98 protein-coding genes, 1 pseudogene and 1 riboswitch (1 of these 100 only partly in view) are annotated in these 114,882 nt (G+C 72.7%); of the genes and pseudogenes, 31 read left to right on the top strand and 68 right to left on the bottom strand.

Annotation, left to right across the window (positions count from 1 at the left end; all coding sequences use genetic code 11):
* Positions 1-335: 335 nt before the first annotated feature.
* From AB0E19_RS13635 to thyX, 3 genes are all read right to left on the bottom strand, one after another.
* Positions 336-2,021 (bottom strand): ribonuclease J, encoded by a 1,686-nt coding sequence (locus AB0E19_RS13635; protein WP_169094380.1) that lies wholly within the window; start codon positions 2,019-2,021, stop codon positions 336-338.
* 129 nt (positions 2,022-2,150) lie between these two features.
* The gene (dapA, locus tag AB0E19_RS13640; RefSeq protein WP_362178098.1) at positions 2,151-3,050 is read right to left on the bottom strand and encodes a 4-hydroxy-tetrahydrodipicolinate synthase; all 900 of its coding nucleotides are present in this window, start codon (positions 3,048-3,050) and stop codon (positions 2,151-2,153) included.
* A gap of 177 nt (positions 3,051-3,227) precedes the next feature.
* Entirely contained in the window at positions 3,228-3,968 is a 741-nt protein-coding gene (gene thyX / locus AB0E19_RS13645; protein WP_362178101.1) for an FAD-dependent thymidylate synthase, read from the bottom strand.
* A gap of 158 nt (positions 3,969-4,126) precedes the next feature.
* On the opposite strand from thyX, the gene AB0E19_RS13650 reads away from it, so the two are divergent.
* Positions 4,127-4,366: a hypothetical protein gene (locus AB0E19_RS13650; RefSeq protein WP_362178104.1), complete on the top strand. Its 240-nt coding sequence runs from the start codon at positions 4,127-4,129 to the stop codon at positions 4,364-4,366.
* A 54-nt stretch (positions 4,367-4,420) separates the two neighbouring features.
* Positions 4,421-4,975, top strand: a complete 555-nt coding sequence (locus AB0E19_RS13655) for a hypothetical protein (RefSeq protein ID WP_362178107.1) — start codon at positions 4,421-4,423, stop codon at positions 4,973-4,975.
* Here AB0E19_RS13655 and AB0E19_RS13660 read toward each other — a convergent pair.
* From AB0E19_RS13660 to eccD, 6 genes are all read right to left on the bottom strand, one after another.
* Positions 4,965-5,417 (bottom strand): hypothetical protein, encoded by a 453-nt coding sequence (locus tag AB0E19_RS13660; RefSeq protein WP_189949961.1) that lies wholly within the window; start codon positions 5,415-5,417, stop codon positions 4,965-4,967. The genes AB0E19_RS13655 and AB0E19_RS13660 overlap by 11 nt on opposite strands.
* Before the next feature lie 5 nt (positions 5,418-5,422).
* Positions 5,423-6,175, bottom strand: a complete 753-nt coding sequence (gene dapB, locus AB0E19_RS13665; RefSeq protein ID WP_360611154.1) for a 4-hydroxy-tetrahydrodipicolinate reductase — start codon at positions 6,173-6,175, stop codon at positions 5,423-5,425.
* Positions 6,176-6,198: 23 nt separating this feature from the next.
* A complete protein-coding gene (locus AB0E19_RS13670) occupies positions 6,199-7,578 on the bottom strand; it encodes a pitrilysin family protein (RefSeq protein ID WP_362178112.1) in 1,380 nt (459 codons plus the stop codon).
* A complete protein-coding gene (locus tag AB0E19_RS13675) occupies positions 7,575-9,785 on the bottom strand; it encodes a polyribonucleotide nucleotidyltransferase (protein ID WP_362178115.1) in 2,211 nt (736 codons plus the stop codon). Before AB0E19_RS13675 ends, AB0E19_RS13670 begins: the two co-directional genes overlap by 4 nt.
* Before the next feature lie 274 nt (positions 9,786-10,059).
* Entirely contained in the window at positions 10,060-10,350 is a 291-nt protein-coding gene (gene rpsO, locus AB0E19_RS13680; RefSeq protein ID WP_128976159.1) for a 30S ribosomal protein S15, read from the bottom strand.
* A 191-nt stretch (positions 10,351-10,541) separates the two neighbouring features.
* Complete coding sequence (gene eccD / locus AB0E19_RS13685; RefSeq protein WP_362178119.1) at positions 10,542-12,047, bottom strand: type VII secretion integral membrane protein EccD; 1,506 nt, start codon at positions 12,045-12,047, stop codon at positions 10,542-10,544.
* Positions 12,048-12,328: 281 nt separating this feature from the next.
* Here eccD and eccCa point away from each other — a divergent pair, with 281 nt between their 5' ends.
* Both eccCa and AB0E19_RS13695 read left to right on the top strand, forming a co-directional pair.
* Complete coding sequence (eccCa, locus tag AB0E19_RS13690; protein WP_362178122.1) at positions 12,329-16,294, top strand: type VII secretion protein EccCa; 3,966 nt, start codon at positions 12,329-12,331, stop codon at positions 16,292-16,294.
* A gap of 98 nt (positions 16,295-16,392) precedes the next feature.
* Positions 16,393-16,608, top strand: coding sequence for a hypothetical protein (locus AB0E19_RS13695; RefSeq protein ID WP_362178125.1), 216 nt, complete (start codon positions 16,393-16,395; stop codon positions 16,606-16,608).
* Between the two features lie 604 nt (positions 16,609-17,212).
* On the opposite strand, the gene AB0E19_RS13700 is transcribed toward AB0E19_RS13695, so the two are convergent.
* The 7 genes from AB0E19_RS13700 to eccB all read right to left on the bottom strand — a co-directional run bounded on the left by AB0E19_RS13700 (position 17,213) and on the right by eccB (position 24,629).
* Entirely contained in the window at positions 17,213-17,509 is a 297-nt protein-coding gene (locus AB0E19_RS13700) for a WXG100 family type VII secretion target (protein ID WP_362178128.1), read from the bottom strand.
* A gap of 62 nt (positions 17,510-17,571) precedes the next feature.
* Positions 17,572-17,934 carry a WXG100 family type VII secretion target gene (locus AB0E19_RS13705; protein ID WP_362178131.1) on the bottom strand — a complete coding sequence of 121 codons (363 nt, stop codon included), beginning with the start codon at positions 17,932-17,934 and terminating at the stop codon, positions 17,572-17,574.
* A gap of 90 nt (positions 17,935-18,024) precedes the next feature.
* Entirely contained in the window at positions 18,025-19,323 is a 1,299-nt protein-coding gene (locus tag AB0E19_RS13710; RefSeq protein ID WP_362178134.1) for a S8 family serine peptidase, read from the bottom strand.
* Between the two features lie 37 nt (positions 19,324-19,360).
* Positions 19,361-21,169, bottom strand: a complete 1,809-nt coding sequence (locus AB0E19_RS13715) for a hypothetical protein (protein ID WP_362178137.1) — start codon at positions 21,167-21,169, stop codon at positions 19,361-19,363.
* 6 nt (positions 21,170-21,175) lie between these two features.
* Complete coding sequence (locus tag AB0E19_RS13720) at positions 21,176-21,622, bottom strand: hypothetical protein (protein WP_362178140.1); 447 nt, start codon at positions 21,620-21,622, stop codon at positions 21,176-21,178.
* 215 nt (positions 21,623-21,837) lie between these two features.
* Positions 21,838-23,109 carry a type VII secretion-associated serine protease mycosin gene (gene mycP / locus AB0E19_RS13725; protein ID WP_362178143.1) on the bottom strand — a complete coding sequence of 424 codons (1,272 nt, stop codon included), beginning with the start codon at positions 23,107-23,109 and terminating at the stop codon, positions 21,838-21,840.
* Positions 23,106-24,629 carry a type VII secretion protein EccB gene (gene eccB, locus AB0E19_RS13730; RefSeq protein WP_362178146.1) on the bottom strand — a complete coding sequence of 508 codons (1,524 nt, stop codon included), beginning with the start codon at positions 24,627-24,629 and terminating at the stop codon, positions 23,106-23,108. Before eccB ends, mycP begins: the two co-directional genes overlap by 4 nt.
* Before the next feature lie 181 nt (positions 24,630-24,810).
* Between eccB and eccE the strand changes: the two genes are divergently transcribed.
* The 9 genes from eccE to AB0E19_RS13775 all read left to right on the top strand — a co-directional run bounded on the left by eccE (position 24,811) and on the right by AB0E19_RS13775 (position 36,965).
* Positions 24,811-26,175 carry a type VII secretion protein EccE gene (eccE, locus tag AB0E19_RS13735; RefSeq protein WP_362178149.1) on the top strand — a complete coding sequence of 455 codons (1,365 nt, stop codon included), beginning with the start codon at positions 24,811-24,813 and terminating at the stop codon, positions 26,173-26,175.
* Positions 26,175-26,891, top strand: coding sequence for a hypothetical protein (locus AB0E19_RS13740; RefSeq protein ID WP_362178152.1), 717 nt, complete (start codon positions 26,175-26,177; stop codon positions 26,889-26,891). Before eccE ends, AB0E19_RS13740 begins: the two co-directional genes overlap by 1 nt.
* A gap of 247 nt (positions 26,892-27,138) precedes the next feature.
* Positions 27,139-27,372: a DUF397 domain-containing protein gene (locus AB0E19_RS13745; RefSeq protein ID WP_362178155.1), complete on the top strand. Its 234-nt coding sequence runs from the start codon at positions 27,139-27,141 to the stop codon at positions 27,370-27,372.
* A gap of 424 nt (positions 27,373-27,796) precedes the next feature.
* Positions 27,797-31,006 (top strand): SCO5717 family growth-regulating ATPase, encoded by a 3,210-nt coding sequence (locus AB0E19_RS13750; RefSeq protein ID WP_362178158.1) that lies wholly within the window; start codon positions 27,797-27,799, stop codon positions 31,004-31,006.
* Positions 31,007-31,206: 200 nt separating this feature from the next.
* Positions 31,207-33,078 carry a peptide ABC transporter substrate-binding protein gene (locus AB0E19_RS13755; RefSeq protein WP_362178728.1) on the top strand — a complete coding sequence of 624 codons (1,872 nt, stop codon included), beginning with the start codon at positions 31,207-31,209 and terminating at the stop codon, positions 33,076-33,078.
* A gap of 2 nt (positions 33,079-33,080) precedes the next feature.
* Complete coding sequence (locus AB0E19_RS13760; protein ID WP_362178161.1) at positions 33,081-34,142, top strand: ABC transporter permease; 1,062 nt, start codon at positions 33,081-33,083, stop codon at positions 34,140-34,142.
* Positions 34,139-35,023 carry an ABC transporter permease gene (locus AB0E19_RS13765; protein ID WP_362178165.1) on the top strand — a complete coding sequence of 295 codons (885 nt, stop codon included), beginning with the start codon at positions 34,139-34,141 and terminating at the stop codon, positions 35,021-35,023. Before AB0E19_RS13760 ends, AB0E19_RS13765 begins: the two co-directional genes overlap by 4 nt.
* The gene (locus AB0E19_RS13770; protein ID WP_362178168.1) at positions 35,020-35,988 is read left to right on the top strand and encodes an ABC transporter ATP-binding protein; all 969 of its coding nucleotides are present in this window, start codon (positions 35,020-35,022) and stop codon (positions 35,986-35,988) included. Before AB0E19_RS13765 ends, AB0E19_RS13770 begins: the two co-directional genes overlap by 4 nt.
* Complete coding sequence (locus AB0E19_RS13775) at positions 35,985-36,965, top strand: ABC transporter ATP-binding protein (protein WP_362178171.1); 981 nt, start codon at positions 35,985-35,987, stop codon at positions 36,963-36,965. The genes AB0E19_RS13770 and AB0E19_RS13775 overlap by 4 nt, the downstream gene beginning before the upstream one ends.
* A 66-nt stretch (positions 36,966-37,031) precedes the next feature.
* Here AB0E19_RS13775 and AB0E19_RS13780 read toward each other — a convergent pair whose 3' ends face one another.
* The gene (locus AB0E19_RS13780; protein WP_362178174.1) at positions 37,032-37,991 is read right to left on the bottom strand and encodes a hypothetical protein; all 960 of its coding nucleotides are present in this window, start codon (positions 37,989-37,991) and stop codon (positions 37,032-37,034) included.
* Positions 37,992-38,110: 119 nt separating this feature from the next.
* Positions 38,111-39,283 carry a type III polyketide synthase gene (locus AB0E19_RS13785; RefSeq protein ID WP_362178177.1) on the bottom strand — a complete coding sequence of 391 codons (1,173 nt, stop codon included), beginning with the start codon at positions 39,281-39,283 and terminating at the stop codon, positions 38,111-38,113.
* Positions 39,284-39,544: 261 nt separating this feature from the next.
* Here AB0E19_RS13785 and AB0E19_RS13790 point away from each other — a divergent pair, with 261 nt between their 5' ends.
* Entirely contained in the window at positions 39,545-40,714 is a 1,170-nt protein-coding gene (locus AB0E19_RS13790; RefSeq protein ID WP_362178180.1) for a cytochrome P450, read from the top strand.
* A gap of 35 nt (positions 40,715-40,749) precedes the next feature.
* Here the strand turns inward: AB0E19_RS13790 and AB0E19_RS13795 are convergent, their stop codons facing one another.
* From AB0E19_RS13795 to rimP, 9 genes are all read right to left on the bottom strand, one after another.
* Positions 40,750-41,709 carry a bifunctional riboflavin kinase/FAD synthetase gene (locus AB0E19_RS13795; RefSeq protein WP_362178183.1) on the bottom strand — a complete coding sequence of 320 codons (960 nt, stop codon included), beginning with the start codon at positions 41,707-41,709 and terminating at the stop codon, positions 40,750-40,752.
* A 40-nt stretch (positions 41,710-41,749) separates the two neighbouring features.
* Positions 41,750-45,148 (bottom strand): serine protease, encoded by a 3,399-nt coding sequence (locus AB0E19_RS13800; protein ID WP_362178186.1) that lies wholly within the window; start codon positions 45,146-45,148, stop codon positions 41,750-41,752.
* 156 nt (positions 45,149-45,304) lie between these two features.
* Complete coding sequence (truB, locus tag AB0E19_RS13805) at positions 45,305-46,204, bottom strand: tRNA pseudouridine(55) synthase TruB (RefSeq protein ID WP_362178190.1); 900 nt, start codon at positions 46,202-46,204, stop codon at positions 45,305-45,307.
* Positions 46,201-46,641: a 30S ribosome-binding factor RbfA gene (gene rbfA, locus AB0E19_RS13810; RefSeq protein ID WP_169094413.1), complete on the bottom strand. Its 441-nt coding sequence runs from the start codon at positions 46,639-46,641 to the stop codon at positions 46,201-46,203. Before rbfA ends, truB begins: the two co-directional genes overlap by 4 nt.
* A 29-nt stretch (positions 46,642-46,670) precedes the next feature.
* Positions 46,671-46,964: a DUF503 domain-containing protein gene (locus AB0E19_RS13815; protein WP_031008504.1), complete on the bottom strand. Its 294-nt coding sequence runs from the start codon at positions 46,962-46,964 to the stop codon at positions 46,671-46,673.
* Between the two features lie 138 nt (positions 46,965-47,102).
* Positions 47,103-50,174, bottom strand: coding sequence for a translation initiation factor IF-2 (infB, locus tag AB0E19_RS13820; protein WP_362178195.1), 3,072 nt, complete (start codon positions 50,172-50,174; stop codon positions 47,103-47,105).
* A 148-nt stretch (positions 50,175-50,322) separates the two neighbouring features.
* A complete protein-coding gene (locus AB0E19_RS13825) occupies positions 50,323-50,613 on the bottom strand; it encodes a YlxR family protein (protein ID WP_362178199.1) in 291 nt (96 codons plus the stop codon).
* A 94-nt stretch (positions 50,614-50,707) separates the two neighbouring features.
* Complete coding sequence (gene nusA, locus AB0E19_RS13830; protein ID WP_360601628.1) at positions 50,708-51,703, bottom strand: transcription termination factor NusA; 996 nt, start codon at positions 51,701-51,703, stop codon at positions 50,708-50,710.
* A 2-nt stretch (positions 51,704-51,705) separates the two neighbouring features.
* Positions 51,706-52,203 (bottom strand): ribosome maturation factor RimP, encoded by a 498-nt coding sequence (rimP, locus tag AB0E19_RS13835; protein ID WP_362178203.1) that lies wholly within the window; start codon positions 52,201-52,203, stop codon positions 51,706-51,708.
* Between the two features lie 191 nt (positions 52,204-52,394).
* On the opposite strand from rimP, the gene AB0E19_RS13840 reads away from it, so the two are divergent.
* The 4 genes from AB0E19_RS13840 to AB0E19_RS13855 all read left to right on the top strand — a co-directional run bounded on the left by AB0E19_RS13840 (position 52,395) and on the right by AB0E19_RS13855 (position 55,300).
* Complete coding sequence (locus AB0E19_RS13840; RefSeq protein ID WP_362178207.1) at positions 52,395-52,970, top strand: hypothetical protein; 576 nt, start codon at positions 52,395-52,397, stop codon at positions 52,968-52,970.
* Positions 52,967-53,386 carry a ferritin-like domain-containing protein gene (locus AB0E19_RS13845; RefSeq protein ID WP_362178210.1) on the top strand — a complete coding sequence of 140 codons (420 nt, stop codon included), beginning with the start codon at positions 52,967-52,969 and terminating at the stop codon, positions 53,384-53,386. The genes AB0E19_RS13840 and AB0E19_RS13845 overlap by 4 nt, the downstream gene beginning before the upstream one ends.
* 57 nt (positions 53,387-53,443) lie before the next feature.
* Positions 53,444-54,343, top strand: coding sequence for an aminoglycoside phosphotransferase family protein (locus tag AB0E19_RS13850; protein WP_362178213.1), 900 nt, complete (start codon positions 53,444-53,446; stop codon positions 54,341-54,343).
* A 78-nt stretch (positions 54,344-54,421) separates the two neighbouring features.
* Positions 54,422-55,300, top strand: coding sequence for a slipin family protein (locus AB0E19_RS13855; RefSeq protein WP_362178216.1), 879 nt, complete (start codon positions 54,422-54,424; stop codon positions 55,298-55,300).
* Between the two features lie 27 nt (positions 55,301-55,327).
* Here the strand turns inward: AB0E19_RS13855 and AB0E19_RS13860 are convergent, their stop codons facing one another.
* The 12 genes from AB0E19_RS13860 to AB0E19_RS13915 all read right to left on the bottom strand — a co-directional run bounded on the left by AB0E19_RS13860 (position 55,328) and on the right by AB0E19_RS13915 (position 72,244).
* Positions 55,328-57,031 (bottom strand): proline--tRNA ligase, encoded by a 1,704-nt coding sequence (locus AB0E19_RS13860; protein ID WP_362178219.1) that lies wholly within the window; start codon positions 57,029-57,031, stop codon positions 55,328-55,330.
* 71 nt (positions 57,032-57,102) lie between these two features.
* Positions 57,103-57,651 (bottom strand): GNAT family N-acetyltransferase, encoded by a 549-nt coding sequence (locus AB0E19_RS13865; RefSeq protein WP_362178222.1) that lies wholly within the window; start codon positions 57,649-57,651, stop codon positions 57,103-57,105.
* Positions 57,652-57,679: 28 nt separating this feature from the next.
* Positions 57,680-58,525, bottom strand: coding sequence for a GNAT family N-acetyltransferase (locus AB0E19_RS13870; protein WP_362178225.1), 846 nt, complete (start codon positions 58,523-58,525; stop codon positions 57,680-57,682).
* Positions 58,526-58,660: 135 nt separating this feature from the next.
* A complete protein-coding gene (ispG, locus tag AB0E19_RS13875; RefSeq protein WP_360601646.1) occupies positions 58,661-59,818 on the bottom strand; it encodes a flavodoxin-dependent (E)-4-hydroxy-3-methylbut-2-enyl-diphosphate synthase in 1,158 nt (385 codons plus the stop codon).
* 104 nt (positions 59,819-59,922) lie between these two features.
* The gene (locus AB0E19_RS13880) at positions 59,923-61,230 is read right to left on the bottom strand and encodes a site-2 protease family protein (protein WP_362178229.1); all 1,308 of its coding nucleotides are present in this window, start codon (positions 61,228-61,230) and stop codon (positions 59,923-59,925) included.
* Entirely contained in the window at positions 61,227-62,477 is a 1,251-nt protein-coding gene (gene dxr, locus AB0E19_RS13885; protein WP_362178232.1) for a 1-deoxy-D-xylulose-5-phosphate reductoisomerase, read from the bottom strand. The genes AB0E19_RS13880 and dxr overlap by 4 nt, the downstream gene beginning before the upstream one ends.
* Positions 62,478-62,511: 34 nt before the next feature.
* Positions 62,512-63,759, bottom strand: a complete 1,248-nt coding sequence (gene aroA, locus AB0E19_RS13890) for a 3-phosphoshikimate 1-carboxyvinyltransferase (RefSeq protein ID WP_362178235.1) — start codon at positions 63,757-63,759, stop codon at positions 62,512-62,514.
* Between the two features lie 163 nt (positions 63,760-63,922).
* Entirely contained in the window at positions 63,923-65,368 is a 1,446-nt protein-coding gene (locus AB0E19_RS13895; RefSeq protein WP_360601654.1) for an aldehyde dehydrogenase family protein, read from the bottom strand.
* A gap of 186 nt (positions 65,369-65,554) precedes the next feature.
* Positions 65,555-67,036: a PQQ-binding-like beta-propeller repeat protein gene (locus AB0E19_RS13900; protein ID WP_362178239.1), complete on the bottom strand. Its 1,482-nt coding sequence runs from the start codon at positions 67,034-67,036 to the stop codon at positions 65,555-65,557.
* Positions 67,037-67,114: 78 nt separating this feature from the next.
* Complete coding sequence (locus AB0E19_RS13905) at positions 67,115-68,110, bottom strand: EamA family transporter (RefSeq protein ID WP_362178242.1); 996 nt, start codon at positions 68,108-68,110, stop codon at positions 67,115-67,117.
* Between the two features lie 225 nt (positions 68,111-68,335).
* On the bottom strand, positions 68,336-69,889 hold the full coding sequence (locus tag AB0E19_RS13910; RefSeq protein ID WP_362178246.1) for a PucR family transcriptional regulator: 1,554 nt from the start codon (positions 69,887-69,889) through the stop codon (positions 68,336-68,338).
* Positions 69,890-70,015: 126 nt separating this feature from the next.
* A complete protein-coding gene (locus tag AB0E19_RS13915; protein WP_362178249.1) occupies positions 70,016-72,244 on the bottom strand; it encodes an ATP/GTP-binding protein in 2,229 nt (742 codons plus the stop codon).
* Positions 72,245-72,657: 413 nt separating this feature from the next.
* Between AB0E19_RS13915 and gabT the strand changes: the two genes are divergently transcribed.
* Both gabT and AB0E19_RS13925 read left to right on the top strand, forming a co-directional pair.
* Complete coding sequence (gene gabT / locus AB0E19_RS13920; protein ID WP_362178253.1) at positions 72,658-73,992, top strand: 4-aminobutyrate--2-oxoglutarate transaminase; 1,335 nt, start codon at positions 72,658-72,660, stop codon at positions 73,990-73,992.
* Positions 73,993-74,327: 335 nt separating this feature from the next.
* Positions 74,328-74,840, top strand: a complete 513-nt coding sequence (locus AB0E19_RS13925; protein WP_362178256.1) for a phosphatase PAP2 family protein — start codon at positions 74,328-74,330, stop codon at positions 74,838-74,840.
* Here AB0E19_RS13925 and AB0E19_RS13930 read toward each other — a convergent pair.
* From AB0E19_RS13930 to AB0E19_RS13965, 8 genes are all read right to left on the bottom strand, one after another.
* Positions 74,806-76,560 (bottom strand): glycosyl hydrolase family 18 protein, encoded by a 1,755-nt coding sequence (locus AB0E19_RS13930; RefSeq protein ID WP_362178731.1) that lies wholly within the window; start codon positions 76,558-76,560, stop codon positions 74,806-74,808. The two genes, AB0E19_RS13925 and AB0E19_RS13930, sit on opposite strands and share 35 nt — an antisense overlap.
* 168 nt (positions 76,561-76,728) lie before the next feature.
* A complete protein-coding gene (locus AB0E19_RS13935) occupies positions 76,729-77,211 on the bottom strand; it encodes a hypothetical protein (RefSeq protein WP_362178258.1) in 483 nt (160 codons plus the stop codon).
* A 131-nt stretch (positions 77,212-77,342) separates the two neighbouring features.
* Entirely contained in the window at positions 77,343-78,761 is a 1,419-nt protein-coding gene (locus tag AB0E19_RS13940; RefSeq protein ID WP_362178261.1) for an FAD-binding oxidoreductase, read from the bottom strand.
* 38 nt (positions 78,762-78,799) lie between these two features.
* Positions 78,800-79,594 (bottom strand): ABC transporter permease, encoded by a 795-nt coding sequence (locus AB0E19_RS13945; RefSeq protein ID WP_360601672.1) that lies wholly within the window; start codon positions 79,592-79,594, stop codon positions 78,800-78,802.
* On the bottom strand, positions 79,594-80,523 hold the full coding sequence (locus AB0E19_RS13950; protein WP_360601674.1) for an ABC transporter permease: 930 nt from the start codon (positions 80,521-80,523) through the stop codon (positions 79,594-79,596). Before AB0E19_RS13950 ends, AB0E19_RS13945 begins: the two co-directional genes overlap by 1 nt.
* Positions 80,520-81,686 carry an ABC transporter ATP-binding protein gene (locus AB0E19_RS13955; RefSeq protein ID WP_362178267.1) on the bottom strand — a complete coding sequence of 389 codons (1,167 nt, stop codon included), beginning with the start codon at positions 81,684-81,686 and terminating at the stop codon, positions 80,520-80,522. Before AB0E19_RS13955 ends, AB0E19_RS13950 begins: the two co-directional genes overlap by 4 nt.
* A 56-nt stretch (positions 81,687-81,742) precedes the next feature.
* Positions 81,743-82,990, bottom strand: a complete 1,248-nt coding sequence (locus AB0E19_RS13960) for a spermidine/putrescine ABC transporter substrate-binding protein (RefSeq protein WP_362178270.1) — start codon at positions 82,988-82,990, stop codon at positions 81,743-81,745.
* Between the two features lie 49 nt (positions 82,991-83,039).
* Positions 83,040-84,554, bottom strand: coding sequence for a gamma-aminobutyraldehyde dehydrogenase (locus AB0E19_RS13965; protein ID WP_362178273.1), 1,515 nt, complete (start codon positions 84,552-84,554; stop codon positions 83,040-83,042).
* 175 nt (positions 84,555-84,729) lie between these two features.
* Here AB0E19_RS13965 and AB0E19_RS13970 point away from each other — a divergent pair, with 175 nt between their 5' ends.
* Complete coding sequence (locus AB0E19_RS13970) at positions 84,730-85,278, top strand: NADAR family protein (RefSeq protein WP_362178276.1); 549 nt, start codon at positions 84,730-84,732, stop codon at positions 85,276-85,278.
* Between the two features lie 8 nt (positions 85,279-85,286).
* Here AB0E19_RS13970 and AB0E19_RS13975 read toward each other — a convergent pair whose 3' ends face one another.
* A complete protein-coding gene (locus tag AB0E19_RS13975; protein ID WP_362178279.1) occupies positions 85,287-85,970 on the bottom strand; it encodes a DUF4190 domain-containing protein in 684 nt (227 codons plus the stop codon).
* A gap of 74 nt (positions 85,971-86,044) precedes the next feature.
* On the opposite strand from AB0E19_RS13975, the gene AB0E19_RS13980 reads away from it, so the two are divergent.
* Genes AB0E19_RS13980 through AB0E19_RS13990 form a run of 3 tightly spaced genes read left to right on the top strand, consistent with a single transcriptional unit; the run spans position 86,045 to position 88,560 of the window.
* A complete protein-coding gene (locus AB0E19_RS13980) occupies positions 86,045-87,076 on the top strand; it encodes an adenosine deaminase (RefSeq protein WP_362178282.1) in 1,032 nt (343 codons plus the stop codon).
* Between the two features lie 21 nt (positions 87,077-87,097).
* A complete protein-coding gene (locus AB0E19_RS13985; RefSeq protein ID WP_362178285.1) occupies positions 87,098-87,784 on the top strand; it encodes a glycerophosphodiester phosphodiesterase in 687 nt (228 codons plus the stop codon).
* Entirely contained in the window at positions 87,784-88,560 is a 777-nt protein-coding gene (locus AB0E19_RS13990; protein WP_362178288.1) for an SAM-dependent methyltransferase, read from the top strand. The genes AB0E19_RS13985 and AB0E19_RS13990 overlap by 1 nt, the downstream gene beginning before the upstream one ends.
* Here AB0E19_RS13990 and AB0E19_RS13995 read toward each other — a convergent pair whose 3' ends face one another.
* From AB0E19_RS13995 to AB0E19_RS14005, 3 genes are all read right to left on the bottom strand, one after another.
* Complete coding sequence (locus tag AB0E19_RS13995; RefSeq protein WP_362178291.1) at positions 88,561-89,106, bottom strand: hypothetical protein; 546 nt, start codon at positions 89,104-89,106, stop codon at positions 88,561-88,563.
* A gap of 148 nt (positions 89,107-89,254) precedes the next feature.
* Positions 89,255-90,418 carry a spermidine/putrescine ABC transporter substrate-binding protein gene (locus AB0E19_RS14000; RefSeq protein ID WP_362178294.1) on the bottom strand — a complete coding sequence of 388 codons (1,164 nt, stop codon included), beginning with the start codon at positions 90,416-90,418 and terminating at the stop codon, positions 89,255-89,257.
* A gap of 154 nt (positions 90,419-90,572) precedes the next feature.
* On the bottom strand, positions 90,573-92,009 hold the full coding sequence (locus AB0E19_RS14005) for a gamma-aminobutyraldehyde dehydrogenase (protein ID WP_362178298.1): 1,437 nt from the start codon (positions 92,007-92,009) through the stop codon (positions 90,573-90,575).
* Positions 92,010-92,213: 204 nt separating this feature from the next.
* On the opposite strand from AB0E19_RS14005, the gene AB0E19_RS14010 reads away from it, so the two are divergent.
* The 6 genes from AB0E19_RS14010 to AB0E19_RS14035 all read left to right on the top strand — a co-directional run bounded on the left by AB0E19_RS14010 (position 92,214) and on the right by AB0E19_RS14035 (position 98,378).
* Complete coding sequence (locus AB0E19_RS14010; protein ID WP_229851417.1) at positions 92,214-92,705, top strand: Lrp/AsnC family transcriptional regulator; 492 nt, start codon at positions 92,214-92,216, stop codon at positions 92,703-92,705.
* A complete protein-coding gene (locus AB0E19_RS14015; protein WP_362178302.1) occupies positions 92,690-94,078 on the top strand; it encodes an aspartate aminotransferase family protein in 1,389 nt (462 codons plus the stop codon). The genes AB0E19_RS14010 and AB0E19_RS14015 overlap by 16 nt, the downstream gene beginning before the upstream one ends.
* 201 nt (positions 94,079-94,279) lie before the next feature.
* A complete protein-coding gene (locus tag AB0E19_RS14020; RefSeq protein WP_362178305.1) occupies positions 94,280-95,008 on the top strand; it encodes an ATP-binding cassette domain-containing protein in 729 nt (242 codons plus the stop codon).
* Positions 94,990-96,138: a hypothetical protein gene (locus tag AB0E19_RS14025; protein WP_362178308.1), complete on the top strand. Its 1,149-nt coding sequence runs from the start codon at positions 94,990-94,992 to the stop codon at positions 96,136-96,138. Before AB0E19_RS14020 ends, AB0E19_RS14025 begins: the two co-directional genes overlap by 19 nt.
* A gap of 62 nt (positions 96,139-96,200) precedes the next feature.
* Positions 96,201-97,328 carry a Rossmann fold nucleotide-binding protein gene (locus tag AB0E19_RS14030; protein ID WP_362178311.1) on the top strand — a complete coding sequence of 376 codons (1,128 nt, stop codon included), beginning with the start codon at positions 96,201-96,203 and terminating at the stop codon, positions 97,326-97,328.
* Complete coding sequence (locus AB0E19_RS14035; protein ID WP_362178314.1) at positions 97,329-98,378, top strand: hypothetical protein; 1,050 nt, start codon at positions 97,329-97,331, stop codon at positions 98,376-98,378. It begins immediately after the preceding gene.
* Here AB0E19_RS14035 and AB0E19_RS14040 read toward each other — a convergent pair.
* The 9 genes from AB0E19_RS14040 to rpsB form a co-directional block, all read right to left on the bottom strand.
* Positions 98,363-99,403: an ABC transporter ATP-binding protein gene (locus tag AB0E19_RS14040; protein ID WP_362178317.1), complete on the bottom strand. Its 1,041-nt coding sequence runs from the start codon at positions 99,401-99,403 to the stop codon at positions 98,363-98,365. The two genes, AB0E19_RS14035 and AB0E19_RS14040, sit on opposite strands and share 16 nt — an antisense overlap.
* Positions 99,403-101,058: an iron ABC transporter permease gene (locus tag AB0E19_RS14045; protein ID WP_362178320.1), complete on the bottom strand. Its 1,656-nt coding sequence runs from the start codon at positions 101,056-101,058 to the stop codon at positions 99,403-99,405. Before AB0E19_RS14045 ends, AB0E19_RS14040 begins: the two co-directional genes overlap by 1 nt.
* Positions 101,055-102,143: a thiamine ABC transporter substrate-binding protein gene (locus AB0E19_RS14050; RefSeq protein ID WP_362178323.1), complete on the bottom strand. Its 1,089-nt coding sequence runs from the start codon at positions 102,141-102,143 to the stop codon at positions 101,055-101,057. The genes AB0E19_RS14045 and AB0E19_RS14050 overlap by 4 nt, the downstream gene beginning before the upstream one ends.
* A gap of 81 nt (positions 102,144-102,224) precedes the next feature.
* Positions 102,225-102,334: riboswitch (TPP riboswitch) on the bottom strand.
* Positions 102,335-102,363: 29 nt separating this feature from the next.
* A complete protein-coding gene (gene rlmN / locus AB0E19_RS14055; protein WP_360601713.1) occupies positions 102,364-103,494 on the bottom strand; it encodes a 23S rRNA (adenine(2503)-C(2))-methyltransferase RlmN in 1,131 nt (376 codons plus the stop codon).
* Positions 103,495-103,640: 146 nt separating this feature from the next.
* A complete protein-coding gene (locus tag AB0E19_RS14060) occupies positions 103,641-104,750 on the bottom strand; it encodes a phosphatidate cytidylyltransferase (protein WP_362178327.1) in 1,110 nt (369 codons plus the stop codon).
* Positions 104,750-105,307: a ribosome recycling factor gene (gene frr / locus AB0E19_RS14065; protein ID WP_043226950.1), complete on the bottom strand. Its 558-nt coding sequence runs from the start codon at positions 105,305-105,307 to the stop codon at positions 104,750-104,752. The genes AB0E19_RS14060 and frr overlap by 1 nt, the downstream gene beginning before the upstream one ends.
* 50 nt (positions 105,308-105,357) lie before the next feature.
* Positions 105,358-106,125, bottom strand: a complete 768-nt coding sequence (gene pyrH, locus AB0E19_RS14070; RefSeq protein ID WP_189949804.1) for a UMP kinase — start codon at positions 106,123-106,125, stop codon at positions 105,358-105,360.
* Between the two features lie 170 nt (positions 106,126-106,295).
* On the bottom strand, positions 106,296-107,132 hold the full coding sequence (gene tsf, locus AB0E19_RS14075; RefSeq protein ID WP_169094465.1) for a translation elongation factor Ts: 837 nt from the start codon (positions 107,130-107,132) through the stop codon (positions 106,296-106,298).
* A gap of 110 nt (positions 107,133-107,242) precedes the next feature.
* Positions 107,243-108,133: a 30S ribosomal protein S2 gene (gene rpsB / locus AB0E19_RS14080; RefSeq protein ID WP_362178332.1), complete on the bottom strand. Its 891-nt coding sequence runs from the start codon at positions 108,131-108,133 to the stop codon at positions 107,243-107,245.
* A 257-nt stretch (positions 108,134-108,390) separates the two neighbouring features.
* Between rpsB and AB0E19_RS14085 the strand changes: the two are divergent.
* A pseudogene (locus AB0E19_RS14085) lies at positions 108,391-108,771 on the top strand (M23 family metallopeptidase); the annotation flags it as partial.
* A gap of 83 nt (positions 108,772-108,854) precedes the next feature.
* Here AB0E19_RS14085 and AB0E19_RS14090 read toward each other — a convergent pair.
* From AB0E19_RS14090 to lepB, 8 genes are all read right to left on the bottom strand, one after another.
* A complete protein-coding gene (locus AB0E19_RS14090; RefSeq protein WP_362178735.1) occupies positions 108,855-109,421 on the bottom strand; it encodes a helix-turn-helix domain-containing protein in 567 nt (188 codons plus the stop codon).
* 53 nt (positions 109,422-109,474) lie between these two features.
* Positions 109,475-110,311 (bottom strand): RNA polymerase sigma factor WhiG, encoded by an 837-nt coding sequence (gene whiG, locus AB0E19_RS14095; RefSeq protein ID WP_169094468.1) that lies wholly within the window; start codon positions 110,309-110,311, stop codon positions 109,475-109,477.
* Positions 110,312-110,550: 239 nt separating this feature from the next.
* Positions 110,551-111,711 (bottom strand): DNA-processing protein DprA, encoded by a 1,161-nt coding sequence (gene dprA, locus AB0E19_RS14100; protein WP_362178336.1) that lies wholly within the window; start codon positions 111,709-111,711, stop codon positions 110,551-110,553.
* Complete coding sequence (locus tag AB0E19_RS14105; RefSeq protein ID WP_362178339.1) at positions 111,708-113,321, bottom strand: YifB family Mg chelatase-like AAA ATPase; 1,614 nt, start codon at positions 113,319-113,321, stop codon at positions 111,708-111,710. Before AB0E19_RS14105 ends, dprA begins: the two co-directional genes overlap by 4 nt.
* A gap of 1 nt (position 113,322) precedes the next feature.
* Positions 113,323-113,688, bottom strand: coding sequence for a YraN family protein (locus AB0E19_RS14110; RefSeq protein WP_362178342.1), 366 nt, complete (start codon positions 113,686-113,688; stop codon positions 113,323-113,325).
* Between the two features lie 114 nt (positions 113,689-113,802).
* Positions 113,803-114,111: a DUF2469 domain-containing protein gene (locus AB0E19_RS14115; RefSeq protein WP_005311352.1), complete on the bottom strand. Its 309-nt coding sequence runs from the start codon at positions 114,109-114,111 to the stop codon at positions 113,803-113,805.
* 56 nt (positions 114,112-114,167) lie between these two features.
* A complete protein-coding gene (locus tag AB0E19_RS14120) occupies positions 114,168-114,692 on the bottom strand; it encodes an NUDIX hydrolase (protein ID WP_362178345.1) in 525 nt (174 codons plus the stop codon).
* Positions 114,689-114,882 carry the 3' portion of a signal peptidase I gene (gene lepB, locus AB0E19_RS14125; protein WP_362178348.1) on the bottom strand. 565 nt of this gene lie beyond the right edge of the window, so 194 of the gene's 759 nt are visible here — the last part of the coding sequence; the start codon falls outside the window, past its right edge — the gene reads right to left on this strand; its stop codon occupies positions 114,689-114,691. Before lepB ends, AB0E19_RS14120 begins: the two co-directional genes overlap by 4 nt.

Genomic DNA, 114,882 nt, shown 5'->3' on the forward strand with positions numbered 1-114,882 from the left:
TTGGCACGCTGTTGAGTTCTCAAGGTGCGGACGCTTCCTTCGTTCCTGTTTCCAGGCCCTCCGGGCGCTTCCTTCGTTTCCGACTCTATCAGATCTTTCCGATCCGATTTCCTCGGTGCTTTCCGGTCCCGATTTGTTTTTCTCGGGGCCTTCCGGCGCGTTCCGACTTTATCAGATGATCTCGGTCGGATTTTCCACCTCCCGTTCCGCCGTCCGAGCGCACTGCGGCGCTGGGGCTTCCCGTTCTGGTGGAGCCGTAAACGTACTGGAGCGGGGCTCCCCGATGCAAATCGAGGCGCCCCGCTCCGTGACGCTGCTGGTCAGGCCCTTCGGGCTCAGACCTCGACGACGACCGGGAGGATCATCGGCCGGCGGCGGTAGGTGTCGGAGACCCACTTGCCGACGGTGCGGCGGATCAGCTGCTGGAGCTGGTGGGGCTCGACGACGCCGTCCTGGGCGGACTTGTTCAGCGCCTGCTCGATCTTCGGGAGCACCGCGTCGAAGGCGGAGTCCTCGATGCCGGAGCCGCGCGCGTGGACGTGCGGGCCGCCGGTGATCTTGCCGGTGGAGGAGTCCACCACCAGGAAGACCGAGATGATGCCCTCCTCGCCGAGGATCCGGCGGTCCTTCAGGGAGGACTCGGTGACATCGCCGACCGAGAGGCCGTCCACGTACACGTACCCCGCCTGGACCTTGCCGGTGATGCGGGCGCGGCCGTCGACCAGGTCGACGACGACGCCGTCCTCGGCGATGACGATGTGGTCCTTCGGGATGCCCGTCATCGCGCCGAGCTCGGCGTTGGCGCGCAGGTGGCGCCATTCGCCGTGGACCGGCATGAGGTTCTTCGGCTTGCAGATGTTGTAGAAGTACAGCAGCTCGCCGGCCGAGGCGTGGCCCGAGACGTGCACCTTGGCGTTGCCCTTGTGGACGACGTTGGCGCCCCAGCGGGTCAGGCCGTTGATCACGCGGTAGACCGCGTTCTCGTTGCCCGGGATGAGGGACGAGGCCAGGATGACCGTGTCGCCGGGGACGATCCGGATCTGGTGGTCGCGGTTGGCCATCCGGGACAGCGCCGCCATCGGCTCGCCCTGGGAGCCCGTGCAGACCAGCACGACCTCGTCGTCCGGGAGGTCGTCGAGGGTCTTCACGTCCACGACGAGGCCGGCCGGGACCTTCAGGTAGCCGAGGTCCCGGGCGATGCCCATGTTGCGGACCATCGAGCGGCCGACGAAGGCGACCCTGCGGCCGTACTCGTGGGCGGCGTCGAGGATCTGCTGGATGCGGTGCACGTGGCTGGCGAAGCTCGCCACGATGATCCGCTTCTGGGCGTTGGCGAAGACGTTCCGCAGGACGTTGGAGATGTCCCGCTCGTGCGCCGTGAAGCCGGGGACCTCGGCGTTCGTCGAGTCCGTCAGCAGGAGGTCGATGCCCTCCTCGCTGAGGCGCGCGAACGCGTGCAGGTCCGTGAGGCGGTTGTCCAGCGGCAGCTGGTCCATCTTGAAGTCGCCGGTGTGGACGACCATGCCCGCCGGGGTGCGGATCGCGACCGCCAGGGCGTCCGGGATGGAGTGGTTGACCGCGATGAACTCGCAGTCGAAGGCGCCCAGGCGCTCGCGGTGGCCCTCGGCCACTTCGAGGGTGTACGGGCGGATGCGGTGCTCCTGGAGCTTCGCCTCGATCAGCGCGAGGGTCAGCTTGGAACCGATGAGGGGGATGTCCTGCCGCAGGCGCAGCAGGTACGGCACGCCACCGATGTGGTCCTCGTGGCCGTGGGTCAGGACGATGCCGACGACATCGTCGATGCGGTCCTGGATGGTGGTGAAGTCGGGCAGGATCAGGTCGACGCCCGGCTGCTCCTCTTCGGGGAAGAGGACGCCGCAGTCGACGATCAGCAGCTTGCCGTCGTACTCGAAGACGGTCATGTTGCGGCCGATCTCGCCCAGGCCGCCGAGCGGGGTGACCCGCAGGCCGCCCTGGGGGAGCTTCGGCGGGGCGCCGAGTTCGGGATGCGGATGGCTCAAAAGACTCTCCTCACCACACGCGCCACGTACCGGTCGGCACGTGGCGCGCATGACAATCGTGCACTTGCTGTTGTCGGTTTTCAGTTGTCGCGGTCTTGAGTTGTCACTGTTCAGTTGTGAAGTCGGATGTCAGAGGTCTACCCCGCCGGCGGCCAGGTCGACCTTGAGCTGCTCGGTCTCCTGGTCGGAGAGCTCGACGAGCGGGAGGCGCAGCGGACCGGCCGGAAGGCCCTGGAGGGCCAGCGCGGCCTTGGTGGTCATGACGCCCTGGGTGCGGAACATGCCGGTGTAGACCGGGAGCAGCTTCTGGTGGATCTCGGTCGCCTTCTCGTGGTCGCCCGCGAGGTGGGCGTCGAGGAGGGCGCGCAGGTCGGGGGTGACGACGTGGCCGACGACGGAGACGAAGCCGACGGCGCCGACCGACAGGAGCGGCAGGTTGAGCATGTCGTCGCCGGAGTACCAGGCGAGGCCGGAGCGGGCGATGGCCCAGCTGGCGCGGCCGAGGTCGCCCTTGGCGTCCTTGTTGGCGACGATCCGGGGGTGCTCGGCGAGCCGGACGATGGTCTCGGTGTCGATCGGGACGCCGGAGCGGCCGGGGATGTCGTAGAGCATCACCGGGAGGCCGGTGGCGTCGGCGATCGCGGTGAAGTGCCGGTACAGGCCCTCCTGCGGGGGCTTGTTGTAGTACGGCGTGACGGCGAGGAGGCCGTGGGCGCCGTCGCGCTCGGCGGCGCGGGCCAGCTCGATGGAGTGGTGGGTGTCGTTGGTGCCGATGCCGGCGACGACGTGGGCGCGGTCTCCGACCGCCTCCAGTACGGCGCGTACGAGCTCCGATTTCTCCGCGTCGCTGGTGGTGGGGGACTCGCCGGTGGTGCCGTTGACGACGAGGCCGTCGTTGCCTGCGTCCACCAGGTGGGTGGCGAGTCGCCGGGCGCCGTCGAGGTCGAGAGCGCCGTCCGCCGTGAAGGGCGTGACCATGGCGGTGAGGACCCGCCCGAAGGGGGTCTGCGGAGTGGAGATCGGAGCCATGGGTAACACGCTACTCGCTGCTCAGCGCCGGGTGTCCCCTCGGGGGACGTGAGAAGTGGAGCCCGGCACTGCCTGCTCGGGGGTTCAAGCAGTGCCGGGTCCGTTTGATCAGCCTAGATGAACTTCACGAAACGTCGCAATACGGACACTTCGTGAGAGTGGACGAACATCTGTGCCCTACGGCGCGACGCGTCCGTTCTTGTTGAAGGCGTCGTGGGTCAGCGGCATCAGCCGGGCCCAGTGCTCCTCCATCTTCTCGCCGACCATCTCGATCTCCCGCTGCGGGAAGGACGGCACCGCGGCCAGCTCGTGCTGGGTGCGCAGGCCGAGGAAGTGCATCAGCGAGCGGGCGTTGCAGGTGGCGTACATCGAGGAGTAGAGGCCGACCGGGAGGACCGAGCGGGCCACCTCGCGGGCGACGCCGGCGGCGAGCATCTCCTGGTACGTCTCGTACGCCTGGCGGTACGAGTCCTCCATCGCGCGGCCGGTCAGCTCGTGCTGGGCCTCGGTGCCCTCGACGAAGACGTACTTGCCCGGGCGGCCCTCCTGGACCAGCTTGCGGGAGGCGTCGGGGACGTAGAAGACCGGCTGGAGCTCCCTGTAACGACCCGACTCCTCGTTGTACGACCAGCCCACCCGGTGCCGCATGAACTCGCGGAAGACGAAGATCGGGGCGCTGATGAAGAAGGTCATCGAGTTGTGCTCGAAGGGGCTGCCGTGGCGGTCCCGCATCAGGTAGTTGATCAGGCCCTTCGAACGCTCCGGGTCCTTCTGGAGCTCTTCGAGGGACTGCTCCCCCGCCGTGGAGACCCGGGCCGCCCACAGGACGTCGGAGTCGGCCGCGGCGCTCTTGACCAGTTCGACGGTGACGTCGCTCCTGAGGTCGATCTTCGCCGGCTCGGTGGGGGTGTCGGTCACCAGGAGTACCTTCCAGTCGTCTGTGGGGCGGGCCCAGGTTAGCGCGAGTCCGTCTGAAGGATGAGATTGGGCTGCTTCGGTGAAAAACGGCACCAAACCCTCTCTCCCCTCGTCTGTACCTGTGAGGCGTACGACGACCCATGAGGAGAGTGGCATCCATGTACAGGCGGGACGAGGCCGTACCGTTCGCGTTCGTGGCGGAGGCCGACGAATTCCGCAGTAACGTCACTCCACCGCCTCGGGAGCGGCTCAGGCCCGGGCAGGTCGTCGGACGTACGCTGCTGGGACTGATCGTGGCCGCCGGACTCGTCGGCTCGCTCGTCCTCGGGATGCCCTCCCTCGACAGCACGGACTCGCCCGCGCGCCAGCAGCAGTCCGAGGCCTCCGACAACCGCTGAGGTAGCCTCACCGGGCACTGCCCCTTCGAGCGTGCTTGTGAGTGAGGAACCGCCGTGCCCCTGCCCTTCCTGACGGCCGACCGTGCCTTCGACGCCGACGCCGACGACGCCGTCGCGCTGCCGTTCGACGACCACGACCAGTGGCGCCGTCCGTACCGTCCGGGGCCCTACCGGGTCGGTGCGGCGGCGCTCGCGCTGCTGCTCGCCTCGTTCGTGCTGCTCGCCGCGGTGATCATCGCCGCCGCGGGCGCCGTCGGCGGGGCGGGCGTCACCTTCGGCTTCGCCGTGCTCATCATCCTGGCCGCGCTGCGCCTGCTGCGCATGGGCACCTGGGTGAGCCGCGCCGGCGTGCGCCGCGTCGGCTTCCTCGCCACCCGCACCACCCCCTGGGCGAAGGTGTCCGCGGTCCGCACCGCGCAGCAGCCGGTGCGCTGGCTGAACCTCCCCCGGACGGTCCAGGGCCAGGCCCTGCTCCTCGACCGGACGGCCGGCGAGCAGCTGGTGCTGCTCACCGACCACAACGCCGACTTCCTCTCCCGGATCGAGGCCTTCGACCGGGCCGCCGACACCGTCGAGGCCTGGTACGCCGAGTACGGCGTCAGGCGCTGACCGTCCGGCCCTCGTGGAGGGCGATGGCCCGCTGCATCGCCTTGCGGGCCCGGGGGGTGTCGCGGGCGTCGTGATAGGCGACCGCGAGCCGGAACCAGCAGCGCCAGTCCTCCGGGGTCTCCTCCGTCTCGGCCTTGCGCCGGGCGAAGACCTCGTCCGCGGAGTCGCGGTCGATCCGGCCGCCCTGGGTGCGCTTCAGCTCGTCGACGGGCAGTCCGCCCTCGGCCTCCAGCTCCGCGGCCAGCCGGTTGGCCCGGCGCGCGAAGCTGGTGTTCTTCCACAGGAACCAGCCGCCGACGCACGGCAGCAGGAACGCCACCGCGCCCATGCCCATGGCCGCCGGCTCGCCGGTCAGGAGGAGCAGGACGCCCTCCATCGCCACCACCCCGAAGACGAGCACGAGGACGGTGGCGAGGAAGACGTACGTGATCTTGCCGCCCATGACCGTCAGCCCAGGTCCAGGAAGTGCTCCAGGCCGAACGTGAGGCCCGGGGTGCTCACCACGCGGCGGGCACCGAGCAGCACGCCCGGCATGAAGCTGGAGTGGTGCAGCGAGTCGTGGCGGACGGTCAGCGTCTCGCCCTCGCCGCCGAGCAGCACCTCCTGGTGGGCCAGCAGCCCCCGGAGGCGTACCGCGTGGACCGGCACGCCGTCCACGTCGGCGCCGCGGGCACCGTCGAGGGCGGTCGCGGTGGCGTCCGGCTGGGCGCCCAGACCGGCCTCGGCGCGGGCCTTGGCGATCAGCTGGGCGGTGCGGGTGGCGGTGCCGGAGGGGGCGTCCACCTTGTTCGGGTGGTGCAGCTCGACGACCTCGACCGACTCGAAGTACGGGGCGGCGAGCTGGGCGAACCGCATGGTGAGGACCGCGCCGATGGAGAAGTTCGGGGCGATGAGCACGCCGGTCTCCGGGGAGGCGGCGAGCCAGCCGTTCAGCCGCGCGAGGCGGTCCTCGGTCCAGCCGGTGGTGCCGACGACGGCGTGGATGCCGTGGCCCACGCAGTACTCGAGGTTGGCCATGACCGAGTCGGGAGTGGTCAGCTCGACGACGACCTGGGCGCCCGCCTCGGTGAGGGCGGTCAGCTCGTCGCCGCGGCCCAGGGCCGCGACCAGTTCCATGTCCTCGGCGGCCTCGACGGCCTTCACGGCCTCGGAGCCGATACGGCCCCGGGCGCCGAGGACCGCCACGCGCAGCTTGCTCATCGCACTTCTTCCTTAGGGGGTGGTCAGGAGACGGCCTGGTGGAGGCGGTCCGCCTGCTTGTCCTTCAGCGGGCCTATCACCGAGAGCGATGGCCGCTGGGTCAGCACGTCCCGGGCGACCTCCCGGACCTCGTCCGGGGTGACGGCCGCGATCCGGGCGAGCATGTCGTCGACCGACATCTGGGTGCCCCAGCACAGCTCGCTCTTGCCGATCCGGTTCATGATCGCGCCGGTGTCCTCCAGACCGAGGACGGTGGAGCCGGAGAGCTGGCCGACGGCGCGGGTGATCTCCTCGTCGGTGAGGCCCTCGGCGGCGACCTTGGCGAGCTCGTCCCGGCAGATCCGCAGCACGTCGTGGATCTGGGCGGGGCGGCAGCCCGCGTAGACGCCGAAGAGGCCGCAGTCGGCGAAGCCCGAGGTGTACGAGTACACGCTGTAGGCGAGACCGCGCTTCTCCCGGACCTCCTGGAAGAGGCGGGAGGACATGCCGCCGCCGAGGGCGGTGTTCAGCACGCCGAGCGCCCAGCGGCGGTCGTCGGTGCGGGCCAGGCCCGGCATGCCGAGGACCACGTGCGCCTGCTCGGTCTTCCGCCCGAGCAGCTCGACCCTGCCGGCCGTGCGGATGGCCTTCCGGCCGTCGCGCGGGGCGATCGGGGCCGCGTCGGTACGGGTGAGGGCGCCGGCCTTCTCGAAGGCACGGCGGACCTGGCGTACCACCGTGGCGTGGTCCACGTTGCCCGCGGCGGCGACGACCAGGTGGGTCGGGTCGTAGTGCTTCTTGTAGAAGCGGGCGATCTGACCGCGGGAGAGCGCGTTGATCGTGTCGACGGTGCCGAGGACCGGGCGGCCCAGCGGGGTGTCGCCGAACATCGTCTGCGCGAACAGGTCGTGCACCACGTCGCCGGGGTCGTCCTCGGTCATCGCGATCTCTTCGAGGATCACGCCGCGCTCGGCGTCCACGTCGGAGTCGAGGATGAGCGAGCCCGTGAGCATGTCGCAGACGACGTCGATCGCCAGCGGCAGGTCGGTGTCGAGGACCCGGGCGTAGTAGCAGGTGTACTCCTTCGCCGTGAAGGCGTTCATCTCGCCGCCGACCGCGTCGATCGCGGACGAGATGTCGAGGGCCGAGCGCTTGGCCGTGCCCTTGAAGAGGAGGTGCTCCAGGTAGTGGGTGGCGCCGTTGAGCGCCGGCGTCTCGTCGCGGGAGCCGACGTGGGCCCAGATGCCGAAGGTCGCCGAGCGCACCGAGGGAAGGGTCTCGGTGACGATCCGGAGGCCGCCGGGGAGGGTCGTGCGGCGGACGGTGCCGATGCCGTCCTTGCCCGGGAGAAGCGTTTGGGTACGGGCGACGGCCCGCCCCTCGGAAGAGGGGCGGGCCGTCGTCGCGGAACTACGGGACGTCACGAGGAGGCGTCGTCCTTCGTCTCGTCCTCGCCCTCGATCACGGGGATCAGGGAGAGCTTGCCGCGCTGGTCGATCTCGGCGATCTCGACCTGGACCTTGGAGCCGATCGCGAGCACGTCCTCGACGTTCTCCACGCGCTTGCCACCGGCGAGCTTGCGGATCTGCGAGATGTGCAGCAGGCCGTCCTTGCCGGGGAGCAGGGAGACGAAGGCACCGAAGGTGGTGGTCTTGACGACCGTACCCAGGTAGCGCTCGCCGACCTCCGGCATGGTCGGGTTGGCGATGCCGTTGATCGTGGCGCGGGCGGCCTCGGCGGCCGGGCCGTCGGCGGCACCGATGTAGATGGTGCCGTCGTCCTCGATCGTGATCTCGGCGCCGGTGTCCTCCTGGATCTGGTTGATCATCTTGCCCTTGGGGCCGATGACCTCGCCGATCTTGTCCACGGGGATCTTGACGGTGATGATCCGCGGGGCGTTGGGGGACATCTCGTCCGGGGTGTCGATCGCTTCCATCATCACGTCGAGGATGTGGAGGCGGGCGTCGCGGGCCTGCTTGAGGGCCGCGGCCAGGACGGAGGCCGGGATGCCGTCCAGCTTGGTGTCGAGCTGGAGGGCGGTGACGAACTCCTTGGTGCCGGCGACCTTGAAGTCCATGTCGCCGAAGGCGTCCTCCGCACCGAGGATGTCGGTGAGGGCGACGTAGTGCGTCTCGCCGTTGATCTCCTGGGAGATCAGGCCCATGGCGATACCGGCGACGGGGGCCTTGAGCGGCACACCGGCGTTCAGCAGCGACATGGTGGAGGCGCAGACCGAGCCCATCGACGTCGAGCCGTTGGAGCCGAGGGCCTCGGACACCTGGCGGATCGCGTAGGGGAACTCCTCGCGGGTCGGGAGGACCGGCACGATCGCGCGCTCGGCGAGCGCGCCGTGGCCGATCTCGCGGCGCTTCGGGGAGCCGACGCGGCCGGTCTCGCCGACGGAGTACGGCGGGAAGTTGTAGTTGTGCATGTAGCGCTTGCGGGTCACCGGGGAGAGGGTGTCCAGCTGCTGCTCCATGCGGAGCATGTTGAGGGTGGTGACGCCCAGGATCTGGGTCTCGCCACGCTCGAACAGGGCGGAGCCGTGCACGCGCGGGATGGCCTCGACCTCGGCGGCGAGCGTACGGATGTCCGTGACGCCGCGGCCGTCGATGCGGACCTTGTCCTTGATGACGCGCTCGCGGACCAGGGCCTTGGTCAGGGAGCGGTAGGCGGCGGAGATCTCCTTCTCGCGGCCCTCGAAGGCCGGGAGGAGCTTCTCGGCGGCGAGCTCCTTGACGCGGTCGAGCTCGGCCTCGCGGTCCTGCTTGCCCGGGATGGTGAGGGCCTGGGCCAGCTCACCGCGGACGGCGTCGGAGAGGGCGGCGTACACGTCGTCCTGGTAGTCCAGGAAGATCGGGAACTCGGCCTCGGGCTTGGCGGCCTTGGCGGCCAGGTCCGACTGGGCCTTGCACAGGACCTTGATGAACGGCTTCGCGGCCTCCAGGCCGGCGGCGACGATCTCCTCGGTCGGCGCCTCGGCGCCGCCCTTGACGAGGGTGATGGTCTGCTCGGTGGCCTCGGCCTCGACCATCATGATCGCGACGTCGCCGTCCTCCAGGACGCGACCGGCGACGACCATGTCGAAGACGGCGTCCTCGAGCTCGGTGTGCGTCGGGAACGCGACCCACTGGCCCTTGATCAGCGCGACGCGGACGCCGCCGATCGGGCCGGAGAAGGGCAGGCCGGCCAGCTGGGTGGACGCGGACGCGGCGTTGATCGCGACGACGTCGTACAGGTGGTCGGGGTTGAGCGCCATGATCGTGGCGACGACCTGGATCTCGTTGCGCAGGCCCTTCTTGAAGGACGGGCGCAGCGGGCGGTCGATCAGACGGCAGGTGAGGATGGCGTCCTCGGAGGGACGGCCCTCACGGCGGAAGAAGGAGCCGGGGATCTTGCCGGCCGCGTACATCCGCTCCTCGACGTCCACCGTGAGGGGGAAGAAGTCGAGCTGGTCCTTGGGGCGCTTCGAGGCGGACGTCGCCGACAGCACCATGGTGTCGTCGTCCAGGTAGGCGACGGCGGAGCCGGCGGCCTGACGGGCCAGACGGCCGGTCTCGAAGCGGATGGTGCGGGTGCCGAAGGAGCCGTTGTCGATGACGGCCTCGGCGTAGTGGGTCTCGTTCTCCACTATGGGTTTCTCCTACGTTCGTCTTTGGTCCGGGCGCCCGTGTGGCGCGGGACGGGTGCGGGAGAAGCTGTGAAGTGGCGGGCCGGTCTTCGATCGAAGCACCCGGGGACTTCGCCCGGGGGCCACTACCGAGGACCGGCGGCGTGCCGGCTGCTTCTCGCGCGGTCGTTCTTGTGGCGTTCTGCGACCAGAGTAAATGCCGGTCGGTACTTCGCGCACGTACAGCAAAGGGAGCGGCCCCCTGAAAGTGGGAACCGCTCCCTCCACGGCGTCCTTACTTGGCGCCGCCGGCCGCACCGCGGCGGATGCCGAGGCGGTCGACCAGCGTACGGAAGCGCTGGATGTCCTTCTTGGCCAGGTACTGCAGCAGGCGGCGGCGCTGACCGACCAGGATCAGCAGACCACGACGGGAGTGGTGGTCGTGCTTGTGGGTCTTGAGGTGCTCGGTCAGGTCCGAGATGCGGCGGGACAGCATGGCGACCTGGACCTCGGGGGAGCCGGTGTCGCCCTCCTTGGTGCCGAACTCGGCCATGATCTGCTTCTTGACGGCGGCGTCGAGAGCCACGCGGTTCTCCTCAGGTTTCGTGCCCACGAGTGCCCCTGGTCTACATCTCAGGGGAGCTTCCGTGACTCGGGAGCGGAGGTCCGGTGCGCGCTGTCCCCCGAAGCGGGGCCGATGCGGGGCATCGGCGGGGTGCTGCTGGGTGCTTCGGGGAGTGCGTACACAAACGGCCGTCACACAGCGTACCAGGCGGCTCAGGAGGTGAGCGCCCGGATGGAGTGGTAGACGTCGAAGACGGCGAGGCAGAGCGGCAGCAGCGTGAGCAGCACGAACGTCTCCGCGATCTCCAGGAAGCGACCCCAGAAGGGGGTGACGCCCTTGCGCGGGACGATCAGGCCGATGGCCGTGAGGAGCGCGGCGACGGCGGCGATGGCGGCGGAGAGCCAGACGGTACGGATGTCGAGCGCGGTGCCGTCGCCCTTCAGGGCCTCCAGGAGGAGCTCGACCGGCGGGTTCAGGGCGAGGCCGAGGCCGAGCAGGACGAGGGAGCCGAGGCCGGCCGCGAGGGCGCAGCCGACCTGCGCGGTGTAGCGGAAGAGGTGGGCGCGCATCAGCATCGCGACGCCGGTGGCGAGGGCGAGGAGCTGGCCCCAGACGGTGTCGGAGAAGCCGAGGACGGCGGCGGAGCCGACGGCGACGAGCGCGCAGCCGCCGACGAGGCCGACGAGCAGCTCGTGGCCGCGGCGGGCCTGGGCGGCGATCCGGGCGGCGTCGACCGGGCCCTGGGGCTCGGCCTCGGAGCCGTATCCGCCGACGGTGGTCCGGGGCGGTTCGAAGCCGATCGGGAGGCGGGCGAAGCGGGTGGAGAGGCCGGGCAGGAAGGCGAGCGCGCCGACCGCGAAGGGGGCGCAGACGGCGGCGGTCTCGGCCGGGGTGAGCGCGGTGAGGATGGCGGCGAAGGCGACCAGCATGCCGACGGCGGAGGCGAAGACGAAGGCGACGAAGGGGCCGTCGCCGCCCGGCGACACGATCGTGAGGATCACCGCGCAGACGAGGACGGCGGTGCAGGCGAGCAGGAACTGGAGCTTGCCGATGCCCTGGCCGGAGGCGAGGGCGAGCACTCCGGAGCCGGCGACGGCCGCGTTCGCCATCGCGCCGGTGCCGAGGGCCACGGCGGAGCCGCGGTCGTCGTAGACGCGGGCGCGGACGGCGGCGAGCGCGAGCAGCAGGACGGCGGTGACGCCGGCCAGGACGCCGGGCAGGCCGTGCATGTCGTGGCGGGGCTCGGACGTCCACAGGACGAAGGCGAGCAGGACCAGGAGGATCGCGCCGCCGAAGAGTCCCGCGCCGCGCATCAGGGCGTCGGACCACAGGGTGCGGTCCTTGGCGACGGCGGAGGCGACCGCGTCGGAGACGTCGTCGAAGACGGCCGGGGGCAGCGACTCGGCGAAGGGGCGCAGCGACAGCAGCTCCCCGTCGAGGATGCGCTGGGCGGCCAGCGAGCGGCTGCCGTCGAGGACGGTGCCGTCGCGGCGCACCAGGTGGTAGCCGACGGGGGCGCCGGGCGCCGGGGTCTGGCCGGAGAGGCGGAGCACCTCCGGGTAGAGGTCGGCGAGGGCGACGTCCTCGGGGAGGGCGACGTCGACGCGGCCGTCGGGCGCGACGACGGTGATCCGGCAGAAGCCGGTGCCGCCGTGGAACACGGTGGTGGGAGCCGACTGGCCGGCTCCGCCGGCCGTGGCTGGGGCCGTCATACTCACCTGCTGCTTCCCCTCGTGGTGATCCTGGTGCTCCTGGCCGGCGCGTCCGGTCGCCGGCGCGCGGCCGCGGAGCGGCTCGTGGACCGTGGTCCGGGAGCTGCGGATATTGCGCTCCGAATGACCCGATTTTTGCGATAGTTCATGGCCACGCAAATATTTCGGGCCACCCTACCGCCCACCCGTGACCCCGCACCAAAGTAGGATCCCTCCCCGCGGATGGATCCCGTCGCCACGGGGGCGTCTGGAGGAACTTTCCGTCCGGCAACGGAAATTGGTGAGCTGTGAGCCAGATCGTCGTCAAGCGCCCACCGCGGGCCCTGCCGTCCGAAGTGCCTGACGAGCAGGTGCAGTTGCAACCCCCTCCGGAGCTGCCCCGCGGGCAGCAGGAGGGCGCCCTGATGCAGCTCCTGCCGATGCTCGGCATGGGTGGCTCCGTGGTGTTCTTCTTCATGACGCCGAACCCGATCATGCGGATCATGGGCATGGTGATGATCGCGTCGACGGTGGCCATGGCCATCGCGATGCTGGTCCGCTACCGGCGCGGGACGCAGGGGCAGCTCGCGGACCTGCGGCGCGACTACCTGAAGTACCTGACGCAGACGCGGCGCGCGGTGCTGCGGACGGCACGGCTCCAGCGGGACGCGCAGTACTACCTGCACCCCTCGCCCGAACAGCTGTGGGCGCTGGTCGCCGAGGGCAGCCGGGTCTGGGAGCGGCGCATCGGGGACGGCGACTTCGGCCAGGTCCGGGTCGGTCTCGGCAGCCAGCAGCTGGCGACGCCGCTGATCGCCCCCGAGACGGCGCCGGTGGACGAGCTCGAACCGCTGACCGCCGGGGCGATGCAGCAGTTCCTCCACGCGCACGGCACGCTGGACGGCCTGCCGATGGCCGTGTCGCTGCGCGCCTTCTACCACCTCACGGTCGGCGGTGAGCCGGAGGCGGCCCGTTCGACGGCCCGCGCGATGGTGGGTTCGCTGGCGGCGCTCCACTCCCCCGAGGACCTGGTCGTCGTCGTCGCCACCGGCGACGGCGCGGCCCCCTCCTGGGAGTGGACGAAGTGGCTGCCGCACGTGCAGGCCTCGGGCCCCGGTGACGGGGCGGGCAGCCGGCGGCTGATCACGACGGACGCGCGCGAACTGGAGGACCTGGTCGCCGAGCGCCTCGACGGGCGGCCCCGCTTCCAGGGCCCCAACCACCCGCTGCTCGACTTCCCGCACCTCGTGGTGGTGCTCGACGGGCAGTCCGTGCCGCAGACCTCGCCGCTCGCCTCGCCGGAGGGCATCCAGGGCGTGACGATCATCGAGGTCGTGGACGGCCGGGGCACCGGCACCCGCGGCGACCTGTCCGTGATCGTGGAGGGCGGGACGCTCCGCCTCGAATCCGGGCACGGACACGTGTACGACGGCGCCCCGGACGCGCTGAGCCTGGACGCGGCCGAGGCGCTGGCCCGGCAGCTGGCGCCGCTGCGGATGGCGGGCGGTTCGGACGACGACGAGCCGCTGCTCGCCAACCTCGACTTCACCGACCTGCTGAACCTCGGCGACGCGGCCTCCGTCGACGTGAGCCGCACCTGGCGGCCGCGGTCCCGCTCCGAGCGGCTGCGCGTGCCGATCGGCGTCGGCGAGGACGGCGTGCCGGTGATGCTCGACCTCAAGGAGGCGGCGCAGGAGGGCATGGGCCCGCACGGCCTGTGCGTCGGCGCGACCGGTTCCGGCAAGTCGGAGCTGCTGCGCACGCTGGTGCTCGGTCTCGCCGTGACGCACTCCTCGGAGACCCTCAACTTCGTCCTCGCGGACTTCAAGGGCGGTGCCACCTTCGCGGGCATGTCCCAGATGCCGCACGTCGCCGCGGTGATCACCAACCTGGCGGACGACCTCACGCTGGTGGACCGCATGGGCGACTCCATCCGCGGCGAGCTCAACCGGCGCCAGGAGATGCTGCGCGACGCGGGCAACTACGCGAACATCCACGACTACGAGAAGGCGCGCGCGGCCGGCGCGCCCCTCCAGCCGATCCCCTCGCTCGTCCTCGTCATCGACGAGTTCTCCGAGCTGCTGACGGCGATGCCCGACTTCATCGAGATGTTCGTGCAGATCGGCCGCATCGGCCGGTCGCTCGGCGTCCACCTGCTGCTGGCCTCGCAGCGCCTGGAGGAGGGCCGGCTGCGCGGCCTGGAGACGTACCTCTCCTACCGGATCGGTCTGCGGACCTTCTCCGCGGCCGAATCGCGGGCGGCGATCGGCGTGCCCGACGCGTACTCGCTGCCGAACGTGCCGGGCTCCGGCTACCTCAAGTACGGAACCGACGAGATGGTGCGGTTCAAGGCCGCGTACGTCTCCGGCACCTACCGCGCCAACCAGCACACGGCGCTGCCCGGCGGACCGCTGCCGGTCGACCGGCGGCCGGTGCCCTTCACCGCCGCGCCGGTTCCCGTGCGCTACCTGGAGCCGGAGGCGCAGGCGCGCGTACCCGAGGCGCGGGAGGCGGAGGACGACGCGCTGGCGGACTCGGTGCTCGACGTCATCGTGCGCCGTCTCGAAGGGCGCGGCGTCGAGGCGCACCAGGTGTGGCTGCCGCCGCTGGACAACCCGCCGGCGCTCGACTCGGTCCTGCCGGGGCTCGCGGGCGTCGACGGCCGGGGGCTCACCCAGCCCGGTTACGAGGGCGCGGGCCGGCTCGTCGTCCCGCTCGGCGTCGTCGACAAGCCGTACGAGCAGCGCCGCGACACGCTCTACCGGGACTTCTCCGGCGCGGCCGGTCACATGCAGATCGTCGGCGGTCCGCAGTCCGGCAAGTCGACGCTGCTGCGCACCCTGATCTCGGCCTTCGCGCTGACCCACACCCCGCACGAGGTGCAGTTCTACGGCCTCGACTTCGGTGGCGGCGGCATGGCCTCGGTGGCGGGCCTCCCGCACGTCGGCGGCGTCGCCTCCCGGCTCGACCCCGAGCGGGTGCGGCGCACGGTCGCCGAGGTGTACGGCATCCTGTCCCGGCGCGAGGAGTACTTCCGCGCGGCGGGCATCGACTCCATCGGCACCTACCGCCGGCTGCGGGCCCGCGGCGACATCTCGGTGACCGAGCAGCCGTGGGGCGACGTCTTCCTGGTCATCGACGGCTGGGGCAACTTCCGCACCGAGTACGAGGGCCTGGAGCCGGCCGTCGTGGACATCGCGGCCCGCGGTCTCGGCTACGGCATCCACGTGGTCATCACGGCCTCGCGCTCCATGGAGGTCCGCGCCAACCTCAAGGACCATCTGATGAACCGCCTGGAGCTGCGGCTCGGCGACACGATGGACTCCGAGCTGGACCGCAAGATCGCGGCGAACGTGCCGACCGGCGTCCCCGGCCGCGGTCTCACCCCGGAGAAGCTGCACTTCATGGCGGCCGTGCCGCGCATCGACGGCATCAGCTCCGACAGCGACCTCGCCGAGGCGACGGCCGCGATGACGCAGGAGGTCACCCGGCACTGGACGGCGCCGGGCGCGCCCGAGGTGCGGCTGCTGCCGCGCGAGCTGGACGCGCGGACCCTGCCGGCGGGCCACGCGGAGCCGCAGCGCGGCGTCGCCTTCGCCATCGACGAGAACAACCTGGAGCCGGTCTTCGTCGACTTCGACCGCGACCCCTTCTTCCTCGTCTTCGGCGAGAGCGAGTCGGGCAAGTCGAACCTGCTGCGGCTGATGATCAAGCAGATCACGGAGCGGTACGACGGGGCCTCGGCGAAGTTCTTCGTCATCGACAACCGGCGCGCCCTGCTCGACGTGACACCGGCGAGCCACCTCGCCGAGTACGTCCCCATGTCCAACAACATGGAGCACCACGTCGACGCCCTCGCCGACCTGATGCGCCGCCGCTCGCCGTCGGCGGACGTCACCGCCCAGCAGCTGCGGGACCGCAGCTGGTGGTCGGGCCCGAACCTCTTCGTGGTCGTCGACGACTACGACCTGGTCTCCACGTCGAGCGGCAACCCGCTGGCCAAGCTGACGGAACTGCTCCCCTTCGCCCGCGACGTGGGCGTCCGCTTCGTCATCGCCCGCAGCGCGGCGGGCGCCAGCCGCTCCGCGTACGAGTCCTTCATGCAGCGCATGATGGAACTCGGCGCCCAGGGCGTCCTCCTCTCCGGCGACCCCCAGGAAGGCGACGTCCTCGGCGGCGTCCGCATGCGCCCGATGCCCCCGGGCCGCGGCATCTACGTCTCCCGGCAGCGGGGGAACCCGCTGGTGCAGACGGGGCGGATGCCGGAGATGTAGGGGCTGTCGCAGCCGGTGGCGGGGACGGTTACGGAGATCGTGGCGGGGACGGCGGGGACGGCGGGGACGGCGGGGATGGCGGGAGTGCGGCGGTGCGCATGATGGCGCTCCTGTTCGGGGGCATGACGGTGCTGTTCGTCATCGTGGTGTGCGGGGGTCTGGAGAAGCTGGACACCTTCTTCAGACGCCCCCGCACCCCCGAAGCCCGAGCCGCCCTCCGCGCCCGCCACCGCGGCGCACGATGGATCTTCGCGGTCCTCGCCCTGACGTCGGGCTGGCAGTGCGTGGAGTCGTTCCGACTCGCGGCGCAATGAGAGTGCGGGGAGGACCGCTCCTCGGCACGCCGGTCGGCGCCGCCTCGAAAGCGGCCCGCATCCTCCTCAGGACACGTTCGAAGAGATCACACGGCGCTCCTCGGAGGTCGGAGGCACCTTGGCCGTCGGGCGGCGGGAAGCGATCGTCGGCCCGGCGGCCAAGGAGGCCAAGGAGGCCGAGGAGGCCGAGGAGGCCGAGGAGGCCGAGGAGGCCAAGGACTTCGCGGACTCCGTCGCCCAGCAGAAGAACACCTGGTCCGGCGCGATCGGCACGGGCTTCGGCTTCGGCTTCGGTTCCATCGCCACCCCGGTCGGCGGAGGCGTCGCCAGTGGTGTCGCCGGCACGGTCAGCTCGGTGATTCCGGAGCACCGTGGCCCGTTCGCCCTCTCGTCCTCCTCGCTTCCGGATGCCGCCGGACCGGGCCGGAACAGAGCCGGGAGGGACCGAAGTCCGTCCCGTGCGGCTCCCCTTACGTGGAGATCGCCGGCCACGCCGGCGACGACGGGCTGCGTGCACCGGTCCCGGGAACGCGACAGGGTGGGCGCCTCCCGTGCACGCCCACCCTGTGTTGCCGTCGTCGTACGGCTGCGGTTTTGCTGCGGTTTAGAAGAAGCCCGCCGCGCGCTTGTCGCCCGCCTGGTAGGCCGGGGCGGCCTGGCGGACGGCCTTGGAGATGCCCTGCAGGGCCTGGTGGATCGCGCGCGTCTCCTGGTCCCACTTGGCGTGGGCGCCGTCGGCGGCGGTCTTCGCCTCGCCCTCCCAGGTGTTGGAGACCGAGCGGATCTTCGACTGGATGGCCTCCAGGGCCTCGTCCAGGCGCTTCGCCTGCGCGTCGATCTGGTTCGCCGCGTCGTCGAGCGAGGCGTACGTGACGAGCATGATGCCGTCGTTGCCGGCCATGGTCCCTCCGTTTTTCGGTGGTGTCGTTCAGGTGGGGTTGGTGCGTGGCTCCGACCCGGAGGTCAGAGGCCGGCGATGCCCGAACGGGCGGCCTTCTCGGCGCCCGCGTCGCCGGAGAAGCCCGCGGTCACGTCGACGCCGCGCAGGGCCGCCTCGACCTCGTCGTCCGTGTTGCTGGACGTCGTCCGGGTGACCTGGATGGCCTCCTGGAAGTTCAGCATCAGCTTGGCGATGCGCACCATGCCGTTGTTGATCTCGGTCTGCTTGGCGTCGAACGCGCCGGCGCCGATGCCCTTCCAGCGGCCTTCGAGGCTGTCGATGACGCCCTGGAGGGCCGACAGCTGGCCCTTCACGTCATCGAACTTGCGGGTGAGCTCGTCCTGGAAATCCTTGAGACTCTGATCGCCAACCTTCAAGACTGACATGTGTCGCTCTCCCTTTCTCGGGTTCTCTTTTGAGGCTGCGTTCGCAAACTCGCGCGGACGCAGGGAGGTTTGTGTGGGGTGCTGCCGCCGTCAGGCGGTCGTGCGTCGGCGGCGCGCGATGACGACGCCTGCGGCCGCCACGACGACCACGACCGCTGCCGCGATGCCGATGACGAGACCGGTGCTGCTGCCGCCGTCCGCGTCCTCGGACGCGCTCCCGTTGGAGCCTGCCACAGGTGCGTCGGACGACTGCTTACCGGACGGGGCTTGTGTCGAAGCTGTTGCGGAGGGGGCGGCGGAGTCGGACGTGCCGGGGGAGGCGGAGGCCGATGCGGACGCGGAGGCCGAGGCCGACGGGGTCGCCACGGTCGACTTGTTGGTGAGGGGGCTGATGTTCGGGTCACCCGGCGTGCCCTCGCCCCGCGAGACGTGGGCGTTGGGCCGGACGATGCCGTGACCGAGGTAGACGCTGACCGTGTTCGGCTCCCAGCCCTCGCCCCGCGCTGCCGAGTCGAGCATGACGCGGAGGACCTGGTTACCCGTCCAGTCGGGGTGCATCGACCAGATGAGGGCGGCGGAGGCGGAGGCGATGGCGGTGGAGAAACTGGTGCCTTCGCTCACGCAGTACTTCGTCAGGCTCTTGTCGCAGTAGCCGGGGATGCTGGTTCCCGGTGCTGCGATGTCGATGCTATCGCCGTGCTGCGAGTACTTCGCCACTGAACCGTCCCGGCCGCTCGCCGCGACTGCGACGGCTTCGGGGTAACTCGCCGGGTACTGTTCCTTGTTGCCTTTGGTGGCATTGTTACCGGCGCCCGCGAAGACCAACTTGCCCTTACTCTGGGCGTACTTGACAGCCTTACGCTCGTTTGAGCTGTAGTAATCGGAGGCGAAGGAGATGTTGATGATCTGCGCGTCGCTGTCGGCAGCCGCCTTGATCGATTCCTCCACGTCGAAGGCGTTGACGGCCTGCTCGTTCTGACGCTCGGTGTCGGCCACACGGTACGGAATCACCTTGGCATCGGGAGCCAGCCCTCTCAGGCCGCCGCCTGCACCCGATCCGACGATCACCTCGGCGATGGTCGTACCGTGGCCGGAGTAGTCGTCCGTCTCGTCACCCTTGGACTCGGACGCGTCCCATCCCTTCAGGACCTTGCCCTTGAGCGAGGGGGTGTCCGGGTCGACCCCGGAGTCGATCACGGCGACGGTGATGCCCTTCCCGGTCGACTTCTTCCAGATCTCCTCGGCCTTCATGGCATCCAGGTACCACTGCTGCGACCGTGCGTCGGCGGCGACTGCCGTCGGGGCGAGCCCGACGAGCGACGTCGTCAGCACCGCGATCGCCGTGGTGCCGAGGAGCGCCCGCCGGAGCCTGCCGCCGCTCTCGATCATTCGTGCCGTCATCCTGACTTCCGAGCCTTCCGAGTGGTTAGTCGATCACCGGCGGGACGGCGCCGCGCCGACGGTTCGTCCAGGTCTCTTCGTCTTCCGTCAGGTAGTCGGGGCGCGAAGAGCCGTCGCGGTCCTGTTCGTCGCGGTCCGGGCGCTGGCTGCCACGGCCGGCCATGCCACGGGGCGTCCCGACCACTCCGTTGGAGCTGGGGGTGCCTCGTCCGGCGGGGCGGGGCGCCGCCTTGGCGTTGTTGGCGCCGACCACGCCGCCCTGGCCGGGGCGTGCCCCCGCCGTGCGGCCCGCGGCCGGGCCCTCGCTGCCGACGACCGTGCCCCTCGGGATCCGCGCACCGGTGTTTCCGCCGGTGGGACGCTGCGGGGTGCCACCCATGATGGGGTTCGCCTTGCCGCCGGCCGTACGGCCCGTGGCGGGCTGCCCGGGGCGGCCCGTCTGCGGCTGGGCGCGGCCTGCCTGCGTGGACGGGGAGGTGGTCGGCGGTCCGCCCGCACGCCCCACGGGGCCGTTGGTGCGGCCCGTCGTCGGGGAGTTCGTCGGACTGCCCGGACGGCCCACCGCGGGAGAGTTCGTGGGATTGCCCGGGCGCCCCACCATCGGAGCGTTCGTGGGGCCGTTGGGACGGCCGAACGCCTGCGGGCCCAGCGGTCCCTTCGGTCCGCCCGTGCGGCCGACGGTCGGCGCGGTGGTCGGGCCGACCGGACGGCCGAAGCCGGTCCGGCCGGTGTTCGTGCGCGGCATGCCCGGGTTACCGGTGATCTTGGGTCCGCCGGTGCGCGGCGGGGTGCCGAGCGTGAGCGGGGGAGGCATCCCGGGACCCGTCGGGGGCGGGGTGTTCGTGGGCGCGGTCGGAGTCGGCGGGGTGTTCGGGAGAGTCGGCGCCGGCGGCGTCTTGACCGTGTCGATCTGAACCCTCGTGTCGTCCGAGGGCTTCTCGCGGATCGGGTCCGAGCCGTCGAGCTGGTCGCCGGTGCGGGGCATCGTCGGCGTGGTGCGGTCCTCGACGGAGCTGATGGGCCCGGACGACGCCCTCGACAGGCCGTCGCGAGAGGAGCTCGTACCCGAGTCTCCAGACCCTTCGGGCCCGAATACCCGCCCCGTCGGCCTCGGCACCGGCGCCTGATACGCCTCCGGCGGCTTCGGCATCTCCTGCCCCGCCAGGGTGCTCTGCGACACGGCGTAGAACGACGCCAGGCGGTTCATCTGGTTGATGGCCTCCTGACGGTCCTTCTCCACCGCTACGGCCTTCTGGTACTCCTCCTTCTTCTCGGTCTTCTCCAGTTCCGAGAATTCAGAGGGCTTGCGCTGGTCGGCGCGGGTGTCGCGCGGCGGGGCCGCGTTGCGGACCGAGGTCAGGCCGTCGTTGGCGACCTTCATCTGGGAGCCGACCGCGTTGGCGACCTTGCCGACGGACCAGGCGTAGTTCGCGACCTCGGAGCCGTACCGCTGGAACTCGACGGCGGCGTCGCCGTCCCAGTCGACGCTGCCGACGAACGTGGTCAGGGCCTTCGCCGCGGCGTTGAGTTCCTTCGTCGCCGTCTGCAGGGCGTCACCTGCGGTGGACAGCTGGGAGGGGTCCGCGCTGTCGAGCAGGTCGAGCATGGCGTTGAGCTTGTGGCCCTCGAAGGACGTCTCGCCGAAGACACTGCCCTTGGGCCGCAGGCCGAAGCTGCCGATGAAGGGGACGCGGATCTCGTCCAGCTTCTCGAGGACGTTCGTCGTCTGGTACTTGGCCTTGATGTCGGCCGTGTCCTTCGCCTGCTGCTGTTCCTGCGGCGTCAGATTCGACGGCGGGGCCGCGTCCGTGTCCGGAGACTTCTCTTCACTCATCGTTCGTCACCCGATGCTTTCCGTCGCGGTGTCGGCCCTGCCGGTGTTCTTGGCCGGCTGCGCCGGGTCCTTCGCCCGGGCCTGCTCCTCGCGCTCGATGGCCTCGTCGCGCTCCCGGTCCAGGCGGGTCTGGATGTCGTGGAACTGGCGACGCTGGTCCTCTTCGACGTTGTCGTAGCCGACATCGGCGGCGTGGACGCCGATCCGGAGGAGTTCGATCTGGCCACTGAGGGACTTCGACAGGGAGACGAGGGACGCGTGGACGCGCTCGTACTCCGTGAAGAAGCCGTCCGCCTCCGCGAAGGGGATGCCGGTGCCGAACGCCTGGCGCGTCACGCGGTTCTGGTTCAGCTTCGCGGAGCCGCCGGCGCCCTTCTCCAGGTTCTCGATGACGTGCTCGATGTCGCGCTGGAACTTCACCAGCGCGTCGACGCCGCGCTGAAGGTCACCCACGGTCACCACCCCCGTCACCCGTCACGTGAAACACGGGCCAATCCTCCCCGTTTGCTCCTGCTGTCCTGCATTGCGATCGTGGAGACTCGCCATCCCCGTTCGCGTGCGTACCACTCTAGTGATAGCTACTGACGGCCCCAAGTCTCTTGTTCGTCACGAGACTTCTACAATCGCACTGCTCACCGGACGCTATCAGGCGTGTGCGTCTGCAATGGTCACCGGCCCGCTGCCACCGCGGCACGCCGCTTCCGGTGGTCCCTGACCGCCACCGCCGAGCCCGCGATCACCGCGACCAGGACGCCTCCGCTGACGACGACGTAGGTGGCCAGGCGGGCGGCGCGCTGTTCCGGGGTCTCGCCGATGTGGACGGCGGCGGGGGTGGGTGCCTCGGCGCGGGTGACGCCTTCGCGGGCGACGGGCTTCTCGATGGGCTTGTCGTCCTCGGTGAGGGCCCGGACCGGGTCGACGACGCCCCAGCCGACGAGGCGGTCGTGGCCGGCGACGGAGCGTTCCGCGGTCTGCTGGATCTGGGCGACGATCTGCTCCTGGGTCCAGTCGTCGTGCTCGGACTTGATCAGGGCGGCGAGGCCGGCGACGTAGGGGGCGGAGAAGCTGGTGCCGTTGTCGGCGCAGTGGCCGCCGAGGGGGACCGTGGAGACCATGTCGACGCCGGGCGCGGCGACGCCGACGAAGTCGCCGGACTGGGAGAACGCGGCGCGTTCGTTGTTGCGGTCGGAGGCGGCGACGGCCAGGACGCCCTCGTACGAGGCGGGGTAGGTGGCCTTGACGTTGCCGCCGAGGCCGTCGTTGCCGGCGGAGGCCACGACGACGATCTCCTTGTCCAGGGCGGCCTTCACCGCCTGTTCCAGGAGGGGGGTGGGCTTGACCGCGTCCGCCGTGTCCTGGGAGATGTTGATCACGTCCGCGCCCTTGGCGATGGCGTGGCGGATCGCGGCGGCCAGGGTCGTCGTGGTGCCGTGGCCGTCGGCGTCGTTCTGCTGGATGGGGATGATCGTGGCGTCCGGGGCCAGGCCGACGAAGCCGGTGCCCTTGGCGGGGCGGGCGGCGATGATGCCGGCGACCTTGGTGCCGTGGCCGACGGTGTCGGTGGTGCCGTTCTCCTTGCCGCGCTTCAGCTTGTAGCCGTTGGCGTCCTTGGCGTCCTTCGGGATCAGGTTGATCCCGCTCTTGGCGTCGACGGCCTTGGCCAGCTGGGGGTTGCCGACGTCGACGCCGGTGTCGATGACGGCGACGCGGACGTTCTTGCCGGTGGACTGCGCCCACAGTTCGTCGAGTTGGACGCGCTGGAGGGACCAGGGCCGGCCCTCGTACTTCTTGTTGGGGAAGTTGCACTGTCCGCCGTCGTCCGCCGCCGCCGTGGAGGCGGTGGCGAGGGGCAGGCCGAGGGCGCAGAGCGCCGTCGCGGCCGCCATGGACGAGAGGCGTGTGAGCGGGAGGCGCCGGGGGCGGCGCGGCGGCGTGCTCATGAGCCCTGGGGCTGGCGTGCGCCGCCGGTGGAGAGACGGGGGCCGGTGGGGAGGAAGGTGGACCACTCGGCGGGCACGGGCAGCGGCTCGATGCTCTTGTAGCCGAGGCGGTTCTGCGCCTGCTGGGCCTCGGCCTGGCGGGCCTGCTTCTCCTCCTCGGAGCCGGAGGAGCCGATGCCGGAGTCGTCGGTGGCGGTGTCGCCGTTGGACTGCATCGCGTACCGCAGGCCGGTGTCGGTGACGAGGAAGAGGAAGCCGGTCGTGGTGGTGGAGCCGGTGAACTGGCGGAAGAGCTGGCCGGAGCCGGGGGTGACGTAGGCGCTGCTGGAGCCGGTCGGCAGGGTGGCGGGGAAGTCCTTGCCCGCCCACGTGCTGAGGGTGGTGCGGCCGTTGTCGGCGTCGACCCCGCGCAGCACGTTGCAGACGGTGTTGCGGCTGCCCTCGCCGGTGCCCGCCTCGTTGACGGGGACGGGCTCGGCCTTCGGCCACTTCTTGTCCTGGCCGAAGGCGGCGCCCGGCTGGAAGGCGCCGCCGCTGAGCTTGGTGGCCTGGCCGGCCTGGCCGAGCTCGACGAGCTGACGGCTGTTGAGCAGCAGCTTGGCGGTGAAGTCGGTGATGGGCGCGACCCGGTCCTGGAGGACGACGTACATCCTCCAGCCGGTGCCGTCGGTCGCGGTGAGGACCATGCCGACCTTGGCGAGCTCGGGCGACAGGCCGCTGACCCGGGCGGCGGCGCCCGGCTCGCCGGGGAGCTTCGGGAAGGAGATGGTGTCGCCCTTGTGCAGGGTCTTCAGCCAGGCGTCCGAGACGCGCTGGGGGACGCGGCCCTGGCCGACGAGCTGACGGAGCAGCAGTTCGTCCTTCTCGACGGGGTACGCGGTCCCCTTGGCGTCGACGACGTAGCGGGTGCGGTCCGGGCCCTCGACGTAGAGCAGTTCTCCGCCGGTGAGGCGTTCCTTGCCGTCGGTCCTGGCCTCCTCGCGGGCGGCGAGGACGAAGGCGGCCTTCTGGATGGCGCGGCCGCCCTCGCCGGGGCGTTCGCAGACGGCCCAGCGCTTGGCGGCGCCGGCCTCCTTCGGCTCGGGGAGGCGGTCGGGGGCGTACGGGATGCCGAGGGTGGCGCCGTGCGGGATCTTGCCGCTGTCGAGCACCGACTCGGAGACCGTGATGATCTTCTCCTTGTCGGGGTCGAGGAGGAGCCTCGCCGACGACATGTTGAGGACCGGGTGGAGCTGGAGCTTGTCGCCGGTCTTGAGGACCACGTAACGGGTCGTCGACTTGTCGGCGATGATCACGTTCTGCCCGGGCTTGTCCCAGTCCTTGGGGGCGACGGGCTTGAACATGCCCCAGGCCCCGAAGACGGCGAGGACGACCGCGCCGACGATGGCGCCCGGCACCACCGCGCGCAGCGGGCGCGGCGCGCCCTCCTCGGAGCCCGTCGAGTTCGGCTGCACGAACTGCGCGACCAATCTCCGCTTCGCGAAGGTGTAGGCGTTCAGTTCGTCGCGTCGTGATGCCATCTGTTGTGTCGTCCCTCTCCCCGCCGGCCGACCAGGTTGCCACACTCGGCGGGTCCTTCCGCCGTCCCGCCGCCCCCTACTATGCCTGGCGGCACCCGTGTCTCACCGCTCAGGTAGGGTGATCGCCCGGTCAACGCCCAGGGGAATTCGGCTATTACGGACACGAGGGGGCAACGCGGCGATGGGTACGGCGACGCGTGCGCGCGACGGGCGGCGGACCAGCGGCCGAGCGCCTCAATCTTCCCGACGGCAACGCAGCAACGAGCGCGGTGAAGCGCGGAGCGGCGCACCGGCGCGGGGGGCCGCGCAGACCGCCGTCCCGGCGACGACGACGCTCCGCCCGCTGTCGCGCACGAGCCGCGTCGGGCCCGTCCATCTCCGTCAGCTCGTGCTGGTGGAGGCGGCGCTCGCGCTGGTGGCCGTCGGTTTCGTGATGGGCGGGCTCTGGCTGGTCCCGACGTGTGTCGTGGCCGGCGTCCTGGTGCTGCTCGCGGTGATACGGCGTCGCGGCCAGGCCGTGCAGGACTGGATGGGGACGGCGCTCGCGCTGCGTTCGCGACGGCGCGACACCGCGCCCTCGGCGCCGGAGGCGGATCCGACGCTCGCCCCGGTCACCGAGAGCGTGCGGGGCTTCGGCGCCCGCCCGTACGTCGACCGCAACCACCGCACCGTCGGCATGCTGGGCGACGGCACGTTCCTGACCGCCGTGCTGCGCGTCGAGGCGAGCGGTTCGGCGCTGCGGCCGGTCTTCGGTGCCCGCGCCTTCCCGCTGACCCTCCTCGGCGAGGCCCTGGAGGTCGACGACATCGTGGTCGAGTCGGTCCAGCTGGTGCAGCAGGTCCGCCCGGCCCCCGCGCCGCACCTCCCCCAGCAGGCCGTGGCCCGCCTCTCGTACACCCCCCTCCAGGAGCGGACCGGGGCGCCCGCGCTGCGGCTGACCTGGGTGGCGGTGAAGCTGGACCCCGAGCGCTGCAAGGAGGCGGTCGCGGCGCGCGGCGGCGGCCTGGAGGGCGCGCAGCGCTGTCTGGTCCGGATCGCCGACCACCTGGCGAGCCGGATCACCGGCGCCGGCTTCCAGGCGGTCGTCCTGGACCAGGAGGAGGTCAACTCGACGATCGCGACCGCCGCCTGCACGAGCCCGCACGCGGCCGCGCGGGCGGGCCGGGCGGACGCGGCGCCTCAGCGGCGGACGGCCGAGACCTCCCGCGTCTGGCGGTGCGACGACCGCTGGCACACCACGTACGCGGTCGGGCGCTGGCCCGAGCTGGGCCGGGGCGCGGCGCCGCTGCCGCGCCTGGTCTCGCTGCTGACCTCGGTCCCCGCGTACGCGACGACCTTCAGCCTCACCGTCCGGCGCGGGACGCGCCAGGGCACGATGGAGGTCGGCGGCCACGTGCGGGTCACCGGCGGCTCCGACAACGAACTGGTCCGGGTGCGCCGGACCCTGGAACAGGCGGCGCGCACGGCGAAGGTCGGCCTGCTGCGGCTGGACCGCGAGCAGCTGCCGGGCGTGCTGGCGACGATGCCTCTCGGGGGTGCTCGATGATGGGCCGTGGTGGAGCGGTGAAGGGGCTGCGCGGTCTGATCGGCCCGCGGCACGCGGGCCACACCGTCCCGACGGCCGAACTCGGCGCGCTCTCCCTCCCGGTGGGCGACGACGGCGTGGTGATCGGCGAGGACTCCGAGGGCCGCTCGCAGTTGGTGGGCTTCCACCGCTCGACGCCGTACGACGTCCTGCTCATCGGCGGTCTGTGGACGGCGCAGGTGCTGGCGCTGCGCGCCGCCGCCACCGGGTCCAGGGTCGTCGTCGAGACCGGCCGCCCGCACGCGTGGGTGGGTCTGGCACAGGCGGCGGGCGCGGGCCTGGAGTGCATCACCCTCCACGAGGTGGGCCGGGTCCCGCCGCTGGGCGCGACCGTCGGCAGCCCGGCCGTCGTGGTGCGGGACTGCGGCATGCGGCCGCCGCGCGGCCGGGTCGTCTCCTCGCCGTGGCAGTCGGTGCTGACGCTCCTTCCGTACCTCAGCCCGGTCGCCCCGCGGTTGATGCGCGCGGCGACGCTCGTCGGCATCCAGCGGGTCTCGCCGCAGGAGGCCCAGCAGACCGGGCGCATCCTGGGCCTGACGCGGACCGAGGTCGACGCGCTGCCGACGCTCGCGGACGGCGTCACGCTGTGGTGCGCGGGCGGCGAGCGGCACTGGGTCATCACCAACGCCACGGACGCGGAGTCGGGCCTGCTCGGCACGGCCCGGCGCATGGACTGAGAAGAACGGCCCGGCGCGGGGGCTCCGGAGAGCGTCCCGGCGCGAGGGGCCGGAAAGCGCCGCACGGCCCGGGGACCGGAAGGCGCGGCTCGACTCAGAGGACCGGGAAGCGCGACGGTTCGTCGAAGCGGCCCCCGCGCGGAAGCCGGTGTCCCTAGTATTTCCCCTGGTGGCACGGGCGGGGCCCAACTCCCCCGCGCCACGGGACACATGGTCCGCCGACAGGCCGTGAACGAAAGGAACTCCCATGGGGAGCGCGCAGGAGAAGGACGAGTTGTACGCCCTCGACATCTCGGACGTCGAGTGGATCGGCGCCCCCGGCACGAGCCCGGACGAGGAGCGCGTCGAGATCGCTCATCTGCCGCACGGCGCCGTCGCCATGCGCTCCTCGCTGGACCACGGCACCGTGCTGCGGTACACGGAGGCGGAGTGGACGGCCTTCGTGCTCGGCGCGCGGGACGGCGAGTTCGACCTGAAGTGAGCCCACGGCCCCGCCCTCCGGTGGCGGGTCCCGTGTCGGACCGGCGGTCGGGTGCCCGGAAACGGGTACGCGGCCGCCGGTTCGTCGCATCACCCGTTCGGGCAAGGGACAGGCGTCGGCGCACGGCCGGCAAGGCGGTACGCAATACCCCTCGTTGCCCCGACTCGTACGGTTTTACCCCCGGTGCCTCCTCACGCTCCGCCGCACCGGCGTCACCCGGGCCGCGCTCCCGGACGGAACCGGGGCCTCCGGGGAAGGACGGGCCTGCCGCCCTGACGGCGGGGGCGTTTAGGGTGGGTGGGGGCGCGGCGGAGTATCCCTCGGAACGGTCGCCGGGTCCGAGGGGGAGAGCCGCCCGACCGGCAGCGAACGGTGGCCCCGACGCACGACGGCACAAGGGTGCTCGACCACACCAGGAGGCAAAGTGAACGGCGATCGTGACGAGATCCGCGGGGGCTGGAACGTGCCCGCCGACGAGTCCGACGCGGATCCCGCCGAGATGACGGGTGAGTTCACCATCGACTACACCCCGCCGGCCTGGTACACGCAGAACGCGCCGGGCGGTTCGGGAAGCGTCGGTGCCACTCCCCCGCCGCCGACGGGCGCACCGCTCCCGGTGCCCGGGACGCCCCCGGCCGGCCTCCAGCCCGGCTGGACGCAGGCCCCGCCGCAGACCCCGCCGCCGGGGCCCTACGGGGCGTACGGCTCCGAGGCCGGCGCCCCCGGCACGCCGCCCGGCTACCCGGCGGCCCCCGCGCCCGGACCCCAGGGAGGGTACGGCCCCGAGGCCGGCGCCCCGGCCGCGTACCCCCCGGCCGCGTACCCCCCGGCCGCGCCCGCGCCGGGCCAGGCCCCCGCGCCCGGACCGTACGAGGGATACGGCTCCGAGGCCGCCGCGCCCGCCGTGCCGCCCGCGTACCCGGCGCCCGCGCCCGCGCAGCCGGCCCCGGCGGCGCCCTTCGGCGGCGGCGATCTGGAGAGCGGCTCCACCATGCGCTTCAACCCGGCCGCGCTGCGGCAGGACGACGCCGCCGCGCAGCCCGTACCCGACGCGGCGGCCGGCCCCCTGCCGGGCTCCCCGGAGGCCGCGGGCCTGGCCCGCGCGGACGTCCCGCCGGTCCCGGCCGCGGACGAGTCCGCCCCCGCCGCCGAGGCCGAGGACCCGCGCGCGACCGTGGAGCCTACCCCGGAGGTCGCCACGGCGGAGGTCGCGGCCGAGCCGACGACGACCGAGCCGGAGGCCGAGCCCGAGGTCGGGTCCGAGGTCCGGTCCGAGCCCGAGGCGGTGGTCGCGACCGACGCCGCCGACGCCGCCTACACCGACACCGACACCGACACCGACCGGGAAGCGGAGGCAGAGGCAGAGACGGAGAGGGGGACGGAGACGGACGAGTCCGCCGCCGCCGTGGAAGCCGGCTCCGGCTCCGCCTCCGACTCCGACTTCGAGGTCGCGCCCGCCGACGCCGTCCCCGCGGCCGCTCCGCTGCCCGCCGAGGACGCCCCGGTCGACGCCGTCGCCCCGGTCGCCCCGGTCGTCCCGGCCGACGCGGGCGGTGCCCTGCCGCCGCTGCCGCCGGACTTCCCGCCCGCCTCCCCCGAAGCACCGCAGGCCCAGCAGATCCCGCCGGCCCCGCCGGCCCCGCAGGCCCCGGCGCCCGCGCAGCAGTGGCCCGGTCAGCCGGTGGCCGCCGCGCCCGGAGCCGTACCGCCTCAGGGCGGGTACGGGTACCCCCAGGGCGCCGCCCTGCCTCCGCAGGCCCAGCCTCAGGCACAGCCGCAGGCACAGCCTCAGGCACAGCCGCCGGCGGCGGCCCCCGCCCCCGGCGCGCCCGCCGGCTACGGCTATCCGCAGCCGCCGGCCGCCGCGCAGGGCGGTTACGGCTACCCCCACCCCGGCCAGCCGTCCGCGCCGACGCCCGCCGGGCAGGGAGTGCCGCCGCAGGCCCCCGTCCCCGGCGGATACGGCTACCCTCAGGGGCCCGGCGAGCAGGCGCCGCAGGGGCCGGAGGGGTACGGGTACCCGCCGGGCGGCGTCGACCCTCGGACCGGGGCGGCCTGGCCGCAGTCGGTCACCCACGACCAGCGCGAGCGTTCCGTGCCGGGCGCCCCGCTCGGGTACACGGCCGCCGTCGAGCTCTCCTCCGACCGGCTGCTGCGCAACAACAAGCAGAAGCCGAAGTCGAGCCGGAACCCCGGCGCGGCCTCCCGCTTCAAGCTGGGCGGCAAGAAGGAGGAGCAGGAGCGGCAGCGGAAGCTGGACCTGATCCGCACCCCCGTCCTCTCCTGCTACCGGATCGCGGTCATCTCGCTCAAGGGCGGCGTCGGCAAGACCACGACGACGACCGCGCTCGGCGCGACCCTGGCCACCGAGCGGCAGGACAAGATCCTGGCGATCGACGCCAACCCGGACGCCGGCACGCTCGGCCGCCGGGTGCGGCGCGAGACCGGGGCGACCATCCGCGACCTGGTGCAGGCGATCCCGTACCTCAACTCGTACATGGACATCCGCCGGTTCACCTCGCAGGCCCCGTCCGGTCTGGAGATCATCGCCAACGACGTGGACCCGGCCGTCTCGACGACCTTCAACGACGAGGACTACCGGCGGGCCATCGACGTCCTCGGCAAGCAGTACCCGGTGATCCTCACCGACTCCGGCACGGGTCTGCTCTACAGCGCCATGCGCGGGGTGCTCGACCTCGCCGACCAGCTGATCATCATCTCCACGCCGTCCGTGGACGGCGCCTCCAGCGCGTCGACGACGCTGGACTGGCTGTCGGCGCACGGCTACGCGGATCTGGTGCAGCGCTCGATCACGGTCATCTCGGGGGTCCGCGAGACCGGAAAGATGATCAAGGTCGAGGACATCGTGCAGCACTTCCGCACCCGCTGCCGGGGCGTGATCGTGGTGCCCTTCGACGAGCACCTGGCGGCCGGCGCCGAGGTGGACCTCGACATGATGCGGCCCAAGACCCGGGAGGCGTACTTCGACCTCTCGGCGATGGTGGCCGAGGACTTCGCGCGGGCGCAGCAGGCGCAGGGCCTGTGGACCGGCGACGCCCAGGGCGGCATGCCGCCGCACATGGCGCCGCCGATGCCGGGCCAGTACGCCCCCGGTCAGCCGATGCCCGGTCAGCCCGCACCCGGTCAGCCGATGCCCGGTCAGCCGTACGGCGCTCCGCCCGCGCCGGGACAGCCGTACCCCGGTCAGCCGATGCCGGGCCAGGCGGCGGCCGCGCCCGGACAGCCGGGACAGCCCGCCCCGGGGCAGCCGTACGGCGCTCCGCCCGCGCCCGGTCAGCCGTACCCCGGTCAGCCGATGCCGGGGCAGTACGCCCCCGGCCAGCCCGCGCCCGGTCAGCCCGCACCCGGTCAGCCGTACCCGCCGCAGGGTCAGCCGCAGCCGTACCCCCAGCCCGGTCAGCCCGGAATGCCCGGTCAGGGCGGATATCCCGGTCAGCCGTACGGGCAGCAGCCCTACCCGCCGGCGGCGACTTCCGGCCAGCCGGGGCAGCCCGGGCAGCCTCCGCAGCCGTACGGGCAGCAGCCCGATCCGGGGCAGCCGTTCGGTCAGCCGCTGCCTCCGCAGGCCCCGCCGCAGGCGCCCCCGCAGGCGCCGCCAGCCCCTCAGCAGTAGGGCGTCACAGGAGTAGACCAATGAGGCTCCGTACCGGTTCACCGGTACGGAGCCTCCTTGCATTCCCGCAGTCCACACGGGGTTTGAGTCATCGTTGACGACGGCAGACCACCGCTGATACATCTTCGCTTCACTTGACGTCAGCCCAAGATCCACGACTCCACGACAGATCCCCCGACGCGAGGTCACGTCCCATGGTCATGGTCACGAAGGTTCCCTCCCGCCCACTCCCCCGCCGGCCGGACCGGCCCCGCCGGACCGCACGTCTCCTGCTCGCCGCCGCCCTCACCACCGCCTCGCTCGCGGCCCTCCCCGCCACCGCGACCGCCGCTCCGGCCGCCGCCGGGGACGAGAAGTCCGGCGGCACGACGCTCACGGTGGCCGTCTCGCAGAGCATCGACTCGCTCAGCCCGTTCCTGGCCCAGAAGCTCACCTCGACCAGCATCCACCGGCTGGCCTACGAGTACCTCACCAACTACGACGCGAAGGACGCCAGGACCGTCCCGGCCTTCGCCACCGAGTGGTCCGCCTCGGCGGACAAGCTGACGTGGACGTACAAGATCCGCGAGGACTCCACCTGGTCCGACGGGAAGCCGGCCACCGCCGAGGACGCGGCCTGGACCTTCAACAAGATGATGACCGACCCGAACGCGGCCACCGCCAACGGCAGCTTCACGGCCAACTTCGCCGCGGTCACCGCCCCCGACCCGCGGACCCTCGTCATCCGGCTGAAGAAGCCGCAGGCGACGATGACCGCCCTCGACGTGCCGATCGTGCCGAAGCACGTGTGGGAGAAGGTCGGCGACTTCTCGAAGTTCAACAACGACCAGCAGTTCCCGATCGTCGGCAACGGCCCCTTCGTCATCACCGACTTCAAGGTCGACCAGTACATCAAGCTGAAGCCGAACAAGACGTTCTGGCGTGGCGCCCCCAAGTTCGACGAACTGGTCTTCAAGTACTACAAGGACGGGGACGCGGCCGTCGCCGCCCTCCAGAAGGGCGAGGTGTCCTTCGTACCGAACCTGACGCCCGCCCAGGCGGCGGCGCTGAAGACGCAGAAGGACATCAAGGTCAACGACGCCCCCGGGCGCCGCTTCTACGCGCTCGCCACCAACCCCGGCGCCCGCGCCCAGGACGGCAAGACCTTCGGCAACGGCCACCCGGCCCTCCTCGACCCGGCCGTGCGCAAGGCGCTCTTCCTCTCCGTCGACCGCGCCACCCTCGTCGACAAGGTCTTCCAGGGGCACGCCGTCGAGGGCGAGGGGTACATCCCGCCGCGCTTCGGCTCGTACTTCTGGAAGCCCGGCGCCGAACAGAAGCGGGCGTACGACCCGACCACCGCCGACAAGCTGCTCTTCGCCGCCGGGTACGCGAAGAACGGCGAGGGGAAGCGGATCGGCAAGGACGGCAAGCCGCTGAACTTCCGGATCCTGTGCCACGCCACCGACCCCAACGACAAGGCGGTCGGCAAGTACCTCCAGGAGTGGTGGGGCGCGCTCGGCATCGGCCTGACCGTCGAGTGCCTGGACAGCGTCTCCGACCCGTGGGTCAAGGGCGACTACGACCTCGCCTTCGACGGCTGGTCGGTCAACCCCGACCCGGACTACGTCCTGTCCATCCACACCTGCGGCACCCTCCCGGCCACCCCGAAGGACACCGGCGCCACGGACAACTTCATCTGCGACAAGGAGTTCGACGCGCTCTACGCGCAGCAGGCGGTGGAGTACGACACCGCCAAGCGGGCGGACCTGGTCAAGCGGATGCAGTCCCGGCTGTACGACACGGGGTACATGAACATCATGGCCTACCCGAACGCCCTGGAGGCGTACCGCACCGACCAGATCGCGTCGATCACCACCATGCCCGAGGCGGCGGGCAACCTCTGGGGGCAGGACGGCTACTGGTCCTGGTGGTCGGCCGTGCCGGCCGCCTCCGCCACCGGCTCCGGGGACGGCTCCGGCTCCTCCTCGACCGGCGTCCTCATCGGCGTCGGGGCGGCCGTGGTCGTCGTCGCCGGCGGACTGCTCCTCTTCCGGATGCGCCGGCGCGCCACCGCCGACGACCGCGAGTAGCGATGACGACGGCAAGCACCCCCGCCGGCGTGGCGCGGGCCGAGGAGGCCCGCGCCACGGACGGCGCACCCCGCACCGGCGTCACCTCCGGCTACCTCCGCCACGCGGCGGGGAAGCTGGGCGGCGCGCTCGTCTCCCTCTTCGCCGTCCTGGTCACCAGCTTCTTCCTGTTCCGGATCATCCCCGGCGACCCGGTGAAGGCGATGACCCACGGCATCCCCACCTCGGCCGAACAACTGGCCACCCTGCGCCGGCAGTTCGGCCTCGACCTGCCGCTGTGGCAGCAGTTCACGGACTACTGCGCCAAGGCGCTCACCGGCGACCTCGGCACCTCCTTCCAGTTCCGCGCCCCGGTCGGCGAGCTGATCGCGGCGAAGCTGCCCGCGACGCTGCTGCTCACCGGTGTCGCCGTGGTGCTCTACTCGGCGCTCGGGCTGTGGCTCGGCACCCGCTCGGCGTGGCGCCACGGCCGCCTCGGCGACAGGGTGAACACCGGGATCGCGCTCACCCTGTGGTCGGTGCCGTCGTTCTGGCTCGGCCTGCTGCTGATCATCGTCTTCTCGGTGGGCATGGGCCCGATCCCGGGGCTCTTCCCGACCGGCGGCATGGAGTCGGGGACCGGCGAGACCGGCTTCGCGTACGTCCTCGACGTCGCCCACCACCTGGTCCTCCCGGTGGTGACCCTGGTCGCGGTCGGCTACGCGCAGACGCTCCTGGTGATGCGCTCCTCGCTGCTCGACGAGATGGGCGGCGACTATCTGACGACCGCCCGGGCGAAGGGGCTCAAGGACGACGAGGTGCGGCGCCGCCACGCGGTGCCGAACGCGCTGCTTCCGACCGTCACCATGGTCTTCATCAACCTGGGCCACGTGGCGGCCGGTTCGATCCTGGTGGAGACCGTCTTCTCCTGGCCGGGGCTCGGCGGCCTCTTCTACCAGGCGCTCAGCGTGCCCGACCTGCCGCTCGTCCAGGGCCTGTTCGTCGTCTTCGCCGGAGCGATGATCCTGATGAACCTGATCGCCGACCTGCTCTATCCGCTGCTCGACCCCCGGGTGGGCCGATGACCTCTCTCGCATGGGAGCGCCGCAGGGGCTCCGCGGCGCGCTTCTGGAAGGCGTACCGGAACCACCGGGCGGGCCTGTACGGGCTCGCCGGCCTGGCCCTGATCGCGCTGCTCGCGCTCACCGCCCCGTGGACCGTCGGCGCCGACGTCCAGTCGGTGACGAACGCGCCGGGGACGGCGCTGGAGCCGCCGAGCGCGGAATTCCCGCTCGGCACCGACCAGTTCGGGCGCTCACTGCTCGGCCTGCTGGTCTGGGGCGCGCGGATCTCGCTGCTCGTCGGACTGCTCGCGGCGACGCTGTCCGTCGCCATCGGCACCCTCGTCGGGGTCCTCGCCGGGCACTACGGCGGCTGGCTCTCCACCGTCGTCATGCGGATCACCGACTGGTTCCTGGTGATGCCGACCCTGGTCCTGGCGATCGTGCTCGCGACGGTGATGTCCCGGTCGATGTGGACGGTGGTGCTGGCCATCGGCGTCACCTCCTGGCCGACCACCGCCCGGCTCGTGCGGGCGCAGACGATCGCCGTCGAGTCCCGCCCGTACATCGAGCGGGCCACCGCGCTCGGCGGCGGCCACGGGCACGTCATGGCCCGGCACGTGCTGCCGAACGTGATGCCGCTGGTGCTCGCGCAGACCACCCTCGGCATCTCCACCGCGATCCTCACCGAGGCCACCCTCGCCTTCCTCGGCCTCGGCGACCCGACGGTCGTCTCCTGGGGCGGCATGCTCCAGGACGCGCGCGAGGCGGGCGCGGTCTCCTCCGGGCACTGGTGGTACCTGGCCCCGCCCGGGATCGCGATCGCGCTGGTCGCGCTCGCCTTCACGCTCTGCGGCCGGGCCGTCGAATCCGTGCTCAACCCGAGGCTGGGGGTGGGGCGTTGAGCCTCCTGGAGATCAGGGACCTGAGGGTCACGTACGGCTCCGGGGCCGGGGCCGTGCCCGCCGTGCGCGGGGTCGACCTCAGCCTGGAGGCCGGGTCGAAGCTGGGCGTGGCCGGCGAGTCCGGCTGCGGCAAGTCGACGCTGGCGCTCGCCCTGCTGCGGCTGCTGCCGACGACCGCCCGGCTCGAAGGGGAGATCCTCCTCGACGGGGAGGACGTCCTCGCCATGAAGTGGGGACGGCTGCGGGCGGTCCGCTGGGCCGGCGCCTCGATCGTCTTCCAGGGCGCGATGCACTCGCTGAACGCGGTGCGCAGGATCGGCGACCAGATCGCCGAACCGCTCCTGGTGCACCGCCAAGCCACCCCCGCCGAGGCGCGCAAGCGGGTCGGCGCCCTCCTCGAACAGGTCGGCCTCCCGGCCTCCCGGGCCGCCGGCTATCCGCACGAGCTGTCCGGCGGACAGCGCCAGCGCGTGATGATCGCGATGGCGCTCGCCTGCGAGCCGCGTCTGATCGTCGCCGACGAGCCGACGACCGCGCTCGACGTGATGATCCAGGCGCAGATCCTGCGGCTGATCGAGCGGCTCGTCGCCGAGGAGTCCATCGGCCTGATGATGATCAGCCACGACCTGGCGGTGCTCGCCGACACCTGCGACCGGCTCGCCGTCATGTACGCGGGCCGGATCGTCGAGGAGGGGCCGGCCCGCGAGGTCTACCGGGCGGCCGCCCACCCCTACGGGCGGGCGCTGTCCTCGGCGTTCCCCCGGATCGGGGACCCGGCCTCGCGGCGGGCGCCGCGCGGTCTGCCCGGCGACCCGCCGGACCCGGCGGCGCTGCCGGACGGCTGCGCCTTCCACCCGCGCTGCCCGGTGGCGGTGGCGGAGTGCGCCGAGGACGACCAGGAACTGCGGACGGCGGGCGCCGGGCACCGGGCCGCCTGCGTCCACGTGGGGAGGGAGAGCCGATGACGGAGGCGCTGCTGACGGCGAGCGGGGTGCACGTCACCTTCCCCGGGCGGCGCGGCGCGCCGCCCTCCCGGGCCGTCGACGGGGTGGACCTGGAGATCGGCGCGGGCGAGATCGTGGCCCTGGTCGGCGAGTCCGGCTGCGGCAAGACGACCCTGGCACGCACCCTCCTCGGCCTGGTGAGGCCCGGGGCCGGCACGGTCTCCTTCGCCGGGCGGCCGCTCGCGTACTCCGGCAAGGCGCTCAAGGCCTACCGCCGGCGCGCCCAGCTCGTCCTCCAGGACCCGAGCGGCTCCCTCAACCCCCGGCACACCGTGTACGAGGCGGTCGCCGAGGGCCTGCGGATCCACGGCCACGACGGCGACGAGCGCGCGGCGGTCGCGGAGGCCCTCGCCCGGGCCGGACTGCGCCCGCCCGAGCGCTTCTTCCTGCGCTACCCGCACGAGCTGTCCGGCGGGCAGCGCCAGCGGGTGGTGATCGCCGGGGCGCTCGTCCTGGAGCCCGAACTCATCGTCGCGGACGAGCCGGTGGCCTCCCTGGACGCCTCGGTACGCGGCGAGATCCTCGCGCTGCTGCTCCGGCTGCGCGACGAACTCGGCCTCTCCGCCCTGGTGGTGACGCACGACCTGGGCCTGGCGTGGAACATCGCGGACCGGGTGGCGGTGATGTACCTGGGGCGGGTGGTGGAGACGGGCCCGGTCGAGTCGGTGCTGACCGCGCCCCGCCATCCGTACACCCGTGCGCTGCTCTCGGTGCTGCCGGAGTCGGAGACGGCCCCGGTGGTGCTCGCCGGCGAGCCGCCGGACCCGGCCCGGATCCCCGGCGGCTGCCGCTTCCACGCCCGCTGCCACGTCCTGGCCTCGGGCGAGGCGGCCCCGGTCGCCGACCGCTGCCGTACGGAGCCCCTGCCGGTCCTGCGCGCGGGCGGCGGGGAGCGCGGCGTGGCGTGCCACTGGGCGACGGCCCGGGACGACGGCTGACCCGCGCGCGACCGCCCGGCGACCCTGGGGGCGGCGGGTCGCCGGGCGGTGGTGCGGGGGTGGAGGTCAGCCGGCCGGCCGGGCTGCCTCCGGGGCCGCGGGCCGGGCACCCGCCGGGGCCGCGGGCCGGGCACCCGTCGGGGCCGCCGGCTGAGCGCCCACCGGGGCGGCCGGCTTCGCGCCGGACGGGGCCTGCGGCTTCGCGCCGGACGGGGCCGCCTTCGGCAGCACCTCGCAGGCGCTGATCGAGGTCCGCGTCGAGACCGACTTCACCGTGCAGGTGTCCTTCCCGACGCCCGCGTCGACCATGCCCCAGTGCGGGCCGACCGTGAGGATCGCGCCGCCGGGGCCGCTGATCGTGTCGTCGCCGGGGCCCGCCTGGATGAGGCCGCCCGACTCGGGGCCGAGGCCCGCGGCCTCGATGGTGTCGGCCTCGCTGCCGCCGAGCACCCGGCCGGAGAAGTCGACGACGCCGACCTTGATGGTGTCGGCGCCGTCGTTGCCGGTGACGATCCCGCCGCCCCGGTTGAACTTGCCGGGCGCGCCGCTCACCGAACCGGTGGTGATCTTGTCGTCGCCGTCGTCGCCGTGGACGACGGCCCCGTGCTCGGCGCCCTCTCCGACGACCGTGGCCACCTTGATGACGTCGTTGCCGCGGTTGCCGCGGACCATGCTGGAGGCGTTCTGCGGCACGAGGTGCTTGGCCCGGATGACGTCGTCGCCGTCGCCGCCCATGACGGCCGAGTCGATGACCAGGCCGCGCACCTCGATCATGTCGTTGCCGCCGCCGCCCCAGACGGTGACGTTCTCCAGGTCGCTGTCGCAGAAGATGTTGTCGTCGCCCGAGGTGCCGTTGACGAGCTCGCCCGGCGGGGCGGACACGCCGTTGACCCAGCACTGGTGCATCGGCACCCGGGCCGCGGCCTGGGCGGGCGTGGCGGTGTACGAGGCGGCGGCCGCTCCGGCGAGCAGCGCGGCGAGCACCGCGGGGCCGCGCGGGCGGCGGGAGGGCGGCGTGGGGGGCATACGACTCTCCTTGCAGGACGACAACGGACTGGGGACTACGACGACGGACTGCGGACGGCGGGCTGCCGGCGGTGGTCTACGGGCGACGGTCTTCCGGCGGCGGGCTGCCGGCCGCGGGTTCAGGCCCTGCTGCGGGCGTGCTGGAAGCGCGGCGAGTAGCCGACGATCCGGCGGGCGGTCAGCGGCGGTTCGGCCGGATGGGCGGCGGTGGTCCAGCGCCCCAGGCACATCTCGGCGGTGATCCCGGGACCGAAGCCCGCGAGGATGCCGCGGGCGCCCTCCGGCTGCCCGCCCTCCTCGAAGAGCCGCCGGACCGCGTCGAGGACGACGGCGCTGGCGATGTTCCCGTACTCCGTGAGGGTCGCCCGGCTGAACCGGAAGGCGTCCGGCGGGACTTCGAGGAAGAGGCTGAGGTCGTCGAGGATCCGAGGCCCGCCCGCGTGGATGATGTAGAAGTCGAGGTTGCCCGCGTCCCAGCCGTGCGCGCCGGCGATCTCGCGGAGCGCGGGGGCGAGCGGCTCCATCGTCTTGGGCACCCGCTTGTCGAGCAGGAAGTGGAAGCCGGTCTCGCGGACGCTGTAGGCGATCCACTCCTCGGTGTCGGGCACCAGGTGGGAGTCGTTGCGCTCCAGGGCGATGCCGGAGCCGCCCCGGCCGCGCACCACGGCGGCGGCGACGGCGTCGCCGAAGAGGCCGTTGGAGAGCAGCGAGCCGACGCCGAGGTCGGTCGGCTGGTAGCAGAGCGAGCAGAACTCGCAGGCCACGATGAGGACGTTGGCGTCGGGGTAGGCGGTGCAGAAGTCGTGCGCCCGGTTGATCGCGGCCCCGCCGGCGGCGCAGCCGAGCTGGGCGATGGGCACCTGCCGGGTGTGGCTGGGGAAGCCCATGGTGTTGATCATCCACGCGGTGAGCGAGGGCATCATGAAGCCCGTGCACGACACGTAGACGATCATGTCGATGTCCGCCGGGCGGAGCCCCGCGTTGCCGAGGGCCTCCTCGACGACGGCGGGCACCCTCGCCTTGGCCTCGGCCTCGTACAGCTCGTTGCGTTCCTGGAAGCCGGGGTGCTCCAGGGTCCGTTCGATGGGCTGCACGATGTGCCGTTTGGAGACCCCGGTGTTGCCGATCAGGCGCAGCGCCAGGGGGAGTTGGGGATGGTCGGCGTGACGCGCTCGGGCGAGGTCGAGGGTCTCCTCCATCGTGATCACGTGCTCCGGCACGGCCACCGCGGGTTTGCACAAGGTCACCACGGCACTCGCTCCTTCTTGTCGATCGGGCGAACTGCCGCCCACACTCGCCCCGTGCTCCCGAGGCCGCAACCGCGAGCGCGTCCGCCCCGTCACGGAGGGTGAGCGGGGGGATCGGCCGTACGGGGGGCTGTGCGGCCTTCGGCGTGTCGCGTCCGTCCGCCGCCGGGAACAAGGCACGGCATGACCTCCGAACCACTGACGTCGCAGCCGCCGGCGTCCGAACCGTCACCGCCCGGACGCCCCGCGCCCGGCGCCGTCCCTCCCGGCTGCCCCGCCGGGGCCCGTCCGGCCCGCGTGTGGTCCGTGGACGACCTGCCCGCCCTGGACTTCGACCCCCTCCTGGCCGAGCTGCTCGCGAAGGAGCCGGTCTCCCGGATCAGCCTGCCGTTCGCCGCCGAGAACGAGGCCTGGCTGGTCACCCGTTACGCCGACGTACGGGCCGTGACCTCAGACCCTCGGTTCAGCCGGACGGCCCTGCTCGACCGCCAGGTCACCACGATGACCGGCCACATGGTGGCCTCGAAGGCGGCCCTGAACTACGCCGATCCGCCGTACCACACCCGGCTGCGCAAGGCGGTGACCAAGACCTTCACCGGCCGGGGCGTCCAGCGGCTGCGGCCCCTCGCCCAGGCGTCCTGCGACCGGCTCCTGGACGCCATGGAGGCGGCGGGACGGCCGGCCGACCTGATGGCCCATCTGCACGGTCCGCTCCCGATGGCGGTCGTCTGCGACCTGCTCGGCATCCCCGAGGAGGACCGGGCCGAGCTGGCGTCCTGGCCGGACCTGATCCTCTCCTCGGGGCCCGGCCCGGAGAGCAGCCGCGCCGCCAAGGCGCAGATCCACGGCTATGTCACCCGACTGCTCGACCACCGGATGGCGGAGCCCCGGGAGGACCTGGCGGGTGAGCTGGCCGAGGCGCTGGCGGAGGGCCGGATCGGCGCCGACGAGGCCGTGTCGCTGGCGATGGCGGTGCTGATCAGCGGCGCCCACGCGGTCCGCAACAACAGCGCCAACATGGTCTACGTGCTGCTCACCCGTCCGGAACTGCTCGCCAGGCTGCGGGCGGAACCGGAGCTGCTGCCGCAGGCCGTGGACGAGCTGCTGCGCTGGATCCCGCACCGCAACGGCGTCGGACTGCCCCGGATCGCGACGGAGGACGTCGAGGTCGGCGGGGTGGTGATCCGGGCGGGCGAGGCGGTGTACGCCTCCTACCTGGCGGCCAACCGGGACCCGGAGGTCTTCGCGGACCCGGAGGCCCTCGACTTCGACCGCGCGGGCACCGGCCACCTCTCCTTCGGGCACGGGCCGCACCACTGCATGGGCGCGATGCTGACCCGGATGGAGTCCGAGGTGATGCTCGCCACCCTGCTCGCCCGCTACCCGGAGCTGCGGCTCGCGGGCCCGCCCGAGTCCGTGCCGTTCCAGTCCCAGGGCCTCATCCGCGGCCCTCGGGAGCTGTACGTCACCTGGTGACGGGCCCGGTCACCCGGTGACGGGCCCGGGAGGGGTCACTCCCCCGCGGCGTCGTACTCGGCCGTCAGGGTCCGGCACGTCGCGACGTCCCCGGCCATGGCGACGAGCAGGTCGTCGAGGGTGTCGAACTTGAGCATGCCGCGCACGTAGGCGAGGAAGTCGACCGTCACGTGGAGCCCGTACAGGTCGAGGCCCTCGCGGTCGATCGCGTACGCCTCCACCGTCCGCTCCTTTCCGTCGAACTGCGGGTTGGTGCCGACGGAGATCGCCGCGGGCATCCGCTCGCCGTTCGCGGTCAGCCAGCCGGCGTAGACGCCGTCGGCGGGGACCGCGGTGTGCGGCAGGGTCTCCACGTTGGCCGTGGGGAAGCCCAGTTCGCGGCCGCGCTGGGCGCCGCGCACGACGATGCCCTCGACGCGGTGCGGGCGGCCGAGGATCTCGGCGGCGCCCGTCATGTCGCCCTCGGCGACGAGCCGCCGGGTGAGGGTGGAGGAGAAGGGCTGCCCGCCGCCGGCGGAGCCGCTCACGTACAGGTCGATGACCTCGACCTCGTAGTCGTAGGTGGCGCCCAGCTCGGTGAGGTACTCCACGGTGCCCGCGGCGCGGTGGCCGAAGCGGAAGTTGGGGCCCTCGATGACGGCCCGGGCGTGCAGCTTGTCGACGATCACCTTGACGATGAAGTCGGCCGGCGACAGCTGCGAGAACTCGGCCGTGAACGGCAGCACGAGGACGGCGTCCACGCCCAGTTCGGCCATCAGCTCGGCGCGCCGGTGGTGCGGGGCGAGCAGCGGCGGGTGGCTGCCGGGGCGCACCACCTCGGAGGGGTGCGGGTCGAAGGTGACGACGACGGCGGGGACGCCGAGCTCGCGGGCGCGCTCCACGGCCCGCCCGATGATCAGCTGGTGCCCGCGGTGCACACCGTCGTAGGAGCCGATGGTGACGACGCTGCGCCCCCAGTCCTGGGGGATGTCCTCCAAGCCACGCCAGCGCTGCACTGTGACCGCTCCTCGTCCGCCTGTTCGCCCTGTACGCCCATTACGCAGGTCTAAGACTGCCATGCCCACGCCCGTCGGTCCGCATCGGCATGGAAGTGCCGGGTGTTCGGGGCGCCGGCAGGGCCTGTGCGAGCAGTGCGGCGAAGGCCGGATGGTCGGCGGCGAGCGCCGCCAGCAGCCGGTCCCGGTGGGCCGCGCCGCCCGGATCGCGGGCGTAGAGGGCGGCGGTACGGGCGAGGAGGGCGCGGTTGCGCGGGAGCGAGCGGCGGGCGGCTCCCTCGGCGGCTGCGGTCAGCAGCGCGTCCGCCACGGCGAGGTCGCCGGGCCCGGTCGCGTACGTCTCGTGGTCGAGGAGGACGTCGAGGAGTTCGGCCCGCAGATGGCGGGAGGCGCCGGTGCCGGGGGCGGCGAGCACGGGCGCGAGGGCGCGCCGGACGGCGGCGGGCGGGCCGTGGACGAGTCCGACGACCAGCGGGAAGAGCACCGCCCGCGCGGTCGGCCCCTCCTCGAACCGCAGGTCGACGTAGCTCGCGGCGTGGGCGGCGCCCTCGGGGTGGCGGTGCGCGTACTCCCGGACGAGGCCGGCGATCCGCCGGGTGAGACCGGGCGCGTCGACGGCGGCGAGGGCGCGCAGCGCGCCGCCCGGGTCCCGCCCCTGGTCGAGGCGGTCCCGGAAGGCGTCGAGCACCGCCTCGGGGTGCTCGGCCAGCGCCCCGACGAGCGCGTCGGCGGGCACCCGGGCGTCGGCGAGGGCGCGCGCGAGGTAGGCGCCGCGGGTGTCGGGGTCCCGGACGAGGATGCCGAGGGCGGCCCCGTACAGCCCGCGGTCGGCGGCCCGGCCGAGCAGGGCGCCCGCCGCGTACCGCAGCAGCTCCCGCTCCTGCCCGTGCTGCCCGCGCGCGGCGAGCAGGGTGCCGTGGACGGCGGCGGCGAGCCGCCGCTCCGGCCGGCCGTCGTCGTGCGCCCACCGGTCCACGGCCCGGCAGAGCGCGGCCGGCTCGTCGTCGACGAGCGCCGTGAGCAGCCCTTCGGCGAGCGGGTGCGCGGTGCCGACGAGGGCCTCGCAGAGGTCGTCGGCGGCGAGCCCCCGCCGGGTGTGCAGCAGCTCCTGCGCGACGGTGCCCACGGTGACGTACGGCCGTCCGGGCAGACCCCTGCCGTCGGTGAACCAGCGGCAGAGCAGCGGCTGGACCTCCCGGGTGCGGGCGACGAGGAGGTCCTCGACGAGGGCGAGGCAGGGCGCCGGGTCGGCGGTGACGATCCGGCGCAGCAGGTCGAGCCGCTCGTCCTCGCCGACGGCGAGCCGTCCCCACCACGCGGTCCCGAAGCCGTCGAGGGCGCCGGCGCGGCCCGCGCCCTCCCCCACCCGGTCGGCGAGCCGGCGCAGCACGGGCAGGTAGGGGCGCAGGTCGCCGACCCGGTCGAGGGTCCGCGCGAGCAGCGTGCGCGCCCACCAGACGGCCTCCTCGGGCGTCTCCTCCGCGCATCCGGCGAGGGCGCCGACGATCCGCTCGAGCGCCGGCGCGAGCGCGGCGGGCCCGCCCTCGCGGTGCACGAGCAGCAGCGCCTGGAGGACGGTCCCGACCCGGTGCCGGGGCACGGCCGGCCGCCCGGTGCCGGCCTCGGCCGCCCCTTCGGACTCCGCCTCGGACTCCGCCTCGGACTCCGCCTCGGGCTCCGTCCCCGGGGCGCCGTGGACCGGGGTGCCGTGGACCAGGGCGTCGAGGGCCGTGTCGAGGTCGAGATGGGCGGCCTGGAGCCAGTCGGAGAGCTCCTCGTGGGCGAAGCGGTAGCCGGTGCCGGCGGGGACGAGGAGGCCCTCGGTGAGGACGGCGGGGGCCCAGCCCTCGCGCCAGGGGAACAGTTCCTCGAAGGAGGCGCGGTCGAGGAGGCCGTGGCCGGGGCCGAGGCAGCGCCGGGCGGCCTCGTGGACCTGGCCGGTGACGCGCGCGGCGAGCCGGCGGACGGCCCGGCCGCCGGGCCGGGGGCGGGTGTCGGCGGCGATCCTGACCGCGATCCGCAGGCACATCAGGTCCAGGTGCGCGGTGAAGATCTCGGCCCGCCCGGGCCGTCCCGGCACCTCGCCGGGGAGCGCGGCCCGCACCTCGGCGAGCAGCCGCAGGGCGAGCGGGTGCCGGGCGTCCGCCGCGTCGAGGTCCTCGTCCCCGATTCCGTACCCCTGGCGTACGGCCCTGGCCTCGGCCTCCGTGAGGTCGCCGAGCGCCAGCAGGGCCGGCGCGGCGCTCCACAGCGGGGCGGCCTGCTCGGCGTGCTCGGGGCGGCAGGCGAGGGCGAGCCGGACGCCGTGGGCGCGCAGCCAGCGCTCGGTGGCGGCGGTCCAGTCGGCGAGCCGGTGGGCGAGGGGCGGCGGCATCTCCTCGGGGCCGTCGAGGACGACGAGGAGGGGGCGTCCGGCCTCGCGGGCGAGGGCGGCCGCCCGCTCGGCGGTGACGGGGTCGCCCGCGGTACCCGAGGCGGCGGCGATCCGGGCGGCCCGGTCGAGGACGCGCCCGACGGCCTCGGCGAGGGAACCGTCGTCCTCGCGCAGGTCGGCGCCGCGCAGCCGGACGGTCGGCGCGGGCGCGACGCCCCGGGTCCGCGCCTCGCAGGCCGCGGCGAGCAGGGTGGTGCGCCCGCACCCTGGCTCGCCGACGACGGTGAGGACGGGGACGTCACCGGAGGGAGTCGCCCCGCGGGCGAAGCCGGTGACGGCGCGCAGCGCGGTGGGGCGGGCGGCCGGGGCGGGCCAGGGGGTGGGCTCCGCGGGCGGGAGCGCCGTGGCGGCGGTGAGCTCCAGGAGGGCGGCGAGGTTCAGGTCGGGGCCGTAGGCGGGGATCGTGGCGGAGTTGCGGCGCACCAGCGCGCCGAGGGGGCCGTCGGGGCGGATCGGGACGGCGTGTCCGGCGGCGCGCGGGTCGCCCTGGAGGGCGGTGCCGACGACGCCGAGGACGGTGCCGGTGGCGCTGTCGACGACGGGTCCGCCCGCGGCCGGGCCGCCGAGCCGCAGCGCCTCGGCGCCCTGCGTGCCGATGGCGAGTTCGAGGGCGTCGGGCAGGACGTGGAAGCGGTCGGTGGCGGTGTAGGTGACGGCGGCGGGGCCGAGCACGCGGGCCTCCCGCCAGCCGTGCGCGGCGATCCTGACGTACGTGCCGGGTTCGACGGCCGCGCGGGTGGCGAGCGGCAGCGGGGGCACGCCCAGGCCCTCGGTGCGGATCAGGGCCAGTCCCTGCTCGGGGAAGGGGGTGATCGCGTCGGCCTCGGCGAGCCGGCTCCGCTCCCCCGGCGCGTGCAGCACGACGCGCGTCAGCCCGTCGACGGCTTCGTGACTGGTGACGAGGGTGCCCTCGTGGTCGGCGAGGAATCCGGTGCCGCGCGGCCGGCCCGCCAGATCGCAGATGCGTACCAGCCCCACCGGCTCCGCCAGGTCCCCGCGTCCCATGGTGTGGAGGGTAGGTCGGCGACGGCCTCCGGAGGGCGCCGAGCGGCGAAGGCGCCCCCTCGCACTCCCCCGGTTCACTCCGAGCGCTTCCCCGATGGGGTGAAGAAACGCGAAAGGGCGGGCGCGCAGCGCGCACCCGCCCTTCCTTCCGGAGGATCAGCCGAAGACGGCCAGGCTCTTCGCCTTGCCCCGCTGGTCCTCCACCAGGGCGAGCAGCTTGCCGTCCGGCCCGAAGACCGCCACGGCGCCCTTGGGGTACTCGGGCATCTCCAGGCGCACCCCGTTGAGCAGCAGCCGGGCCCGCTTCTCGTCGACGTCCCAGCGCGGGAACGCCGCCGCGGCCGCGTCGGCGACCGGCATCACGGTCAGCTCCTCCTGGAGCTGGTCGAGGGTGCGGGCGCTGTCCAGCTTGTACGGGCCGACCCGGGTGCGCCGGAGCGCGGTGAGGTGCCCGCCGACGCCGAGCCCGGCGCCGAGGTCCCGGGCCAGCGCCCGGATGTACGTACCGGAGGAGCAGACCACCGAGACGACCAGGTCGACGACGGGGGTGCCGTCCTCGGCCGTCGCCTCGCGCACGTCGTACACCCGGAAGGAGGAGACGGTGACCGGCCGGGCCGGGATCTCGAACTCCTCGCCGCCGCGCACGCGCGCGTAGGACCGCTTTCCGTCGATCTTGATCGCGGAGACCTTCGACGGCACCTGCATGATGGCGCCGGTCAGCTCCGCGACGCCCGCGTCGATCTGCTCGCGGGTGACCTTCGACGCGTCGACCGACGCCGTGATCTCGCCCTCGGCGTCGTCGGTGATCGTGGTCTGGCCCAGGCGGATGGTGCCCAGGTACTCCTTCTCGGTCAGCGCGAGGTGACCGAGAAGCTTGGTGGCCCGCTCCACGCCGAGGACGAGGACGCCCGTGGCCATGGGGTCGAGCGTGCCGGCGTGGCCGACGCGACGGGTCTTGGCGATCCCGCGCATCTTGGCGACGACGTCGTGCGAGGTGAAGCCCGACGGCTTGTCCACGATGACAAGCCCGTCGGGCGTCTGGATCTTGTCGCTCATTCGGCGGTGTCGTCCTCGCCCGGCTTCTTGTAGGGGTCCGCGTCGCCCGCGAAGGCGGCGCCCGAGGACGCCTCCCGCACCTGGGCGTCGGAGGCCCGCGCCTTGTCGAGGAGGTCCTCGATGGTCCGGGCGTTCTCCGGGAGGGCGTCGGCCACGAAGGCCAGGGTGGGGGTGAACTTGGTCCCCGCCGCCCGGCCCACGGCCGAACGGAGGATGCCCTTGGCGCTCTCCAGGCCGGCCGCGGCGCTCGCCCGGTCCTCGTCGTCGCCGTAGACCGTGTAGAAGACCGTCGCCTCCCGCAGGTCACCGGTGACGCGGGTGTCCGTGATGGTCACGTGCGTACCCAGGCGCGGGTCCTTGATGCCGCGCTGCAGCTTCTCGGCGACCACCTCCCGGATGAGGTCCGCCAGCTTCTTCGCCCGCGCGTTGTCGGCCACTGGTCCGTCTCCTTCTTTGCCTTGCTCATTCAGTCTTCATCAGTGTGGAGCCTTCGGCGCACCGACAGCAGCTCCACCTCGGGCCGGGCGGCAACCAGCCGCTCGCAGCGGTCCAGGACGCCGTTGAGGTGTCCGAGGTCCCCCGACACCATCGCGACGCCGATCTCGGCCCTCCGGTGGAGGTTCTGGCCGCTCACCTCCGCCACGCTCACCGAGAACTTCCGCTGGAGTTCGGCGACGATCGGCTTCACGAGGGAGCGTTTCTCCTTGAGCGAATGGACGTCGCCGAGGAGCAGGTCGAAGGACAGAGTCCCCACATACATGTATGTCCGGATGTCCCGCCGGTTCGGGGTCAGTGGCCCCGCCCACCGCTGGACGGGAACACCGAAACCGTACACGGAACGGCCGGGGCCGATCGACGGAATATCCTCCGCCGACCGGCCCCGGCACTTCACCGTGTGTTACGCGCGCGGCTTCTCGCGCATCTCGTACGTCGCGATGACGTCGTCGATCTTGATGTCGTTGAAGTTTCCGAGGTTGATACCACCCTCGAAGCCCTCGCGGATCTCGGTGACGTCGTCCTTGAAGCGACGCAGACCCTCGATGTTGAGGTTCTCGGCGATGACCTTGCCGTCGCGGATGAGGCGCGCCTTGGTGTTGCGCTTGACCTCGCCGGAGCGGATGAGGACACCGGCGATGTTGCCGAGCTTGGACGAGCGGAAGACCTCGCGGATCTCCGCGGTGCCGAGCTCGACCTCCTCGTACTCCGGCTTGAGCAGACCCTTGAGGGCCGCCTCGATCTCCTCGATCGCCTGGTAGATGACCGAGTAGTACCGGACGTCCACGCCCTCGCGCTCGGCCATCTGCTGCGCACGCCCGGCGGCGCGCACGTTGAAGCCGATCACGATGGCGTCGGAGCCCATCGCCAGGTCGATGTCCGACTCGGTGACGGCACCCACGCCGCGGTGCAGGACGCGGATGTCGACCTCCTCGCCGACGTCCAGCTGGAGCAGGGAGGACTCGAGGGCCTCGACGGAACCAGAGGCGTCACCCTTGATGATCAGGTTCAGCTGCTGGATCTCGCCGGCCTTGAGCACCTTGTCCAGGTCCTCGAGCGAGACGCGGCGGACGCGCTTGGCGAAGGCCGCGTTGCGCTCGCGGGCGGCACGCTTCTCGGCGATCTGGCGGGCGGTGCGGTCCTCGTCGACGACGAGGAAGTTGTCACCGGCACCCGGGACGTTGGTGAGACCCAGGACGAGGACGGGGGTCGACGGGGTCGCCTCCTCCACGTTGTTGCCCTTGTCGTCGAGCATGGCCCGGACACGGCCGTACGCGTCGCCGGCGACGATGGTGTCGCCGATGCGCAGCGTTCCGCGCTGGACCAGGACCGTCGAGACGGCACCACGGCCACGGTCGAGGTGGGACTCGATCGCGATGCCCTGCGCGTCCTGGTCCGGGTTGGCCCGGAGGTCGAGCGAGGCGTCGGCGGTGAGGACCACGGCCTCCAGCAGGGAGTCGATGTGCAGACCCTGCTTGGCGGAGATGTCGACGAACATGGTGTCGCCGCCGTACTCCTCGGCCACCAGACCGAACTCGGTCAGCTGACCGCGGACCTTGACCGGGTCGGCACCCTCGACGTCGATCTTGTTGACCGCGACGACGATCGGGACGCCGGCGGCCTTGGCGTGGTTGAGCGCCTCGATCGTCTGCGGCATGACGCCGTCGTTGGCCGCGACCACGAGGATCGCGATGTCGGTCGACTTCGCACCACGGGCACGCATGGCGGTGAACGCCTCGTGACCCGGGGTGTCGATGAAGGTGATGCGACGCTCTTCGCCGTTGACCTCGGTGCCGACCTGGTAGGCACCGATGTGCTGGGTGATGCCACCGGCCTCGCCCGCGACGACGTTCGTCTTGCGGATCGCGTCGAGGAGTCGGGTCTTACCGTGGTCGACGTGACCCATGACGGTCACGACCGGCGGACGGGAGACCAGGGCCTCTTCGCCGCCCTCGTCCTCGCCGAACTCGATGTCGAAGGACTCGAGAAGCTCGCGGTCCTCCTCCTCCGGGCTGACGACCTGGACGACGTAGTTCATCTCCTCGGCCAGCATGACCAGCGTGTCGTCGGAGACGGACTGCGTGGCCGTGACCATCTCGCCGAGGTTCATCATGACCGCGACGAGCGACGCCGGGTTGGCGCCGATCTTCTCCGCGAAGTCGGTGAGGGACGCACCGCGCGACAGGCGAATGGTCTCGCCGTTGCCGCGAGGCAGCATCACGCCGCCCACGGACGGGGCCTGCATGGCCTCGTACTCCTGGCGCCTCTGCCGCTTCGACTTGCGACCGCGACGCGCGGGACCGCCGGGACGACCGAAGGCGCCCTGCGTGCCACCACGGCCACCCGGGCCGCCGGGACGACCGCCGAAGCCGCCGGGACGACCGCCGAAGCCGCCGCCACCGCCGCCGGGACCACCCGGACGACCGCCGCCGCCACCGGGACCACCGGGACGGCCGGCGAAGCCGCCGCCGCCACCGCCGGGACCGGCCGGACGACCGGTGAAGCCGGGACGACCGCCGCCGCCGCCGGGACCACCCGGACGACCGCCGGGGCCACCGGGACCACGACCGCCAGGACCGGGACGCGGGCCGGCAGCGGGACGCTGCGGCATCATGCCCGGGTTCGGACGGTTACCGCCGGGCGCGCCGCCCGGACGGGGAGCCTGCGGACGCGGCATGCCACCGGGGGTGGGACGCGCGCCGCCCTGGCCCTGCGGGCGCGGGGCGCCGCCGGGGCCGCCCTGCGGACGCGGGGCACCCGGAACGGCACCGGGGCCGCCGGGACGCGGAGCACCGCCACCGGGACGGGGCGTCTGCGGACGCGCCATGCCGGTGGAGCCGCCGGAGGTGAAGGGGTTGTTGCCCGGACGCGGGCCGGCCGGACGCGGGGCGCCCGGACGCGGGGCCTGCTGGCCGGGACGGGGGGCCTGCTGACCACCGGGGCGCGGCGCGGCCTGGCCCGGACGGGCACCGGCCGGACGCGAACCGGAGGCGGCACCGCCGGGACGCTGACCACCCGCGGCCGGAGCCGCCGGAGGCGCGGTGAACTCCGGGTTCGTCGGAGCCGGAGCGGCGGGCGCCGGCTTGGGCGCGGGAGCCGCGGGCTTCGGACCCGGGGTCGGACGCGGGCCGGAGGCGGCCGGCGTCACGGGCTTCTCTGCCGCCGCGGGCTTGGGCGCCGGGGTGGGCGCGCCAGGCTTCGGGGCAGCGGGACGTGCGGCTGCGGGCGCCGAAGGCGCCGGCGCGGCCGGCTTGGGGGCGGGCGCCGCCTTGCGGGGCGCTCCGGGCTTGGCAGCGGTCTTGCCGGCGGAACCGCCGGGACCCTGCAAAGCGTCAGTCAACTTGCGCACGACCGGCGCCTCGATCGTCGAGGACGCCGAACGGACGAATTCACCGAGTTCCTGGAGCTTGGCCATGACGACCTTGCTCTCCACACCGAACTCCTTGGCGAGTTCGTATACCCGGACCTTAGCCACTTCGCTCCTTTGAGGTCCGGTTACCGCCGGACCGTCGCTACTTCATGGGCGTACTCATCGCGTACTCATCGAGTGCTCATCGCAATCTCGACCTACTTCCGACTCGCGAGGTACCTGACCGCACGGTGTTCCGTGCCGTACTTCCTTTTCACTGCGGTGCCGCCTGCGCGGCCTGCTCGATGTGCTCCCGCAGGGCCGCCGTGTCGAGCGGGCCCGGGGTCTTGAAGCTCCTCGGGAACGCCCGTCGGCGGACCGCCAGGTCGAGACAGTGCAAGGCGGGGTGCACGTACGCACCCCGGCCGGGCAGCGTACCGCGATGGTCGGGGACGCACTCGTCCTTATCCATCACGATCCGCAGCAGTTCGCTCTTGGCCGCTCGCTCCCGGCATCCCACACAGGTTCGCTCAGGGCACGCGCGGGCATGCGTCCGGCCAGACACGATTAAGTCTACCTCCCCGTACCGACCTCACCCGTTTGGGGCAAAAATCGAACACCTGTTGGCCAAAAACGATCCTGGGCTTGCGGCGGGCCGCTCAGCCCTCCTCGCCCTGGACCTCGGTGTCCGGGCGGATGTCGATCCGCCAGCCGGTGAGGCGCGCGGCGAGGCGGGCGTTCTGCCCCTCCTTGCCGATGGCCAGGGAGAGCTGGTAGTCGGGGACCGTCACCCGGGCGGACCGGGCGGCGGCGTCGACGACCTCGACCTTGGAGACGCGGGCCGGGGAGAGGGCGTTCGCCACCATCTCGGCCGGGTCGTCCGACCAGTCGACGATGTCGATCTTCTCGCCCAGCAGCTCGGCCATCACGTTGCGCACCCGGCTGCCCATGGGGCCGATGCAGGCGCCCTTGGCGTTCAGGCCCGAACGGGTGGACCGGACCGCGATCTTGGTGCGGTGACCCGCCTCACGCGCGATCGCGGAGATCTCGACGGAACCGTCGGCGATCTCCGGCACCTCCAGGGCGAAGAGCTTCTTCACCAGATTGGGGTGGGTGCGCGAGAGCGTGACCGACGGACCGCGGACGCCCTTGGCGACCCGGACGACGTACGTGCGCAGCCGCAGGCCGTGCGTGTAGTCCTCGCCCGGCACCTGCTCCTGCACCGGGAGGATGGCCTCCAGCTTGTCGTCCAGCTTGACGAGGACGTTCTTCGGGTCCTTGCCCTGCTGCACCACACCGGCGACGACATCGCCCTCACGGCGGGCGTACTCGCCGAAGGTGACGTCGTTCTCGGCGTCGCGCAGCCGCTGCTGGATGACCTGGCGGGCGGTGCTCGCCGCGATGCGGCCGAAGTCCGACGGGGTGTCGTCGAACTCCTTGGGCTCCTGCCCCTCCTCCAGGTCGGCCGGGTCCTCCTCGGCCCACACCGTCACGTGACCGGTGTGCCGGTCCAGCTCCACGCGCGCGTGGCGGCGGGCGGACGGGGTGCGGTGGTACGCGATGAGGAGGGCCGACTCGATCGCCTCGACCAGCATCTCGAAGGAGATTTCCTTCTCCTGTGCCAAGCCCTTCAGGAGCTTCACGTCGATGTCCACGGCTACGCCTCCTCTTCCTTCTTGTCCTTGCGGTTGAACTCGATCTCGACACGCGCCTTGGCGATCTCGGCGAACTCCACGCGGCGGGCGGTGGCCTTGCGGCCCTTCACGCCCGGGACCTCGGTGTCGATGCCGTCCTCGTCCACGGCCACGATCCGGGTCACCAGGTCGCCGCCCTCGGTGAGCTGGAGCTTCACGAGGCGGCCGGTGGCCCGGACGTAGTGGCGGTGCTCGGAGAGCGGACGGTCGGCACCGGGGGAGCTGACCTCCAGGACGTACTCGCCGTCGCCCATGGCGTCGGTCTCGTCCAGCTTCGCGGAGATGGCGCGGCTCAGTTCCGCGCAGGCGTCCAGCTCGACGCCCTCTTCCGAGTCGACGACGACCCTCAGCAGTCCGCGGCGGCCGGCCCGGGAGACCTCGATCTCCTCCAGATCCAGGTGCTCCGCGTGGACGAGCGGCTCAATGAGTCCGCGCAGCCTGTCGCTCTGGGTGGTGCTCATCCGGGTGACTCCTCGGCCGCGTGTGCTGTTGTGGGTGCGTCGCTCGTCGCTGCTTCTCGCTGCGTGTCGGATCAAGGGTATCCGGTCCCGGAGGGTGTTGCCGTCCACCGCACGGGGCCCCGCGGGTACGCTCGCCTGCGGTGATCTTCGACGGGCGGCCGGGAGGGGTCCGGAATGCTGAGGGAGAGAGCGTGACGACGACGGGCAGACGCGCCCTGCTCGTGGCGGGGGCCTCGGCCGCCGCGGCGGCCCTGACCGGATGCACCTCCGAGGACGCGGGGCCGCGCCGGCCCGGCGCGGCGGAGGAGGCGGCGGCCCGGGAGGCCGAACGGGTGGCCCGCGCCGAGGCGGCCCTCCGCCGCCGCGCGGTGGCCGCCTCGCGGACCCTCCTCGCGCGCTACGACGCCGCCCTGGCCGCCCATCCCGCGCTCCACGCGCGCGTGGCCCCGCTGCGCGCCTCCGCCGCGGCCCACGCGAGCGCCCTCGGCGAGGGCGACCGCCCGGTCCCGGACACCTCCCCCGGGACCCCGGGACCCGGTACGGCCTCCGCCGCCGCGACGCCGAGCGCCGGCGCGGGCGCCGCCACGGCCGTGCCCGCCGATCCGAAGGCCGCGCTGCGGGAGCTGGCCGCCGCAGCCCGGGCCGCCTCCGACGCGCACACCGCCGAGCTGCTCGCGGCGCCGCCCGAGTACGCCCGGCTGCTGGCCTCCGTCGCCGCCGCCGGCGCCGCCCACGCCTACCTCCTCACCGAAGGAGCCCGCGCATGAGCGCCCTCCTCCGGGCGGCCCAGGCCGCCCTCGCCGCCGAGCACGCCGCCGTGTACGGCTACGGGGTCGTCGGCGCCCGGGTCGCCGAGGAGCGCCGGGCCGAGGCGACCGCCTGCTACGAGGCGCACCGGGCCCGCAGGGACGCGCTGCGCCGCACCGTCGGCGACCTCGGCGGCACGCCGGTCGCCGCGGCCGCCGCGTACGAGCTGCCGTTCCGGGTCGCCGACCCGGCCGGGGCGGAGCGGCTCGCGGCCGTCCTGGAGGACCGGGTGGCCGGTGTCTACTCCGACCTGGTGCGGGCCGGCGACGGCGCCGTGCGGCGCGAGGCCGCCGCCGCGCTCCGGGAGGCGGCCGTCCGCGCGGTGCGGTGGCGCGGCAGCGACGTAACCTTTCCTGGGCTCGCCGAGCGGGTGTGAGTCCGGCCCCCACCAGCTCTGATCGCCCCGCCCAAGGAGAAGGAACAAGGCACGCACATGGGTTTCGAAGCGCCCCGGCGACTGGTCACGGCGCTCCACGAGAAGTACGGCGAGACCGCCGCGGCCGAGTGGCTCGGGCGGCTCCCCGGCCTCGCCGAGCGGCTCCCCGAGGCGGCCGGAGTGACCGTCGAGCGGGTGGTCGCCCCCGGCGGCCGCGGCAGCCTGGTGCTGCTCGTCCGCGAGGCCGACGGCACGCCCGCCGCGCTGAAGATCGCGCCGCCGTTCACCCGGCCGGCCCTGGAGCGGGACGCCCTCGCGCACTGGAACGGCTGGGGCGCCGTCCAGCTCCGCGCCGAGGCGCCGGAGGACGCCCTCGTCCTCGAACGCCTGCACCCGGAGGTGTCGCTGCGCTCGCTGCCGGAGGCCAAGGCGCTCCTGGAGGCCGCCGGGACGGTCCGGAAGCTGTGGGTCGAGCCGCCGGCCGGGCACGGCTTCGAGTCGCTGGCCGAGCGGACCGCGCGGCTCGCCGAGGCGATGCGGCCGTACGCCTCCGACGCCGTCGCCGGCGGGCTCGTCGCCTCGGCCCTGGGGGCCCGCGAGGAGCTGCTCGCCGGGGCCGCGGACGAGGTGCTGCTGCACGGGGACTTCCGGCAGGGCAAGGTCCTCGCCGGCGACCGGGCGCCCTGGCTGGCCGTCGGCCCCGACCCGCTCGTCGGCGAGCGCGCCTACGACCTGGCCCGGCTGGTCCGCGACCGGGTCGAGGACCTGGTGGCCGCCTCCGCCGGCGCGCCGGCCGCGCGACGGCGGGTGAACAAGCTGGCCGACTCGCTCGACGTGGACCGGGAGCGGCTGCGCGGCTGGACGCTCTTCCGGGCCGTCGAGTCCGGCACGCGGGCGCTGGCCGCCGGGCGGCGGCAGGAGGCCGAATGGCTCCTGGAGTTCGCCGGCTGGCTCTGAGGTTCCCGGGCCGGCCGCGAGTTCGCGGGCCCCGAGAAGGGGAATACCCTTTTTGTATCCCTTTGTCAGGGGGCCGTGATGCTCGAAGAACTCCTGATGGCCGCAGCGGCGACGGGGGTGGCCGCCGTCGCGTACGTCGGTGCGGCGGCCCGTGTGGTGAAGCAGTACGAGCGGGGCGTCGTCTTCCGCTTCGGCCGGCTGCGCGGCCAGGTGCGGGCGCCCGGCTTCACGATGATCGTCCCGGCGGTGGACCGGCTCCACAAGGTGAACATGCAGATCGTCACGATGCCGGTGCCCGCGCAGGAGGGCATCACCCGGGACAACGTGACGGTACGCGTCGACGCGGTCGTCTACTTCCGGGTGGTCGACGCGGCGGAGGCCCTGGTCAGGGTCGAGGACTACAAGTTCGCGGTCTCGCAGATGGCGCAGACCTCGCTGCGGTCGATCATCGGCAAGAGCGACCTCGACGACCTGCTGTCCAACCGCGAGAAGCTCAACCAGGGCCTTGAGCTGATGCTCGACTCCCCCGCGATCGGGTGGGGCGTGCAGATCGACCGCGTCGAGATCAAGGACGTGTCCCTGCCGGAGACCATGAAGCGCTCCATGGCCCGCCAGGCGGAGGCGGACCGGGAGCGCCGCGCCCGTCTGATCAACGCGGACGCGGAACTCCAGGCCTCGAAGAAGCTGGCGGAGGCGGCGCACCAGATGGCGGAGGCCCCGTCGGCCCTCCAGCTCCGCCTCCTCCAGACGGTCATGGCCGTGGCGGCCGAGAAGAACTCGACCCTGGTCCTCCCGATCCCGGTGGAGCTCCTCCGCTTCCTGGAACGGGCGACCCCGGAACCGCCGGCGGCCGCGCCCCCGATGCCGCCGCCGGCGCCGCTGCCCCCCGTCGAGGACCTCACCGGTCCGTCCGTGGACCCCGCGCCCCGCGCGACGCCGGGCGACATGGCCGCGTGACGGCCCGCGGGGCGCGCAGCCCGGGGATCAGGCGGTGAGGGCCGCCAGGGCCGCCTCGACCGTGAGCTCCTCGCGCTCGCCGGTGCGGCGGTCCTTCAGTTCCAGGACGCCCTCGGCGGCGCGGCGGCCGGCGACGAGGATCTTCGGGACGCCCATCAGCTCCGCGTCGGTGAACTTGACGCCCGGGGAGACGCCGGCGCGGTCGTCGACCAGGACGCGCAGGCCCGCGGCCGCGAGCTTGTCGGAGACCTCCAGGGCCAGTTCGGTCTGGAGCGCCTTGCCGGCGGCGACGACGTGGACGTCGGCGGGGGCCACCTCGGCCGGCCAGCACAGGCCCTTGTCGTCGGCGGTCTGCTCGGCGAGCGCGGCGACGGCGCGGGAGACGCCGATGCCGTACGAGCCCATGGTGACGCGGACGGGCTTGCCGTTCTGGCCGAGGACGTCGAGCTTCAGCGCGTCCGCGTACTTGCGGCCGAGCTGGAAGATGTGGCCGATCTCGATCGCCCGGTCCAGCTTGAGGCCGGTGCCGCACCGGGGGCAGGGGTCGCCCTCCTGGACGACGACCACGTCGACGTACTCGGACACCTCGAAGTCACGGCCCGCGACGACGTTCTTCGCGTGCATGCCCTCCTTGTTGGCGCCGGTGATCCAGGAGGTGCCGGGGGCCACGCGCGGGTCGGCGAGGTAGGTGACCTTCTCCAGGCCCTGGGGGCCGACGTAGCCGCGCACCAGGTCGGGGCGGACCGCGAAGTCCTCCTCCGTCACCAGCTCGACCGCGGCCGTGGGGCCGAAGTGCTCCTCGACCTTGTCCATGTCGACCTCGCGGTCGCCGGGCACGCCGATCGCGACGATCTCGCCGTCGACCTTCACCAGGAGGTTCTTGAGGGTGGCGGAGGCCGGGACGCCGAGGGAGGCGGCGAGGGTCTCGATGGTGGGGGTGTCCGGGGTGGGGATCTCCTCGGCGGCGGGGACGGCGGAGCCGTCGACCGCCTTGACCTCCTGGTGGACCGCCTCCGTGTTGGCCGCGAAGTCGCAGTTCGGGCAGTCGGCGAAGGTGTCCTCGCCGGCCTCGGCCGGGGCGAGGAACTCCTCGGACTTGGAGCCGCCCATGGCGCCGGCGGTGGCGGCGCAGATGCGGTAGTCGAGGCCGAGGCGCTCGAAGATCCGCTGGTAGGCCTCGCGGTGCAGGCCGTACGACCGGGCCAGGCCCTCGTCCTCGGTGTCGAAGGAGTAGGAGTCCTTCATGAGGAACTCGCGGCCGCGCAGGATGCCGGCGCGGGGGCGGGCCTCGTCACGGAACTTGGTCTGGATCTGGTACAGGATGACCGGCAGGTCCTTGTAGGACGAGCACTGGTCCTTGACCAGGAGGGTGAAGATCTCCTCGTGGGTGGGGCCGAGGAGGTAGTCGCCGCCCTTGCGGTCCTGGAGGCGGAAGAGCTCGGCGCCGTACTCGTCCCAGCGGCCGGTGGCCTCGTAGGGCTCGCGGGGCAGCAGCGCGGGGAGGGAGACCTCCTGGGCGCCGACGGCGTCCATCTCCTCGCGGACGATCCGCTCCACGTTGGAGAGGACCTTCTTGCCGAGCGGCAGCCAGCTCCAGATGCCGGCGGCGGTGCGGCGGACGTAACCGGCACGGACGAGGAGCTTGTGGGAGAGGACCTCGGCGTCCGCCGGGTCGTCGCGCAGCGTCTTCGCCATCAACTGGGACATGCGCTGGACCGGTGCGTTGGCCATGGTTCTCGTACTCCTGCCGGGACTGAAGATGATGGCCCCGAGGTTATCCGGGCGGCCCCGCCCGCGAGAAATCAGTTCCGGCGCGGGAGCGGGAGCGGCGCGCCCATCACCGCGTACGGGCGGGCGGCGCTCGGGAAGTGGACCTGGCGGGCGAGGTCGGTGTAGCCGAGGGAGCGGTAGAGGCCGCGGGCCGGGGACTCGGTGTCGATGGCCGAGAGGATGGAGCGCTTCTCGTCGGCGGTGTCGGTGATGGTGGTGATCAGCCCGCGGCCGAGGCCGATTCCCTGGAAGTCGGGGTGGACGTGGAGCTCGGTGATGACGAAGGAGGCGTCGAGCCAGTCGGCGGTGCCGGTGGCGCGCAGGTACGGCTCCACGACGGTGGACCACCAGTGGGTGCGGTCGTTGGGCATCCCGTACACGAAGCCGACGAGCCGCCCGTCGGGGGTCGTGGCCCCGTAGGCGCGGGCGCCGGGGTTCATCAGGTGCCGCAGCACGATGTGGCGGCGTACGGCGACCTCCTCGGCGTCGAGGCCGAAGGCGACCGCCTGTACGGCGAGCGCCTCGTCCACCCGGGCGGCGAGGTTGACGGGTCCGATCACGGCGAGGGCGGCGGCGTCCATGCGGCGCACCCTACAAGCGGCCGCCGGTTCAGAACAGCACGCTCATGAAGGCGCCGGTCTCGCGGAACCCGACCCTGCGGTAGGCGGCGCGGGCGGGGGTGTTGTAGTCGTTGACGTACAGGCTGACGACGGGCGCGACGTCGGCGAGGGCGTACTGGAGGACGGCGGCCATGCCGGTCTCGGAGAGGCCCCTCCCCCGGTGCTCGGGGGCGACCCAGACGCCCTGGATCTGGCAGGCCTGGCGGGTGGCGGCGCCGATCTCGGCCTTGAAGACGACCTTGCCGTCGTCGATGCGGGCGAAGGAGCGGCCGGCGGCGACGAGCTCGGCGACCCGGGCCTGGTAGAGCAGCCCGCCGTCGCCGGCCATCGGGGAGACGCCGACCTCCTCGGTGAACATGGCGACGCAGGCGGGCATGATCACGTCCATCTCGTCCTTGCGGACCCGGCGGACGAGCGGGTCGGGGCCGACCGTCGCGGACGGCTCCTCGGCGACCATGAGGGGCTGGTGGGCGCGGACGTCGCGGGCGGGGCCCCAGGAGGGTTCGAGGAGCCGCCACAGCTCGGCGGTGGGGCCGGCCGGGCCGACGATCGAGGAGCAGCGGCGGCCGATCCGGCGGGCCCGCTCGGCGAAGGCGCGCACGGCCTCGGGGGTGGCGCAGATCGGGACGAGGTTGGCGCCGGAGTAACAGAGCGAGGTGAGCCGGCCCTCGGTGTACCAGCCCCACATCTCGCCGCCCAGCCGCCACGGGTCGAGCCCGGCGACGCGGACGCGGGCGGTCACGAAGGCGTTCTCGACGGGGGCGCTCTCCAGGACGGCGAGTGCGGCGCCGAGGTCGGCGGGTTCGAGGACCCGGGTGGTGGTCTGTGTCAACACGAGGGGGCCTCACCGTGCGGGTTCTGCTGGTCCTGGCACCTTACCCCCAGGATCTGGGAAGGGCTCCCGCTCATGGCGAAACCCCGCCGTCCCCCCTGCGGGTGGGGGCGGCGGGGTTCCGGGTGGTCGGGTGCCTCAGCCGGCGATGGCGACGGTCGGCTCGCCGCTGGCGACGCCGTCCTTCTCCATCTGCTCGGCGATCTTGAGGGCTTCCTCGATGAGGGTCTCGACGATCTTCGACTCGGGGACGGTCTTGATGACCTCGCCCTTGACGAAGATCTGGCCCTTGCCGTTGCCGGAGGCGACGCCGAGGTCGGCCTCGCGGGCCTCGCCCGGGCCGTTGACGACGCAGCCCATGACGGCGACGCGGAGCGGGACGGTCATGCCGTCGAGGCCGGCGGTGACCTCCTCGGCGAGCTTGTACACGTCGACCTGGGCGCGGCCGCAGGACGGGCAGGAGACGATCTCCAGACGGCGCTGGCGGAGGTTGAGCGACTCCAGGATCTGCATGCCGACCTTGATCTCCTCGGCCGGCGGGGCGGAGAGGGAGACCCGGATGGTGTCGCCGATGCCCTGGGAGAGCAGGGCGCCGAAGGCGACGGCCGACTTGATGGTGCCCTGGAAGGCGGGGCCGGCCTCGGTGACGCCGAGGTGCAGCGGGTAGTCGCACTGGGCGGCGAGCTGGCGGTAGGCCTCGACCATGACGACCGGGTCGTTGTGCTTGACCGAGATCTTGATGTCGCGGAAGTCGTGCTCCTCGAAGAGGGACGCCTCCCAGAGGGCGGACTCGACGAGCGCCTCGGGGGTGGCCTTGCCGTACTTCTTCAGGAGGCGGGCGTCGAGGGAGCCGGCGTTGACGCCGATGCGGATCGGGGTGCCCGCGTCCTTCGCGGCCCGGGCGATCTCCTTGACCTTGTCGTCGAACTGCTTGATGTTGCCGGGGTTGACGCGGACCGCCGCGCAGCCCGCGTCGATCGCGGCGAAGACGTACTTCGGCTGGAAGTGGATGTCGGCGATCACGGGGATCGAGGACTTCCGCGCGATGGTGGCGAGCGCGTCGGCGTCGTCCTGGGTCGGGCAGGCCACCCGGACGATCTGGCAGCCGGAGGCGGTCAGCTCGGCGATCTGCTGGAGGGTGGCGCCGATGTCGGACGTACGGGTCGTCGTCATCGACTGCACCGAGACGGGTGCGTCACCGCCGACGGCCACGCTGCCGACCTGGATCTGCCGGCTCTTGCGGCGCTCGGCGAGCCGGGTCGGGACAGAGGGGATACCGAGAGAAATCGCGGTCATGAGTTTGTGCAACCTCAAGGTCGTGCGTCGGCGGGCTCGGGCTTCCGAGGTTACCGCCCCGGGGGCGGGGGGCCGGACACGGCGGTGGACGGCCCCCCTGAGGGCTACGTCAGCTTCACCGGGTTGACGAGGTCGGCGGCGAGCACGAGCAGCGTGAAACAGACGAAGACGCCGGCGACCACGTAGGCGGCGGGCATCAGCTTGGCCACGTCGAACGGGCCGGGGTCGGCCCGCTTGAAGAGCCGGGCGGTGTGCCGGCGGACCGACTCCCACAGGGCGCCCGCGATGTGGCCGCCGTCGAGCGGCAGCAGCGGGAGCATGTTGAACAGGAACAGCGAGACGTTGAAGTACACCAGCAGGTTCATGAACATGACGAGGATCCGCTCCGGCGGGGCGTCCACGGTCATGAGTTCACCGGTGATGCGGGCGGCGCCGACGACGCCGACCGGGGAGTCCTCGGCGCGCTCGCCGTCGCCGAAGGTGGCGTCCCACAGGCCGGGGATCTTGCCGGGGAGGGCGATGACCGACTCGACGCCGTTCTCCAGGAGGTCGCCCATGCGCTCGGTGGTCTCGACGAAGGAGAGCGGCGCGACCGCGCTGCCCGCCTGGAAGCCGAGGTAGCCGGCGGGGACGTACGCGGCGGGCCGGACGATCTGGCCGTCCTCGTCCTTCTTCAGGACCTGGTTGGAGACGAGGGTCGGGTGCAGGTCGAGGCGCTGCCCGGCCCGCTCCACGGTGATGGTGGCGGGGCCGATGGTGTCCCGGATGCGGTCCGAGAGGGTGTTCCAGTCGGAGACGGGGGTGCCGTCGAAGGCGACGATGGTGTCGCCCTCCCGCAGGCCGGCCTTGAACGCCGGGGAGACCGGATCGCCCGCCGCGCAGGCGTCGCGGCCGGCGTCCTGCTTGATGACGCACTTCTGGACGCCGGCGACCTTGGTGGTCTGCTGCTCGATGCCGAGGGTCATCAGCGAGCCGTAGAAGAGGCCGAGGGCGAGGACCAGGTTCATGAACGGTCCGGCGAACATGACGATCACGCGCTTCCACGGCTTGCGCGTGTAGAAGAGCCGGGTCTCGTCGCCGGGCTGGAGCTCCTCGTAGGAGGCCTCGCGGGCGTCCTCGATCATGGAGCGCCAGGGCGAGGTGGAGCGGGCCTCGATCTTGCCGTCCTCGCCGGGCGGGAACATGCCGATCATGCGGATGTAGCCGCCGGCCGGGATGGCCTTGATGCCGTACTCGGTCTCGCCGCGCTTCTTCGACCAGATGGTGGGGCCGAAGCCGACCATGTACTGGGGCACGCGGATGCCGAAGAGCTTGGCCGTCGAGAGGTGGCCGAGCTCGTGCCAGGCGATGGAGACGAGCAGTCCCAGGGCGAACAGGACGATGCCCAGGACGTACAGGAGCGCTTCCGTCATGCGCGTGCCTCCGCGGTTGCCTTCGCTGCGAGCTCTCGGGCCCGGGCCCGTGCCCAGGTCTCCGCTTCCAGGACGTCCGGCACCGTCAGGGAGGTTCCCCCGGTGGGCCGACCGTGTTCGGTGACGACCGCCGTGACGGTGTCCATGATGCCGTTGAAGGGGAGCCGGCCGGCGAGGAACGCCTCGACGCACTCCTCGTTGGCGGCGTTGAAGACGGCGGGGGCGGTGCCGCCGAGCTCGCCGACGTGCCGGGCGAGGTTCACCGACGGGAAGGCCTCGTCGTCGAGCGGGAAGAACTCCCAGGTGGAGGCCTTGGTCCAGTCGAAGGCGGGGGCCGCGTCGGGGACCCGCTCGGGCCAGCCGATGCCGATCGCGATGGGACCGCGCATGTCGGGCGGGGTGGCCTGGGCGAGGGTGGAGCCGTCGGTGAACTCGACCATCGAGTGGACGTACGACTGGGGGTGGACGACGACCTCGATCCGGTCGAAGGGGATGTCGTAGAGGAGGTGCGCCTCGATGACCTCCAGGCCCTTGTTGACCAGGGTCGCGCTGTTGACCGTGATGACCGGGCCCATCGCCCAGGTCGGGTGGGCCAGCGCGTCCTCGCGGGTCACCTGCTCCAGGTCGGCCCGGGTGCGGCCGCGGAAGGGGCCTCCGGAGGCGGTGACGACCAGCTTGCGGACGTCGGCGCGGGTGCCGGCGGCGAGCGCCTGGAAGAGCGCGGCGTGCTCGGAGTCGACCGGGATGATCTGGCCGGGCTTGGCGAGCGCCTTCACCAGCGGGCCGCCGACGATCAGCGACTCCTTGTTGGCGAGGGCGAGGGTGCGGCCGGCCTCCAGGGCGGCGAGGGTCGGCGCGAGGCCGATGGAGCCGGTGATGCCGTTGAGGACCGTGTGGCACGGGGAGGCGGCGAGCTCTTTCGCGGCGTCGGGACCGGCGAGGAGCTCGGGCAGCGGCTCGGAGCCGTACAACGCCCCCAGGGCCGTACGCAGCTCCGCCACGGTCTCCTCGCGCGCGACGGCGACCTGGGCGACCCGGAGGCGGTGGGCCTGCTCGGCGAGCAGGCCGATCCGGCTGCCGGAGGCGGCGAGGGCGGTGACCCGGAAGCGGTCGGGGTGGCGCAGCACCAGATCGATGGCCTGGGTGCCGATGGATCCCGTCGAGCCGAGGACGACGATGTCCCGGCGGCCTTCGGCGGGGTCGAAGGCAAGGTGGGGGTCGGCGAGAGGAGAGGGGCGGTCGCTCATGCCCCCCATTCTTGCCCCAAACGCTGTGGGCTCTTCACGGGGTCCGGGCGAACGCGCCGAACTCGTGGTGGAAGTCGGGGAAGGTCTTCTTGACGCAGCCGGGGTCGTCGAAGGTGATGCCGGGGGTGAGCAGGGCGGTGACGGCGAAGGACATGACGATCCGGTGGTCGCCGTGGGTGGCGATCTCGGCGGGGCCGGACGGCGTGCCGGGCTCGATCTGGATCCAGTCGGGGCCGGTGGTGACGGTGACGCCGAGGCGGCGGAGGTTCTCGGCGCAGGCGTCGAGCCGGTCGCACTCCTTGACCCGGGTGTTGGCGACGTCCTCGATGCGGACCGGCCCGTCGGCGAAGGGGGCGATCGCGGCGAGGGTCGGCATGGTGTCGGAGATGTCCCGCATGGTGACGGTGAGTCCGCGCAGGGTGCCGGTGGAACGGACGGTGGTGGAGCCGGCGGTCACCTCGACGTCGGCGCCCATGCGGCGCAGCACGTCGACGAAGGCGAGGTCGCCCTGGAGGGCGCCGGTGCCGAGGCCGGGGACGGTGACGGAGCCCCCGGGCCGGAGGGCCGCGGCGGCGAAGAAGTAGCCGGCCGTGGAGGCGTCGGGCTCGATGCCGTAGGAGCGGGCGCGGTAGCCGGTGGGGGCGACGCGGTAGGTGCGGCCCCGCTCGTCGTCCTCCCGGCGCACGTCCGCGCCGAAGGCGCGCATCATCGCCAGGGTGATCTCGACGTACGGCTCCGAGACCAGGTCGGTGACCGTGATGTCCAGGCCCTCGGCGGTGAGCGGGCCGAGCATCAGCAGGGCCGTCAGATACTGGGAGGACTGGCCCGCGTCGAGGGTGAGCGCGCCGCCCTTCACTCCGGCGGCGTGCACGGCGAGCGGGTGGTGGCCGTCCTTCCCGCCGTGCCGCAGGTCGACGCCGAGCTCGCGCAGGGCGGTGGAGAGCGGGCCGAGCGGGCGGCGGCGCATCTGCGCGGAGGCGTCGAAGCGGAAGGTGCCGTGGCCGGCGGAGGCGAGGGCGGGCAGGAAGCGGGCGGTGGTGGCGCCGTCGCGGCAGTACACGTCGGCGTCCGCGGTCCCCGGTCCGGCCGGGCGGCCCTCGATGTGCCAGGCGCCGGGCTCCTTCCGGACGGTGTAGCCGAGGGCGCCGAGGCCTTCGGCGAAGCCCTCGGTGTCGTCGGAGACGAGGGGGCGCAGAAGGGTGGTGGTGCCCTCCGCGGCGGCGGCGAGGAAGAGCGCGCGGGCGGTGACGGACTTGGAGCCGGGGATGTCGATGACGGTCACGCCGGTCATCCTGCCGCGCGGGGCGGGGTGCCCGTCGGCGCGGTCCGCTCCGTGGACGGGCGGGGCCGCGGGGGGAGGCGTACGACCGCGGGAGCACGCACGAGAGGCGGCCCGAGCCCCCGCACAGTGGGCTCGGACCGCCTGGTCTCGTGGGACGCGGGTCCTACAGGGCGAGGCCGGTGAGGACCAGCACGCGCTCGTAGGTGTAGTCGTCCATGGCGTACGCGACGCCCTCGCGGCCGGTGCCGGAGCGCTTGGCGCCGCCGTACGGCATCTGGTCGGCGCGGTACGAGGGGACGTCGCCGACGATCACGCCGCCGACCTCCAGGGCGCGGTGGGCGCGGAAGGCGGTCTGCAGGTCGTGGGTGAAGACGCCGGCCTGGAGGCCGAAGTCCGAGTCGTTGACGGCGGCGAAGGCCTCGGCCTCGCCGTCGACCTTGGCGACCGTGAGGACCGGGCCGAAGACCTCGGCGCGGGCCAGGGTGACGTCCGCCGGGAGCTCGGTGAGGACGGTCGGGGCGTAGCTCGCGCCCTCGCGCTTGCCGCCGGCGAGGAGCTTGGCGCCGGCCGCGACGGCCTCGTCGACCCAGGACTCGACGCGCTGGGCGGCGGCCTCGTCGACGAGCGGGCCGACGTCGGTGGCGTCGTCCGCCGGGTCGCCCGTGACCTGGGCCTCGACGGCCGCGACGATCTTCGGGAGCAGGCGGTCGTAGACGGAGGCGTCGGCGATCACGCGCTGCACGGAGATGCAGGACTGGCCGCCCTGGTAGTTGGAGAAGGTCGCGATGCGGGTCGCGGCCCAGTCCAGGTCGGCCTCGGAGGACCAGTCGGCGAGGACGACGGCGGCGGCGTTGCCGCCGAGCTCCAGGGTGCAGTGCTTGTGCGGCACGGAGGCCTGGATGGCGTAGCCGACCTTGTCCGAGCCGGTGAAGGAGATGACCGGGAGGCGCTCGTCCTGGACGAGGGCGGGCATCCGGTCGTTCGGGACGGTGAGGATCGACCAGGAGCCGGCCGGCAGGTCGGTCTCGGCCAGGATCTCGCCCAGGATGAGGGAGGAGATCGGGGTGGCCGGGGCCGGCTTGAGGATGATCGGGGCACCGACGGCGATGGCCGGGGCGACCTTGTGGGCGCTGAGGTTCAGCGGGAAGTTGAAGGGCGCGATGCCGAGGACGACGCCCTTGGGCACGCGGCGGGTGAGGGCGAGGCGGCCCGCGCCGCCGGCCTCGGTGTCCAGGCGCTGGGCCTCGCCGGCGTTCCAGCGGCGGGCCTCCTCGGCGGCGAAACGGAAGACGGAGACGGCGCGGCCGACCTCGCCGCGGGCCCACTTGATGGGCTTGCCGTTCTCGGCGGAGATGACCTGGGCGATCTCCTCGGTGCGCTCGGCGAGCCGCTTCGACACGTGGTCGAGGGCGGCGGCGCGGACGTGCGCCGGGGTGGCGGCGAACTCGTCGACTACCGCGTGGGCGGCGGCGACGGCCTCCTCGACCTGGGCCTCGGTGGGCACGGCGACCTTGCCGACCAGACGTCCGTCGTACGAGTTCGTGACGTCGAAGGTGGTGTCGCCGGTGGCCTCGCGGCCGGCGACCCAGAAGGCGTGGGTGGTCGTCATTGTGCGTCCCGGCCCTTTCCGTTTCGGGGTGCGAGCGGTTGCTCTGGTCCCCACGTTAGGGCCGGGACGCACGGGTGACGTTTGTCCGTGGTGGAGTGGTGGCGGTGTCGGTCTGTCCGCTTCGGCCGAAGAGGCGAAGGAAGCGGTGGTGGCGCGACGGCGGAGCGGCCGGCGGTCCGGTGCCGGTCAGCGCTCCTCGTACGCCGTGAAGGGCCGGTCGTATCCCGCGGTCCGGGCGAGGACCAGCCGCCCCTCGTGGAAGAGGACGTCCTGGAGGTCGCCGGTGGAGGAGGCGACCGAGTCGGGGAAGGTGCGCAGGTCGCGCTCGTCGCCGGTGTCGGCGTCGAGGACCACGAGCCCGTCCTCGGCGGACGAGCCGTAGAGGTCGACCGGCACGGTGACCCGGCCCCCGGCGATCCCCAGGCCGAGGGCGTCCTCGCGGAGCTCCAGCCGGGCCCGCCACAGGCGCCGGCCGCTGCGCAGGTCGAAGGCGGTGACGGTGTCCTGGAAGACGGAGCCGATGAGGTACAGGCGGCCGTAGGCGACCTTCGCCACGGCGGGCCGGTCGCCCTCGAAGTCGTCGTTGGGCCCTCCGGAGGCGATACGGCCCTGGGGGCGTCCGTCGGCGGAGAAGGAGAGGAACGTGTCGGCGCCGCTCTCGTCGAGGCTGCCGACGCGCACCACCACCGGGTCGGCGGAGAGGAACTCGGGGGCGTGGGGGATCGGCTGGACGTGCCGCCGCTCGTCGAGCGGGGTGTTCCAGCGGTGCTTGCCGTTCGCCGGGTCGAAGGCGGCCAGCCGGATGTCCACGCGGTCGCAGACGAGCAGCGCGAGGACCTGGCGCTCGGCGGCGGCGACGCGGTACGGCACGCACCCCTTCGGCATCCGGGCCGTCCAGCGGGGCTTGCCGGTGCGCAGGTCGAGGGCGCGCAGGGCGCGGTCCGGGCGGACGGAGCCGGGGCGCTCGCCGGCCCAGGAGTACGACCAGTCGGGGTCCTCGTCGCGGACGACGGCGAGGCCGCCGCCGACGGCGACGAGGTCCCGCTCGTCCTGGATCAGGTCGGTGGCCGCGACGCGGGTGGTGCGCCACAGCTCGCGGCCCCGCGCGAGGTCGAGGGCGGTGACGGTGGCGCAGCCCGCGCCCTTCGCGGGCTCGCCCAGGGTGCTGGGGGTGCCCTCGGCGATCAGGACGACGCCGTCGGCGGCGGTCCGGCTGACGGAGCAGACGGTGGCGCCGTCGACCGGCTCGTGGCGCCAGCGCCGGGCGCCGGTGCGGGCGTCGTAGCCGGTGACGCCGTCGGCGCGGGAGGCTGCGAGGGTGTCGCCGGAGGCCCAGGAGGCGTTGCCGGACTCCGAGGAGCCGTGGTCGCCGTACGGGGTGTTCCACACCTCGCGCATCGAGTCGCCGGGGAGGTAGCCCTGGTCGGCGAGGACGCCGACGGTGATGCCGCCGACTCCGGCGAGGAGGGCGAGGAGGAGGCCGCCCACGACGGTGTACCGGACGGCCCGCGAGGCGGGCGGCGGCGTGCCGCCGTTCCGGGTGCCGTCCTTCGCCTTCCCGTTCCGGGTGCCGTCCTTCGCCTTCCCGTTCCCGGCGCCGCCGCCCGCCTTGCCGTTCCTCGCGCCGTCGCCGTCCGCTCGGCCGGCCGCCTTCGTCGCCGTGGCCACCCGGACCCCACCCCCGTCGTCATGCTCACGTCCATCGGATACGAGGGATCAGATTAGGGCCAGGACGGCCTGAACCCGTCACCCCCTCCGTTCGGTGGAGACGATCAGGCAGACGGCGGCCACGACGATCGCGCCGCCGAGCACGATCGGCCAGGTCAGGGCCTCGCTCAGGATCAGCGTGCCGAGCAGTACGGCGACGACCGGATTGACGTAGGCGTAGGTGGCGGCGAGCGAGACCGGGGCGGACTGGATCAGCCAGGCGTACGCGGTGAAGGCGATCAGCGAGCCGAAGACGACCAGGTAGCCGAGGGCCACCCAGGAGCTGGTGGCGACGGCGCCCGGGTCGAAGCCGCGGTGCTCGCCCCGGAGCAGGCCCACGACGACGCCGCCGATGCCGCCGGCGAGCATCTCGTACACGCTGGCGGTGAAGGGGTTGGCGGGCATCGGCAGGCGTGCGGAGGAGACGGTGCCGGCCGACCAGAGCAGGGCGGCGAGGAGGACGAGCAGGACGCCGCCGATGCCGACCTCGCCACTGAGCCCGGGAACGGTGAGGACGGCGAGGCCGCCGAGCCCGATCAGGACGCCGCCGTACGCGCCGAGCCCGGGGCGCTCGCCCGCGGCGGTGCGCAGCAGGACGACGAAGACGGGGACGGCGGCGACGAGGAGGGCGGCGAGACCGGAGGGGACGGTGGTCTCGGCGAGGTTGACGAGGCCGTTGCCGCCGAGGATGAGGAGGACGCCGACGAGAGCGGCGGAGCCGAGCCGGCGCCGGTCCACCTTGAGGGCGGAGGGGCCGTGGCGCCAGGCGACGATCGCGGCGAGGAGCAGCCCGGCGACGATGAAGCGGGAGCCGGAGGCGAGGAAGGGCGGGATGGTCTCGACGACGAAGCGTATGCCGAGGTAGGTGGAGCCCCAGACGACGTAGACGATGGCGAGGGCGACCCACACGGCACCGCCGATGCGGCGGCCCGACGGGGCGGGTGTGGCGGCGGCGGAGGCGGAGGCGGTGGCGGGGAGGGACTTGGTGCCGCCGGCCGGGGGCGCGGAGGCAGGATCGACGGCAGGGCTTGTCATGAGCAGGAGATTAGGGAATCACCCGGCTTCCCACCAGGAATTCTGCCCGGGACCGGGCAGGGGCAAGGGAAACGAAGGGGATCCGCGGGCAGAGCGGGGAGCTGGGGGGTGCCCGGGAGGAGCGGACCCTGGAGGAACGGACCCGGGAGGAGCCGACCCCGGAGGAACCGGCCCCGGAGGAACCGGCCCGGGGGAAGCCGGCCCGTGAGGAACCGACCCGGGGGGTTACTGCGTGTCCTCCCCCGTCGCCTTGAGGGCCAGCCACAGCTCCATGCGGACGTCCGGGTCGTCCAGCGAACGCCCGAGGATCTCCTCCACGCGCCGCATCCGGTAGCGCAGGGTGTGCCGGTGCACGCCGAGGTCGGCGGCGGCGGCGTCCCACTGCCCGTGCCGGGAGAGCCAGGCGCGCAGGCTGGCCACCAGATCGCCGCGGCCGGTGGCGTCGTGTTCGCGCAGCGCCCGCAGCATGCCGTCGGCGAAGGCGCGTACGGCGTCGTCGGCGAGGAGCGGCAGGACGGAGCCGGCCGCCAGGTCCTCGTGCTCGACGAGGGCGCGGCCGCGGCGGCGGGCCACCGAGAGGGCCTGCTCGGCCTGCCGGTGCGCGGCGGCCGCGGTGCCGGGGACGGCGGGGGCGGAGAGCCCCACGACGACACCCGCCTCCTCGGCCTCGCGTTCGGCGTACCCGGCGCAGGCGGCGACGACCGCGCCGTCGTCGCCGGCGAGGACGACGAGCCGCTCCTCGCCCTCGGGCACGGTGAGCACCGCCTCGCCGGCCCGGGCGGCGGCGGCCTCCAGGGCCTCGGCGAGGACCGGGAGCGGGGGTTCGGGCGACGCGCCGGCGGTGGCGGGTTCGGCGACGAGGATCCGGAAGGGGGCGTCGAGGAGGCCGCCGTAGACGTCGCCGGCGACCGTACGGGCATGCTCCGACTGCCCGGCGAGCATCAGGCGCAGCACGGCGGCGCCGAGGCGGTGCTCGGCGGCCTGGAGGGAGCGGGAGCGTTCGGTGGTGAGGGTGAGCAGGGCGATCGCGGAGTGGACGGCGTACCGCTCGGCGGTGCCGAGGGGGGCGGCGGTGCCGACGGCGAGGGCGCCGCGGACCCGGCGGCCGGTTCCCAGGGACTGCAGCTCCACCCGGTCGTCCGTGCCGCCGACGACGGCGCTGGCGGGGGCGGGGCGTTCGCGCAGCCGCTCGACGTCCGGGGTCAGCCGGGCGGCGCGGCGGGCCGCCCACTCGGGCGAGACGGCGACGACGGCCCCGGAGGCGTCGTAGAGCGCGGCCCAGCCGTCGACGTGCGCGGCGAGCCGGGCGACGACCGCGTCCGGGCCCTCGGCGAGGGCGGCGCGGGTGAGCTCGCGCTGCGCCTCGAAGCCGGCGGTCACCGCGCGGTACTGGTCGGCGGCGATGGCGGCGGAGACGGCCTTGCTGATGGCGAGGAAGGGGGTGCGGCGCGGCACTTCGAGGAGCGGCAGGTGCTCGGCGCGGGCGGCGTCGAGGAGCGCGTCCGGGATCTCCTCGTAGTTCACCCCCACGGCGAACCCGAGCCCCACGACCCCGGCCCCGAGCAGCCGCCGCACGTACCGCCGCATCGCCTCCGGGTCCTCGGCGTCGAGCGTCAGGGCGGTGGTGAGCAGCAGCTCGCCGCCCTCCATGTACGGCACGGGGTCGGCCAGCTCGCTGACGTGCGCCCAGCGGACGGGCGTGTCGAGACGGTCCTCCCCCGCCCGGGCCAGGAGCCGGAGCGCGGAGTTGTGGACGAGCGAGGCGAGGGTGGGCGGCATCGGGAACCGGCGGACCTTACGAGCGGAGGCCGGGGCGCGAGACCCGCGGCCGGCGAGGGAACGCCGCTGGGGAGCGCGGCCCACCCGATTGTGCCAGGCCCCCCGCCCCGCCGCGCGGGGCCGTGCTCAGGCGCGCAGGTCGACGAGGAGGGGGGGCGTGCTCGCCCCGTCGACGGTCGCCAGCGACACGACGGCGTGACCGGGCGGCAGCGAGTGCGCCAGCTCGGAGGCGGACCAGCGCTCGCGCTCGACCCTCTTCAGGGTGACGGCGTCGGTCGTGACGGCCTTGCCGGTGACTCGCTTGCGCAGGGCGTGCAGCGCCCGGGTCATGGGCTGGTTGGCGAAGACGGTGTGGTGGGCGACCTCCTCGGTCTCCACCCATTCGGTGCCCCACGCCTCCGCGAAGCCCCGGCCGTCCCAGGTGGTGACGCCCGCGAGGGCGGCCCGGCACCCGACGGCCGCGAGCAGTGGCCCGTGCAGGTGCTCCGGCACGTCGCCGAGGGTCCGCAGGCCGAGGACGACGCCGGCGTCGTGGGTGCGCAGCCGCTGGAGGGCGCGGACGGTGCCGCCCGTGAGCGCTCCCGTGGCGTCGTCCAGTACGAGACCGGCGAAGTGGCTGCGGCGCTTCGTGGCGCGGGCGGCGGCCAGGAACTGGGCGAGGACCAGGCGGGCGAGCAGCCGGGACGCCTCTTCGTGGCCGTGCTCGGGCAGTTCGACGCGGACCCGCAGCGGGTGGTGGGCGACGGTGTTCAGCGCGAAGGGCTGCGCCGCGCCCGTGCCGGCGCCGAAGAAGTCCGCGAAGGCGGGGCGGTCGAGGAGGGCCAGCCGGTCGGCGAGGAGCGGCCCGGGGTCGGCGGGTCCGCCCGCCTGCCGGATACGGCCCTCCAGCTCGCGCCGCAAGGCGGCGGCTTCGGCGGGCAGCCGGTCCCGGAGGGCGGTGAGCTGTCCGGGGCCCGCTTCCAGGAGCTCGCGCAGCACCGGGACCGGGGGGAAGGTCCCGTGGACGGTCCGGTAGGGGCCGAGGAGCTGGGCGAGGACGGTGACGGCGCGGCGCTGGTCGAGCGACTCGACGTCGCCGGCGAGGCCCTCCGCGAGCAGGGCGGCGGCTTCGTCCGGTTCGGTGAGCCCGCCGTAGAGGTCCAGGTCGTAGGGGGAGCCGGGGTCGCCGAGCCGGACCACCACGTCGTAGGCGCCGTCCGGCCCGTACGGGCTCGTGGGTCCGCCGACGGCGACGACGGCGCTCGCTCCGGTGAGAGCCTGGAGGGCGAGGGCCTCGGCGGCGGCGGCGGTAAGGCCCCCGGCGGGGGCGCCGCCGGTCGGTCCGACGACGAGCATCGAGGTGCCGAGCGCGGCGGGGTCGAGCGCGACGCCCGCGCCGCGGTAGGCGGCCGGGTTCCGCTCGGCGGCCGCGGCCCGGCCGATCCGCACCTGGCCGAGCATCAGGTCGTGGGCGGCCGTCCGGCGCGGCAGCTCGCGGTCGCCGGAGGGGTGCGCCCAGGCGGCCGCTCCCTGTCGCACGACGGTGTCGGCGAAGCCCGCGAGGCCGCGGGCGTCGTCCCGGTTCCTCTCCCACTGGCGCCGGATCCGCGCGACGTCCACCTCGTTCATCCGCCCGGCCAGCACCTCCGCGGACAGCAGATCGGCCACCTGCCACTGGCCGGCGTCCCTGGGCCCTGGCCAGGTCGAAGCGGGGGCGGGGGCGCCGGGGCCGGCGACGGTGGGGCGGCGGGAGGCACGCCGGGCCCGGAGCACCCCGCGCCAGTCGCCGACACGGGCGAAGGGCCAGAGCACGCCGACGGTGATGAGGACGGTGAGGAGATAGACCGGGACGGTCGTGATGATGTCGTAGCCGCCGCCCAGGAGGGCGAGGAGGGAGAAGAAGGGGGAGGCGATGGGCAGCGGGTCCCAGCCGACGAAGGGGAACCACTCGGGCCAGACGAAGGTGAGGGTCACGATCCCTGCGCCGGCCGTCAGCGCCGCCCGGGCGGACGGCCCGTACGGCTCCAGGAGATGACGTACGACGGTGCCCCAGGCCCCGAGCCGGGCGACGGCGAAGACGATCGCGCCGAAGACGACGCCGCTGTAGACGATGTGCGCCTCGACGCCGTGCCAGTCGCGGGCCGTGGTGGTACCGGCGTACCACCAGTCCTCGGGGGTGAGGACCTGGAGCGGGACCCACAGGTAGGGAACCCCTCCGCGGCGCCACACGGACCACAGGATCAGGGCGATGACGACGGGGATGAGGAGCCCGGCCAGGGTGACGGGGGCGAGCCGGCTCCGCTCCCGGGGCGGGGCCGGCGGCACGTGCCGGAAGCGCCAGACGCCGGGGGCCGCCTCGGGGCGGGGCGCGTCCATCCATTCGGCGATGACGCTGCGGGGGCCCGGGGCCCCGGCCGGCCGGGGAGGGACGACGGAGGGCGCGTGGGCGGGCGGCGGAGGCACCGGCGGAGCCGCCGGGCGCGGGACCGCTGCCCCCCTCGTGTCGCGTGACTCGTACGTGCCGTCGGTCTCCATGAACCCCTGCCCCCTGACCAGCCAGGTCGCCGCGTCTGTGCCAGCGTCAATCTAGTGGGCCGGGGGCTTCCCGGGAGGGTTTCGGGGGCGGCTCCCGCGTCGGGGCGGCCGAGGAGGGCCATCAGGGTGGCCTGTCCATCCCGTCCAACGACACGCCCCCAACACTCCCGATCGGCGCATGCCTGGAGCCCTCCCCCGCGCCTAGCCTGCGGAGGAAACCCGCAAGAGCGTCCAGAACACCCCAGGAGCCCCGCATGAACGCTGTCCCGCAGGAGCGGCGCGTCGTCACCGCCATTCCCGGTCCGAAGTCGCAGGAGCTTCAGGCTCGCCGGCTGGAGACGGTCGCCGGGGGCGTGGGCTCCACGCTGCCCGTGTTCACCAAGCGCGCGGGCGGCGGGATCATCGAGGACGTCGACGGCAACCTGCTGATCGACTTCGGGTCCGGCATCGCCGTGACGTCCGTGGGCGCCTCCGCCGAGGCCGTCGTGCGCCGCGCCTCCGCGCAGCTGCAGGACTTCACCCACACCTGTTTCATGGTGACGCCGTACGAGGGCTACGTGGAGGTCTGCGAGGCGCTGGCCGAGCTGACCCCGGGCGACCACGCCAAGAAGTCCGCGCTGTTCAACTCGGGCGCCGAGGCCGTCGAGAACGCCGTCAAGATCGCCCGTTCGTACACCAAGCGCCAGGCCGTCGTCGTCTTCGACCACGGTTACCACGGCCGTACGAACCTGACCATGGGCATGACGGCGAAGAACATGCCGTACAAGCAGGGCTTCGGTCCGTTCGCGCCCGAGGTCTACCGCGTGCCGGTCGCCTACGGCTACCGCTGGCCCACCGGTGCGGAGAACGCCGGCCCGGAGGCCGCCGCGCAGGCGATCGACAACATCGTCAAGCAGATCGGCGCCGACAACGTCGCCGCGATCGTCATCGAGCCGGTCCTCGGCGAGGGCGGCTTCATCGAGCCGGCCAAGGGCTTCCTGCCGGCGATCGTGAAGTTCGCCAACGACAACGGCATCGTCTTCGTCGCCGACGAGATCCAGGCCGGCTTCTGCCGCACCGGCCAGTGGTTCGCCTGCGAGGACGAGGGCATCGTCCCGGACCTCATCACCACCGCCAAGGGCATCGCGGGCGGTCTGCCGCTCGCCGCCGTCACCGGCCGCGCCGAGATCATGGACTCCGTCCACGGCGGCGGCCTCGGCGGCACCTACGGCGGCAACCCGGTGGCCTGCGCCGGTGCGCTCGGCGCCATCGAGACGATGAAGGAGCTGGACCTCAACGGGAAGGCCAAGCGCATCGAGGAGGTCATGAAGGCCCGCCTCGCCGCGATGCAGGAGAAGTTCCCGGTCATCGGCGACATCCGCGGCCGCGGCGCCATGATCGCCATCGAGCTCGTCAAGGACCCGGAGACGAAGGAGCCGGCCGCCGAGGCCGCCGCCGCGCTCGCCAAGTACTGCCACAACGAGGGCGTGCTCGTCCTCACCTGCGGCACCTACGGCAACGTGCTGCGCTTCCTTCCGCCGCTGGTCATCGGCGAGGACCTGCTCAACGAGGGTCTGGACGTCATCGAGGCGGCGCTCGCCGCCCTCTGACGGACGCTCCGGCCGACGCTTCGGCGCAAAGAGTGAAGACTCTGTGGGGGGCCGATGGCGGGACGCGTTTCCCGCTGTCGGTCCCCCGTCGCGTGCCGTACGGTCGTTCCCAGATGAGAGAAACACCCGGGGCGGAGCATCCCCAGCCCCGCCCGGACCGTGCCGAAGCGCACACCACCGGAGCCTCGTGCTCCGGGATTCCTCACCGATCGGATGGCCGCCCGCCCCACACCCCCCGGGGCGCGCGGCAGCCCGATCCTCCCGGCCGCCCCGGAACCACCCCCCCTGTTCCAGGGCGGCCGGCTCTCTTCTCGGCGCTCGTCGCCCTCGCCGTCGTGACCTGGCAGGTGCTCGTCCACGGCCCCTTGACCAGGCTCGACGAGCGGGTGTCCCGTTCCCTCGTGGACACCGTCCCCCGGTGGCTGAGCGAACTCGCCTCCGACCTCGGCAATCTGACGGTCGCCCTCCCCGTGCTCGCCGCCGCGATGGCGTACGCCGCCTTCCGCGGCCGTCGGCGCCAGGCCCTCCTCGCCGGCCTCGCCATGGCCGCCGTACCGCTCCTGGTCGTCCCCCTGAAGGAGTGGACGGCCCGGCCCGGCCCCCTCGAACCCTGGGCCCACGGCTACTACCCGTCCGGTCACACCGCCACCGCGATGGTGGCGTACTTCGGCGCCGCCTACCTGGTCTCGCGACGGCTCGTCCCCGTCGCCGCCGTGCTGACGGCGGTGACGGGGACGGGGCTGGTCCTCCGGGGCTTCCACTGGCCGCTGGACGTGCTGGCCAGTGGGTGCCTCGGCTTCCTGATCCTCGGGATCAGCTCCAGTTGTACGCGTCGAAGTTCCGGCTGAACTCCCACTGGTTGAAGCGGTCCCAGTTGATCGACCAGGTCATCAGGCCGCGCAGCGACGACCAGGTGCCGTGGGTCTGGTAGGTGCCGCAGTTCTGCTTCTTGGTGAGGCAGTCGAGGGCCTTGTTCACCTCGGTGGGGCTGGTGTGGCCGTTGCCGGCCTGGGTGGAGGCCGGGAGGCCGATGGCGACCTGGTCGGGGCGCAGGCCGGGGAAGAAGCGCTCGGCGTTGCCGGCGACCGGGAAGCCGGTGAGCAGCATGTCGGTCATGGCGATGTGGAAGTCGGCGCCGCCCATGGAGTGGTACTGGTTGTCCAGGCCCATGATGGAGCCCGAGTTGTAGTCCTGGACGTGCAGCAGGGTGAGGTCGTCGCGCAGGGCGTGGATGACCGGGAGGTACGCGCCGGCGCGCGGGTCCTGGCCGCCCCAGGGACCGGAGCCGTAGTACTGGTAGCCGAGCTGGACGAAGAAGGTCTCGGGGGCCATCGTCAGGACGAACTTCGCGCCGTACTTGGCCTTGAGGGTCTTGACCGCCTGGATCAGGTTGACGATCACCGGCGAGGTCGGGTTGCGGAAGTCGGTGTCGCCGGTCTGGAGCGAGAGCGAGTGGCCCTCGAAGTCGATGTCGAGGCCGTCGAGGCCGTACTCGTCGATGATCTTCGAGACGGAGGAGACGAAGGTGTCGCGGGCGGCGGTGGTGGCGAGCTGGACCTGGCCGTTCTGGCCGCCGATGGAGATGAGGACCTTCTTGCCCGCGGCCTGCTTGGCCTTGATCGCCGCCTTGAAGTCCGCGGGGGACTCGACGTTCGGGCACTCCGTCGCCGGGCAGAGGCTGAAGCGGATGTCGCCGGAGGTGACCGAGGTCGGTTCGCCGAAGGCGAGGTTGACGACGTCCCAGGAGTCGGGCACGTCGGCCATGCGGGTGTAGCCGGATCCGTTGGCGAAGCTGGCGTGGAGGTAGCCGACGAGGGCGCGGGCGGGCAGCTCGCCGCCTCCGCCGCCGCCTCCGGAGGTCGTGGTGGCGGTGACGGCCGTCGAACGGGCGGACTCGCCGGCGCTGTTCACGGCCGAGACCTGGAAGCTGTACGCGGTGCTCGGGGTGAGGCCGGTGGCGGTGTACGAGGTGCCGGTGGCCGTGCCGACGGCGGTGCCGCCGCGGTAGATCCGGTACGAGGTGGCGCCGGCGACCGCGGGCCAGCTCAGCGGCACCGAGGTGGAGGTCGGGCTGCCGGCGGTGAGGCCCGTGGGGGCGGCGGGTATGTCCACGGGGGCGCCGCCCGGGCCGTACAGGGAGAGGTCGTCGGCCTGGTAGGCGGGGGTGCCGTACCAGCCGTGGGTGTAGACCGTGACCGAGGTGGTGCCGGCGCCGGTGGTGAAGGAGGTGCTGAGCTTCTGCCAGTCCGGGGCCGACTGGGTCCAGGTGTACCCGTCGGTGGTGCCGGTGCCGGTGACGCCCAGGTAGACGTAGCTGCCGCGCACCCAGCCGCTCAGCGTGTACGCCGAATTGGGCTGCACGGTGATGGTCTGGGAGCACTTGGCGTTGTCGCTGCCGGCGGGGGTGGCCTGGAGGGCCTTCGTCCCGCCGTGCACGGGCGAGGAGACGACGGCGCCGCTGCCCGCCGTACAGCTCCAGCCGTCCAGGCCGGCCTCGAAGCCGCCGTTGCGGGCGAGTTCGGAGTCGGCGGCCTGGGCGGCCGGTGAGAGCGCGGCGAGCCCGCCCATGGCGAGCGCGCCCGCCAGGAGCAGGGTCAGGGGTCTGGTGCGGTCCACGACAGCCTCCGGGGGTGGGGGATCGGAGTGGAGCGCGCCACAGCATGGTCCAGACCAATCGAGTGGTCAAGACCTCTGTACGGGAAAGGACTTGGGAGGGGTGCGCGCACGGGGGCGGGTTCAGGAGGCGCTCCCCCGCTGCCCCTGCTCCCCGGCGAGCGCGCCCGCCGCCTCGTGCATGGCCAGTTCGAGCAGCGAGGCGTCGGTGAGGGTGCCGAGCCCGTCGGGCGCCACCAGCCAGCGCGCCGCGCCGGTGGCGCGGCCCGGGTACGGGACGACGATCCAGGTGCCGGGTCCGGCGCCGCGGACCCCGGTGCCGAGCCAGCGGGCGGCGGTGCCGGGCGGGACGAAGAAGCCGATCCGGGCGTCGCCGAAGTCGGCGAGGACGGGTCCCGGCCGGTCGACGAGCCGGGTCAGGACGTCGAGGGTGGCGTGGCCGAGCTCGCCCGGCAGGATCAGTACGTCCCAGCGCCGGCCGGCGGGCAGCAGGGCGACCCCGTGCGGGTTGCGCTCCCACTCCCAGCGGCAGGCGTCGGGATCCGGTGCGACCGCGGCCAGCCACTCCACCGCGGCCTTGACGCCGGAGGCCCCCGTAGATGTCATCGTGCGAACTCCTCTCCGTGGGGACGCGCGGTGGTGCGCGTCCACACGGAGAGAGCGCGGGGGGTCCCCGCTCTTACGCGGGTTTCACCTCCATGAGATGTGACCTACATCACATCTCATGGGGCGGGGTGTCAGCTGTCGAAGCCGAGGCCCAGTTTGTCCATCGTCTTCAGCCAGAGGTTCCGCCGGCCGCCGTTGGCGTCCGCGCGGGCCAGCGACCACTTGGTGATCCCGATGCCGGCCCAGGCGATCGGCTCCGGCGGGAAGGGCAGCGGCTTGGAGCGGACCATGTCCAGGGAGGTGCGCTCGGTGCGCTGCCCGGAGAGCAGGTCCAGCATCACGTCGGCGCCGAAGCGGGTGGCGCCGACGCCGAGGCCGGTGTAGCCCGCCGCGTACGCCACCTTCCCCTGATGGGCGGTGCCGAAGAAGGCCGAGAAGCGCGAGCAGGTGTCGATCGCGCCGCCCCAGGCGTGGCTGAAGCGGAGCCCCTCCAGCTGCGGGAAGCAGGTGAAGAAGTGCTGGGCCAGCTTGAGGTACGTCTCCGGGCGGTGGTCCATCTCCGCCTGCACCTTGCCGCCGAAGCGGTAGACGGCGTCGTAACCGCCCCACAGGATCCGGTTGTCGGCCGTGATCCGGAAGTAGTGGAACTGGTTGGCGGAGTCGCCGAGGCCCTGCCGCCCCTTCCAGCCGACCGCGGCGAGCTGCTCCGCGCTCAGCGGTTCGGTGACCAGCGCGTAGTCGTACACCGGGACGGTGTAGTGGCGCAGCCGCTTGACCAGCGACGGGAAGACGTTGGTGCCGAGGGCGACCCGGCGGGCGGCGACCCGGCCGTAGGGGGTGCGGACGGCCATGCCCGCGCCGGCCGAGACCAGGTCGAGGCCCGGGGTGTTCTCGAAGATCCGCACGCCGAGGTCGAGGCAGGCCCGCTTGAGGCCCCAGGCGAGCTTCGCCGGGTGGAGCATGGCGACGCCCTCGCGGTCCCAGAGGCCGCCCAGGAAGGACGGCGAGTTCACCTCGGCGCGCATGGCGTCCCCGTCGAGGAGGGTGAGGCCCTCGGCGAGGCCGAGCCGGTCGGCCTCCTCGTACCACTCGTGGAGCTCGTCGACCTGGTAGGCCTCGGTGGCCACGTCGATCTCGCCGGTGCGCTCGAACTCGCAGTCCAGCGCGTAGCGGGCGACGGCCTCCTCGATGGCGTCGAGGTTGGCCGTGCCGAGCCGCTCCAGCTTCGGCAGCTCCCCCGGCCAGCGGGAGAGGCCGTTGCCGAAGCCGTGGGTGAGGGAGGCGGCGCAGAAGCCGCCGTTGCGGCCCGAGGCGGCCCAGCCCACCTCGTGGCCTTCGATCAGCACGACGTCCTGGGAGGGGTCGCGCTCCTTGGCGAGGAGCGCGGTCCACAGTCCGCTGTATCCGCCGCCGATCACGAGGAGATCGCACTTCTCGGTACCGGTGAGGGCGGGCAGGGCGCCGGGCTTGCCGGGGTCTTCCAGCCAGAAGGGGACGGGCTGGGCGTCGGAGAGAGATTGTGCAGCGAGACGCATGGCGACTGGGGCCATGGTTTCCAACTCCTTCGGTGCCTGAGGGCTTCCTACGCTCAGGCTGTTGCTGTTTTCTTGCGCCGGTTCGTAATGATTTGCCCGGCCACGACGATCACTACCGCGAGGACGAACATCGCGGTACCGATCACGTTGATCTGAACGGGGGTGCCGCGCTGTGCCGAGCCCCAGACGAACATGGGGAAGGTCACGGTGGAGCCCGCGTTGAAGTTGGTGATGATGAAGTCGTCGAACGAGAGCGCGAAGGCGAGCAGGGCGCCGGCCGCGATGCCGGGAGCGGCGATCGGCAGCGTGACGCGCAGGAAGGTCTGCGCGGGCCCGGCGTAGAGGTCGCGCGCGGCCTCCTCCAGGCGCGGGTCCATGGACATGACCCGGGCCTTGACGGCCGTCACGACGAACGACAGGCAGAACATGATGTGGGCGATGAGGACCGTCCAGAAGCCCAGCTCGATCCCCATGTTCAGGAAGAGGGTGAGCAGCGAGGCGGCCATGACGACCTCGGGCATCGCCATCGGCAGGAAGATCAGCGAGTTGATCGCGCCGCGCGCCCGGAAGCGGTAGCGGACCAGCGCGAAGGCGATCATGGTGCCGAGGACGACGGCGCCGACGGTGGCCCAGGCGGCGAGCTGGAGCGAGAGCGTGAGCGACTCGCACATGTCGGCGACGCCGCAGGGGTCCTTCCAGGCGTCGAGGGAGAACTGCTGCCAGGAGTAGTTGAAGCGCCCGTTCGGCTTGTTGAACGAGAACACCATGACGACGACGTTCGGCAGGATCATGTACGCCAGCGTCAGCAGGCCGGCGATGACGACCAGGTTCTTGCGGATCCAGCTCATCAGACGAGGTCCTCCGTTCCCGCCTTGCGGATGTAGACGGTGACCATGAGGAGCACGATCGCCATGAGGATGAAGGACAGGGCGGCGGCCGTCGGGTAGTCGAGGACGCGGAGGAACTGCGACTGGATGACGTTGCCGATCATCTTGGTGTCGGTGGAGCCGAGCAGTTCGGCGTTGACGTAGTCGCCGCTCGCCGGGATGAAGGTGAGCAGGGTGCCGGAGACGACGCCGGGCATCGACAGCGGGAAGGTCACCTTGCGGAAGGTGGTCGCCGGGGAGGCGTAGAGGTCCTGCGCGGCCTCGTGCAGCCGGCCGTCGATCCGCTCCAGCGAGGTGTAGAGCGGCAGGATCATGAACGGCAGGAAGTTGTACGTGAGGCCGCAGACGACCGCCATCGGCGTGGCGAGCACCCGCTCGCCCTCGGTGAAGCCGAGCCAGCTGGTCACGTCGAGGACGTGCAGCGCGTTGAGCACGTCCACGACGAGGCTGTCGTCGGCGAGGATCGTCTTCCACGCCAGCGTCCGGATGAGGAAGCTGGTGAAGAAGGGCGCGATCACCAGGACGAGCAGCAGGTTGCGCCAGCGTCCGGCCTTGAAGGCGATGAGGTACGCGAGCGGGTAGCCGAGCAGCAGGCAGAGCGCGGTCGCGGTGCCCGCGTACAGCAGGGAGCGCAGCAGCTGCGGCCAGTACTCGGTGAAGGCGTCGACGTACGTCCGGAAGTGCCAGGTGACCTGGAAGCCCTCTTCGAGGGAGCCGGTCTGGACCGAGGTGGAGGCCTGGTAGACGAGCGGCAGGGCGAAGAAGACGAGCAGCCAGAGGATGCCGGGGAGCAGCAGCCAGTAGGGGACGAGCCGCTTGCGGGTGGGAGGCTTGCGCAGAACCGGTTCCTCGACCGGTCCCGGGGCCTCCTTGGCGAGGGTGGTGGTCACGAGGCGTCCTCCACCGTCTCCACGCCCGCGTCGCCCACTGTCCCGGCAAGCAGGGACTGCGCCGCGTCGAGGCCGAAGGTGTGGGCCGGGTTCCAGTGCAGGACGACCTCGGCGCCGGGGCGGAGCCGCGCGTCGCGCTCGATGTTCTGCTCGTAGACCTGGAGCTCCGCTCCGGCCGGCGAGTTCACCACGTACTGGGTGGAGACGCCGATGAAGGAGGAGTCGACGATCCGGCCGGTGACCCGGTTGCGGCCGTCGGCGATCGAGCCCGCGTCGTCGGCGTGCGCGAGCGAGATCTTCTCGGGGCGGACGCCGACGAGGAGCTTGCCGCCCTGGCGGACGGCGTCCGTACAGCGGTCGCCGGGGACCCTGAGCTTGCCGCCGCCGGCGGTGACGACGACGTCGGAACCGGTCTCGGCGACCTCGGCCTCGATGAGGTTGGAGGTGCCGAGGAAGTTGGCGACGAAGGTGGTCCTCGGGTTCTCGTAGAGGTCGGCGGGGGCGCCGAGCTGCTCGACCCGGCCGCCGTTCATGACCGCGACCTGGTCGGCCATGGTCATGGCCTCCTCCTGGTCGTGGGTGACGTGGACGAAGGTGATGCCGACCTCGGTCTGGATCCGCTTGAGCTCCAGCTGCATCTGGCGGCGCAGCTTGAGGTCGAGGGCGCCGAGCGGCTCGTCGAGGAGGAGCACCTGCGGGTGGTTGATGAGCGCGCGGGCCACGGCGACGCGCTGCTGCTGGCCGCCGGAGAGCTGGTGCGGCTTGTGCCTCGCCTTGTCGCCGAGCTGGACGAGCTCCAGCATCTCGTCGACCTGCTTCTTCACCGACTTGATGCCGCGCCGGCGCAGACCGAAGGCGATGTTCTCGGAGATGTCCATGTGCGGGAAGAGCGCGTAGGACTGGAAGACGGTGTTGACCGGACGCTTGTAGGGCGGGAGGTCGGTGACGTCGCGGTCGCCGAGGAAGACGGTGCCGGTGGAGGGGTCCTCCAGGCCGGCGATCATGCGCAGGGTGGTGGTCTTGCCGCAGCCGGAGGCACCGAGCAGGGCGAAGAAGGAGCCCTGGGGGACGGTGAGGTCGAGGGGGTGGACGGCGGTGAAGGAGCCGTAGGTCTTGCTGATCCCGGTGAGTCGGACGTCGCCGCCGGTGGTGTTCTCAGTCATGGGTTTGCGGTCCCGGATCTTCGTGGCTTCGTGGCCTGGTGACGGTGGACGACGGCTCAGGCGCCGATGAGCTTGGCGAACTTCTCCTCGTACGCCGTCTCCTCCTCGCTGGTCAGCGAGCGGAAGGCGCGCGACTTCTTCGCCATGGCCTTGTCCGGGAGGATCAGCGTGTTGGCGGCGAGCTCGGGATCGATCTTCGCCAGTTCGTCCTTGACCCCGTCGACGGGGCACACGTAGTTGATGTAGGCGGCGAGCTGGGCGGCCACCGGGAGCTCGTAGTAGTAGTCGATGAGCTTCTCGGCGTTGGCCTTGTGGCCGGCCTGCGTGGGGACCAGCAGGTTGTCCGTGGACGTGATGTACCCGGCGTTGGGGATGGCGTACTGGATGTCCGGGTTGTCCGCCTGGAGCTGGATGACGTCACCGGCCCACGCGAGACAGGCGGCGAGGTCGCCCTTGTCCAGGTCGGAGGTGTAGTCGTTGCCGGTGAAGCGGCGGATCTGCTTCTTGTCGACGGCCTTCTGGAGACGGCCGACGGCCGCGTCGTAGTCGGCGTCGGTGAAGGTGCCCGGGTCCTTGCCCATGTCGAGCAGGGTCATGCCGATGGTGTCGCGCATCTCGGTGAGGAAGCCGACCCGGCCCTTGAGCGCGGGGTCGTCGAGGAGCTGGCTGACCGAGTCGACCTTCTTCCCGCCGGTCGCCTTCACGTTGTAGGCGATGACGGTGGAGATGCCGGTCCAGGGGTACGAGTAGGCGCGACCCGGGTCCCAGTCGGGGCGGCGGAACTGCGCGGAGAGGTTGGCGTACGCGTTCGGGAGGTTCGCCGGGTCGAGCTTCTGCGCCCAGCCCAGGCGGATGATGCGGGCGGCCAGCCAGTCGGTGACGCAGATCAGGTCGCGGCCGGTGTCCTGGCCGGCCGCGAGCTGCGGTTTGATCTTGCCGAAGAACTCGACGTTGTCGTTGATGTCCTCGGTGTACTTGACCTTGATCCCGGTGCGTTTCGCGAACGCCTCCAGGGTGGGGCGGGACTTCTCGTCCTCGCTGACGTCCATGTACTCGGTCCAGTTGGAGAAGCTGAGGGTCTTCTCCTTGGCGGACCGGTCGGTGGACGCGGGGCCCTGTCCCTCCCGCTTGGCCGGCGGGATGCCGCAGGCCGTGAGGCCGGCGAGACCGCCGACCGTCAGCGCGCCCACGCCACCGGCCCGCAGCAGCGAGCGGCGGCTGAGGGCGCCACGGCCGCTCGTCATGCTGCGCCGGATCGCCGCGAGCTGGGCGGCGGAGAGGCGGTCGGGCTCGTACTGCTCCATGCGCTGTGCCCTTTCGGGATGGTTGCGCCGCTGGTCGGGCGGCTGACTGCTATCGGTCCCCGAAGATCGTGCGGTGCCAGTCCTTGGCCGCCACCGCCGTGTTGTCGAACATCACGTGCTTGACCTGCGTGTACTCCTCGAAGGAGTAGGCGGACATGTCCTTTCCGTAGCCGGAGGCCTTGTAGCCGCCGTGCGGCATCTCGCTGATGATCGGGATGTGGTCGTTCACCCAGACGCAGCCGGCCTTGATCTCGCGGGTGGCCCGGTTCGCCCGGTAGACGTCACGGCTCCAGGCGGAGGCGGCGAGGCCGTACGGGGTGTCGTTGGCGAGCCGGATGCCCTCGTCGTCGGTGTCGAAGGGCAGGGCCACCAGGACGGGTCCGAAGATCTCCGACTGCACGACCTCGCTGTCCTGCGCGGCGCCGGTGATCAGGGTGGGCCGATAGTATGCGCCGTTCTCCAGCTCTCCACCAGGGGCTTCGCCTCCGGTGACGACGGTCGCGTAGCCGCGGGCCCGCTCGACGAAGCCGGCGATCCGGTCGCGGTGGACGTGGGAGACCAGCGGGCCGAGGTCGGTGGCCGGGTCGGCGGGGTCGCCGAGCCGGACGGTCTCCATGAGCTCCGCGACTCGGGCGACGAAGGCGTCGAAGAGGGGCCGCTGGACGTAGGCGCGGGTGGCGGCGGTGCAGTCCTGGCCGGTGTTGATGAGCGAGGCGGCGACGGCGCCGTGGGCGGCGGCCTCCAGGTCGGCGTCGTCGAAGACGACGAAGGGGGCCTTGCCGCCGAGCTCCAGGTGGAGCCGCTTCACGGTGGCGGTGGCGACCTCGGCGACCCGCTTGCCGACCGCGGTGGAGCCGGTGAAGGAGGTCATGACGACGTCGGGGTGGCCGACCAGGTGCTCGCCGGCCTCGCGCCCGCTGCCGGTGACGACGTTGATCACGCCGTCGGGGATGCCGGCGTCCGTGGCCGCCTGGGCGAACATCAGCGAGGTGAGCGGGGTCAGCTCGGCCGGCTTCAGGACGATGGTGTTGCCGGCGGCGATCGCCGGGAGGATCTTCCAGGCGGCCATCTGGAGGGGGTAGTTCCAGGGAGCGATGGAGCCGACCACGCCGATCGGCTCGCGCCGGACGTACGAGGTGTGGTCGCCGGAGTACTCGGCGGCGGACTGGCCCTGGAGGTGGCGGGCCGCGCCGGCGAAGAAGGCGGTGTTGTCGATCGTGCCGGGCACGTCGAACTCGGTGGTGAGCCGGATCGGCTTGCCGCACTGGAGGGACTCGGCCCGGGCGAAGTCCTCGGCCCGCTCGGCGAGGATCCCGGCGAGGCGGTGCAGGGCGTCGGAGCGCTCCCCGGGGGTGGCGCCCGCCCAGCCGGGGAAGGCCGCCTTGGCGGCGGCCACCGCCTCGTCGACGTCCGCGGTGGAGGCGAGCTCGTAGGTGTACACGCTCTCGCCGGTGGCCGGGTCGACGACGCTGTGCGTCCGTCCCGAGGTCCCGGCGCGGAGCTTTCCGCCGATGTACTGCGCGCCGTCCGCGAAGCGGTCCGTCACCTGGAAGCGGTTGCCCATGACGCTCTCCGTTGTCCCAGCTCGAATTGAGTGCCGATCCTGACAGAGGGATACGGCCCTAACAAGGGATTCCGTTGTTGCCTTTTGGTTACTCGACGGAATCGGTCGACCAAGTGTCGAGGTCGCGGGAAAATCTTCGTACGGTCTGTCGCTCGCGGATGCCAGACTCGCGTGCATGATGACCGTCGAAGCGCTGACACAGCAGGTCAGCAGGGGTGAGAAGGTGAAGTGGCTGCACTTCTGGGGCCACCGGCCGGCCCCGGACGGACGGCTCACGCAGAGCTGTCTGAGCCAGTGGTGGCCGTCGCCCTTCGAGGTCGACGGCGTGCGGTACGCGACGGCCGAGCACTGGATGATGGCCGGAAAGGCGCGGCTCTTCGGCGACGCCGAGGCGGAGCGGACGGCGCTCGCCGCCCGCACCCCGGCGGAGGCGAAGAACGCCGGCCGGCTGGTCCGCGGCTTCGACGAGACCGTGTGGGCGCGGGAGCGCGCCGCGATCGTGGTGGCCGGCAGCGTCCACAAGTTCGCCTCGGACGAGGGCCTGCGGGGCTTCCTGCTCGGGACCGGCTCCCGGGTGCTCGTGGAGGCGAGCCCGCTGGACCGGATCTGGGGCATCGGCCTGGCCGCCGGCGACCCCGGCGCCCACGACCCGGCCCGGTGGCGCGGGCTCAACCTCCTGGGCTTCGCGCTGATGGAGGCCCGGGAGCGGCTGCGTACGTCCTGACCCGCCGGTCAGCGGCGGTCGTCGACCACGAGGACCGCCGAGGTCGACTCCTGCACGTCGTTGTCCTCGTACTCGTCGACGCTGATGACGGCCCAGACGATGAAGGCGATCAGCGCCACGCCGAGGACCATGGAGACGATGCCGAGGACGATGCCCGCGGTGGCGGCGCCGCCGTTGCTCGCCTCGCCGCGGTTGGCGCGCCTGCGGCCGACGACGCCGAAGATCAGCGCGAGGATCCCGAGGATGATCGACGGGACGCCGTAGAACCAGAAGAGGCAGGTGCCGATGATGCCGAGCACCATGCCGGCCGTGCCCATGGCGTTGTACTGACCGGGCATCGGTCCGTACGCCGCCGGGTGGACCGGCGGGTAGCCGTACGTGGTCGGGCCGGGCGGCGGGTAGCCGTACCCGGCCGGCGGGCCGGCCTGGTGGCCGTAGACGGGCGGGGACGCCGGCGCGCCGTAGGCGGCCGGGCCGCCGGGGGCGACGGGCGGCGGCGGCAGCTCCCCGTCGGCCGGGCCGGTGGGTATCGAGGTGACCGTCAGCTGGTCGTGGACCGGGGTGCCGGCGGCCGGCCGCTTGCCGAGGTCCACCGGCCCGGCCTGCTCGGCCGGTTCGGCCCGCCGCTCCGGCGGGGCCCACGGATCGGTGGTCTCCCGGTTCCCCGGGCGCGGCTCTGCGTTCTCGGACAATCTGGGCTCCCCTCGTGGTCCCGTCATGCTACGGCGTCACGGACGCCCGGCCCCGACCGGCCTACGATGATCCGATGACCGACCTCCACCCCTTCATCGCGGGCCTTCCCAAGGCCGAGCTGCACGTCCACCACGTGGGCTCCGCCTCCCCGCGGATCGTCTCCGAGCTGGCCGCCCGGCACCCGGACTCCAAGGTCCCGACGGACCCGGAGGCGCTCGCCGACTACTTCACGTTCACCGACTTCGCGCACTTCATCGAGGTGTACCTCTCGGTCGTGGACCTGGTGCGCACCCCGGAGGACGTCCGGCTCCTGACCTTCGAGGTCGCCCGTGACATGGCCCGGCAGAACATCCGCTACGCCGAGCTGACCGTCACCCCGTACTCCTCCACCCGCCGCGGCATCGACGAGCGCGCCTTCATGGCGGCGATCGAGGACGCCCGCAAGGCGGCGGAGGCCGAGTTCGGCACCGTGCTGCGCTGGTGCTTCGACATCCCCGGCGAGGCCGGCCTGGAGTCCGCCGCGGAGACCGCGCGGCTCGCCACCACCGACGGCATCCGGCCCGAGGGCCTGGTCTCCTTCGGTCTCGGCGGCCCGGAGATCGGGGTGCCGCGCCCGCAGTTCAAGCCGTACTTCGATCAGGCCAGGGCGGCCGGGCTCCACTCGGTGCCGCACGCCGGCGAGACCACCGGGCCCGAGACCGTCTGGGACGCGATCCGCGACCTGGGCGCCGAGCGCATCGGCCACGGCACCAGCTCGGTCCGCGACCCGGAGCTGCTCGCGTACCTGGCGGAGCACCGGATCGCCCTGGAGGTCTGCCCGACCTCCAACATCGCGACCCGCGCGGTGGCCACCCTCGACGAGCACCCGATCCGGGCCATGGTCGACGCCGGGGTCCTCGTCACGGTCAACAGCGACGACCCGCCGATGTTCGGCAGCGACCTCAACAACGAGTACGCGGTCGCCGCCCGGCTCCTCGGCCTCGACGAGCGCGGTCTGGCCGCCCTGGCGAAGAACGCCGTGGAGGCGTCCTTCCTCGACGCGGACGGCAAGCTGCGGCTCGCCGCCGAGATCGACACGTACACGGAGGACTGGCTGGCGCGCTGAGCCCCGGCGAAGAATGGCCCCATGCGATCCGTCACTGTCGTAGGCCACCGCGGCGACCCGTACCGCGCCCGTGAGAACACCCTCCCCTCGATCGGCTCCGCCTTCGAGCGGGGGGCGGACGCGGTCGAGGTCGACGTCCGCCTCACCGAGGACGGCGTGCCCGTCCTCCTCCACGACGACACCCTGAAGCGGCTGTGGGGCCACGACCGCCCGCTCTCCTCGCTCACCCACGCGCGGCTGCGCGAGCTGACGTCCGACGGGGTGCCGACGCTCCGCGAGGCGCTGCTCGCGGCCGGGCCGCACCGGCTGATGCTGGACCTGCCCGGCGGGAACGAGGAGTCGGTGCGGCGCATCGTCGGCACGGTCCGCGAGGCGGGCGCGGGCGAGCGGGTCTTCTACTGCGCGGGCGCCGTCGCCATGCTCCAGGTGCGGGCCGCCGACCCGCACGCCGAGATCGCGCTCACCTGGACCTCGCTGGCCCCGGCCCGCCCGGTGCTGCTCGACGCGGTCCGCCCGAAGTGGCTCAACTACCGTTTCGGGCTGGTGAGTCCGGCACTGACCGAGCGCGTGCACCGGGACGGGCTGCTCGTCTCGGCCTGGACGCCGGACACCCGCAGGAGCATGCGTAGGCTGATCGCGAACGGGGTCGACTCGATCACCACGAACCGGGTCGACGTCCTCGCCGCCGTCCTGCGAAAGGCTCCCTGATGAACGACCGGATCCGCACCGACATCGCCCACAACGCCCGGGTGTGGAACTACTGGCTGGGAGGCAAGGACAACTACCCGGTGGACCGCGCGGTCGGCGACCAGGTCACCGCCTTCCACCCGGGCATCGGCGAAGTCGCCCGCGCCGACCGGGCGTTCCTCGGCCGCGTGGTGACCCGGCTGGCCGGGGAGGGGACGCGCCAGTTCCTCGACATCGGGACCGGGCTGCCGACCGCCGACAACACCCACGAGGTGGCGCAGCGGGTCGCGGCGGACGCCAGGATCGTCTACGTCGACAACGACCCGATCGTCCTCACCCACGCCCGCGCCCTGCTGACCAGCTCCCCCGAGGGCGTCACCGAGTACGTCGACGCGGACGCCCACGACCCGGAGAAGATCCTGGCGGCGGCCGGTGAGGTGCTCGACTTCTCCCGCCCGGTCGCGGTCCTGATGCTCGGCATCCTCAACTTCGTCCTGGACACCGACGAGGCCCGCGGGATCGTCCGCACCCTGATGGCGGCCGTGCCGTCCGGCAGCCATCTCGTCCTCACCCACCCGACCCTCGAACCGGAGCTGGGCGGCGAGGGCAACAAGGCGGCGATGGCCTTCTGGAACGCGAACGCCACGCCGCCCATCACCGCCCGCACCCGCGAGGAGTTCACCTCCTTCTTCGACGGCCTGGACCTCCTCGCGCCCGGCATCGTCTCCTGCTCCCGCTGGGGCGCCCCGGACGCCGCCGCGGTGGCCCAGTTCGGTGCGGTGGGCCGCAAGCCGTGATCAGGCCGACGCCGTGCGGACCGCCGTCGGAGCGACGCCCTGGGCGGCCTCCAGCCGCTTGATGAGCCGGCGGACGTGGAGCAGCGGCAGGATCCCGAAGACGCCGAAGGACATGTCGATCACCGACCACCAGAAGGGGATGTCGCGGATCGGTCCGCAGATCAGGGCGAGGGGGATGATCCCGACGCAGGCGATCATGCCGAACTCGACGACCCAGATGTTGCGGACCGGGTCGCGGTAGGGCCCGTAGAAGGCGACGGCGATGACGAGGTGGGCGAAGGCGAGCCAGTCGGTGCCGTAGAGGAGGTACGGGGCGTCGGCGCCGGCCGCCTCGACTCCGCCGGCCACCTTGTGGATCCATTCGGCGAGCCCGGGCAGGGCCTCGGCGACGGGCGCGGCCCAGCCGGTCAACGAGGAGTCGAGCCAGCGGAGTTCGGTGACGAGCGGGAAGGCCGTGGCCCCGCTCAGGACGAGGCAGACGACGAAGAGGATCAGCCAGGCGCGAATGCGCGCGAGAAGGGCTCTCGGCCCGTTCGAGTCGCTCATGGGGGTAGCGTACGCCCCCACTTGAACGCGTTCAGATCCGGGGGCGAGACGGCGGGCGGCCGTGTGCGCGAGGACCGTCGCCCCGGCGGCGGGAGCCCGTGGGCGGCCGTCCGGGGCCTCGGTCCGCGCGGCCTGTGGCCCGATCAGGTCACAGGCCGACGATCCCGTTCCAGCGCTTGGCCATCGCCTTGCGCTCGGCGGAGGTGATGTCGCGGGCGGTGGCGAGGCGGGCGCGCATCTCCTTGTCCGGGAAGACGAGCGGGTCCTCGGCGAGGGCGGCCAGTTCCTCGTCGCCGGAGTCGGCGAGGACGGTCCGGGCGGCCGGGACGGGGCAGACGTAGTTGACCCAGGCGGCCAGTTCGGCGGCGACCTCGGGCTCGTAGTAGTAGTCCACCAGCTTCTCGGCGTTGGCCTTGTGGCGCGCGAGGTTGGGGATCAGGAGCGACTCGGCCCACAGTTCGCCGCCCTCCTCGGGGACGACGAACTCGATGTCGGGGTCGTCGGCCTGGAGCTGGATGACGTCGCCGGAGTACGCCTGGCAGGCCAGGACGTCGCCGGCGGCCAGGTCCTTGATGTAGTCGTTGCCGGTGAAGCGGCGGATGTGCTTCGTGCGGACCAGGTCCTCGATCCGGTCGCAGACGGCGTGGAAGTCGTCCTGGGTCCAGCGGGTGACGTCCGCGCCGTCGCCCTGCATGAGCAGCGGGATCGCCTCGTCCAGGCCGGAGAGGAGGGTGACCTTGCCGCGCAGGTCGGCGTCCCAGAGCTGGCGGGTGGAGCGCAGTTCGCGGCCGAGCCTGCGGCGGTTGTAGGCGATGCCGGTGATGCCGGACTGCCAGGGCACGGAGTGGAGCCGGCCGGGGTCGAAGGCGGGGCGGAGGAGCTGGGGGTCGAGGTGGCCGGCGACGTTCGTCTGGGCGGCGCGGTCCATCTTCTGGACCCAGCCGAGACGGACGAAGCGGGCCGCCATCCAGTCGCTGACGACGACGAGGTCGCGGTCGACGGGCTGCCCGTTCATCAGGGCCGGGCCGATCTTCCCGAAGAACTCGTCGTTGTCGTTGATCTCCTCCGTGTAGTGGACGGAGATCCCGGTCCGCTCCCGGAAGGCGTCGAGGCTGGGCCGCCTGCGCGGATCGTCGTCGTCGGTGTCGATGTAGAGCGGCCAGTTGGCGAAGGTGAGGCTCCGCTCGCGGCCCGACAGGTCCCGGGCGGCGCGCCGGTCCTCGGAGACGTACGCGGGCTTCACGCCGCACGCGGCGAGGAGGCCGCCGGCTCCGGCGGCGCCGAGGCCCGTCAGGACGGACCGGCGGGTCATGGGTTTCCTGGCTGTCGCTCTCACCCGCCGAGCATCCCGCCGGGCTCCGGGCCGTCGCAATGGACGGTCCGTCGAGCGGCACGGCACGGCCCCGACACCTTGTCGATCATCGGATCGACCGGTGCCGGGGCCGTACGCGGTGCTACCGGGCGGTTCAGCCCAGCGAGGTCATCACGTGCTTGATGCGCGTGTAGTCCTCGAAGCCGTACGCGGAGAGGTCCTTGCCGTAGCCGGACTTCTTGAAGCCGCCGTGCGGCATCTCGGCGACCAGCGGGATGTGGGTGTTGATCCACACACAGCCGAAGTCGAGCGAGCGGGACATGCGCATGGCGCGCTGGTGGTCCTTGGTCCAGACGGAGGAGGCCAGGGCGAACTCGACGCCGTTGGCGTACTCCAGGGCCTGCGCCTCGTCCGTGAAGGACTGGACGGTGATGACCGGGCCGAAGACCTCGTTCTGGATGATCTCGTCGTCCTGCTTGAGGCCGGAGACGACGGTCGGGGCGTAGAAGTAGCCCTTGTCGCCGACGCGGTGACCGCCGGCCTCGACCTTGGCGTGGGCCGGGAGGCGGTCGATGAAGCCGGCGACCTGCTTCAGCTGGTTGGCGTTGTTGAGCGGGCCGTAGAGCACGTCCTCGTCGTCCGGCTGACCGGTCTTCGTCTCGACGGCGGCCTTGGCGAGGGCGGCGACGAACTCGTCGTGGATGGACTCGTGGACGAGCACGCGGGTGGCGGCGGTGCAGTCCTGGCCGGCGTTGAAGAAGCCGGCGACGGAGATGTCCTCGACGGCCTTCTCGATGTCGGTGTCCTCGAAGACGACGACCGGGGCCTTGCCGCCCAGCTCCAGGTGGACGCGCTTGACGTCCTTGGACGCCGACTCGGCGACCTGCATGCCGGCCCGGACGGAGCCGGTGATGGAGGCCATCGCCGGGGTCGGGTGCTCGACCATCGCGCGGCCGGTCTCGCGGTCGCCGCAGATGACGTTGAAGACGCCCTTGGGGACGATCGAACCGATGATCTCGGCGATCAGGACCGTGGACGCGGGGGTGGTGTCCGAGGGCTTGAGGACGACCGTGTTGCCCGCGGCGAGGGCCGGGGCGAACTTCCACACGGCCATCATCATCGGGTAGTTCCACGGCGCGACCTGCGCGCAGACGCCGACCGGCTCGCGGCGGATGATCGAGGTCATGCCCTCCATGTACTCGCCGGCCGAGCGGCCTTCGAGGAGACGGGCGGCACCCGCGAAGAAGCGGATCTGGTCCACCATCGGCGGGACCTCCTCGCTCGCGACGAGGGCGGTCGGCTTGCCGGTGTTCAGGACCTCGGCGGCGATGAGCTCCTCGGCGCGCTCCTCGAACGCGTCCGCGATCTTGAGGAGCACCTTCTGGCGCTCGGACGGCGTGGTGTCGCGCCAGGCGGGGAAGGCGGCCGCGGCGGCCTCCATGGCGGCGTCGACGTCGGCCTGGCCGGAGAGCGGGGAGGTCGCGTACACCTCGCCGGTGGCCGGGTTGATCACCTCGATGGTGCGGCCGTCGGCCGCGTCGCGGAACTCCCCGTCGATGTAGTTGCGCAGCCGGCGCAGCTCGGTGGTCACTTGCCACCCCTCCTGTCACGTTTGTTCCGCACGGCCTTGTGCGGGCGTCCCGATGGGTGAGACACCTCAGCCTACTGGTTCGGCTGACGCTTTCAACAGCCCCGAGCCCCCTCGACTTCGGATTCAGTGACTTCAAGGGCCCTTCGCAACGAATTTCATCGCTTCGGGGTTGCGCGACTGCGCATCTCGGTGCACAGTGAAGGCGTGGCCAGTCGAAGCACAGACTCCAGAACCGGAACCGGTTCGTCCCCTACGGTCGATGCCGTCTCCCTGGCGATCATCGAGCAGCTCCAGGAGGACGGCCGCCGCCCCTACGCCGCCATCGGCAAGGCCGTCGGCCTCTCCGAAGCGGCCGTGCGGCAGCGCGTCCAGAAGCTCCTCGACCAGGGCGTCATGCAGATCGTCGCCGTCACCGACCCGCTCACCGTGGGCCTCCGGCGCCAGGCGATGGTCGGCATCCACGTCGAGGGCGACCTTGATCCGGTCGCGGAGGCGCTGACCGACATGCCCGAGTGCGAGTACGTGGTGATGACCGCGGGCTCGTTCGACCTGATGGTGGAGATCGTCTGCGAGGACGACGACCACCTTCTGGACGTGATCAACAAAAGGATCCGCACGCTCCCCGGCGTGCGCTCCACCGAGAGCTTCGTTTACCTGAAGCTCAAGAAGCAGACCTATATGTGGGGAACCCGATAACCGTGACCCAGTCCCGCAGCGACCTGTCAAAGTCCGCCTACGACCACCTGTGGATGCACTTCACCCGCATGTCGTCGTACGAGAACAGCCCCGTCCCCACCATCGTCCGAGGTGAGGGCACCTACATCTTCGACGACAAGGGCAAGCGCTACCTCGACGGTCTCGCGGGCCTCTTCGTGGTCAACGCCGGTCACGGCCGCCAGGAGCTGGCCGAGGTCGCGTACAAGCAGGCCCAGGAGCTCGCCTTCTTCCCGGTGTGGTCGTACGCCCACCCCAAGGCCGTCGAGCTCGCCGAGCGCCTCGCCGACTACGCCCCGGGCGACCTCAACAAGGTCTTCTTCACCACCGGTGGCGGCGAGGCCGTCGAGACCGCGTGGAAGCTCGCCAAGCAGTACTTCAAGCTCCAGGGCAAGCACACCAAGTACAAGGTCATCTCGCGTGCGGTCGCCTACCACGGCACCCCGCAGGGCGCCCTGTCCATCACCGGCCTGCCGGCCCTGAAGGCCCCCTTCGAGCCGCTGGTCCCCGGCGCGCACAAGGTGCCGAACACCAACATCTACCGTGCGCCGATCTTCGGCGACGACCCGGAGGCCTTCGGCCGCTGGGCCGCCGACCAGATCGAGGCCCAGATCCTCTTCGAGGGCCCCGACACCGTCGCCGCCGTCTTCCTGGAGCCGGTGCAGAACGCCGGCGGCTGCTTCCCGCCGCCGCCCGGCTACTTCCAGCGCGTCCGCGAGATCTGCGACCAGTACGACGTGCTCCTCGTCTCCGACGAGACGATCTGCGCCTTCGGCCGCCTCGGCACGATGTTCGCCTGTGACAAGTTCGGCTACGTGCCGGACATGATCACCTGCGCCAAGGGCATGACCTCGGGCTACTCCCCGATCGGCGCCTGCATCGTCTCGGACCGCATCGCCGAGCCGTTCTACAAGGGCGACAACACCTTCCTGCACGGCTACACCTTCGGTGGCCACCCGGTGTCCTCGGCGGTCGCCATCGCCAACCTCGACATCTTCGACAAGGAAGGCCTCAACCAGCACGTGCTGGACAACGAGGGCGCCTTCTTCTCGACGCTGTCGAAGCTGCACGACCTCCCGATCGTCGGCGACGTCCGCGGCAACGGGTACTTCTACGGCATCGAGCTCGTCAAGGACAAGGCCACCAAGGAGTCCTTCAACGACGAGGAGGTGGAGCGCGTCCTGTACGGCTTCCTCTCCAAGGCGCTGTACGACGCCGGCCTGTACTGCCGCGCCGACGACCGCGGCGACCCGGTCATCCAGCTGGCCCCGCCGCTCATCGCCGACCAGGGCACCTTCGACGAGATCGAGGGCATCCTGCGCAGCGTGCTCACCGAGGCGTGGACCAAGCTGTAGGCCCCCGGCGCCACGCCGCCCTCACGGCGTGACCCCCGGCCCGGGCATGCCGCCATCCGAGTGGATGGCGGCGGCCCGGGCCGCGTGCTGTCCGTACAAACGGATCCGAATACTTACGGTGCCCAGTGACCGACAGGCCCGGTCCTCGTTCCCCCGGACGGGGGAACGGCAAGAATCGGATCCGACATCGAGGTGTACGCGATGGCCCCACCGGACAACGACGTGCTCTGGGCGCGTTCCCTGCACTGCTCCCTGGGCGGCACGGAGGCCCTCAGCGGCGTCTCCGTCGGCGTCCGCGAGGGCGAGATCCTCGCCGTGACCGGCCCCCGAGGCAGCGGCAAGACCACCCTCCTGCGCTGCCTCTCCGGCGAACTCGCCGCCCAGAAGGGCGAGGTCTGGTTCAACAGCTCCCCCGTCCACACCCTCCCCCCGGCCGGCCGCGAACGGCTCCGGCGCGAACGCTTCGGATGGATCGGCCCCGACGACGGCCTCGTCCCCGAACTCACCGCCTGGGAGAACACCGCCCTGCCGCTGCTGCTGCGCGGGGTCCCCCACCGGGCCGCCCGCACCGCCGCCTGCGAATGGCTCGACCGCCTCGACACCGGCGCCTGCGCCCGCCTCCGCCCGCACGCGCTCACCCGCTCCCAGCGCCAGCGCACCGCCATCGCCCGCGCGCTCGCCGCCGCGCCCTCGGTCCTCTTCGCCGACGAACCCACCGCCGCCCTGCACCGGGCCGACGGCGCACAGGTGCTCCGCACCCTCACCGCCGCCGCCCGCTCGCACGGCATCACCGTGCTCCTCGCCACCCACGACCCGGAGGTCGCGGCGCTCGCCGACCGCACGGTCACCCTCCTCGACGGACGCCGGGCCGGCAGCGTGCCGCCCGCCACGGGGGCGGAGGGCGTCGCCGCGTGCTCGCTCTCCGTCTAGTCCGCGGCTCCCACCCGCTGGTCCAGCTGCGGCGGCTCCTCGTCGCCGCGGCCGCCGCGGGCGTGGGCTTCCTGCTGCTCTGCACCCTCGGCTACGCCGTCGGCCACCCCGAACACTCCGCCGCCTCCGCGCTGCGGCTGCTCTGGTGCGCGCTGCCGATCGCCGCCACCGTCCAGTTCGCCGTCGCCGTCGCCCGCACCGACCCCGCCACCCGGCCCCGCCCCGGACTCTCCTCGATCGGCCTCGGCCCGGCCCGGCTCACCGCCATCGCCGCCGCCTCGACCGCCGTCGCCTGCACCCTCGGCTCGATGGTCGCCCTCCTCGTCTACCTCCACCTGCGCGGCGACATCACCGGCCTCCCCTTCGACGGCGCCGCCGCCGGACTGCTCGCCGCCGACCAGCCGCTGCCGCTGGCCGCCGCCCTCACCCTGCTCGCGATCGTCCCGGTCGCCGGCGCCACCGCCGCCGGCCTCGCCCTGCGCCCCCGCACCGGCACCCCCGCCCCCGAGGGCGCCGCCCGCCCGGTCCCGAACGGCCTGCCGTGGGGCGTCGCGCTCGTCGCCGTCGGCCTCGCCGTGGAGACGTACGCGGGCCGCGGCGGCGACGGCGGCGTCGCCCTGCCCGGCCGCTTCGACGGCTCCCCCGCCGGTGTCCTCGCCGGCTGGATCCTCACCGCCGCCGGGCTCGCGCTCGCCGGGCCCGGCCTCACCCACCTGTGCGGCCGGCTCCTGCAGACCGCCCGCCCCGGAGCCGTACGCCTCCTCGCCGGACGGGTCCTCATGGACGAGGCCACCCGCATCGGCCGCCCCCTCGGCGTGGTCTGCGCGGTCCTCTCCGGCACCCTCGCCGCCGCCACCGTGTACGCCGCAGGAAACGGCGGCACCGCCTTCGGACCCCTCACCGGACTCGGCGCCGGCGTCGTCCTGGCCTGCACCACGGCGACCCTGCTCACCGCCGCCCTGGAGTCCCGCCAGTGCCGCGCCCACACCACCGAGGCGCTCGCCCGGCTCGGCGCCCCGCCGACCGTGCTGCGCACCGCCGCCCTGCTGCGGGCCGGCGCCCTGCTCGCCCTCTTCCTCCCGCTGACCTGGCTCGTCGGCGAACTCGCCGCCCTGCCCCTGACGGCCTGACGGCCCGACGGCCCGGAGAAAACCAGCGGGCCCCGTCGCCATGGGCCGCCTATCGTGGGCCCATGGCGACGCCCCCACCGCCGCGCCCGCGCAGGAGCGGCCGCGAGATCCACACGCTGGACGAGTTCGACGCGTCGCTCGCCCGGCCCGGCGGCCTCGCCGGACTCCGCGTCCAGTCCGTCGACCTCACCGACCGCACCTTCGCGCTCCTCGCCTCCTCCACCGCCGCCACCGTCTTCCTCGGCTGCCCGATGGAGCCGGAGGCCGCCGCCAAGGTCCGGGCCGACGGCGCGCTGGTCTTCCCGCCCGTCCCCGACCTCCCCTTCGACCCGTACCGCAACCGGCTCTACACCCCGGACGAGCTGTACGAGGGCGTCACCGCCGGCGGCGGATACCCGGCCACCCCCGACGCCCTCTCCTACGCCTGGTTCGGCGCCACCCGCGCCGACGGCGACGTCTTCTCCTCCATGCTCCGCTCGATCCACGACGACGCCGTCGGCGACGCCCTCGACGAACACCTCGCCGGCCGTCGGGTCGTCGGCGTCATGGGCGGCCACGCGATGGGCCGGGGCACCGAGGCGTACGCCGGCGCGGCCCGCCTCGGCCGCTCCCTCGCCCGCGCCGGGTACACGGTGGCGACCGGCGGCGGCCCCGGCGCGATGGAGGCGGCGAACCTCGGCGCGTACACCGCCCCCTTCGACGACCCGGCGCTCGACGACGCCCTCGCCCTCCTCGCGAAGGCCCCCTCCTTCACCCCCTCGGTGACGGAGTGGGCCCGCGCGGCCTTCGGCGTCCGGGCGCAGCTGCCCGACGGCGGCGACTCGATCGGCATCCCCACCTGGTTCTACGGCCACGAACCGCCCAACGCCTTCGCCCGGCACATAGCCAAGTACTTCACCAACGCACTGCGCGAGGACGGCCTCCTTGCCCGCTCCGACGCCGGTGTCGTCTTCCTCCCCGGCGCCGCCGGCACCGTCCAGGAGATCTTCGACAACACCACCCCCAACTACTACGAGTCCCTCGGCGCCCCCACCCCCATGGTCCTCGTCGACCGCGCCCACTGGACCGACCGCCTCCCCGCCTGGCCCCTCCTGGAGACCCTCGCGACCGGCCGCCCGATGGCCGCCCGCATCGCCCTGGTCGACTCCGTCGACGAGGCCCCGGCGGCGCTGGCCCGGCTGGGAGCGTAGGTGGACCTCTTCGTGTGCGCGGACTGCGGGGCGGAGCTGTCGGTGCCGGTGGAGCGGGTGGCGCTGCCCCCGGAGACCCACGCCCGCGGCGGCCACGAACCCCTGCCGCCGCTCATGGAACCGGGCACCTACGCCGTCGACCCGGAACCCTGGCGCCGGCCGTGGCGCGCCTGGGAGGAGCTGAGCGCGGCGGAAACGGCCGCCGCCGGCGTGTACGCGCCGGTGTACCCCGTCCCGCTCGGCCCGCGGAACCACCTCGTGCTCGCCCCCGGCGACACGCGCGGCACCCGGCTGGTCCCCGAGCGGTGCGAGAACCACTGCCTGGGCATCGCGGCGGGCGCCGAGCCCCACCTGGAGTGCGTGGGCTGCGGGCGGGGCGTCGGCTTCCGGGAGGACGACTGCGGGCTCTGGCAGACGGTCTGGTACGCCCCCGGCGCCGTGGTCCGGCGCCCGCTGAAGGTCCCGGCGCCCGCTCCGCCCCCACCGGACCGGCCCTCCTACGACGGCTTCGACGGCCTGGCCCGATGGCAGGACCTGCGCCTCGCGGCGGCCGCCGGTGCCGCCCTGGCCCGGCTGCTCGCCGCGTCCGGGGGCGCGCCCCTCACCCTGCCCGCCGGTCCCGTCACCGCGCTCCTCGGCCGCGAGCCGGCCCGACTGCTCCCGGCCGGCCCGCCGGCCCGCCGCGTCGGCCTCGCGGGGCCGGGGCTCCCCGGGGACGGCGCCGACATCACCCTCGTACCGGCCGACCGCCGCACGGGAGGGCCACAGTCGCCCCGGCGGACCCCGGTGGGCCCGGGGCCCGACGGCGGCCGGACCCCCGCCGTCGTCCCGCTGCCCGCTCGCCTCTGGGCGCGCCTTGCGCTGCCCGTCGAGACCTCCCCGATGCCGCCCTCCGGCCGGCCGCCGGCCGGTGTGCTGCGCGACGACTACCCGCTGCCGGACCACCCCGGCCGGCTCCTCGGCCCGGACCGGCACGTCCTGCGCAGGACCCTCGCCCGACTGCCCGAGGTCCGGGAGCCGTGGCTCCGCGCGGTCTACGACCGGCTCTGACCCTCCGGGCCGTCCCCGTCCAGCACCACGACCTCCTCCGTCCGGAAGGCCACCGTCACCTCCGCGCCCTCCTCGGGCACCTCCCGCAGCGGGAGTTCCGCCTCCAGCGGGGGGCCGTCCGCCGGGCGGAGGACGACCGTGACGTGATGGCCCCGGAAGGTGCGGGACTCGACCCGGCAGGTGAGGCCCTCGTCCGTCACGAGGACGCCCGCCGGGCGGACCAGCAGCGTCCGCTCGCCCTGCGGGGAGCCGTCCGGGACCGGGATCCGGCCCCACGCCGTCTCCGCCACCGCCCCGGACACCGTCGCCGGGACGACGTTCTCGAAACCGAGGAAGCGGGCGACGAACTCCGTGCCCGGCCGCTGCCACACGTCCACCGGCGTGCCCGAGCGCACGATCCGCCCGTCCCGCATGACCACCACCCGGTCCGCGAGCGCGAAGGCCTCGCCCTGGTCGTGGGTGACGGCGAGGACCGTCGTGCCGAGCCGCCCGAAGAGCGCCCGCAGCTCCACGACGAGCCGCTCCCGCAAGCCCCGGTCCAGCTGCCCCAGCGGTTCGTCGAGCATCAGCAGCCGGGGCCTCGGCGCCAGCGCCCTCGCCAGCGCCACCCGCTGCTGCTCGCCCCCGGACAGCGCGGCGACCGACCGCCGCCCGGCGCCCGGCAGACCCACCAGGTCGAGCAGCTCCTCGACCCGCGCGGCCCGCTCCGCCTTCGGCACGCCGTGCATCCGGGGCCCGAAGGCGACGTTCCCGGCGACGTCCTTCTGCGGGAAGAGCTGGTGGTCCTGGAACATGAGGCCCACCCCGCGCCGGTGCGTCGGCACCCCCGCCTGGTCGGCGCCCGCGAGCAGCACCCGGCCGGCGTCGAGCGCCTGGAGCCCGGCGACCGCCCGCAGCAGCGTCGACTTGCCGGACCCGCTCGGCCCGAGGACGCACACGATCTCGTGTGCGGCGACCTCCAGGTCCACCGCGTCGAGGACCGCCCGCGCCCCGAACCGTACCGTCGCTCCGTCAAGGGTCAGCATCAGAACTCCCCGGTGGTCCGGTCGGTCCGCAGCCGTTCGAGCAGCAGCAGGGAGACCGCGCACACCACCATCAGAATCGTCGACAGGGCCATCGCCTGCCCGTAGTTGAGCTCGCCCGGCCGGCCGAGCAGCCGGGCCACCGCGACCGGCAGCGTCGGATTGTCGGGCCGCGCGATGAAGACGGTCGCCCCGAACTCGCCGAGCGAGACCGCGAAGGCGAACCCGGCCGCGATCAGCAGCGCCCGCCGCACCAGCGGCAGGTCCACCTCCCGCCAGGCCCGCCACGGCGAGGCCCCCAGCACCGCCGCCGCCTCCCGCAGCCGCTGGTCCACCGCCCGCAGCACCGGCAGCATCGTCCGGACCACGAACGGCACGCCGACCAGCGCCTGCGCGAGCGGTACGAGGATCCAGCTGGCCCGCAGGTCGAACGGCGGCTCGTCCAGCGTGATGAGGAACCCGAAGCCGACGGTCACCGCCGACACCCCGAGCGGCAGCATGAGCAGCGCGTCGAAGCCCCGCACCAGCCGGCCGGCGCGCCTGGTGAGCGCCGCCGCCGCGAGCCCGCCGATCACCACCGCGATGGCCGTGGCGGCGACCGCGTACCGCAGCGAGTTCCCGACCGCCTCCAGCGGCGGCACCAGGAACGTCCCGGCCTCGTCGAGCGAGCCGAGTGCCCGGTAGTAGCGGAGCCCGTACCCCTCCGGGGTGGCGAAGGAACGCTCCACCAGCACCCCGAGCGGCAGCAGGATCAGCACCGCGACCGAGGCGAGCACCCCGCCGAGCAGCGCCCACTGCCCGAAGCCGCGCGGCCGGCGCGCGGTCTGCTCCGGGGGGACGAGGCGCAGCGCGGTCTCCCGTCGCCGCACCGTCCGCGCGTGCACGGCGAGGATCACGCCCACCGCCACGAACTGCACCAGCGTCAGCACGGCCGCCGTCCGCAGGTCGAGCAGCCGGGCCGTCTGCCGGTAGATCTCCGCCTCCAGCGTCGTGTACGCGTCCCCGCCGAGGATCTGCACGACGCCGAAGGAGGTGAAGGTGAAGAGGAAGACCATCAGCGCCGCCGCCGACACCGCCGGCACCAGGGCCGGCAGCGTCACCGACCGCCACGCCGTCCAGCGGGACGCCCCGAGCACCCGGGCCGCCTCCTCCTGGCGCGGGTCGAGCTGCGCCCACAGCCCGCCGACGGTCCGGACGACGACCGCGTAGTTGAAGAAGACGTGCGCGAGGAGGATCGCCCACACCGTGGTGTCGAGCCGCAGCCCCCACAGCTCGTCGGTGAACCCGCCCCGCCCCACGAGCGCCAGGAACGCCGTGCCGACGAGCACCGTCGGCAGCACGAACGGCACGGTGACGACCGCCCGCAGCACGCCCTTCCCGGGGAAGTCGAAGCGGGCGAAGACGTACGCGCCCGGCAGCGCCACGAGCAGCGTGAGCCCGGTGGAGGCGGCCGCCTGCCAGACGGTGAAGACGAGCACGTCGAGGATGTCGGAGCGGCCCAGGGTCGCCCCGATCGCCCCGAGGTCCCAGGCGCCGTCGGGCCGCAGCCCGCGCTCGACGATCGACACGACGGGCCAGGCGAAGAACACCGCGAAGAACGCGACGGGCAGGGCCGTCAGGCCCAGCCGCGCCGCGCTCCCCTTCAGGTCACGCCTCACTTGAGGACGAGCGACGACCACTGCTGGATCCACGCCTCGCGCTGCGCGGCGATCTTCTCCGGCGCCACCGTCTCCGGCTTCTCGATCACCACGCCGTGCTTCGTGAACAGCTCCGGCAGGGCGGCGTCCTTCGCCACCGGGTTCACGAACATCTGGAGCGGCATGTCGTCCTGGAACGTCTTCGAGATCAGGAAGTCGATCAGCGCCTTGCCGCCCTCGGGGTTCTTCGCCCCGTGCAGCAGGCCCGCGAACTCGATCTGGCGGAAGCAGGTGCCGGTGGACACCCCGGTGGGGGCCTCCTTCGGCTGCGGCTGCGCGTACAGCACCTCGACCGGCGGGCTGGAGGCGTAGGAGACGACCAGCGGACGGTCGCCCTTGGCCTCCTTGCCGCCGGCCGAACCGGAGAACTCCTGGTTGTAGGCGAGCTCCCAGCTGTCGACGGTCTTCACGCCGTTCGCCTTCAGCTTCTTCCAGTAGTCCTGCCAGCCGGCGTCGCCGTACTTCGCGACCGTGCCGAGGAGGAAACCGAGGCCCGGGGAGGACCGCTCCGGGTTCTCCACCACGAGGAGGTCCTTGTACTCCGGCTTCAGCAGGTCGTCGAAGGACTGCGGCGGCGCCACCTTCTTGTCCGCGAAGTACTTCTTGTCGTAGTTGACGCAGATGTCGCCGGTGTCGATCGGCGTGACCCGCTTGTCGAGCTTGAAGGTGTCCGGGATCCGGTCGGCGCCCTTCGCCTCGTACGGCACGAAGATGCCGTTGTCGAGGGCGCGGGAGAGCAGCGTGTTGTCGACGCCGAAGAAGACGTCGCCCTGCGGGGAGCCCTTGGTCAGGATCTCCTTGTTGACGGCCTCGCCCGCGTCACCGGCCTTGAGGACCTTGACCGTGAATCCGGTCTGCTTCGTGAACTCGGCCAGCACCTCCTTGGAGGCGTTGAAGGAGTCGTGGCTGACCAGCGTCACGGTCTTCGGCGCGGGCTCCCCGGTCTTCCCCGCGGCGTCGCGGGCGGACTCGGTGGAGCAGGCGGCGAGGCCCGTGACGCCGAGCGCCGCGGCCAGCGCGACGGCGGCGGCCTTCTTGGTGTGCATGTGTATGTCCTCCTGGGTGGGACCAGAAGGAGACGCGGCCCTGCCCGCGGCCGGGGACCGGACGCGGGCAGGGCGCAACAGCTCGAGTTACGACCGAACTTCCTACCCGGAATGACCCGGGCGAGGTTCAGAGGGTCTGCGGTCTACGGTTACCGCACTCTCAGCGCTGTGGCGCTCCCCTGTCGGAATATGCAGGTGTGTTCGAGCACAGGGTACAAGGTCAGCGTTCGGAGGCGGCGAGCTGTCCACAGGCGCCGTCGATCTCCTGGCCCCGGGTGTCCCGGACGGTGACCGGCACGCCGTGGCGGGCGATGGCCTCGACGAAGGCCTTCTCGTCCTCCGGCCGGGAGGCGGTCCACTTCGAACCGGGCGTCGGGTTCAGCGGGATCAGGTTGACGTGCACCCGCTTGCCCTTGAGCAGCTTGCCCAGCAGGTCGCCCCGCCAGGCCTGGTCGTTGATGTCCCGGATGAGGGCGTACTCGATGGAGACCCGGCGGCCGGACTTCTCGGCGTACTCCCACGCCGCGTCCAGCACCTCCCGCACCTTCCAGCGGGTGTTCACCGGCACCAGCGTGTCCCGCAGCTCGTCGTCCGGGGCGTGCAGGGAGACCGCGAGCCGGCACTTGAAGCCCTCGTCGGCGAAGCGCAGCATCGCCGGCACCAGGCCCACGGTCGACACGGTGATCCCGCGCTGCGACAGGCCGAGGCCGTCGGGCTCGGGGTCGGTCAGCCGGCGGATGGCGCCGACGACGCGCTTGTAGTTGGCGAGCGGCTCACCCATCCCCATGAAGACGATGTTCGAGAGCCGCGCGGGCCCGCCGGGCACCTCGCCGTCGCGCAGCGCGCGCATGCCGTCGACGATCTGGTGCACGATCTCGGCGGTCGACAGGTTCCGGTCGAGGCCGGCCTGGCCGGTCGCGCAGAACGGGCAGTTCATGCCGCAGCCGGCCTGCGAGGAGATGCACATCGTCACCCGGTCCGGGTAGCGCATGAGCACCGACTCCACGAGCGTGCCGTCGTGCAGCCGCCACAGGGTCTTGCGGGTGGTGTCGTCGTCGCACGAGATGTGCCGCACCACCGACATCAGGTCGGGCAGCAGCTCGCCGGCCAGCTTCTCCCGCGAGGCGGCCGGGATGTCGGTCCACTCGGCGGGGTCGTGCGCGTACCGCGCGAAGTAGTGCGTCGACAGCTGCTTGGCGCGGAAGGGCTTCTCGCCGATCGCGGCGACGGCCTCCTTCCGCTCGGCGGGCGAGAGGTCGGCGAGGTGCCGCGGCGGCTTCTTGGCTCCGCGCGGGGCGACGAAAGTGAGTTCTCCGGGCAGCGGACGGGCCACGACGGCGTCTCTCCTCATACAGGCACGAGGTCGGACGTCCCGCGACGGCGGGGAGTGCGGCAGGGCGATGCCGGGGCGACCTCACTGGACCGTCCCCGCGGTGGCGAGGACGACGAAGGGCCCGGGCCGCAAGGCCCGAGCCCTTCCAGAGTACCCGCTGTCCGTCAACCCGTTCCGACGAAGAGCGCGAGGAGCAGCCACACCACCGGCGCCGTCGGCAGGAGCGAGTCCAGGCGGTCCATGATGCCGCCGTGCCCCGGGAGCAGCGTGCCCATGTCCTTGATGCCGAGGTCGCGCTTGATCATCGACTCGCCGAGGTCGCCGAGCGTCGCGCTCGCCGCCACCGCCAGGCCGAGGAGCAGACCCTGCCACCAGGTGCCGTCGTCGATCAGGAACTCCATGCACAGCGCGCCGGCCGCCATCGCGAAGGCCACCGCGCCGAACAGTCCCTCGCGGGTCTTGCCGGGGCTGATCCGCGGCGCCAGCTTGTGCTTGCCGAAGCGCCAGCCCACCGCGTAGGCCCCGGTGTCGCTGACCACCGTGAGCAGCAGGAAGGTCAGCACCCGCCACGGCCCGTCGTCGGCGGTGAGCAGCATCGCCACGAAGGTCGCCAGGAACGGCACGTAGAACGCGGCGAAGACGCCCGCCGTGACGTCCTTCAGATACCCCTCGGGGGGTTCCGTCATCCGCCAGACGAGCACCGCGAGCGCCGTCAGGGCCATCGCGACCCAGGCGCCCTCGGGGCCCCGCACGTAGCCGGCGACGACCATCGCCGCGCCGCCGACCGCGAGCGGCACCAGCGGCGCCTTGATCGCCTTGCGCTCCTGGAGCCGGGAGGTCAGCTCCCAGAGCCCGACGACCACGGCCACCGCGACGACGCCGACGAAGGCCGGCTTCCAGATGAACAGGGACGCGATGATCACGGCCCCGAGACCGACGCCGACCCCTATGGCCGCGCCCAGGTCCCGGCCCGCGCTCTTCTTCTGCCGGGGCGCGGGGGCCGCGGACGGCGGAGGAGGCGGGACGGGGCTGGGCATGGGCTCCTGCGGGTGCTCGTGCGGGGTCTCGTCACGGAAGAGGGGACCGCTCGGGTAAGCGGCCCCCCGTCCGTGTCCGTCCTGGAAACCGCCGGCGGGTACGTCGGGCACGATGGGCATGGGGCGAGTCTGCGCCGCCCGGTGCCGATCGTGGGCGGGACCCGCCGGGGCAGGCCCCTGGTCGGGTCCGCCGAGACCTGAACCGGCCGCCGGCGCCCCCCAGGATGAGTCGTTCATCAGACCTCGAGGAGCTCGGCTTCCTTGTGCTTCAGGAGCTCGTCCACCTGCGCCACGTACTTCGCGGTGGTGTCGTCGAGCTCCTTCTCCGCGCGGCGGCCCTCGTCCTCGCCGACCTCGCCGTCCTTGACGAACTTGTCGATGGTCTCCTTGGCCTTGCGGCGCACGGAGCGGATCGAGATCTTGGAGTCCTCGGCCTTGCCCTTGGCGACCTTGATGTAGTCGCGGCGGCGCTCTTCGGTGAGCTCCGGGAAGGTCACCCGGATGATGTTGCCGTCGTTGCTCGGGTTGACGCCGAGGTCCGAGTCGCGGATGGCCTGCTCGATGTTGCGCAGCGCGCTCTTGTCGAACGGGGTCACCACGGCCATGCGCGGCTCCGGCACCGAGAACGACGCCAGCTGGTTGATGGGCGTGAGGGCGCCGTAGTAGTCGGCCACGATCTTGTTGAACATCGCCGGGTGCGCACGGCCGGTGCGGATCGCGGCGAAGTCCTCCTTGGCGACCACGACCGCCTTCTCCATCTTCTCCTCGGCCTCGAGGAGGGTCTCTTCGATCACCACATGCTCCTGCGTGTCGTCGCGTTGTGTCGGTTGAGGGCGGGCCTGGGTCAGGCCCGGGTGCCCTGGTCGCTCACGAGTGTGCCGATCTTCTCACCCGTCACGGCGCGCGCGATATTGCCCTCGGCGAGCAGTTCGAAGACGAGGATCGGGAGCTTGTTGTCGCGGCACAGGGTGATGGCGGTGGCATCGGCGACCTTGAGGTCGCGGGTGATGACCTCGCTGTACTCCAGGGCGTCGAACTTGACCGCGGCCGGGTTGGTCCTCGGGTCGGAGTCGTAGACGCCGTCCACGCCGTTCTTCCCCATGAGGAGCGCTTCGGCGTCGATCTCCAGGGCCCGCTGGGCGGCGGTCGTGTCGGTGGAGAAGTACGGCATGCCCATGCCGGCGCCGAAGATGACCACGCGGCCCTTCTCCAGGTGGCGCACGGCGCGCAGCGGGATGTACGGCTCGGCGACCTGGCCCATGGTGATGGCGGTCTGGACGCGGGAGTCGATGCCCTCCTTCTCCAGGAAGTCCTGGAGGGCGAGGCAGTTCATCACGGTGCCGAGCATGCCCATGTAGTCGGAACGGGCCCGGTCCATGCCGCGCTGCTGGAGCTCGGCGCCGCGGAAGAAGTTGCCGCCGCCGATGACGATGGCGATCTGGGCGCCGTCGCGGACCACGGCCGCGATCTCACGCGCGATGGCGTGCACGACGTCCGGGTCGACACCGAGACCGGTACCGCCGGAGAAGGCTTCCCCGGACAGCTTCAGCATGTAGCGGCCGAGCTTCTTGCCGCTGTTGTCGTCGTGGCCCTGTTCGGCGCCCTGATTCATGGAGATCTCCTCGTACACATACGAAGAAGGCCATTGCCCTGGGTCCTCGTGGGTTTCCCGTACGGCAATGGCCTCCTCGTCACATCTGCGGTCGTCCCGCGCGGGGCGGGACGACTGTCTCAGACCCTACCCGGGTCCGGTGTCCGTCGCTTTCGCGTGGACGGACGGACTCAGATGCCGACCTTGATGCGGCTGAAGCGCTTCAGGGTGACACCGGCCTCGTCCAGGATCTGCTGGACGGACTTCTTGTTGTCCAGGGCGTACGGCTGGCCGAGCAGCGTGGCGTCCTTGAAGAAGCCGTTGACGCGACCCTCGACGATCTTGGCGATCGCGGCCTCGGGCTTGCCCTCGGCGCGGGTGGTCTCCTCGGCGATGCGGCGCTCGGACTCGACGACCTCGGCCGGGACGTCCTCACGGGTGAGGTACTTCGGCGCGAAGGCGGCGATGTGCTGCGCGACACCCTTGGCGACCTCGGCGTTCTCCTTGTCGAACTCGACGAGGACACCGATCTGCGGCGGGAGGTCGGGCATGGTGCGGTGCATGTACGCGGAGACGTAACCGTCGGCGTAGGCCGCGAAGCGGTCGAGGACGATCTTCTCGCCGAGGTTGGCGTTGGCCTCGTCCACGAAGGCCTGCACGGTCTTGCCGGCCTCGATCTCGGAGGCGAGCAGCGCCTCGATGTCGGCCGGCTTGGTGGCGGCGACGTGGGCGGCGAGGGCGTCGGCGACGGCGAGGAACTTGTCACCCTTGGCGACGAAGTCCGTCTCGCACTTCAGCTCGACGATGACGCCGGAGGTGTTGTCGTCGGCGATGAGGGAGACCACGGCGCCGTTCTCGGCGGAGCGGCCCTCACGCTTGGCGACACCCTTCTGGCCCTTGATGCGCAGGGCCTCTACGGCCTTGTCGACATCGCCGTCGGCCTCTTCGAGGGCCTTCTTGCAGTCCATCATGCCGGCGCCGGTGAGCTCACGGAGCTTCTTGACGTCAGCGGCGGTGTAGTTCGCCATGAGTCTGTTTCTCTCTCGAAGTCAGAAAGATCTACGAAGATCTACGGCGGGACGGCGGGGGCTTTCTGAGCCCCCGCCGTCACCTCCGCGGTGTTCCGGGGTGCGGAAGGTCAGCCCTGCTCGGCGGCGGGAGCCTCGGCGGCGGGCGCCTCGGCCTCGGCCTCGGCCTCGACGGCCTTCTCGGTCTCGGCGGAGGACTGGACCTCGGCGGCCTCGTCCTTCTTCTCGCCCTCGAGCAGGTCGCGCTCCCACTCGGCGAGCGGCTCGCCGGCGGCCTTCTCGCCCGGCTTCGAGTCACCGGTCGCGGCACCGGAACGGGCGATGAGGCCCTCGGCGACGGCGTCGGCGATCACGCGGGTGAGCAGGGTGACGGAGCGGATCGCGTCGTCGTTGCCCGGGATCTTGTAGTCGACCTCGTCGGGGTCACAGTTGGTGTCGAGGATCGCGACGACCGGGATGTTGAGCTTGCGAGCCTCGCCGACGGCGATGTGCTCCTTCTTGGTGTCGACGATCCAGACGGCGCTCGGCACCTTCTGCATCTCGCGGATACCACCGAGGGTCTTCTCCAGCTTGGCCTTCTCGCGCGAGAGGACCAGGAGCTCCTTCTTGGTGAGACCCGAGGCCGCGACGTCCTCGAAGTCGATCTGCTCGAGCTCCTTGAGGCGCTGCAGACGCTTGTAGACGGTCGAGAAGTTGGTGAGCATGCCGCCCAGCCAGCGCTGGTTGACGTAGGGCATGCCGACGCGCGTCGCCTGCTCGGCGATGGCCTCCTGGGCCTGCTTCTTCGTACCGACGAACATCACGGAGCCACCGTGCGCGACGGTCTCCTTGACGAACTCGAAGGCGCGGTCGATGTACGACAGCGACTGGAGCAGGTCGATGATGTAGATGCCGTTGCGCTCGGTGAAGATGAAACGCTTCATCTTCGGGTTCCAGCGACGGGTCTGGTGACCGAAGTGGACGCCGCTCTCCAGCAGCTCCCGCATCGTGACGACGGCCATGGCCGTATCTCCTTGGGTTTCTCGGTTGTGTTCCTGACGCCCCGGCGCGCCGTGCCACGAAGGACCGAAAGGCGCTGCCACCGTGCTCTCGGAGCGGAGTGGCGGGGCGTGCGAAGTCGACCCGGTGACCCGGGTCGCCATAGGAAGTGTACGGGACCCCGGGAGCGCCGGGTGACGGCGCTGTCCACAGGCCGCCCCCTGTCCACAGAAATCGCCCGCGACCGGCACGAACCGCCCGGGCCGGAAACGCTCTCCCCATGCAGCTCACCACGGTCTTCCTCGCCCTGGCCCTCCTCTGGCCGGTGGCCCCGCCGCACATCCTGCGCGGCTGGCACCCGCCACCGGGCCCCTACGCCGCCGGCCACCGCGGCGTCGACCTCGCCGCACCCCCCGGCACGCGCGTCCTGGCGCCCGCCGCCGGCACCGTCACCTTCGCCGGCCGGGTGGCCGGCCGCGGCGTCGTCACCCTCACCCTGGCCGGCACGGGCACTCCCCCGCTCCGCACCACGTTCTCCCCGGTCACGCCCCTGACCGCCACCGGGACCCGGGTCACCCCGGGCACCCCGATCGCCGAAGCGGCTCCCGGCACGCACTGCGCCGCCCCGTGCCTCCACTGGGGCCTGCTCCGCGGCGACACCTATCTGGACCCCCTCCTCCTGGCACCCCGCCCCAGGTCACGCCTGCTGCCGGTCGCCGGACAGCGGGAGGGAGGCCCGTCGGTTCAGGCGGTGGGGCCGGTGACGCCGTGGAGGGCCATGGTGACGGCCGCGTCGGCGATCACCGTGGGGTCCTCGGCGGCGCCGAGTTCGATGCGGCGGACGGCGGCGTCGACGACGCCCTGGAGGAGCATGGCGCCGAGGCGGGGTTCGGGGACGCCCAGGGCGGCGAGGGCGTCGACGACCATGGCGACGAGGCCGCCGTGCGCGGCGCGGATCTTCTCGCGGGCGCCGTCGTCGAGCTCACCGGCGGAGATGGCGACGACGGCACGGTGGCGACGGTCGCCGACGAGTTCCAGCTGCTTGCGGACGTAGGCGGCGACCTTGTCCCCGGGGGCGTCGACGCCGGCCATGGCGAGTTCGACCTCGGCGGCCCAGACGGGGAAGTCGACCGCGCACAGTTCCTCGACGACGGCGGCGCGGGAGCGGAAGTACTCGTAGACCGACGAGCGGGCGAGGCCGGTGCGCTCGGCGAGCGCGGGGAAGGTCAGCGCCTCCGTCCCGCCCTCGGACAGCAGGGAACGCGCGGCGTCCAGGAGGGCGCCGCGCTGCATGGTCCGGTGCTCGGCCACCGAGGCCGCTCGAATCCTGGGCACGGCTCCACTGTACGACCGGTGCGGCGCGGTCAGCGTCCCACGTCGGCCAGCTTGGCGCGGAGCTGCAGGACGGACTTGGTGTGGATCTGGCTGACGCGGCTCTCGGTGACGCCGAGCACGTTGCCGATCTCGGCGAGGGTCAGGCCCTCGTAGTAGTACAGGGTGACGACGGTCTTCTCGCGCTCGGGGAGCGTGTTGATGGCACGGGCGAGCAGCCGGCGCAGCTCGCGGTCCTCGGCGACCTCGACGGGGTTGTCGGCGGCCGTGTCCTCCAGGGTGTCCATGAGGGAGAGCCGGTCGCCGCCTTCGCCGCCGACGTGCAGCAGCTCTTCGAGGGCGACGACGTTGGCGAGGGACAACTGGCTGAAGACGGCGTGGAGTTCCTCCAGCTGGATGCCGAGCTCGGCGGCGACCTCGCTCTCGCTGGGGGTGCGGCGGAGCTGGGCCTCCAGGGTGGCGTAGGCACGCTCGACGTTGCGGGCCTTCTGGCGCACGGAGCGGGGGATCCAGTCGAGCGCGCGCAGTTCGTCGATCATCGCGCCGCGGATGCGGGTGATGGCGTAGGTCTCGAACTTGATGGCGCGCTCGACGTCGAACTTCTCGATGGCGTCGATGAGGCCGAACACCCCGGAGGAGACGAAGTCCGCCTGTTCGACGTTGGACGGCAGGCCGACGCTGACGCGTCCGGCGACGTATTTGACGAGCGGCGAGTAGTGCAGGATCAGCTGCTCCCGCAGCCGCTCGTCGCCGGTGGACTTGTACGAGCGCCACAGCTCGTCGAGCGAGGTCGGCGCGGCCGGCCGCACGGTGCCCCGGGCTGCTGGGGGCACCGCAGCGCGGTCAGACCCGGAGGTGTGCTGGGGCATGCGTTGCCTTGAGCCGTTCTGCTGTCGGGTGCGTCGGTCTGGGTGTCCTGTGGGGAATCCTGGTGAGCGTAGCGTGAGTGCGGTGTCGCGGTGAGCGAACAGGAGCGGATGGCGCCGGTCCGGGGTGCCGTGGTCGGCCACATCTTCGAACCGGGGCCGTGGCGCGCGTCGGCCCCGGTGGTGCGGCCGAGAGGGCTCGGTTGTTCATCGGCTTCACCTTTTCACCCGAATGCTCCAGGTCAAGGATCGCCTCGCCGCGCGTTCGACACCGGCTTGCCGGTGTTCGTCAACCTCCATCCGTCGCCGTCCCGCTCGGCGTGACCGAGGGCGTGCAGTTCGTACAGCCGGGCGAGGGCCTCGTCGGGGGTGGTGCCGGCACGACGGGCGATCTCGGTGGCGGGGGCGGGCGGATGGACGGGGAGGGCTTCGAGGACCTGGGCGGTCGCGGGGGCGAGGAGGTCGCGGGGCAGGACGGGGCCGCGCCGGGCGGGGGCGAGGTCGCCGATGGCGCCGACGAGTTCGACGATCTCGTCGGCGTCGGTGACGAGGGTGGCGCCGCCGCGCAGCAGCTCGTGGACCCCGGCGGAGAGGGCGCTGGTGACCGGGCCGGGGACGCCCATGGTGTGGCGGCCGAGGCGGATGGCGGCGCGGGCGGTGGCGAGGGAGCCGCTGCGGTGCCGGGCCTCGACGACGACGGTGCCGCGGGTGAGGGCGGCGATGACGCGGTTGCGGAGGACGAAGCGGCTCGGTGTGGGGTGGCTGCCGGGTGGGAGTTCGCCGATGAGGAGGCCCTGGCCGGCGATCCGGTCGAGGAGCCCGCTGTGGCCGCGCGGGTAGGGGGTGTCGACGCCGCTGGCGAGGACGGCCGCGGTGGCTCCGCCGGCGGCGAGTGCGCCGCGGTGGGCGGCGCCGTCGATGCCGTAGGCGGCGCCGGAGACGACGACCCAGCCGTGGCGGCTGAGTCCGGCGGCGAGGTCGGCGGCGGTGTGGGCGCCGTACGGGGTGCAGGCGCGGGCGCCGACGAGGGCGACGGAGCGCAGGGCCCAGGTGCGCAGGGAGGCGGGGCCGCGGGTCCACAGGCCGAGGGGGCGGGCGTCGCCGAGGTCGTCGAGCTGGGTGGGCCAGTCGGGGTCGCCGGGGACGAGGAAGCGGCCGCCGAGCCGGGTGATGTGGTCGAGGTCGGCTTCGGGCGAGGTGGTGCGGGCGCGGTGGCGCCAGCCGGCCGCACGGCGGGCGCCGGTGCCGGGGATCGGGGGCTCCCGGGGGTCGCGGAGGAGGGTGAGGAGGCCGTCGGGGCCGTGGCCGCGCAGGGCGCGGCCGGCCTGTTCGTCGCCGGGTTCGACGATGCGGGTGAGGGCGGCGCGGGCGAGGCGTTCGGTGTCCGGGGCAGGCGGCGTCACGGGCGGTCTCCGGTGGTGAGGGGGACGCCTCGGGTGATGCCCGTGCGCAGTTCGAGGGCGTGGGCGAGGTCGCCGGGATCGGGGCGGTCGTGTCCGGCGAGGTCGGCGACGGTCCAGGCGACGCGGAGGACGCGGTCGAGGCCGCGGGCGGTGAGGAGGCCGCGTTCCATGTCCCGTTCGGCGTGGGCGAGGGCGCCGGGGGCGGCGAGGTAGCGGGTGCGGAGTTCGTGGCCGGGGATCTCGCTGTTGAGGGTCCACGGGGTGCCGGTGAGCCGGGCGGTGGCGCGGGCGCGGGCCTCGTGGACGCGGGCGGCGACGGCGGCGGTGGGTTCGCCCCCGGCGCCCCGGCCGAGGAGGTCGGAACGGGTGACGGGTTCGGCCTCGACCCGGAGGTCGACGCGGTCGAGGAGGGGGCCGGAGAGGCGGGCCTGGTAGCGGCGGATCACGGAGGGCGGGCACTCGCAGCCGGCGCCCTGGAGCGTGTGGCGGCCGCAGGGGCAGGGGTTGGCGGCGAGGGCGAGGAGGAAGCGGGCGGGGAGGCGGACGACGCCGGCGGCGCGGGCGATGACGACGTGTCCGGATTCGAGGGGCTGGCGGAGGGCGTCGAGGGCTTTGGTGGAGAACTCGGGGGCCTCGTCCATGAAGAGGACGCCCCGGTGCGCGAGGGAGACGGCGCCGGGCCTGGGGATGCCGTTCCCGCCGCCGACGAGGGACTGCATGGTGGCGGAGTGGTGCGGTGCGCAGTAGGGGGCGCGGCGGACGAGGGGTTCGCCGGGCGGGAGGATGCCGGCGACGGAGTGGACGGCGGTGACTTCGAGGGATTCCTGGCGGGTGAGGGGCGGGAGGATGCCGGGGAGCCGTTCGGCGAGCATGGTCTTGCCGGCGCCGGGTGGTCCGGTGAGGAGCAGGTGGTGGCCGCCGGCGGCGGCGATCTCCAGGGCGCGGCGGGCGGTGTGCTGGCCGGCGACGTCGGCGAGGTCGGGCCCTTCGCCCGGGTCGGCGGCCAGACCGGTGCCGGTGCCGGCGCCGGGGACGAGGAGTCCGGCGAGCATGGCGTCGGGCCGGCCGGCCTCGGCGGGGTCCTCGTCGGGGACGGGTTCGCCGGCGAGGACGGCGATGAGCTGGCGCAGGGTGCGGACGCCGAGGACGGAGACGCCGGGGACGAGGGCGGCCTCTCCGGCGGTCTGCTCGGGGACGACGACCTGGTGGTAGCCGGCGTCGGCGGCGGCGAGGACGGCCGGGAGGATGCCGCGGACGGGTCGGACGCGTCCGTCGAGGCCGAGTTCGCCGATGAGGACGAGATCGGCGATGGAGCGGGGGTCGATGCGCTCGGCCGCCCCGAGCACGGCGGCGGCCACGGCGAGATCGAAGCCGCTGCCGGATTTCGGGACCGACGCGGGGCTGAGGCCGACCGTGAGCTTCTTCTGGGGCCATTCGGCGCCGGAGTTGACGACGGAGGCGCGGACGCGGTCGCGGCTCTCGCTGAGGCTCTTGTCGGGGAGGCCGACCAGGGTGAAGGCGGCGACGCCGGATTCGAGGTCGGCCTGGACCTCGACGACGACGCCCTCGACGCCGACGAGGGCGACGGAGCAGGTGCGGGCGAAGCCCATCTCAGGCCACCCCCCGGGCGTGGGTGAGGACGGGGGCGCCGCGGCGGGGCAGGACGATGCCGACGAGGTCGACGCGGACGCCGCCGGCGGGCGGCGGGGTGCCGGTGTGGTCGAGCCAGCAGGCGGCGAGGTGCCGGAGCCGGGCCGCCTTGTCGGGGGTGACGGCGGCCATGGGGTGTTCGAAGTCGCCGATGCGGCGGGTCTTGACCTCGCAGATGACGAGGGTGTCGCCGTCGCGGGCGACGATGTCGATCTCTCCCGCGCGGCCGTAGCGCCAGTTGCGGGCGAGGATGCGCAGGCCGGTCTCGGTGAGCCGGCGGGCCGCCAGCTCTTCTCCGTACCGTCCGAGTGCTTGGGTCGCGTTCATGGGACCACCTCCGTCACCGACTGTGACGGAGGTGGTCCTGGGCGTGTGCGGGGCTGTGGACGAGTGGGCGGTCCCGGGGAACCGCGTCACTCACACGGGTGAGGCGAGCGGAGTTCAGCTGCCGGGCAGTTCGAGGTCGCTCTTGTTGAGTTCCTCGATGTTGACGTCCTTGAAGGTGAGGACGCGGACCTGCTTGACGAACCTGGCCGGCCGGTACATGTCCCAGACCCAGGCGTCGGCCATGCTGACCTCGAAGAAGACCTCGCCCTGGACCGAGTGCACCTGCATCTCGTAGTCGTTGGTGAGGTAGAAGCGCCGCTCGGTCTCGATCACGTATTTGAACAGCCCGACGACGTCGCGGTACTCCCGGTAGAGCTTCAGCTCCATCTCGGTCTCGTACTTCTCGAGGTCCTCGGCGCTCATGGCATGTTCCCCTTCAGCCGTGCGTCCCCCTATTGTGCGCCAGCCGGGCCGTGCCCCTACACGATTTCCGGGGCGAGGACGACGGGCGTGCTCGGGGGTCCCTCGTCGAGCAGCGTGCGCAGCAGCTCGGCGAGCCTGATGGGGTACACGGTCTCATGTGCCGCCGACAGTTCGGCGGAGGTCCACCATCTCAGGCCGGAGAGACTGCGCGTCTCCAGCTCGGTGAGGGCCTGGGGGCCGGGCACGGGGCCGGTGTGACGGGTGCGGGCGAGGTAGTACCGCTCGTCCTGGTCCCAGCGGCGGCCGGCGAAGGGGAAGGAGCAGCGCCGCAGCCAGAGGACGGGGCCGAGTTCGACGTCGGTGAGACCGGTCTCCTCGGCGAGCTCGCGCAGGGCGGCCTGCGCGTGGGTCTCGTCGCCTTCGAGGCCGCCGCCGGGCGTGAACCACCAGGTGTCGCCGGGGTCGTCGGGTTCGTGTCCGTGCATGAGCAGCACGCGGTCGTCGGGGTCGAGCAGGATCACCCGCGCGACCTGCCGCACCTCGCGCCCGGCCTCGCCCGTACCGCCCGGGCCCTCCGTCATGCCTTCACCTTCTCGCGCGCTCCCTTGCCCCGCCCGCCCATCCGGTCGGCCACCGGGCCGTAGGCGGCGCCGCCCAGGATCAGGGCGGCACCGACGCCGACGGCGGTGAGGAGGAGGGCGACGGGGCCGGGGGTCGAGACGCCGCCGGGCAGGGCGGCGAAGGCCGCCGGGCGTTCGACGAGGCCGCCGA

This window comes from Streptomyces sp. NPDC047974 (genome assembly GCF_040653375.1).
Classification (GTDB): Bacteria; Actinomycetota; Actinomycetes; order Streptomycetales; family Streptomycetaceae; genus Streptomyces.

Bases quoted from the DNA above. Each gene is read 5' to 3' on its own strand.
- AB0E19_RS13880 (WP_362178229.1), bottom strand. From the start codon at position 61,230: ATGACGGAAGCGCTCCTGTACGTCCTGGGCATCGTCCTGTTCGCCCTG.
- truB (WP_362178190.1), bottom strand. From the start codon at position 46,204: ATGAGCGACAAGATCCAGACGCCCGACGGGCTTGTCATCGTGGACAAG.
- AB0E19_RS13860 (WP_362178219.1), bottom strand. From the start codon at position 57,031: ATGGCCAACGCACCGGTCCAGCGCATGTCCCAGTTGATGGCGAAGACG.
- AB0E19_RS13865 (WP_362178222.1), bottom strand. From the start codon at position 57,651: ATGGACGCCGCCGCCCTCGCCGTGATCGGACCCGTCAACCTCGCCGCC.
- AB0E19_RS13960 (WP_362178270.1), bottom strand. From the start codon at position 82,990: ATGGAGCAGTACGAGCCCGACCGCCTCTCCGCCGCCCAGCTCGCGGCG.
- dxr (WP_362178232.1), bottom strand. From the start codon at position 62,477: ATGAGCGACCGCCCCTCTCCTCTCGCCGACCCCCACCTTGCCTTCGAC.
- eccE (WP_362178149.1), top strand. From the start codon at position 24,811: ATGGGTACGGCGACGCGTGCGCGCGACGGGCGGCGGACCAGCGGCCGA.
- AB0E19_RS13700 (WP_362178128.1), bottom strand. From the start codon at position 17,509: ATGGCCGGCAACGACGGCATCATGCTCGTCACGTACGCCTCGCTCGAC.
- AB0E19_RS13715 (WP_362178137.1), bottom strand. From the start codon at position 21,169: ATGAGTGAAGAGAAGTCTCCGGACACGGACGCGGCCCCGCCGTCGAAT.
- AB0E19_RS13755 (WP_362178728.1), top strand. From the start codon at position 31,207: ATGGTCACGAAGGTTCCCTCCCGCCCACTCCCCCGCCGGCCGGACCGG.
- gabT (WP_362178253.1), top strand. From the start codon at position 72,658: ATGAACGCTGTCCCGCAGGAGCGGCGCGTCGTCACCGCCATTCCCGGT.
- pyrH (WP_189949804.1), bottom strand. From the start codon at position 106,125: ATGAATCAGGGCGCCGAACAGGGCCACGACGACAACAGCGGCAAGAAG.
- tsf (WP_169094465.1), bottom strand. From the start codon at position 107,132: ATGGCGAACTACACCGCCGCTGACGTCAAGAAGCTCCGTGAGCTCACC.
- AB0E19_RS13745 (WP_362178155.1), top strand. From the start codon at position 27,139: ATGGGGAGCGCGCAGGAGAAGGACGAGTTGTACGCCCTCGACATCTCG.
- AB0E19_RS13815 (WP_031008504.1), bottom strand. From the start codon at position 46,964: ATGTATGTGGGGACTCTGTCCTTCGACCTGCTCCTCGGCGACGTCCAT.
- dapB (WP_360611154.1), bottom strand. From the start codon at position 6,175: ATGAGCAAGCTGCGCGTGGCGGTCCTCGGCGCCCGGGGCCGTATCGGC.
- AB0E19_RS14115 (WP_005311352.1), bottom strand. From the start codon at position 114,111: ATGAGCGCCGAGGACCTCGAGAAGTACGAGACCGAGATGGAGCTGAAG.
- AB0E19_RS13955 (WP_362178267.1), bottom strand. From the start codon at position 81,686: ATGACTGAGAACACCACCGGCGGCGACGTCCGACTCACCGGGATCAGC.
- AB0E19_RS13765 (WP_362178165.1), top strand. From the start codon at position 34,139: ATGACCTCTCTCGCATGGGAGCGCCGCAGGGGCTCCGCGGCGCGCTTC.
- whiG (WP_169094468.1), bottom strand. From the start codon at position 110,311: ATGCCCCAGCACACCTCCGGGTCTGACCGCGCTGCGGTGCCCCCAGCA.
- AB0E19_RS14040 (WP_362178317.1), bottom strand. From the start codon at position 99,403: ATGCTGACCCTTGACGGAGCGACGGTACGGTTCGGGGCGCGGGCGGTC.
- eccB (WP_362178146.1), bottom strand. From the start codon at position 24,629: ATGGCATCACGACGCGACGAACTGAACGCCTACACCTTCGCGAAGCGG.
- AB0E19_RS13740 (WP_362178152.1), top strand. From the start codon at position 26,175: ATGGGCCGTGGTGGAGCGGTGAAGGGGCTGCGCGGTCTGATCGGCCCG.
- AB0E19_RS13970 (WP_362178276.1), top strand. From the start codon at position 84,730: ATGATGACCGTCGAAGCGCTGACACAGCAGGTCAGCAGGGGTGAGAAG.
- AB0E19_RS13980 (WP_362178282.1), top strand. From the start codon at position 86,045: ATGACCGACCTCCACCCCTTCATCGCGGGCCTTCCCAAGGCCGAGCTG.
- AB0E19_RS13710 (WP_362178134.1), bottom strand. From the start codon at position 19,323: ATGATCGAGAGCGGCGGCAGGCTCCGGCGGGCGCTCCTCGGCACCACG.
- AB0E19_RS13845 (WP_362178210.1), top strand. From the start codon at position 52,967: ATGAGCGCCCTCCTCCGGGCGGCCCAGGCCGCCCTCGCCGCCGAGCAC.
- AB0E19_RS13695 (WP_362178125.1), top strand. From the start codon at position 16,393: ATGATGGCGCTCCTGTTCGGGGGCATGACGGTGCTGTTCGTCATCGTG.
- AB0E19_RS13915 (WP_362178249.1), bottom strand. From the start codon at position 72,244: ATGGACGCGCCCCGCCCCGAGGCGGCCCCCGGCGTCTGGCGCTTCCGG.
- AB0E19_RS13850 (WP_362178213.1), top strand. From the start codon at position 53,444: ATGGGTTTCGAAGCGCCCCGGCGACTGGTCACGGCGCTCCACGAGAAG.
- AB0E19_RS13775 (WP_362178171.1), top strand. From the start codon at position 35,985: ATGACGGAGGCGCTGCTGACGGCGAGCGGGGTGCACGTCACCTTCCCC.
- AB0E19_RS13660 (WP_189949961.1), bottom strand. From the start codon at position 5,417: ATGGGCGGCAAGATCACGTACGTCTTCCTCGCCACCGTCCTCGTGCTC.
- AB0E19_RS13965 (WP_362178273.1), bottom strand. From the start codon at position 84,554: ATGGGCAACCGCTTCCAGGTGACGGACCGCTTCGCGGACGGCGCGCAG.
- AB0E19_RS13985 (WP_362178285.1), top strand. From the start codon at position 87,098: ATGCGATCCGTCACTGTCGTAGGCCACCGCGGCGACCCGTACCGCGCC.
- AB0E19_RS13940 (WP_362178261.1), bottom strand. From the start codon at position 78,761: ATGGCCCCAGTCGCCATGCGTCTCGCTGCACAATCTCTCTCCGACGCC.
- AB0E19_RS14030 (WP_362178311.1), top strand. From the start codon at position 96,201: ATGGCGACGCCCCCACCGCCGCGCCCGCGCAGGAGCGGCCGCGAGATC.
- AB0E19_RS13995 (WP_362178291.1), bottom strand. From the start codon at position 89,106: ATGAGCGACTCGAACGGGCCGAGAGCCCTTCTCGCGCGCATTCGCGCC.
- AB0E19_RS13945 (WP_360601672.1), bottom strand. From the start codon at position 79,594: ATGAGCTGGATCCGCAAGAACCTGGTCGTCATCGCCGGCCTGCTGACG.
- AB0E19_RS14110 (WP_362178342.1), bottom strand. From the start codon at position 113,688: ATGAACGCGACCCAAGCACTCGGACGGTACGGAGAAGAGCTGGCGGCC.
- AB0E19_RS14105 (WP_362178339.1), bottom strand. From the start codon at position 113,321: ATGGGCTTCGCCCGCACCTGCTCCGTCGCCCTCGTCGGCGTCGAGGGC.
- AB0E19_RS13905 (WP_362178242.1), bottom strand. From the start codon at position 68,110: ATGACAAGCCCTGCCGTCGATCCTGCCTCCGCGCCCCCGGCCGGCGGC.
- AB0E19_RS13895 (WP_360601654.1), bottom strand. From the start codon at position 65,368: ATGACGACCACCCACGCCTTCTGGGTCGCCGGCCGCGAGGCCACCGGC.
- AB0E19_RS13935 (WP_362178258.1), bottom strand. From the start codon at position 77,211: ATGACATCTACGGGGGCCTCCGGCGTCAAGGCCGCGGTGGAGTGGCTG.
- AB0E19_RS13855 (WP_362178216.1), top strand. From the start codon at position 54,422: ATGCTCGAAGAACTCCTGATGGCCGCAGCGGCGACGGGGGTGGCCGCC.
- AB0E19_RS14120 (WP_362178345.1), bottom strand. From the start codon at position 114,692: ATGACGGAGGGCCCGGGCGGTACGGGCGAGGCCGGGCGCGAGGTGCGG.
- AB0E19_RS13910 (WP_362178246.1), bottom strand. From the start codon at position 69,889: ATGCCGCCCACCCTCGCCTCGCTCGTCCACAACTCCGCGCTCCGGCTC.
- mycP (WP_362178143.1), bottom strand. From the start codon at position 23,109: ATGAGCACGCCGCCGCGCCGCCCCCGGCGCCTCCCGCTCACACGCCTC.
- AB0E19_RS13990 (WP_362178288.1), top strand. From the start codon at position 87,784: ATGAACGACCGGATCCGCACCGACATCGCCCACAACGCCCGGGTGTGG.
- dapA (WP_362178098.1), bottom strand. From the start codon at position 3,050: ATGGCTCCGATCTCCACTCCGCAGACCCCCTTCGGGCGGGTCCTCACC.
- rlmN (WP_360601713.1), bottom strand. From the start codon at position 103,494: ATGAGGAGAGACGCCGTCGTGGCCCGTCCGCTGCCCGGAGAACTCACT.
- AB0E19_RS14020 (WP_362178305.1), top strand. From the start codon at position 94,280: ATGGCCCCACCGGACAACGACGTGCTCTGGGCGCGTTCCCTGCACTGC.
- AB0E19_RS14050 (WP_362178323.1), bottom strand. From the start codon at position 102,143: ATGCACACCAAGAAGGCCGCCGCCGTCGCGCTGGCCGCGGCGCTCGGC.
- AB0E19_RS13650 (WP_362178104.1), top strand. From the start codon at position 4,127: ATGTACAGGCGGGACGAGGCCGTACCGTTCGCGTTCGTGGCGGAGGCC.
- AB0E19_RS14000 (WP_362178294.1), bottom strand. From the start codon at position 90,418: ATGACCCGCCGGTCCGTCCTGACGGGCCTCGGCGCCGCCGGAGCCGGC.
- AB0E19_RS13800 (WP_362178186.1), bottom strand. From the start codon at position 45,148: ATGGGACGCGGGGACCTGGCGGAGCCGGTGGGGCTGGTACGCATCTGC.
- AB0E19_RS13705 (WP_362178131.1), bottom strand. From the start codon at position 17,934: ATGTCAGTCTTGAAGGTTGGCGATCAGAGTCTCAAGGATTTCCAGGAC.
- AB0E19_RS13930 (WP_362178731.1), bottom strand. From the start codon at position 76,560: ATGGGCGGGCTCGCCGCGCTCTCACCGGCCGCCCAGGCCGCCGACTCC.
- AB0E19_RS13780 (WP_362178174.1), bottom strand. From the start codon at position 37,991: ATGCCCCCCACGCCGCCCTCCCGCCGCCCGCGCGGCCCCGCGGTGCTC.
- ispG (WP_360601646.1), bottom strand. From the start codon at position 59,818: ATGACCGCGATTTCTCTCGGTATCCCCTCTGTCCCGACCCGGCTCGCC.
- AB0E19_RS14060 (WP_362178327.1), bottom strand. From the start codon at position 104,750: ATGAACGACTCATCCTGGGGGGCGCCGGCGGCCGGTTCAGGTCTCGGC.
- rimP (WP_362178203.1), bottom strand. From the start codon at position 52,203: ATGAGCACCACCCAGAGCGACAGGCTGCGCGGACTCATTGAGCCGCTC.
- AB0E19_RS13760 (WP_362178161.1), top strand. From the start codon at position 33,081: ATGACGACGGCAAGCACCCCCGCCGGCGTGGCGCGGGCCGAGGAGGCC.
- rpsB (WP_362178332.1), bottom strand. From the start codon at position 108,133: ATGGCCGTCGTCACGATGCGGGAGCTGCTGGAGAGCGGCGTCCACTTC.